Origin of the sequence: Thalassobaculum sp. OXR-137, from assembly GCF_034377285.1 — a bacterium.
Classification (GTDB): domain Bacteria; phylum Pseudomonadota; class Alphaproteobacteria; order Thalassobaculales; family Thalassobaculaceae; genus Thalassobaculum.
In genome coordinates this window covers 170,415-281,865 of record NZ_CP139715.1, presented here as the reverse complement: position 1 = coordinate 281,865, position 111,451 = coordinate 170,415, and the positions used below count along the sequence as shown (strand labels likewise).

110 protein-coding genes and 1 tRNA gene (2 of these 111 only partly in view) are annotated in these 111,451 nt (G+C 67.6%); 68 read left to right on the top strand and 43 right to left on the bottom strand.

Annotated features, from left to right (window positions below; all coding sequences use genetic code 11):
• On the top strand, positions 1–54 hold the 3' portion of the coding sequence (locus T8K17_RS01340; RefSeq protein ID WP_322332738.1) for a hypothetical protein. The gene continues 474 nt to the left of window position 1, outside the view; only the last 54 of its 528 coding nucleotides appear in the window; its start codon lies off the left edge, out of view; the stop codon is at positions 52–54.
• 168 nt (positions 55–222) lie between these two features.
• Here the strand turns inward: T8K17_RS01340 and T8K17_RS01335 are convergent, their stop codons facing one another.
• Positions 223–2,268, bottom strand: a complete 2,046-nt coding sequence (locus T8K17_RS01335) for a molybdopterin-dependent oxidoreductase (protein ID WP_322332737.1) — start codon at positions 2,266–2,268, stop codon at positions 223–225.
• A gap of 236 nt (positions 2,269–2,504) precedes the next feature.
• Here T8K17_RS01335 and T8K17_RS01330 point away from each other — a divergent pair, with 236 nt between their 5' ends.
• The 4 genes from T8K17_RS01330 to T8K17_RS01315 all read left to right on the top strand — a co-directional run bounded on the left by T8K17_RS01330 (position 2,505) and on the right by T8K17_RS01315 (position 7,468).
• Positions 2,505–3,260 (top strand): TVP38/TMEM64 family protein, encoded by a 756-nt coding sequence (locus T8K17_RS01330; RefSeq protein WP_322332736.1) that lies wholly within the window; start codon positions 2,505–2,507, stop codon positions 3,258–3,260.
• A gap of 175 nt (positions 3,261–3,435) precedes the next feature.
• The gene (locus tag T8K17_RS01325) at positions 3,436–4,860 is read left to right on the top strand and encodes a dihydrolipoyl dehydrogenase family protein (RefSeq protein ID WP_322332735.1); all 1,425 of its coding nucleotides are present in this window, start codon (positions 3,436–3,438) and stop codon (positions 4,858–4,860) included.
• Between the two features lie 19 nt (positions 4,861–4,879).
• Positions 4,880–6,244 (top strand): HAMP domain-containing sensor histidine kinase, encoded by a 1,365-nt coding sequence (locus T8K17_RS01320; protein ID WP_322332734.1) that lies wholly within the window; start codon positions 4,880–4,882, stop codon positions 6,242–6,244.
• Positions 6,245–6,559: 315 nt separating this feature from the next.
• Positions 6,560–7,468 carry a pantoate--beta-alanine ligase gene (locus tag T8K17_RS01315; RefSeq protein ID WP_322332733.1) on the top strand — a complete coding sequence of 303 codons (909 nt, stop codon included), beginning with the start codon at positions 6,560–6,562 and terminating at the stop codon, positions 7,466–7,468.
• Here the strand turns inward: T8K17_RS01315 and gpt are convergent.
• The 3 genes from gpt to T8K17_RS01300 form a co-directional block, all read right to left on the bottom strand.
• On the bottom strand, positions 7,443–7,949 hold the full coding sequence (gene gpt, locus T8K17_RS01310; RefSeq protein ID WP_322332732.1) for a xanthine phosphoribosyltransferase: 507 nt from the start codon (positions 7,947–7,949) through the stop codon (positions 7,443–7,445). The two genes, T8K17_RS01315 and gpt, sit on opposite strands and share 26 nt — an antisense overlap.
• A gap of 88 nt (positions 7,950–8,037) precedes the next feature.
• Positions 8,038–8,478, bottom strand: coding sequence for a DUF4864 domain-containing protein (locus tag T8K17_RS01305; protein ID WP_322332731.1), 441 nt, complete (start codon positions 8,476–8,478; stop codon positions 8,038–8,040).
• Positions 8,479–8,617: 139 nt separating this feature from the next.
• Positions 8,618–9,808, bottom strand: coding sequence for a hypothetical protein (locus T8K17_RS01300; RefSeq protein WP_322332730.1), 1,191 nt, complete (start codon positions 9,806–9,808; stop codon positions 8,618–8,620).
• Between the two features lie 295 nt (positions 9,809–10,103).
• Here T8K17_RS01300 and T8K17_RS01295 point away from each other — a divergent pair.
• From T8K17_RS01295 to T8K17_RS01270, 6 genes are all read left to right on the top strand, one after another.
• Positions 10,104–10,180, top strand: a tRNA-Arg gene (locus T8K17_RS01295).
• A gap of 206 nt (positions 10,181–10,386) precedes the next feature.
• Positions 10,387–11,637, top strand: a complete 1,251-nt coding sequence (locus tag T8K17_RS01290; protein WP_322332729.1) for a branched-chain amino acid ABC transporter substrate-binding protein — start codon at positions 10,387–10,389, stop codon at positions 11,635–11,637.
• Between the two features lie 86 nt (positions 11,638–11,723).
• A complete protein-coding gene (locus T8K17_RS01285) occupies positions 11,724–12,674 on the top strand; it encodes a branched-chain amino acid ABC transporter permease (protein ID WP_322332728.1) in 951 nt (316 codons plus the stop codon).
• The gene (locus T8K17_RS01280) at positions 12,671–14,020 is read left to right on the top strand and encodes a branched-chain amino acid ABC transporter permease (protein ID WP_322332727.1); all 1,350 of its coding nucleotides are present in this window, start codon (positions 12,671–12,673) and stop codon (positions 14,018–14,020) included. The genes T8K17_RS01285 and T8K17_RS01280 overlap by 4 nt, the downstream gene beginning before the upstream one ends.
• Positions 14,017–14,784 carry an ABC transporter ATP-binding protein gene (locus tag T8K17_RS01275; protein ID WP_322332726.1) on the top strand — a complete coding sequence of 256 codons (768 nt, stop codon included), beginning with the start codon at positions 14,017–14,019 and terminating at the stop codon, positions 14,782–14,784. The genes T8K17_RS01280 and T8K17_RS01275 overlap by 4 nt, the downstream gene beginning before the upstream one ends.
• Positions 14,784–15,485 carry an ABC transporter ATP-binding protein gene (locus T8K17_RS01270; protein WP_322332725.1) on the top strand — a complete coding sequence of 234 codons (702 nt, stop codon included), beginning with the start codon at positions 14,784–14,786 and terminating at the stop codon, positions 15,483–15,485. The genes T8K17_RS01275 and T8K17_RS01270 overlap by 1 nt, the downstream gene beginning before the upstream one ends.
• 7 nt (positions 15,486–15,492) lie before the next feature.
• On the opposite strand, the gene T8K17_RS01265 is transcribed toward T8K17_RS01270, so the two are convergent.
• Both T8K17_RS01265 and T8K17_RS01260 read right to left on the bottom strand, forming a co-directional pair.
• Complete coding sequence (locus tag T8K17_RS01265; RefSeq protein ID WP_322332724.1) at positions 15,493–15,804, bottom strand: hypothetical protein; 312 nt, start codon at positions 15,802–15,804, stop codon at positions 15,493–15,495.
• A 146-nt stretch (positions 15,805–15,950) separates the two neighbouring features.
• The gene (locus T8K17_RS01260) at positions 15,951–16,496 is read right to left on the bottom strand and encodes an HAD family hydrolase (protein WP_322332723.1); all 546 of its coding nucleotides are present in this window, start codon (positions 16,494–16,496) and stop codon (positions 15,951–15,953) included.
• Positions 16,497–16,658: 162 nt separating this feature from the next.
• Between T8K17_RS01260 and T8K17_RS01255 the strand changes: the two genes are divergently transcribed.
• Positions 16,659–17,468 (top strand): hypothetical protein, encoded by an 810-nt coding sequence (locus tag T8K17_RS01255; protein ID WP_322332722.1) that lies wholly within the window; start codon positions 16,659–16,661, stop codon positions 17,466–17,468.
• 49 nt (positions 17,469–17,517) lie between these two features.
• Here the strand turns inward: T8K17_RS01255 and T8K17_RS01250 are convergent, their stop codons facing one another.
• From T8K17_RS01250 to pcaC, 6 genes are all read right to left on the bottom strand, one after another.
• Positions 17,518–18,933, bottom strand: a complete 1,416-nt coding sequence (locus T8K17_RS01250; RefSeq protein ID WP_322332721.1) for a hypothetical protein — start codon at positions 18,931–18,933, stop codon at positions 17,518–17,520.
• A 296-nt stretch (positions 18,934–19,229) separates the two neighbouring features.
• Positions 19,230–19,838 carry a superoxide dismutase gene (locus T8K17_RS01245; RefSeq protein ID WP_322332720.1) on the bottom strand — a complete coding sequence of 203 codons (609 nt, stop codon included), beginning with the start codon at positions 19,836–19,838 and terminating at the stop codon, positions 19,230–19,232.
• A gap of 133 nt (positions 19,839–19,971) precedes the next feature.
• Positions 19,972–20,877, bottom strand: a complete 906-nt coding sequence (locus tag T8K17_RS01240) for an NAD(P)-dependent oxidoreductase (protein ID WP_322332719.1) — start codon at positions 20,875–20,877, stop codon at positions 19,972–19,974.
• Positions 20,874–22,097, bottom strand: a complete 1,224-nt coding sequence (locus T8K17_RS01235; RefSeq protein WP_322332718.1) for a CoA transferase — start codon at positions 22,095–22,097, stop codon at positions 20,874–20,876. Before T8K17_RS01235 ends, T8K17_RS01240 begins: the two co-directional genes overlap by 4 nt.
• A 71-nt stretch (positions 22,098–22,168) precedes the next feature.
• On the bottom strand, positions 22,169–23,095 hold the full coding sequence (locus T8K17_RS01230) for an NAD(P)-dependent oxidoreductase (protein ID WP_416153188.1): 927 nt from the start codon (positions 23,093–23,095) through the stop codon (positions 22,169–22,171).
• 37 nt (positions 23,096–23,132) lie between these two features.
• Complete coding sequence (pcaC, locus tag T8K17_RS01225) at positions 23,133–23,516, bottom strand: 4-carboxymuconolactone decarboxylase (RefSeq protein ID WP_322332716.1); 384 nt, start codon at positions 23,514–23,516, stop codon at positions 23,133–23,135.
• 194 nt (positions 23,517–23,710) lie between these two features.
• Between pcaC and T8K17_RS01220 the strand changes: the two genes are divergently transcribed.
• From T8K17_RS01220 to T8K17_RS01205, 4 genes are all read left to right on the top strand, one after another.
• A complete protein-coding gene (locus T8K17_RS01220; protein ID WP_322332715.1) occupies positions 23,711–24,166 on the top strand; it encodes a dihydroneopterin aldolase in 456 nt (151 codons plus the stop codon).
• A gap of 60 nt (positions 24,167–24,226) precedes the next feature.
• Positions 24,227–24,409 (top strand): hypothetical protein, encoded by a 183-nt coding sequence (locus tag T8K17_RS01215; RefSeq protein WP_322332714.1) that lies wholly within the window; start codon positions 24,227–24,229, stop codon positions 24,407–24,409.
• Between the two features lie 122 nt (positions 24,410–24,531).
• Positions 24,532–25,119, top strand: coding sequence for a hypothetical protein (locus T8K17_RS01210; RefSeq protein WP_322332713.1), 588 nt, complete (start codon positions 24,532–24,534; stop codon positions 25,117–25,119).
• Positions 25,120–25,143: 24 nt separating this feature from the next.
• Entirely contained in the window at positions 25,144–26,064 is a 921-nt protein-coding gene (locus T8K17_RS01205; protein WP_322332712.1) for a pirin family protein, read from the top strand.
• 186 nt (positions 26,065–26,250) lie between these two features.
• Here T8K17_RS01205 and T8K17_RS01200 read toward each other — a convergent pair whose 3' ends face one another.
• Positions 26,251–27,009, bottom strand: coding sequence for an SDR family NAD(P)-dependent oxidoreductase (locus T8K17_RS01200; RefSeq protein ID WP_322332711.1), 759 nt, complete (start codon positions 27,007–27,009; stop codon positions 26,251–26,253).
• 133 nt (positions 27,010–27,142) lie between these two features.
• On the opposite strand from T8K17_RS01200, the gene T8K17_RS01195 reads away from it, so the two are divergent.
• The 7 genes from T8K17_RS01195 to T8K17_RS01165 all read left to right on the top strand — a co-directional run bounded on the left by T8K17_RS01195 (position 27,143) and on the right by T8K17_RS01165 (position 33,503).
• Positions 27,143–28,129: an SMP-30/gluconolactonase/LRE family protein gene (locus tag T8K17_RS01195; protein WP_322332710.1), complete on the top strand. Its 987-nt coding sequence runs from the start codon at positions 27,143–27,145 to the stop codon at positions 28,127–28,129.
• A gap of 27 nt (positions 28,130–28,156) precedes the next feature.
• Positions 28,157–29,095 (top strand): hydroxymethylglutaryl-CoA lyase, encoded by a 939-nt coding sequence (locus T8K17_RS01190; RefSeq protein ID WP_322332709.1) that lies wholly within the window; start codon positions 28,157–28,159, stop codon positions 29,093–29,095.
• A 6-nt stretch (positions 29,096–29,101) separates the two neighbouring features.
• Positions 29,102–30,283: a CoA transferase gene (locus T8K17_RS01185; protein WP_322332708.1), complete on the top strand. Its 1,182-nt coding sequence runs from the start codon at positions 29,102–29,104 to the stop codon at positions 30,281–30,283.
• A gap of 54 nt (positions 30,284–30,337) precedes the next feature.
• On the top strand, positions 30,338–30,862 hold the full coding sequence (locus T8K17_RS01180) for a PAS domain-containing protein (protein ID WP_322332707.1): 525 nt from the start codon (positions 30,338–30,340) through the stop codon (positions 30,860–30,862).
• Between the two features lie 79 nt (positions 30,863–30,941).
• Positions 30,942–31,544 (top strand): helix-turn-helix transcriptional regulator, encoded by a 603-nt coding sequence (locus tag T8K17_RS01175; protein WP_322332706.1) that lies wholly within the window; start codon positions 30,942–30,944, stop codon positions 31,542–31,544.
• A gap of 98 nt (positions 31,545–31,642) precedes the next feature.
• Positions 31,643–32,260, top strand: coding sequence for an HD domain-containing protein (locus T8K17_RS01170; protein WP_322332705.1), 618 nt, complete (start codon positions 31,643–31,645; stop codon positions 32,258–32,260).
• Between the two features lie 277 nt (positions 32,261–32,537).
• Positions 32,538–33,503, top strand: a complete 966-nt coding sequence (locus T8K17_RS01165; RefSeq protein ID WP_322332704.1) for a dimethylarginine dimethylaminohydrolase family protein — start codon at positions 32,538–32,540, stop codon at positions 33,501–33,503.
• A gap of 111 nt (positions 33,504–33,614) precedes the next feature.
• On the opposite strand, the gene T8K17_RS01160 is transcribed toward T8K17_RS01165, so the two are convergent.
• Positions 33,615–34,796: a winged helix-turn-helix domain-containing protein gene (locus T8K17_RS01160; RefSeq protein WP_322332703.1), complete on the bottom strand. Its 1,182-nt coding sequence runs from the start codon at positions 34,794–34,796 to the stop codon at positions 33,615–33,617.
• 56 nt (positions 34,797–34,852) lie between these two features.
• Between T8K17_RS01160 and T8K17_RS01155 the strand changes: the two genes are divergently transcribed.
• From T8K17_RS01155 to T8K17_RS01125, 7 genes are all read left to right on the top strand, one after another.
• On the top strand, positions 34,853–35,263 hold the full coding sequence (locus T8K17_RS01155; RefSeq protein ID WP_322332702.1) for a VOC family protein: 411 nt from the start codon (positions 34,853–34,855) through the stop codon (positions 35,261–35,263).
• 12 nt (positions 35,264–35,275) lie between these two features.
• Positions 35,276–36,046 (top strand): class II aldolase/adducin family protein, encoded by a 771-nt coding sequence (locus T8K17_RS01150; RefSeq protein WP_322332701.1) that lies wholly within the window; start codon positions 35,276–35,278, stop codon positions 36,044–36,046.
• A 38-nt stretch (positions 36,047–36,084) separates the two neighbouring features.
• Entirely contained in the window at positions 36,085–36,972 is an 888-nt protein-coding gene (locus T8K17_RS01145) for an NAD(P)-dependent oxidoreductase (RefSeq protein WP_322332700.1), read from the top strand.
• A 140-nt stretch (positions 36,973–37,112) separates the two neighbouring features.
• Positions 37,113–38,558: an adenylate/guanylate cyclase domain-containing protein gene (locus T8K17_RS01140; protein ID WP_322332699.1), complete on the top strand. Its 1,446-nt coding sequence runs from the start codon at positions 37,113–37,115 to the stop codon at positions 38,556–38,558.
• A gap of 86 nt (positions 38,559–38,644) precedes the next feature.
• Positions 38,645–39,196, top strand: a complete 552-nt coding sequence (locus tag T8K17_RS01135) for a hypothetical protein (RefSeq protein ID WP_322332698.1) — start codon at positions 38,645–38,647, stop codon at positions 39,194–39,196.
• Positions 39,193–39,780 carry a hypothetical protein gene (locus T8K17_RS01130; RefSeq protein WP_322332697.1) on the top strand — a complete coding sequence of 196 codons (588 nt, stop codon included), beginning with the start codon at positions 39,193–39,195 and terminating at the stop codon, positions 39,778–39,780. Before T8K17_RS01135 ends, T8K17_RS01130 begins: the two co-directional genes overlap by 4 nt.
• A gap of 117 nt (positions 39,781–39,897) precedes the next feature.
• Positions 39,898–42,261, top strand: a complete 2,364-nt coding sequence (locus T8K17_RS01125) for a molybdopterin-containing oxidoreductase family protein (RefSeq protein WP_322332696.1) — start codon at positions 39,898–39,900, stop codon at positions 42,259–42,261.
• Positions 42,262–42,372: 111 nt separating this feature from the next.
• Here T8K17_RS01125 and T8K17_RS01120 read toward each other — a convergent pair whose 3' ends face one another.
• Both T8K17_RS01120 and T8K17_RS01115 read right to left on the bottom strand, forming a co-directional pair.
• Positions 42,373–43,200 (bottom strand): TauD/TfdA dioxygenase family protein, encoded by an 828-nt coding sequence (locus T8K17_RS01120; RefSeq protein WP_322332695.1) that lies wholly within the window; start codon positions 43,198–43,200, stop codon positions 42,373–42,375.
• Positions 43,197–43,946, bottom strand: coding sequence for an SDR family NAD(P)-dependent oxidoreductase (locus tag T8K17_RS01115; RefSeq protein ID WP_322332694.1), 750 nt, complete (start codon positions 43,944–43,946; stop codon positions 43,197–43,199). Before T8K17_RS01115 ends, T8K17_RS01120 begins: the two co-directional genes overlap by 4 nt.
• Before the next feature lie 163 nt (positions 43,947–44,109).
• Here T8K17_RS01115 and T8K17_RS01110 point away from each other — a divergent pair, with 163 nt between their 5' ends.
• The gene (locus T8K17_RS01110) at positions 44,110–44,808 is read left to right on the top strand and encodes a DUF599 domain-containing protein (RefSeq protein ID WP_322332693.1); all 699 of its coding nucleotides are present in this window, start codon (positions 44,110–44,112) and stop codon (positions 44,806–44,808) included.
• Between the two features lie 4 nt (positions 44,809–44,812).
• On the opposite strand, the gene T8K17_RS01105 is transcribed toward T8K17_RS01110, so the two are convergent.
• Positions 44,813–45,400, bottom strand: a complete 588-nt coding sequence (locus tag T8K17_RS01105; protein WP_322332692.1) for a GNAT family N-acetyltransferase — start codon at positions 45,398–45,400, stop codon at positions 44,813–44,815.
• Positions 45,401–45,410: 10 nt separating this feature from the next.
• Positions 45,411–46,367, bottom strand: a complete 957-nt coding sequence (locus T8K17_RS01100; protein WP_322332691.1) for a homocysteine S-methyltransferase family protein — start codon at positions 46,365–46,367, stop codon at positions 45,411–45,413.
• Between the two features lie 142 nt (positions 46,368–46,509).
• Between T8K17_RS01100 and T8K17_RS01095 the strand changes: the two genes are divergently transcribed.
• The gene (locus T8K17_RS01095; protein WP_322332690.1) at positions 46,510–47,124 is read left to right on the top strand and encodes a TetR/AcrR family transcriptional regulator; all 615 of its coding nucleotides are present in this window, start codon (positions 46,510–46,512) and stop codon (positions 47,122–47,124) included.
• Positions 47,125–47,216: 92 nt separating this feature from the next.
• Entirely contained in the window at positions 47,217–47,606 is a 390-nt protein-coding gene (locus T8K17_RS01090; RefSeq protein ID WP_322332689.1) for a group III truncated hemoglobin, read from the top strand.
• Positions 47,607–47,623: 17 nt separating this feature from the next.
• Here the strand turns inward: T8K17_RS01090 and goxB are convergent, their stop codons facing one another.
• The 4 genes from goxB to T8K17_RS01070 form a co-directional block, all read right to left on the bottom strand.
• The gene (gene goxB, locus T8K17_RS01085; RefSeq protein ID WP_322332688.1) at positions 47,624–48,721 is read right to left on the bottom strand and encodes a glycine oxidase maturase GoxB; all 1,098 of its coding nucleotides are present in this window, start codon (positions 48,719–48,721) and stop codon (positions 47,624–47,626) included.
• Between the two features lie 7 nt (positions 48,722–48,728).
• Positions 48,729–50,801 carry a CTQ-dependent glycine oxidase GoxA gene (goxA, locus tag T8K17_RS01080; RefSeq protein WP_322332687.1) on the bottom strand — a complete coding sequence of 691 codons (2,073 nt, stop codon included), beginning with the start codon at positions 50,799–50,801 and terminating at the stop codon, positions 48,729–48,731.
• Between the two features lie 117 nt (positions 50,802–50,918).
• Complete coding sequence (locus tag T8K17_RS01075; protein WP_322332686.1) at positions 50,919–52,070, bottom strand: epoxide hydrolase; 1,152 nt, start codon at positions 52,068–52,070, stop codon at positions 50,919–50,921.
• An 11-nt stretch (positions 52,071–52,081) separates the two neighbouring features.
• On the bottom strand, positions 52,082–52,981 hold the full coding sequence (locus T8K17_RS01070) for a DMT family transporter (RefSeq protein WP_322332685.1): 900 nt from the start codon (positions 52,979–52,981) through the stop codon (positions 52,082–52,084).
• Positions 52,982–53,081: 100 nt separating this feature from the next.
• Here T8K17_RS01070 and T8K17_RS01065 point away from each other — a divergent pair, with 100 nt between their 5' ends.
• Both T8K17_RS01065 and T8K17_RS01060 read left to right on the top strand, forming a co-directional pair.
• Positions 53,082–53,939, top strand: a complete 858-nt coding sequence (locus T8K17_RS01065) for a TauD/TfdA dioxygenase family protein (protein WP_322332684.1) — start codon at positions 53,082–53,084, stop codon at positions 53,937–53,939.
• A 25-nt stretch (positions 53,940–53,964) separates the two neighbouring features.
• Positions 53,965–55,017 (top strand): 2-dehydropantoate 2-reductase, encoded by a 1,053-nt coding sequence (locus T8K17_RS01060; RefSeq protein WP_322332683.1) that lies wholly within the window; start codon positions 53,965–53,967, stop codon positions 55,015–55,017.
• Between the two features lie 334 nt (positions 55,018–55,351).
• Here the strand turns inward: T8K17_RS01060 and T8K17_RS01055 are convergent, their stop codons facing one another.
• Genes T8K17_RS01055 through T8K17_RS01045 form a run of 3 tightly spaced genes read right to left on the bottom strand, consistent with a single transcriptional unit; the run spans position 55,352 to position 58,179 of the window.
• Positions 55,352–55,852: a PAS domain-containing protein gene (locus T8K17_RS01055; protein ID WP_322332682.1), complete on the bottom strand. Its 501-nt coding sequence runs from the start codon at positions 55,850–55,852 to the stop codon at positions 55,352–55,354.
• 39 nt (positions 55,853–55,891) lie between these two features.
• A complete protein-coding gene (locus T8K17_RS01050) occupies positions 55,892–57,481 on the bottom strand; it encodes an NAD(P)/FAD-dependent oxidoreductase (protein ID WP_322332681.1) in 1,590 nt (529 codons plus the stop codon).
• Between the two features lie 26 nt (positions 57,482–57,507).
• Positions 57,508–58,179 carry an HAD-IA family hydrolase gene (locus T8K17_RS01045; protein WP_322332680.1) on the bottom strand — a complete coding sequence of 224 codons (672 nt, stop codon included), beginning with the start codon at positions 58,177–58,179 and terminating at the stop codon, positions 57,508–57,510.
• A gap of 479 nt (positions 58,180–58,658) precedes the next feature.
• Between T8K17_RS01045 and T8K17_RS01040 the strand changes: the two genes are divergently transcribed.
• The 4 genes from T8K17_RS01040 to serA all read left to right on the top strand — a co-directional run bounded on the left by T8K17_RS01040 (position 58,659) and on the right by serA (position 63,541).
• The gene (locus T8K17_RS01040; protein WP_322332679.1) at positions 58,659–60,317 is read left to right on the top strand and encodes a GMC family oxidoreductase; all 1,659 of its coding nucleotides are present in this window, start codon (positions 58,659–58,661) and stop codon (positions 60,315–60,317) included.
• A complete protein-coding gene (locus T8K17_RS01035) occupies positions 60,314–60,934 on the top strand; it encodes a 2-hydroxychromene-2-carboxylate isomerase (protein ID WP_322332678.1) in 621 nt (206 codons plus the stop codon). The genes T8K17_RS01040 and T8K17_RS01035 overlap by 4 nt, the downstream gene beginning before the upstream one ends.
• Positions 60,931–62,226 carry an MFS transporter gene (locus T8K17_RS01030; RefSeq protein ID WP_322332677.1) on the top strand — a complete coding sequence of 432 codons (1,296 nt, stop codon included), beginning with the start codon at positions 60,931–60,933 and terminating at the stop codon, positions 62,224–62,226. The genes T8K17_RS01035 and T8K17_RS01030 overlap by 4 nt, the downstream gene beginning before the upstream one ends.
• Before the next feature lie 70 nt (positions 62,227–62,296).
• The gene (serA, locus tag T8K17_RS01025; protein WP_322332676.1) at positions 62,297–63,541 is read left to right on the top strand and encodes a phosphoglycerate dehydrogenase; all 1,245 of its coding nucleotides are present in this window, start codon (positions 62,297–62,299) and stop codon (positions 63,539–63,541) included.
• Between the two features lie 283 nt (positions 63,542–63,824).
• On the opposite strand, the gene T8K17_RS01020 is transcribed toward serA, so the two are convergent.
• Entirely contained in the window at positions 63,825–64,163 is a 339-nt protein-coding gene (locus T8K17_RS01020; RefSeq protein ID WP_322332675.1) for an antibiotic biosynthesis monooxygenase, read from the bottom strand.
• 7 nt (positions 64,164–64,170) lie between these two features.
• Complete coding sequence (locus tag T8K17_RS01015; protein ID WP_322332674.1) at positions 64,171–64,779, bottom strand: GntR family transcriptional regulator; 609 nt, start codon at positions 64,777–64,779, stop codon at positions 64,171–64,173.
• Between the two features lie 134 nt (positions 64,780–64,913).
• Here T8K17_RS01015 and T8K17_RS01010 point away from each other — a divergent pair, with 134 nt between their 5' ends.
• The 8 genes from T8K17_RS01010 to dut all read left to right on the top strand — a co-directional run bounded on the left by T8K17_RS01010 (position 64,914) and on the right by dut (position 72,607).
• Positions 64,914–66,200 (top strand): acyl-CoA dehydrogenase family protein, encoded by a 1,287-nt coding sequence (locus T8K17_RS01010; RefSeq protein WP_322332673.1) that lies wholly within the window; start codon positions 64,914–64,916, stop codon positions 66,198–66,200.
• Positions 66,185–67,840, top strand: coding sequence for a class I adenylate-forming enzyme family protein (locus tag T8K17_RS01005; RefSeq protein WP_322332672.1), 1,656 nt, complete (start codon positions 66,185–66,187; stop codon positions 67,838–67,840). The genes T8K17_RS01010 and T8K17_RS01005 overlap by 16 nt, the downstream gene beginning before the upstream one ends.
• Complete coding sequence (locus T8K17_RS01000; protein ID WP_322332671.1) at positions 67,837–68,703, top strand: isocitrate lyase/PEP mutase family protein; 867 nt, start codon at positions 67,837–67,839, stop codon at positions 68,701–68,703. The genes T8K17_RS01005 and T8K17_RS01000 overlap by 4 nt, the downstream gene beginning before the upstream one ends.
• Positions 68,704–68,801: 98 nt before the next feature.
• Positions 68,802–69,317 (top strand): phosphonopyruvate decarboxylase, encoded by a 516-nt coding sequence (locus T8K17_RS00995; RefSeq protein ID WP_322332670.1) that lies wholly within the window; start codon positions 68,802–68,804, stop codon positions 69,315–69,317.
• A gap of 14 nt (positions 69,318–69,331) precedes the next feature.
• Positions 69,332–69,943, top strand: coding sequence for a thiamine pyrophosphate-dependent enzyme (locus T8K17_RS00990; protein WP_322332669.1), 612 nt, complete (start codon positions 69,332–69,334; stop codon positions 69,941–69,943).
• Complete coding sequence (locus tag T8K17_RS00985) at positions 69,940–70,686, top strand: SDR family oxidoreductase (RefSeq protein ID WP_322332668.1); 747 nt, start codon at positions 69,940–69,942, stop codon at positions 70,684–70,686. Before T8K17_RS00990 ends, T8K17_RS00985 begins: the two co-directional genes overlap by 4 nt.
• Before the next feature lie 254 nt (positions 70,687–70,940).
• Complete coding sequence (gene coaBC, locus T8K17_RS00980) at positions 70,941–72,161, top strand: bifunctional phosphopantothenoylcysteine decarboxylase/phosphopantothenate--cysteine ligase CoaBC (protein ID WP_322332667.1); 1,221 nt, start codon at positions 70,941–70,943, stop codon at positions 72,159–72,161.
• Positions 72,158–72,607 carry a dUTP diphosphatase gene (gene dut, locus T8K17_RS00975; protein WP_322332666.1) on the top strand — a complete coding sequence of 150 codons (450 nt, stop codon included), beginning with the start codon at positions 72,158–72,160 and terminating at the stop codon, positions 72,605–72,607. Before coaBC ends, dut begins: the two co-directional genes overlap by 4 nt.
• Before the next feature lie 174 nt (positions 72,608–72,781).
• Here the strand turns inward: dut and T8K17_RS00970 are convergent, their stop codons facing one another.
• On the bottom strand, positions 72,782–73,579 hold the full coding sequence (locus T8K17_RS00970) for a hypothetical protein (protein ID WP_322332665.1): 798 nt from the start codon (positions 73,577–73,579) through the stop codon (positions 72,782–72,784).
• 154 nt (positions 73,580–73,733) lie between these two features.
• Here T8K17_RS00970 and T8K17_RS00965 point away from each other — a divergent pair, with 154 nt between their 5' ends.
• Positions 73,734–74,639, top strand: a complete 906-nt coding sequence (locus tag T8K17_RS00965) for an NAD(P)-dependent oxidoreductase (RefSeq protein WP_322332664.1) — start codon at positions 73,734–73,736, stop codon at positions 74,637–74,639.
• A complete protein-coding gene (locus T8K17_RS00960; RefSeq protein WP_322332663.1) occupies positions 74,636–75,745 on the top strand; it encodes an NAD(P)/FAD-dependent oxidoreductase in 1,110 nt (369 codons plus the stop codon). Before T8K17_RS00965 ends, T8K17_RS00960 begins: the two co-directional genes overlap by 4 nt.
• A gap of 443 nt (positions 75,746–76,188) precedes the next feature.
• Here T8K17_RS00960 and T8K17_RS00955 read toward each other — a convergent pair whose 3' ends face one another.
• The gene (locus T8K17_RS00955; protein ID WP_322332662.1) at positions 76,189–76,662 is read right to left on the bottom strand and encodes a MarR family winged helix-turn-helix transcriptional regulator; all 474 of its coding nucleotides are present in this window, start codon (positions 76,660–76,662) and stop codon (positions 76,189–76,191) included.
• 155 nt (positions 76,663–76,817) lie between these two features.
• Here T8K17_RS00955 and hppD point away from each other — a divergent pair, with 155 nt between their 5' ends.
• Positions 76,818–77,909 carry a 4-hydroxyphenylpyruvate dioxygenase gene (hppD, locus tag T8K17_RS00950; protein WP_322332661.1) on the top strand — a complete coding sequence of 364 codons (1,092 nt, stop codon included), beginning with the start codon at positions 76,818–76,820 and terminating at the stop codon, positions 77,907–77,909.
• A gap of 257 nt (positions 77,910–78,166) precedes the next feature.
• Here the strand turns inward: hppD and T8K17_RS00945 are convergent, their stop codons facing one another.
• Entirely contained in the window at positions 78,167–79,468 is a 1,302-nt protein-coding gene (locus tag T8K17_RS00945) for an N-acetylmuramoyl-L-alanine amidase (RefSeq protein WP_322332660.1), read from the bottom strand.
• 627 nt (positions 79,469–80,095) lie between these two features.
• On the opposite strand from T8K17_RS00945, the gene T8K17_RS00940 reads away from it, so the two are divergent.
• Positions 80,096–82,978, top strand: a complete 2,883-nt coding sequence (locus tag T8K17_RS00940) for a ribonuclease E/G (protein ID WP_322332659.1) — start codon at positions 80,096–80,098, stop codon at positions 82,976–82,978.
• Between the two features lie 303 nt (positions 82,979–83,281).
• Here T8K17_RS00940 and T8K17_RS00935 read toward each other — a convergent pair whose 3' ends face one another.
• Together T8K17_RS00935 and T8K17_RS00930 are read right to left on the bottom strand one after the other, a co-directional pair.
• Entirely contained in the window at positions 83,282–84,421 is a 1,140-nt protein-coding gene (locus T8K17_RS00935) for a pyridoxal phosphate-dependent aminotransferase (RefSeq protein ID WP_322332658.1), read from the bottom strand.
• A gap of 3 nt (positions 84,422–84,424) precedes the next feature.
• Positions 84,425–85,885 (bottom strand): gamma-glutamyltransferase, encoded by a 1,461-nt coding sequence (locus T8K17_RS00930; RefSeq protein WP_322332657.1) that lies wholly within the window; start codon positions 85,883–85,885, stop codon positions 84,425–84,427.
• 262 nt (positions 85,886–86,147) lie between these two features.
• Here T8K17_RS00930 and T8K17_RS00925 point away from each other — a divergent pair, with 262 nt between their 5' ends.
• On the top strand, positions 86,148–87,467 hold the full coding sequence (locus tag T8K17_RS00925) for a M48 family metalloprotease (RefSeq protein ID WP_322332656.1): 1,320 nt from the start codon (positions 86,148–86,150) through the stop codon (positions 87,465–87,467).
• 91 nt (positions 87,468–87,558) lie between these two features.
• Positions 87,559–88,302, top strand: coding sequence for a DsbA family protein (locus T8K17_RS00920; RefSeq protein ID WP_322332655.1), 744 nt, complete (start codon positions 87,559–87,561; stop codon positions 88,300–88,302).
• Positions 88,303–88,304: 2 nt separating this feature from the next.
• Here the strand turns inward: T8K17_RS00920 and T8K17_RS00915 are convergent, their stop codons facing one another.
• The 3 genes from T8K17_RS00915 to T8K17_RS00905 all read right to left on the bottom strand — a co-directional run bounded on the left by T8K17_RS00915 (position 88,305) and on the right by T8K17_RS00905 (position 91,254).
• The gene (locus T8K17_RS00915) at positions 88,305–89,549 is read right to left on the bottom strand and encodes an MFS transporter (RefSeq protein WP_322332654.1); all 1,245 of its coding nucleotides are present in this window, start codon (positions 89,547–89,549) and stop codon (positions 88,305–88,307) included.
• Between the two features lie 193 nt (positions 89,550–89,742).
• Positions 89,743–90,156, bottom strand: a complete 414-nt coding sequence (locus tag T8K17_RS00910) for a universal stress protein (RefSeq protein ID WP_322332653.1) — start codon at positions 90,154–90,156, stop codon at positions 89,743–89,745.
• A gap of 84 nt (positions 90,157–90,240) precedes the next feature.
• Positions 90,241–91,254, bottom strand: a complete 1,014-nt coding sequence (locus T8K17_RS00905) for a LacI family DNA-binding transcriptional regulator (RefSeq protein WP_322332652.1) — start codon at positions 91,252–91,254, stop codon at positions 90,241–90,243.
• A gap of 104 nt (positions 91,255–91,358) precedes the next feature.
• Between T8K17_RS00905 and T8K17_RS00900 the strand changes: the two genes are divergently transcribed.
• Entirely contained in the window at positions 91,359–92,255 is an 897-nt protein-coding gene (locus tag T8K17_RS00900) for a phytanoyl-CoA dioxygenase family protein (protein ID WP_322332651.1), read from the top strand.
• Here T8K17_RS00900 and T8K17_RS00895 read toward each other — a convergent pair.
• On the bottom strand, positions 92,252–93,424 hold the full coding sequence (locus T8K17_RS00895) for a YbfB/YjiJ family MFS transporter (protein WP_322332650.1): 1,173 nt from the start codon (positions 93,422–93,424) through the stop codon (positions 92,252–92,254). The genes T8K17_RS00900 and T8K17_RS00895 overlap by 4 nt on opposite strands.
• 118 nt (positions 93,425–93,542) lie before the next feature.
• On the opposite strand from T8K17_RS00895, the gene T8K17_RS00890 reads away from it, so the two are divergent.
• The 4 genes from T8K17_RS00890 to T8K17_RS00875 all read left to right on the top strand — a co-directional run bounded on the left by T8K17_RS00890 (position 93,543) and on the right by T8K17_RS00875 (position 96,874).
• Positions 93,543–94,427, top strand: coding sequence for a DMT family transporter (locus tag T8K17_RS00890; RefSeq protein ID WP_322332649.1), 885 nt, complete (start codon positions 93,543–93,545; stop codon positions 94,425–94,427).
• Positions 94,428–94,549: 122 nt separating this feature from the next.
• Positions 94,550–95,422 carry an MBL fold metallo-hydrolase gene (locus T8K17_RS00885; RefSeq protein WP_416153187.1) on the top strand — a complete coding sequence of 291 codons (873 nt, stop codon included), beginning with the start codon at positions 94,550–94,552 and terminating at the stop codon, positions 95,420–95,422.
• Positions 95,423–95,532: 110 nt separating this feature from the next.
• Positions 95,533–96,087 carry a GGDEF domain-containing protein gene (locus tag T8K17_RS00880; protein WP_322332647.1) on the top strand — a complete coding sequence of 185 codons (555 nt, stop codon included), beginning with the start codon at positions 95,533–95,535 and terminating at the stop codon, positions 96,085–96,087.
• An 85-nt stretch (positions 96,088–96,172) separates the two neighbouring features.
• The gene (locus T8K17_RS00875; protein WP_322332646.1) at positions 96,173–96,874 is read left to right on the top strand and encodes a calcium-binding protein; all 702 of its coding nucleotides are present in this window, start codon (positions 96,173–96,175) and stop codon (positions 96,872–96,874) included.
• Between the two features lie 106 nt (positions 96,875–96,980).
• Here T8K17_RS00875 and hemH read toward each other — a convergent pair whose 3' ends face one another.
• Both hemH and T8K17_RS00865 read right to left on the bottom strand, forming a co-directional pair.
• A complete protein-coding gene (hemH, locus tag T8K17_RS00870; RefSeq protein WP_322332645.1) occupies positions 96,981–98,039 on the bottom strand; it encodes a ferrochelatase in 1,059 nt (352 codons plus the stop codon).
• A gap of 87 nt (positions 98,040–98,126) precedes the next feature.
• Positions 98,127–99,158, bottom strand: a complete 1,032-nt coding sequence (locus T8K17_RS00865) for a 2OG-Fe(II) oxygenase (RefSeq protein ID WP_322332644.1) — start codon at positions 99,156–99,158, stop codon at positions 98,127–98,129.
• Positions 99,159–99,269: 111 nt separating this feature from the next.
• On the opposite strand from T8K17_RS00865, the gene T8K17_RS00860 reads away from it, so the two are divergent.
• Both T8K17_RS00860 and T8K17_RS00855 read left to right on the top strand, forming a co-directional pair.
• Positions 99,270–99,812, top strand: a complete 543-nt coding sequence (locus T8K17_RS00860) for a gamma-glutamylcyclotransferase family protein (protein ID WP_322332643.1) — start codon at positions 99,270–99,272, stop codon at positions 99,810–99,812.
• A 32-nt stretch (positions 99,813–99,844) separates the two neighbouring features.
• Positions 99,845–100,369: an ureidoglycolate lyase gene (locus T8K17_RS00855; RefSeq protein WP_322332642.1), complete on the top strand. Its 525-nt coding sequence runs from the start codon at positions 99,845–99,847 to the stop codon at positions 100,367–100,369.
• Here T8K17_RS00855 and T8K17_RS00850 read toward each other — a convergent pair.
• A complete protein-coding gene (locus tag T8K17_RS00850; RefSeq protein WP_322332641.1) occupies positions 100,366–100,530 on the bottom strand; it encodes a hypothetical protein in 165 nt (54 codons plus the stop codon). The genes T8K17_RS00855 and T8K17_RS00850 overlap by 4 nt on opposite strands.
• An 81-nt stretch (positions 100,531–100,611) precedes the next feature.
• Here T8K17_RS00850 and T8K17_RS00845 point away from each other — a divergent pair, with 81 nt between their 5' ends.
• The gene (locus T8K17_RS00845) at positions 100,612–101,157 is read left to right on the top strand and encodes a DUF2975 domain-containing protein (RefSeq protein ID WP_322332640.1); all 546 of its coding nucleotides are present in this window, start codon (positions 100,612–100,614) and stop codon (positions 101,155–101,157) included.
• An 18-nt stretch (positions 101,158–101,175) separates the two neighbouring features.
• Positions 101,176–101,391, top strand: coding sequence for a helix-turn-helix transcriptional regulator (locus T8K17_RS00840; protein WP_322332639.1), 216 nt, complete (start codon positions 101,176–101,178; stop codon positions 101,389–101,391).
• Between the two features lie 2 nt (positions 101,392–101,393).
• Here the strand turns inward: T8K17_RS00840 and T8K17_RS00835 are convergent, their stop codons facing one another.
• The 3 genes from T8K17_RS00835 to T8K17_RS00825 form a co-directional block, all read right to left on the bottom strand.
• Positions 101,394–101,837 carry a YaiI/YqxD family protein gene (locus T8K17_RS00835; protein ID WP_322332638.1) on the bottom strand — a complete coding sequence of 148 codons (444 nt, stop codon included), beginning with the start codon at positions 101,835–101,837 and terminating at the stop codon, positions 101,394–101,396.
• Entirely contained in the window at positions 101,834–102,118 is a 285-nt protein-coding gene (locus tag T8K17_RS00830; protein WP_322332637.1) for a hypothetical protein, read from the bottom strand. Before T8K17_RS00830 ends, T8K17_RS00835 begins: the two co-directional genes overlap by 4 nt.
• Before the next feature lie 138 nt (positions 102,119–102,256).
• On the bottom strand, positions 102,257–103,474 hold the full coding sequence (locus T8K17_RS00825; protein WP_322332636.1) for an ATP-binding protein: 1,218 nt from the start codon (positions 103,472–103,474) through the stop codon (positions 102,257–102,259).
• 292 nt (positions 103,475–103,766) lie between these two features.
• Between T8K17_RS00825 and T8K17_RS00820 the strand changes: the two genes are divergently transcribed.
• The 6 genes from T8K17_RS00820 (at position 103,767) to T8K17_RS00795 (ending at position 111,322) form a co-directional block, all read left to right on the top strand.
• Positions 103,767–105,941 (top strand): malate synthase G, encoded by a 2,175-nt coding sequence (locus T8K17_RS00820; RefSeq protein ID WP_322332635.1) that lies wholly within the window; start codon positions 103,767–103,769, stop codon positions 105,939–105,941.
• 159 nt (positions 105,942–106,100) lie between these two features.
• Positions 106,101–107,087, top strand: a complete 987-nt coding sequence (locus T8K17_RS00815) for an SPFH domain-containing protein (protein WP_322332634.1) — start codon at positions 106,101–106,103, stop codon at positions 107,085–107,087.
• Positions 107,088–107,097: 10 nt separating this feature from the next.
• A complete protein-coding gene (locus tag T8K17_RS00810) occupies positions 107,098–107,607 on the top strand; it encodes an NfeD family protein (protein ID WP_322332633.1) in 510 nt (169 codons plus the stop codon).
• Between the two features lie 184 nt (positions 107,608–107,791).
• Positions 107,792–108,733 (top strand): ABC transporter permease, encoded by a 942-nt coding sequence (locus tag T8K17_RS00805; RefSeq protein WP_322332632.1) that lies wholly within the window; start codon positions 107,792–107,794, stop codon positions 108,731–108,733.
• Positions 108,730–109,653 (top strand): ABC transporter permease, encoded by a 924-nt coding sequence (locus T8K17_RS00800; protein WP_322332631.1) that lies wholly within the window; start codon positions 108,730–108,732, stop codon positions 109,651–109,653. The genes T8K17_RS00805 and T8K17_RS00800 overlap by 4 nt, the downstream gene beginning before the upstream one ends.
• A 79-nt stretch (positions 109,654–109,732) precedes the next feature.
• Entirely contained in the window at positions 109,733–111,322 is a 1,590-nt protein-coding gene (locus tag T8K17_RS00795; RefSeq protein ID WP_322332630.1) for an ABC transporter substrate-binding protein, read from the top strand.
• Positions 111,323–111,386: 64 nt separating this feature from the next.
• Here T8K17_RS00795 and T8K17_RS00790 read toward each other — a convergent pair whose 3' ends face one another.
• Positions 111,387–111,451 carry the 3' end of a tetratricopeptide repeat protein gene (locus T8K17_RS00790; protein WP_322332629.1) on the bottom strand. It continues 1,801 nt past the right edge of the window, so 65 of the gene's 1,866 nt are visible here — the last part of the coding sequence; the start codon falls outside the window, past its right edge; its stop codon occupies positions 111,387–111,389.

Below are 111,451 nucleotides of genomic sequence, written 5' to 3'. Positions count from 1 at the left end.
ACGGTCCTGCCGTTTCCGGGGAAGCGGGGTGGGAAGGGGCGGGGGAAAGAATAAAGATGCCGCCTCCCTCACCCTGTCATCCCGGCGTTCTCCGGGCTCGACCCGGAGGACGGCCGGGACCCAGGGGCCTCGTGCGGGGTCCCGGGCCGCTCCCGGATCGGGTCCGGGACCGCTCGGGATGACGGGATGACGGGATGACAGGGTGAGGAAAAGTCGTGCGCCCTAAACCCGGGCCACCTCCACCCGTGCGTCGTTGAAGCAGGCGCCTTCGCAAAGGTCCGCCTTATGGGTCGGCAGCAGGGCGTTGACCGTGAGCCCGGTGTCGCTGGTGCGCATCCAGGTCCCCTTGTCCGAATACACGCTGCCCGGCCGGACCGCGTCGGTCAGCACCGCGCGCAGCACCGTCTCGCCCAGGTCGTTGTGGACCCGCACCAGGTCGCCCTCCTCGATGCCGCGGGACGCCGCGTCCACCGGGTTGATCTCCAGCGGCTGCACGCCGTCGCTTGCCGCATGGCCGCCGAAGGTGGCATTGGTGCGGTGGGCGGAGGACGGGGTGATAAGCGCCAGCGGATAGCCGCTCTCCACCGGCCGATAGGCGGGCACGCGGAAGCCGCGCGCCTCTTCCATCCAGTCCGAGGCCAGCTCCGCCTTGCCAGAGGCAGTCTTCGGGAATACGGTGGCGAAGGGCACGATCTCCTGCGCGCCATCCGCCGTCATGTTCAGCGCCCGGTCGAGCGGCAGCTCGCTCGGCCGCATCCCGCCCAGACGCGGATCGGCGCCGTCGATCGCCTCGTCCATCAGCTCCGCATCGGTGGCGGCGAAGCACGGATCGGTGTAGCCGAACCGTGCCGCCAGCCGGCGGAAGATCTCCGTGTTCGGCAGCGCCTCGCCCACCGGCGCGATCACCGGCTCGGCCCGCTGCAGATAGGTCTGGCCATAGGCCGGGAAGATGTCGGCGTGTTCGAAATGGGTGCAGGCCGGCAGGATCACGTCGCAGTAGCGCATGCTGTCGGTCATCTGCACCTCGCAGCCGACGACGAACACGTCCTCGCGGCTGAACGCCTCCATCACCAGCTTCTGGTCCGGAAACACGGCGATGGGGTTGTGGTTGTAGACGAAGACGGCGGCGACCTTCGGATCCAGGTCGTCGCGCAACATGTTGGCCGGCACGTCCATGATGTTCATGCGCCGGGTGCCCTGCGGGATCAGGTCGGTGCGCTGCAGCTTCGCCACGGTCTTCGGCACGGCGGCCCCGACCTTGGCGATGACGCCGCCGCCGCGCACGCCCCACTTGCCGCAGAGCACCGGCAGGGCGGCGACCGCGCGCACGGAATTGCCGCCGTTCTGGTTGCGCTCCATGCCGTTGCCCATGCCGATCAGGGCGGGGCTCGCCTCGGCGTACCAGGATGCCAGCGTGCGGATCTGCTCCTCGGGCACGCCGCAGACCTCGGCGGCGCGCTCGACCGTCCAATCGCGGGCGGCCGTCATGAACTCTTCCGCACCCGACGCCCAGCGGTCGATGAAGGCCTGGTCGAAGGCGCCGATCCGCTCCAGCTCGGCGGCAAGCGCGAAGGCCAGGACCACGTCGGTGCCGGGCCGGATCGCCACATGCATGTCGGCCTGCTCGGCCGCCTTGATCCGCTTGGGATCGACCACGACGATCTTCGCCCCCGCCGCCTTCGCCCGGTTGATGGTGCGGATGAAGTGCAGGTTGGAGACGGTGACGTTGTTCGACCACACGATGATCAGCTCGGCGCCGATCCCCTGCTCCGGAGGGGTGCCGGGCATGGCGCCGTAAATCGACACGAAGGCCTCGCCCTTGACGCCGCCGCACATCGGGCCGCGGTCGAGGAGGGTGGCGCCCATCTGGTGGAAGAAGCGGAAATCCATCGACCCGCCGGCCAGCATCCCATGCGGCCCGGCATAGGCCAGCGGCACCACCGACTGCGGCCCGTGCTCCGAGATCGCCTTGGTGAGCCCGGCATGGACCAGGTCCAGCGCCTCGTCCCAGGAGATGCGCTCGAAGGCATTTTCGCCGCGCCTGCCGACCCGCTTCATCGGATGGGTCAGCCGGCCCTCGCCGTGGACGAAATGTGGGTAGTAGCGTGAGACCTTGTTGCAGACCACGCCCTCGGTCAGCGGGTTGGCGGTGGAGCCGCGCACGCCGGTGACCTTGCCGGCCTCGACCGTGACGTCGAGGCTGCAGGTGTCCGGGCAGTCGAGCGGGCACACACTCGGTTTCGTGATCGAAGCTTGGCCGTCGGGCATGGATGCCTCCAGTGTCTTGTTACGGGCGATCTTGCGCCCGGTTTGGCTCTGCCGGTAGCGCCATTGCCCGGGGTCTCATGGCGCCAAGCCAACGGGCGACGGCCGTGTACACGGGCTCCTCACGGCCTGTTGACTGGCGCCGGCGGCGCCAGGGGGCATCTTGGCCGGGCGGGTGTGCGGCCCCATCATCGCATCCCGGCCGAGAACCCAACCGGATTGAGGGAAGCGGGGACCACGTGAGCGAACGGCAGGCGACAGAGAGCTCCGGAGACTTGGAGGGCAGCGGCGTCACGCTGCGCCGCCTCCTGCCCATCGGCCTGCTGCTGGGCGGTCTGGTGGCGTTCTTCGCCGCCGATCTGGACCGGTTCGTCTCGTTCCAGGCGGTGTCCGAGAACCATGAGGTCCTGCAGGACTGGGTGGCGGCGAACCCGGTGGTCAGCCGGCTCGGCTACGCGGCGGCCTATGCGCTCTCCATCGCCTTCTCCCTGCCTGTCGGGCTGGTGCTGACGGTCACCGGCGGGCTGGTCTTCGGCCTGGTGGAGGGCACTGTGCTGACGGTGCTGGCGGCGACCGTCGGGGCGCTGGCGGTGTTCCTGGCCGCCCGCACGGCGATCGGCGACAGTCTGCGCGCCAAGGCGGGACCGTTCGTCGCCCGGCTCGAGGACGGATTCCGGGAGAACGCGCTGAGCTATCTGCTGGTGCTGCGGCTGGTGCCGATCTTTCCGTTCTGGCTGGTGAATATCGTTCCGGCTCTGCTCGGGGTGTCGACGCGTGTCTTCCTGATCGCCACCGCCATCGGGATCGTGCCCGGGACCTTCGTCTTCGTGTCGGTGGGCAACGGCCTCGACACCGTGTTCGACCGGGGCGAGCTGCCGGGCCTGGGGATCTTCCTTGAGCCCACCGTGTTAGTCCCGATCGCGGGCCTGACCCTGCTGGCGCTGGTCCCGGTGCTGTATAAGCGCCTGCGCCGCGGGGCCGCGTCATCCGCGTGACGGCATGATACGCTCCCAACCCGGACACTCCCCGGATCTATTCCGGGGCGAGCCTTTAAGCTGAGACAGGCGTCGTGCGATTTCATGTCGACGGTATAAACCGCTGCCGGCCTTACCCCGGAATCAATCCGGGAAGTGACGAGTGGGCGTTTGATCTGACCGCAGGAGCCCCAGCATGACCGAGACGATCCAGGCCGATATCTGCGTCATCGGGGCCGGTGCCGGCGGGCTGTCGGTGGCCGCCGGTGCCTCGCAGATGGGCGCCAGCGTCGTCCTGTTCGAGAAGGGCGAGATGGGCGGCGACTGCCTCAATGTCGGCTGCGTGCCGTCCAAGGCGCTGCTCGCCGCCGGCCACGCCGCCCATGCCGCGGCCAGCGCCGGTCGGTTCGGCGTCGACGCGCCGGTCCGCTCGGTCGACTGGGCGCGGGTGCGCGACCACGTCCGCGGCGTGATCGCCGAGATCGCCCCGATGGACTCCGTCGCCCGCTACAGCGGTTTCGGCGTCCGCGTCGTCCAGGCCGAGGCCCGGTTCACCGGTCCCCGCGCCGTGGAAGGCGGCGGGGTGCGGGTGGAGGCCAAGTTCGTGGTCATCGGCACCGGCTCGACCCCGGCCGTGCCGCCGATCCCCGGGCTGGACAGCGTGCCCTTCCTGACCAACGAGACGGTGTTCGACCTGGAGACGCGGCCGCGCCGGCTGCTGGTGCTGGGCGGCGGCCCCATCGGCTGCGAACTGGCCCAGGCGCACGCGCGGCTCGGCTGCGAGGTGGTGCTGGTGGAGGCGAAGTCGCTGCTCGGCGTCGAGGACCAGGAGGCGGCCGAGGTGGTGCGCCTGGCCCTACGGCGCGACGGGGTCGAGATCCACGAGGGCACGGCGGCGATCCATGCCGGCCCGTCCGCCGACGGGATCGAGCTGACGGTGCGGTCCGACGCGGGCGAGGGCGTGCTGAGCGGCAGTCACCTGCTGGTGGCGGTCGGACGGCGCGTCGGGTTCGAAGGGCTGGATCTGAGCCGGGCCGGGATCGAGACCGACGAGCGCGGCCGCCTCAAGCTGGACCGCCGGCTGCGCACCACCAATCGCCGGGTCTTCGCCGTGGGCGATGCGGCGGGCGGAGCCCAGTTCACCCATCTCGCCGGCTTCCATGCGGGCATCGTCATCCGCAATGCCCTGTTCCGCCTGCCGGCCAAGGCCGAGATCGCGCTGCCCCGGGTGACCTATACCGCGCCGGAACTGGCCAGCGTCGGCGACGACGAGGCGGCGCTGCGCGGGCGCGGAGACGCCTTCGAGGTCCTGCGCTGGCCCTTCGCCGAAAACGACCGCGCGGTCGCCGAGCGGGAGGTGGAGGGCTTCACCAAACTTTACGTCTCGCCAAAGGGTCGTATTCTGGGAGCCGTCGTGGTCGGCACGGGGGCCGGAGAGATCGTCTCGCTATACACCCTGGCGATTGCCAAGAAGCTGAAGGTGTCCGACATCGCCGGCCTCGTGGTCCCGTACCCCACCCGCACCGAGGTGGTGAAGCGGGCGGCGGGAAGCTGGTATGTGCCCAAGCTGTTCTCCGCGCGCACCCGGCGCATCGTGCGGTTCCTGATGCGCTTCGCCTGAGCACCCGACGGATCGGACGATGCGGTCGCTCTCCTTTCGGCTTCTCTGCCTGACCATCTTCTTCGTGATGGTCTCCGAAGTGCTGATCTACACCCCGTCGATCGCCCGCTTCCGGCTGACCTATCTGACCGAGAAGCTGGACAAGGCGCATCTGGCCGCGCTCACCATCGACGGCTCGCCCGACCGGGTGATCAGCCAGGAACTGACCTTCGAACTGCTCGACCATGTCGGCGCCTACGAGATCGTGGTCACCGGCGCGGAAGGCTCCCGCAAATCCCTGAGCCGGCCGATGTTCCCGACGGGCGAAGTCGAGGTCTCGCTCTACGATCCCATGCCGGTCGAGCTGGTGGTTGACGCCTTCGACGCCCTGTTCCAGACCGGCAACCGGATCCTGCGGGTGACCGGTCCGGCGCCGATGGACCCGGCGAGCACGGTCAGCATCACCATCGACGAGTTTCCGCTGCGCGAGGTGATGTACGACTTCTCCTGGCGCATCCTGACCCTGTCGGTGCTGATCTCGGTCTTCACCGCCGCCCTGGTCTTCGTCAGCCTGCGCTGGCTGCTGGTGCGGCCGCTGCAGCGCATTACCGAGAGCCTCGTCGCCTTCCGCAAGCGGCCCGAGGACCGCAGCACCGATCTCGACGACCGCGGCCGGCGCGACGAGATCGGCGTGGCCCTGCGCGAACTCGGGCTGATGAAGGAGGAGATGCGCGCCGCCCTGCGCCAGCGCACCCGGCTCGCGGCCCTGGGCACGGCGGTCAGCAAGATCAGCCACGACCTGCGCAACATGCTGTCGACCGCGACCCTGATCTCCGACCGGCTGGCCATGAGCCAGGACCCGGACGTGCAGAAGGTGACGCCGACCCTGGTCAAGGCGATCGACCGGGCGGTGGCTCTGTGCTCGACCACGCTCAACTTCACGCGGGAGACGCCACCGCTGAAGCTGGCGCCGCTGCGGCTCGCCGACCTGATCGCCGACCTGCGGGCCGATCTGGCCCCGGTGCAGGGCAGGGAGATCCAGGTGCACCTGGACCAGACCGGCGACGTCGTCATCCAGGCGGATCGCGACCAGATGTACCGGGCGCTGTCCAACATCGCCTCCAACGCCGTCAATGCGGGGGCAGATACCCTGCGCGTGACCGTGCGGGAGGAGGGCGGCCGCCTGCTGGTGGACCTCGCCGACAACGGCCCCGGCATCCCCGAGGAGGGACGCGGCAGGCTGTTCCAGCCGTTCCAGTTCTCCACCCGGCGCGACGGGACCGGCCTCGGTCTGACCATCGCCCGCGATCTGGTGCAGGCCCATGGCGGCAGCCTGACCCTGGAGCGCACCGGCTCCGACGGCTCGACCTTCCGGATGAACCTGCCGGTGCAGAGCGCCGGGTGACGGGATCGCCGCGCCGGCCGGCCCGCGCTGCCGGCGCAGTAGATTTTGCTTTGCCGGAAAATGCGTGTGCGGTGTAGCCTTTGGCCGAATCGGGCGGGTTTGGCGTGGCTTCGGACCGGCAATGGCGGACGGGGTCGAGCGGCTTAGGGCTGCGAGAATGCGTCGGACATAATTCTCCTGCCGCAGGGTGACCGTCGTCGTGACCGTCGTCTCCGGACCGGAACGGGAGGTCTGCGCTCTGCGGTTTCCGGGCGCTGTACCGGGGCGCGGGACCGGGGCGTCGGACCGGAATGACAGGACCATTGGTGATTGCCTATGTCGAAACGGGTTGGAAAATTGGGCAACGACCGGGTCGGCCCGTACGACCCGGCGCTGTCCTTCAACCTGGACGGCGGCGAGGACGCCGATATTGAGGTCGTCTCCGAGATCGATACGCTGACCGGCTATCTCACCGAATGGCGTGAGGATTCCTGTTCGATCGGCCTCGTTCCGGTCCTGGGCGAGGCCCATGTGGGCCACCTGGTGCTGCTGGCGCTGGCGGCGCGGGAATGCGACCGGGTGCTGGTGGCGGCGGGGCCGAAGGCCGATGTGCTGACCGATCCGGTCGGCCGGACGCTGCTGTCGCGCAACGGGGCCGACGTCCTGTACGCGGCATCGATGGAGATCGAGCCGGTGCCGGTGGACGACCTGCCCGAGTTCGCCGCCTCCATGGAGGGCCTGTTCGCCCGGGACGCGCTGACCGAGGCGGTGGGCAAGATCGAGCGGCTGGTGGAACTGGTGGCACCGGACCGGCTGTATCAGAGCGGTGCGGTTTTTCAGCGGGCCTGCGTCCTGGCCGCGCGGCTGTCCGGGCGCGACGGCGCGCCGCTGATCCGCGTCGTCGATGCGGCCCGCGGCCCCGGCGGCATCACCCCGGTGGCCGAGATCGACCGGCTGGACGAGGCCGGGCGCGAGCGGGTGGCCAGCCTCAGCCGGATCCTGGGGCGCATGACGGGCCGTCTCGCCGACGGGGTCAGCACCCCGGCCGGCGAGGTCGCCTGGGGCCTGGACGCCCTGACCGACGCCGCCTTCGACGGGGTCGACTATCTGGAGATCCGCCACCCTCGGACATTGGAGCCCGTGGAGCGGGCCGGCGCGCCGGCCCGGGTCTTCGTCGCCGTGCGGATCGGCGACATCCGGTTCGTCGACAGCGTGCCGGTCAGGTCGCCGGACGCAGACCGATGATCGGGTCGACCGGCCGCGGCTCGAGATCCCAGGGGAAATAGATCCAGGTATCCTGGCTGACCTCGGTGACGAAGGTGTCGACCAGGGGACGGCCGGCGGGTTTGGCGTAGATCGTGGCGAAATGCGCCTTGGGCAGCATGGCGCGCACCACCTTGGCGGTCTCGCCGGTATCGACCAGATCGTCGACGATCAGCCAGCCTTCGCCGTCGGTGGTCATGGACGGCGGCTTGACCATCTTCAGCTCGCCGCGCGGACCGTTATAGCCGGCATAGCTGGACACGCCGATGGTGTCGATCATCCGCAGTTCCAGCTCGCGGGCGACGATGGCCGCCGGTACCAGCCCGCCGCGGGTGATGCCGATGATCCCTTCGAACGGACCGATATCCAGCAGCCGCCAGGCGAGCGCCCGGCCGGTGCGGTGCAGCTCCTCCCAGGAAACCGGAAAGGTGCGACGCAGTTCGTCGTTCTTGCTCGCATTCATGGGTGACCGCCTCCACGCGCCGCTTTGATGGTCCGGCTATAGCCGCCCCGCAAGGCGGTGGCAATGCACAGGCGCAGGTCGTGCGGCCTCAGGTGGTGCGGTCGGGCAGGGTTTCGAGCACGACCCCGTCGATCTTCCAGCTCCCGTCCGGCTGCTGCTCCATGAAGTACAGCGCCCGGCGCGCGATGCCGTCGGGGCCGATGACGAAGACCGGCTGGGTCGGCCGGCCGTCGAGGAGGGTTGCGTCCTCGAACTCGAAGACCTGCGGGCGGGCGACCGCCTCGTAGCCGCCGGTGACCATGTCGCGGAACCGCTCGGCAGTGCCGAACATCGTGCGGATATTGGGCGATGCGTAGGAAAAGGCCCGGTCCCAGGCGTCGGCGCGGAAGGCATCGACCTGGGCCGAGATGACGCCGCGGAAGGCGGCGGCCTCCTCGGCGGTCTGGGCGGCGGCCGGCGCGCCGAGCAGGCCGAGGGCGAGCAGCATCGCGGCGATCGTTCGGGGCAGGCGGAGAACGGTCCGGATCATGGGGCACCTCCACCGCTCTCTACGCGCGCGACCGACGGGCCGGATCACGGGGGTGAAAAAGAGCAGGCGCCGAAAAGAGCAGGGGCGGCTCGGATCGATCTCCGGCCGCCCCTGGCGTCGTCTCTTGGATGGCTGTCGCTCAGCGCACGTAGATGCGGACCTCGTTGGAACGCGCATCCGGCGCCGACTGGGCCGACAGGGCGACCCGGCCCGGCGGCAGACCCATCTCCTGCAGGCTGCGGAACACGGTCTGGGCATTGCGCTTGGCCTGGTTGGCGTCGAGCGCGTTGCGGCCCTGGTTGGCGGATTGCGGGCTGACCGCGATCACGTCGAAGATCGCTTCCGGCCGGGTCTCCAGCGCGCGGCGGACGGCGCTGTAGAGCGGCTGTTCGTATTCGACGCCCGGCCGGTCGAAGCGGATCACCACGAGCGGACGCCGGCCGGCCGTGCCCATGCTGGCCGGGGCGGGGAAGCTGGCGCCGCCGGCCATCGAGGCCTGGGGCGAGGTGCCGCCGAAGGACCGGTTGGCCAGGCTGGTCCCGAACAGCTCGCCGTTCTTGATCGCCACGGCCATGGTGTTCAGGTCGTTGCGCTCGTTCGCGGCATAGGAGCTCTGGCGGCGGATGTCGTCGCTCAGCTCGGTCAGCAGGCGGTCGATCAGCACGACGGTCTGGTTGGTGTCGTCCTCCAGCACCGCGAGCTGCTCGTGGTCGGCCTCCACGGCGCCGGACAGGCCATAGGCGGCGCGCACGGATTCCAGCAGATAGGTCGACAGGGCCGCGTCGGAGGAAACCCGGTTGGCCAGGGCGTTCATGTTGGAGATGTCGGTGTTGACCTGCTCCAACTGGCGCTGGGCGCTGTTCCACTGGTCGACGAGCTGCGGGTTGCCCGGCGTGGTGCCGACCTGCAGGCGGGATTCGATGCCCGCCACCGTCTGGTGGTAGTTCAGCGCGTTCTGGGCGGTGGTGGCGCGCAGGGACTGCAGGCTGCCGTTATGGCCCCGGATGCTGTCCTGCAACCGGACCAGGTCGCCTCGCAGTTGAATAACCTTCTCGCCGACAAACGTGCCCGTGGGCTGCATCGTGGCGGGGGGTCGAACCTCGAAATTGGTGTTGCCCAGCGGCGGCGGGCCGCCGACCAGCGGTGAGCCCGCGCGTTCGCCCGCAGACGGCTGAATGGCGACGCTTGCTGCTGGCGGCGCATCGGCGCTGGGCGCCTCGCCGGTCAGAGACGGCCACAGCGAATCACTGCTGAACGAACACCCCGCAAGGGCGAGTACGCCGACGCCGATAACGGCCAGGCGGCGCATGGAGTCGAATGATTCGATCACCGCGTCATCCCTTTTAAATCCCAACCCGGACCCCCGAAGAACGCGTGCCGCCCCCCAAGCGACCGGGCGCGTCCATGATGCGATACGCGGCGTTAGGAGCCAAGAGCCGTCTCTTCCGAGATTTCCATCGGCTTTTATCCAACGACCCCGCTCACAAATCACTGCGGAGATACTACTTAAACCACGGAATCCGAACAAGTTCTTTTGCCTCGTGGATTTTCGCATCAGGGCTCTTGCCAAGCGTCGGGTGTTTGAGTAGGTTGCGCCTCCTTCGCGGGGGGCACCCCACGAAATGGCGCCCGTAGCTCAACTGGATAGAGCACCTGACTACGGATCAGGAGGTTGGGAGTTCGAATCTTCCCGGGCGCGCCACTCCCCCTTGAAAACCGCATATTTTTTCGCCTTCGACCCTGCGTCGAACCGATCCCCGTTGCGGATCGCGCATAGCGCGAATCGCAATCGCATACTCCCGGGTCCGCTGCGCTTGACCGCGACCCTCGCCACCCGCCATGCTTTCTTCGACGGCGGATCGCTGCAGCCAATAAGCGGTGACCGACCGGTTCCAAAGGGAGGAATACATGACGGTTACCCGTAGGGCGGCCTTTGCCGCCGCGATGGGTCTCGCGCTGGCGGTGTCCGCCGGAGCGCAGGCCGCAGACCCCATCAAGATCGCCTTCATCGACCCGCTGTCCGGCCCGTTCGCCACCACCGGCGAGTCCGGCCTTCGGTCCTTCGAGTTCGCCGCCGAGGCGCTGGTGAACGAGAAGGGCGGCGTGCTCGACGGCCGGAAGTTCGAGATCGTGCCGCTCGACAACCAGATCAGCCCGAAGGAAAGCCTGATCCAGCTCAAGCGGGCGATCAGCGACGGCATCCATTTCGTGGTGCAGGGGAACTCGTCGGGCGTGGCGAACGCGCTGACCGACGCGATCGAGAAGCACAACAAGCGCAATCCCGAGGAGCGCGTTCTGTTCCTGAACTACTCAGCGGTCGACCCGGCGCTGACCAACGAGAAGTGTAACTTCTGGCACTTCCGCTTCGACGCCAATGCCGACATCAAGATGGACGCGCTGACCGACGCCATCGTCGAGAACCAGGACATCAAGAAGGTCTACATCATCGGTCAGGACTACAGCTTCGGTAAGGCCGTCGCCGACGCGGCGGTGAAGATGCTCGGTGAGAAGCGGTCGGACATCGAGATCGTCGGCAACGAGCTGCACCCGATCGGCAAGGTGAAGGACTTCACCCCCTACGCCACCAAGATCAAGGCGTCCGGCGCCCAGGCGGTGATCACCGGCAACTGGGGTGCGGACATGGTCGGCCTCGGCAAGGCGATCATCGAGGCCGGCGTCGATGCGCCGATCTACACCTACTACGGCGCCCATGACGGCATCACCGCGACCTTCGGCGAACTCGGCGAGGGCATCATCCGGTCGGTGCGCGAAGGTACGCTCAACCCGCCGACGCCGGAATTCAAGAAGCTGAACGACGGCTTCAAGGCGAAGTACCCGGACAACGACATCAACCAGCCGCGCATCTTCAACACCATCGACATGCTGGCCAAGGCGATCGAGAAGGCCGGCTCGGCCGACCCGGTGAAGGTGGCCTATGCGCTGGAGGGCATGGAGTACGACACCATCATGGGCGGCAAGGCCTGGATGCGCCCCTCCGACCACCAGATCATCCAGGACGTCCACATCTCGGTGCACACCAACAAGAACATCGAGGTCGACGCCGACAATTCCGGCTACGGCCTGGTGAACGAGAAGACCGTCACCATGGCGGGCAAGGACAGCCCGACCAGTTGCCAGATGGAACGGCCGGACGCCTGATCCGGACGATCCCACCGGTACCGGATCCGCCCGACAGGGCGGGTCCGGCGCCGGGTATCGCATCTGCCAGATGACGGGATGTCCGTATGTTCGAACTGGTGATCTTTTCCCTGCTGAACGGGCTGGTCACGGGCCTGCTGCTGTTCATGCTGTCGAGCGGGCTCACGCTGATCTTCAGCATGATGGGCGTGCTGAACTTCGCCCATGCCAGCTTCTATATGCTCGGCGCCTATTTCGCCTACACGATCTCCACCTATGTGGGCTTCTGGCCCGGGCTGATCGTCGCCCCGCTGCTGGTCGGTGTCGCCGGCGCGCTGGTCGAGCGCTACGGCCTGCGCCACGTGCACAGGCACGGGCATGTGGCCGAGCTGATCTTCACCTTCGGTCTCGCCTTCCTCATCGAGGAGATCGTCCAGTTCTTCTGGGGCAAGGCGACCAAGGATTATTCCGCGCCCGAGCTGCTTCAGTTCCCGCTGTTCACGCTCTACGGCCAGAATTTCCCGGCCTACAAGGCCTTCATGATCCTGATCTCGGTCGGCATCTTCATCGGCCTGTTCACCGTGCTCAGCAAGTCGCGGGTCGGGCTGATCATCCAGGCGGCGATCACCCATCCGCACACCGTCTCCAATCTCGGCCATAACGTGCCGCTGGTGTTCATGGGCGTGTTCGGCGTCGGCTCGGCCCTGGCCGGGCTCGCCGGGGTGATCGCCGGTCCGGCCCTGGGCACCTTCCCGGGGATGGCCTTCGTGCTCGGCTCGATCGTCTTCGTGGTGATCGTCGTGGGCGGGCTCGGCTCGCTGCCCGGCGCCTTCGTCGCCTCGCTGCTGATCGGCTGGCTGCAGACCTTCGCCATCGCGCTCGACTGGTCGGTCAGCGACCTGCTCGACCTCATGGGCGTCAGCTTCGACTCCGACCACGCCCTGCGGGACCTGTGGAGCCTGTCGCTGCCGCAGGTGGCGCCGATCCTGCCCTACATCCTGCTGATCCTGATCCTGATCTTCCGCCCGCGAGGGCTCATGGGGAAACGCGAGACATGAGCGCGACCGACACGAGATCCGCCGCGGCCGCGCGCTCTGCCGCGGCGGCGGGGGCGGAGCCGGCCTGGAAGCGGGTCGCCGAGGAGCAGATGCGCCGCGGCGCCTTCACCCGGACCCTGCCGGTCTGGGGCGGCGCCTTCGTCATCCTGATGATCATGCCGCTGCTGTTCTCCTCAGCGGTCGGCGTGACGATCATGAACCAGATGGGCATCTCCATCGTCTTCGCCCTCAGCTACAACATGCTGCTGGGCCAGGGCGGGATGCTGTCCTTCGGCCACGCGGTCTATTTCGGCCTGGGCGGCTTCCTGTCGGTCCATGTGATGAACTACGTGGAGTACGACGGCTGGTGGCTGCCGCTGCCGCTGCTGCCCTTCGTGGGCGGGCTGTTCGGCCTCGCCTTCGCCATTCCGATCGGCAGCTTCTCCACCCGCCGGGCCGGCACGGTCTTCGCCATGATCTCGCTCGGCGTGGGCGAGCTGGTGGCCGCCTGCTCGATCATCTTCGTCGCCTTTTTCGGCGGCGAGGAGGGGGTGAGCGGCGACCGCACCATGGGCCCGCCGGTGTTCGGCACCGAATTCCTGAGCGAGGTGGAGGTCTATTACCTCATTGCCGGCATCGTGATGATCGCGGCGCTGTTCATGTACCTGTTCTCCCGCACCCCGGCGGGCCGCATGGCCAATGCGGTACGCGACAACGAGGAGCGGGCCGAATTCGTCGGCTACAGCCAGCGCTATGTCCGCTTCGTCTCGTTCTGCGCCTCGGGCTTCTTCGCCGGCATGGCGGGCGGGCTGTTCGCCATCAACTACGAAATCCTGACCGAGGAGAACCTCAACCTGGTGACCTCCGGCTGGGTGCTGCTGATGGCCTTCATCGGCGGGGTCGGCTTCTTCGTCGGGCCGATCGTCGGCGCCATCGTGCTGACCCTGCTGCAGACCGTACTGTCCAACCACACCGAGCTCTGGCAGCTCTATGTCGGCATCCTGTTCGTGCTGACCGTGATGTACGCGCCGCGCGGCCTCACCGGGCTGGTGGCGATGCACGGCCCGGCGCTCCGCATGGGTAGGCTCGGCATGCTGGCGCGCGCCTATGCCGTCGCCCTGGGCCCGCTGCTCGCCTTCCTGGCCGGCGTGGTGCTGCTGCTGGAGATGGGCAACGTCGCCAACCAGAGCGTCGTCGGCGAGAGCGAGGCCCATGTCTTCGGGCTGACCCTGGACGTCTCCACGATCCTGCCCTGGGTTGTAGCCCTGGCGCTGGCCTGCGGCGGCGGATACGCCCTGATCCGCCTCGCCCCGCGCCTGCGCGAAGCCTTCGCCCGGGCCACCGGCCACACGGGAGGCGTGTCATGACGGCCGCGCTTCAGATGCAGGGGGTGCGCAAGAGCTTCGGTCCCACCGAGATCATCCGCGGCATCGACCTGGAGATCCGGGCCGGAGAGCGCCACGCGATCATCGGGCCGAACGGGGCCGGCAAGTCGACCCTGTTCCACCTGATCAGCGGCAAATACTCCAAGACCGCCGGCCGCATCCTGCTGAACGGCACCGAGGTGACGGAGCTTCAGCCCTATCAGATCAACCGCATGGGGCTCAGCCGGTCGTTCCAGATCACCAACATCTTCCCGCGGCTCAGCGTGTTCGAGAACGTGCGCTGCGGCCTGCTCTGGTCCATGGACTACCGCAACAGCTTCTGGCGGCTGGTCGATACCGAGCGGGAGCTGAACGAGCGGGCGGCCCAGATCCTGGACGAGATCGGCCTGCTGGAGCGCTGCGACCTGCCGGCGGGCGTGCTCGCCTATGCCGAACAGCGGGCGCTGGAGATCGGCATCACCATCGCCGGCGGGGCCGAGGTCATCATGCTGGACGAGCCGACCGCCGGCATGAGCCACAGCGAGACCGAGGGCGTGGTCGAGCTGATCCGCCGGGTCACCGAAGGGCGCACCCTGGTCATGGTCGAGCATGACATGGGCGTGGTCTTCAACCTGGCCGACCGGATCTCGGTGCTGGTCTATGGCGAGATCATCGCCACCGGTACGCCGGAGGAGGTGCGGGCCAGCAAGGCGGTGCAGGAGGCCTATCTCGGCACGGTCGACGCCGCGGGCGGGGAGGTTCACTGATGCTCCAGGTCACCGACCTCCATGCCTATTACGGCAAGAGCCACATCCTGCAGGGCGTCAGCTTCCAGGTGGGCGAGGGCGAGATCGTCAGCCTGCTCGGCCGCAACGGCGTCGGGCGCAGCACCACCTGCAAGGCGATCATGGGCGAGGTCCCGCCGGTCGGCTCGATCCGCCTGCGCGGCCAGGAGATCGCCGGAAAGAAGCCGCACGAGGTGGCCCATCTCGGCATCGGCTATGTGCCGGAGAACCGGGACATCTTCCCAACGCTCACGGTGCGGCAGAACCTGATCCTCGGCATGAAGTCGAGCAAGCCGCGGCCGGACGACCGCTGGTCGATGGACGACATGTTCGACCTGTTCTCCAACCTGAAGGAGCGGGCGGATGTGGCGGCCGGCGCCCTGTCGGGCGGCGAGCAGCAGATGCTGACCATGTGCCGCACCCTGATGGGCGACCCGGACCTGGTCATGGTGGACGAGCCGACCGAGGGGCTGAGTCCGCAGATGGTGGAGAAGGTGGCGGTGCTGCTCGAGGAGATCGCCCGGCGCGGCATCTCCATTCTGCTGGTCGAGCAGAAGCTGACCATCGCCCTGAAGATCTCCCACCGTCTGCTGGTGATGGGCCACGGGCATCTGGTCTTCGAGGGAACGCCGGCCGAATTCGCCGCCGACGATCAGGTGCGCCGGGAATGGCTGGAGGTCTGAGTCGCGGTCACTCGCTCTTGGTCTCCCGAATCTCGGTCACGTAGCCCTTGGCGATCGCCTGGTAGTAGGTGGCGGCGCACAGGGCGGTGACCGCTCTCTCGCCGCGTTTGAGGGCGTCGCGGAGATCCGCCAGGGCGGCCTTCTGGTTGGTGGCGCCGACCATCGACCGACTCGACGGATCGCGGCCGATCCGATCGGCGAGACCGCCCCCATAGCAGTAGTGGATGACCGCCTCGTAATAGCCCGGCCCGCGATCCGCAGCCGCCGCCGCGTGGCTAAGCAGGACCAGGACGACGGCGAAGAGCGCAGAGCGATTCATGACAAGATACGCTGGATGGAGTGGGCCCGAGGAACGCGCGCCCAAAATGCAGATAGGGAATTAATTTTTTAATAAAATTTTTGACTTCTTTGAAGCGATTTTGAGGGGCGGGGCCGACCCATCGGGCGGGCTCGCCGGTCCAGGGCCTACCGGCCGGCCCGACGTCTCAGAATGTCGGCTACGAACGTGTCCAGATTGCCCGCCTCGAACAGGTAGCCGTCGATGCCGGCGGCAGCGGCGGCCTCCATGTCGGTCTGCCGGTCGCCGATCATGAACGAGGCGGTCCGGTCCACCGGCCAGGCCGCCATCAGGTCCAGCAGCATGCCCGGCGCCGGCTTGCGCCAGTCGGCCTTGTCGGCGAAGCGCTCCGGCTGGTGCAGCGGGTGGTGCGGGCTGTAGCGCCAGTCGTCGATCCGCGCGCCCCTTTCCCGCAATTCCTGCGCCATCCAGCGGTGCAGGTCCTCCACGTCGTCGCAGCCGTACAGCCCGCGGGCGATTCCCGCCTGGTTGGTGACGACGAAGACCCGGAAACCGGCCGCGTTCATCCGGGCGACCGCCTCGGGCGCGCCGGGCACCCAGGCGATCTGGTCGGCGCGGTGGGCGTAGCCGGTGTCGACGTTCAGCACCCCGTCCCGGTCGAGAAAGACGGCGGGCCGGGGGGCGGCATCGGGCTGGGTCGGCGGGCGCTGCATGCGGGGCATCCGATTCGGTTCGTCGCTGCTTCTATAGGCCGACGCGCTCCCCGGCGCGACTCGCGAAAGTTCACCGAGTCGCTGGATAATCCGCAAAGACATACACGTTATTCGCGTGTTCATCTTTACTTAACTCGGGCTATCAGGGATGGAGATCGACCCATGATGACAATAGCGTACAGGAACAGGCTGCTGACAAACGTCGGCTCTCTCGCCCTGCCGGAGAAGGATCTGTTCGCGGAGTATTTCCTGCGGTTGAACGCGCAGCTCAACCGCTACGGGCTGCAGGTCGCGGTCGAGGACGACATGAGCGGCTTCGACGCGGTCTGCCGGGAGACCGGCAAGTTTATGCCGAACGCCTTCAATCCCGCCGCCGTGCCGTTCCCGCGCGGCCACGCCGTCTGGATGAGCGTCCACGACGCGTCGTCGGAGCGGATCGCCACCTTCGCCATCCGGCTCTTCGACCTCGGGCAGCGGACCCTCGGCGACTGGCTGTCGACCCTGTCCTTCTTCTACCGCACGCCGGCACAAGACATGGCGAGCGGCGAGCGTTTCGTCCTCAGCGAGGAGGCGGACGCCTATGCCAATGCGGTGCGCCGGCGCTGCACCTATATCGGCGGGCTGTGGCTCGCCCCGGCCTGGCGCGGCCGGACCGTGCTGGCCGAGGTGCTGACCACGGCCGGATGCGCCCTGGCGCTGGCGCGGTGGGATGCGGCCCCGATGGTGTCGATCGCCGAGGACGAGGTCTATGCCAAGAATGCCGCCAAGTACCGGTTCGACGAGGCCCATTCCGGGGTGCGCTGGCTGCGGCCGCACAAGCCGGAGCGCTCCCGAATGTGGCTGCTGGGGCGAACCCGGGAGGCGGTGGTGGCCGATGTGACCCGGTTCGTCGAGGCGCCGGATGCGCAGCCGCTGGTCGCCGCGGCGGCCGAGCCGGCCGTCGTGCCGGTCCGGCTTGTCCAGGGTGGCTGAGGGCGGTGGTTAAGGACGGTGGCTGAGCGGGCCGTCGGCCCGGACGCCCTCAGATCGGGGAGGCGTGCTCCAACTCGCAGGTCGACAGGAGCGCGCTGACCCGTTCCTCGCCGTTGCTGGCCATGAACAGAGGCACGGTGAGCCGAGACCATTGGACGACCTGCAGGCCGTCGCTGGCCGCGACCACGCCGTTGCAGCGGTGCAGGACGGGCTCGCGCCGGCGCTGCACGGCGCGCAGGTCGCGCTGGACGCACAGGCCGAGGCCGCGGTCCGGCACGTCGATCAGGCGCGAGCCTTCCATGGCCCGGTTCGCGCGGTCGTCCCAGACCGTCACCCGGCCCGGCGCGTAGCGGGCGATCCTCAGGTCTTCGTTGGCATCGACGATCAGAAGCTTGGTGCGGGTCTGGAACAGCCCCAGCCGCTCCAGGTCGCGCAGCATGGTCTCGCCGGCGCCGGCCCCGGCCTGCTCCTCCTGCCAGCGGGTCAGGGTGACGGCGAACGGATGCCCCTCGGCCCAGGCCTGGCCGGAGGCGAGAATCTGTTGGATCGGCACCTCGACGCTGTCGACGCGGGTCAGAGCCTCGTCATTGGCGGCGATGCGGCAGATCGTGCGCAATCGGTCGGCGAGTTGCAGTGGGCGGCCTTTCTCGCGCACCCAGGCCATGCCGTTCCACCAGGCGAAGGTGACCTCGCCCGGCATCGGCGCCCAGACCTCGCACAGGGCGACGAGCTGGTTCAGCGCCTCGCGCCGGATCGCCATCGGGTCGAGGGCGACCACTTCCGGCACTGAGCTGCGGAACGACTGCCCGTGCAGGCTCCACTTGCGCTTGATGCCGACCCAGCCGAGCGAGCGCAGGGCGAAACTGACCATCTCGGGGGTGCGGTCGACCAGCCGCCGGTCCTTCAGGGAATCCGCCGTGTTAACCGGCGCCAGCCACTCGGCCATGGTGAGGCTGCGGGCGAACCGTTCCTCGTCCACGTGACGCTGTTCGTCCGGATCCTGCACCATCGGTGCGGTCAGCGGGTAGCGCAGGGTTTCCGACAGCTCGTAGGGGAGGGGCATCGGGAAGGCTTCCGAGCCCCAGACCGACTGGTCCTCGCCGAGCTCGGCGCCACGGGCGCTGGTCACCGCGTCGAGGTAGCGGCAGGCGCTCTCCGGTTCCAGGAAGGCGATGTCGACGGGCTCGGCGTCCTGGTCGATCAGCACCAGCTCGACCATCGTGTGCGGTGCCTCGTGCGCCAGCTGCAGCGGCAGCTCGTGCAGGGCCTCCGCGCAGGCGGTGCTCGGGTTCAGTCGGACGACCGCACGGTCCGCCTGGATGCCGACGTCCACCCAGCCGAAATGATGCAGCATGGTGAAGAGCATCGCCGCTTCGCCCCCCGCACCGTCGGAATGCCGGTCCTCGCGACCCGCCTGGGTCAGCCAGAACCCTTTGCCGACGCCGTTTCCGTCGTCTTCCCCCATGTCCACAAGCCCCTGGACAGATTTCAGCACAAAAACTGTCGCACGCTCACATCAACGCTAACAAGCCCGATTCGCGTCGAGGCTTTGCGATTTGTCAATGGTTGAATAGAGGAGGGGCATACTAGACGTGCCGTTGTAATAGTGGACCGGCACCAGTTCCCAGAAATGCAAAGTCGGCGCCAAACCTTTACTTTCGGCGCCGACTTCCTGTCAATTGTTGACAGTTCGCTGACCTCTCGCTCTCCCCTTTCGAGCCTGCCGAAACGGGATGAGCGAGAAAGGAGTGTTCTAGTCTATCAGGAAGCCTGACCGAAGATCTCGGCGACGCGCTCCCAGTTGACCAGATCGTTCACGAAGGCCTTCACGTAGTCCGGACGGGCGTTGCGGTAGTCGATGTAGTAGGAGTGCTCCCACACGTCGCAGCCGAGCAGGGCGGTGCCTTCGCCGGTGGCGAGCGGGTTCACGCCGTTCGGGGTCTTGGTGATGGCGAGCTTGCCGTCGTTGCCGAGGATCAGCCAGCACCAGCCGGAGCCGAACTGACCGACGCCGGCCGCGATGAAGTCCTCCTTCATCTTGTCGACGCTGCCAAAGTCGGAGACGATCTTCTTCTCCAGCTCGCCCGGAATGGCGCCGCCGCCATTCGGCTTCATCCATTTCCAGAACTCGACGTGGTTCCAGTGCTGGGCCGCGTTGTTGAACAGGCCGCCGCCCTTGCCGCCGTCGTAGGAGGCCTTGACGATCTCCTCGAGCGACTTGCCCTCCAGGCCGCTGCCCTCGAGCAGCTTGTTGCCGTTGGTGACGTAGGCGTTGTGGTGCTTGTCGTGGTGGTATTCCAAGGTTTCCTTGGACATGACCGGCGCCAGAGCGTCGTGCGGATACGGCAGATCGGGAAGTTCAAAGGCCATGGGTGGCTCTCCTCTCGTGAAATTCTGTACCGCGGGGATATCCCCGTGGGGGCCGGTGCGCGGGTAGAGGTGGCGTGCGGAGCCGCGTCGTTCTCGGCCGCACGTCACCATGTAATGCCAAGAGATTTCTTGTCTAGAGGGAAGCCGTCTTCGACGACGCGTCGGACACCGCTTCCAGGAATTCCTCCAGGGTCTCTGGGTCGCCGCCGGCGAAGCGTTCCCGCAGGCCGAGATCGGCCACCCACATCTGGCGGTCGCGGGTGCCGAGCGCGGTGGACGGCTCCAGGCCCAGGTCGCGCAGGGTGTCGGCTACGCTCTCCATCTCGATCGCCCGGCGCTTTCCGTGCAGCGCCATGCGGCCCATGTGGAAGGTCGCCACCTGGCGCCAGTCGAGACCCGGGAAGGTCGACTGGATCGACGCCAGCACTCGGTCGGCCACGCCGGCCCGGTCGGCGGCCACCAGGCTCTCGCACAGGATCGCCTCGATGCCCTTCATGAAGACCGAGCGGGCCATCTTGATCGTGGACGCCTGGCCGATCTCCGTGCCGACCACTTCCACCTTCATGCCGAGGCCGGTCATGGTCTCGGCGACGGCTTCCGCCGCCTCGCCCGCCAGCAGCATCGGCACCACATGGCCGCGGCCGAGGACGGTGTCCATCACCGCCACGTCGACGTAGCGGCAGGCGGAATTGCTCTCCACCGCCTTGGCCGCCTTCACCTTCTTGCCGGGCGAGCAGGAGTTCAGGTCGAGATAGAGCTGGCCCTGGCGCAGGTGCGGGGCGGCGCCCTCCGCCGCCTCCAGGGCGCGCTCGGAGGTCACCGTCGACAGGATCAGGTCGGCCTCGGCCACGGCTTCCGCCGGGGTGTCGCAGGCGGTGGCGCCGAAGCCTTCGGCCTTGGCCCGCCACGCGTCGCGGGTCGCCGGGTCGGCCGCCAGGATGTCGTAGGTGGTGACGGATTTGGCACCGGCGCCGAGCAGGCCGCGGGCGAGTTCCGGGCCGGCCTCGCCGAAGCCGATGAAGGCGAGCTTCACACTCATCCGACCGCTCCCGCCTTGCGCAGGGCCGCGATCTGATCCGCCCCGTATCCCAGTTCGGCCAGCAGCCCGTCGGTGTCGCCGCCGAGCTCCGGGCCCGGGCGTTTCGGCGGTGCCGAGCCGGAATTGCGGATCGGATGGGCGACCATGCGGAAAGCCTCCTCAAGCCCGAGTGCCGCCCCGTTGGGTGGCGGGGCGAAGTCGTGGATGCCGTCGCGCTCGGCGACGAAAGGGTTGTCCATGGCGTCGGCGATGTCGAGGATCGGCGAGGCGGGCACGGTGCCGCCGAACTCCGCCATCCATTCGGCCGTGGTCTTGGCGCTCAGCGCGTCGTCCAGGATCTCCTGGATCGCCGGTCGTTCGGCCAGCCGCGCCTTGAAGGTGGCGAAGCGCGGATCTGTCGCCAGCTCCGGGCGGCCGATCTTCTGGCACAGCGCCGGCCAGAACTTCTCCTTGTTGCACATCAGGTAGATCCAGCCGTCCCTGGTCTTGTAGGTCTGGCAGGGGGTGAGGGACGGATGGGCCGAACGCGGCAGCCGGTCCTGCACATGGCCGGCGTTCAGGTACCAGGTGGAGAGATAGGTCACCGTGTGCAGCGCCAGGTCGAACAGGCTGACATCGACGTCGCGGCCTTCGCCGGTCTGGCGCGCCTGCAGGATCGCCGAGGTGACGCCGAAGGCCATGGTGACGCCGGTCATCAGGTCGACCACCGAGAGGCCGAACCGGCTCGGCGGGGTGCCGGGCTCGCCGGTGACCGAGAACCAGCCGGCTTCCGCCTGCATCAGGTAGTCGTAGCCGGGCCAGGTCTTGCGCGAGCCGTCGCGGCCATAGGCGGAGAGATGGGCGCAGACGATCTTCGGGTTCACGTCCTTCAGGCTGGCATAGTCGATGCCGAGCTTCTCGGGGACGTCGCCGCGCAGGTTGTTGGTGACCGCATCGGCGGTGGCCGCCAGTTCGCGGAAGATGCGCCGCCCGTCCTCGCTGCGGAGGTCGAGGGCGACGCTGCGTTTGTTGAGGTTGAACGAGTGGAAGAACTGGCTCTGCCGGCCCTCGTCGTCGAAGAAATACGGCCCGACGGCGCGCGCCATGTCGCCGCCGTCGGCCGGGTTCTCGACCTTGATGACCTCGGCCCCTTGGTTGGCGAGATACATGGTGCCGAAGGGTCCGGCACCATACTGCTCGACCGCCAGGATGCGGACACCCTCCAGCGGTTGGCCTGCCATGGCCTCCTCCTCTCGTTCGTTTCCTCTCCGGGCCGTCCCTTATGGGGTGGGACGGTCCCGGCCGGTTCGGCTCAGGCCTTGGGGCCGTTGAGCTTGATCTTGTTGGCCTTCTCGAGCACCTCGATCGTCGCCTCGTGGGCGGCGGTCGGCATGATCTCGTTGTACTTCGACCAGATATCGTTCAGCGAGTTCAGCAGCGGCGCGGTCATGTCCTGATCGCCGGCCAGGCCGTTGGCGATGCCCACGTCCTTGGCCATCAGCGCGGTGGAGAAGCCGGAGACATAGGTCCGCGGCAGCACCGACTGGTGGTACTTGCGCTCGGTCGACGAATTGCGGCCGGTGGAGACGTTCAGGATGTCGACCATGGCGGACGGGTCGAGACCGAACTTCTGACCGATCAGCAGCGCCTCGTTGGCGGCGGTGAGGCCGACGGCGGAGAGGTAGTTGTTCAGGCACTTCATCGCATGGCCGGCGCCGAGCGGACCGCAGCGGAAGATGTTCTTACCAGTGGCTTCGAAGAACGGCATGACCTTGGCCAGCGCGTCCTCGTCGGAGCAGCCGACCATGATGGACAGGGTCGCGTTTTCCGCCCCGGTCACGCCGCCGGAGACCGGCGCGTCGATCAGGGTGATGCCCTTGGCCTTCAGCTCTTCGCCCAGCTCGCGGGTGCCCACCGGGGCTGACGAGCTCATGTCCACGAGGATCTTGCCCTCGGCGAAACCGGCGGCGAGGTTGTCGCCGTCGCCGAAGCAGATGCGGCGGACAACCTTGCCGTCGGGAACGATGGTGACGATGACGTCGGACATCTCCGACAGGGCGGCGAGGCTGGACGCCCGCTTCGCGTCGAACTCCTCGGCGAAGCGGCCGAGCTTGTCCTGGTCCAGATCGAAGACGGCGATATCGACGCCGGCCTTCTTGGCGTTGCGGGCCATCGGCCAACCCATGTTGCCGATGCCGATCCACCCGACGGTGATGTCGGACATGTCTTTCTCCGTGATTGAACGCGTTCCTGGGATGGTGCGGGGGCGGTGGGGATCAGTCGACCCCCATCTCCTTGAAGACTTCGCGGGCGTTGCGGAAGGCGTCGATCGCCGCCGGCACGCCGCAATAGATGGCGGTCTGCAGGAAGACTTCCTTGATGTCGTCCTTGGTCAGCCCGTTGTTGATGGCGCCGCGGATGTGCAGACGCAGCTCGTGGCTGCGGCCGAGGGCCACCAGCATGCCGAGGTTGAGCATCGAGCGCTGCTGGCGGCTCAGGCCCGGACGGCCCCAGACCTCGCCCCAGCAGTATTCGGTGACCAGCTCCTGCATCGGCATGTTGAAGTCGTCGGCGGACGCGATCGACTTGTCGACATACTCCGCACCCAGGACTTCACGCCGGTTCTTCAGGCCGGCCTCGAACATGGCCTTGTCGCTCATGGATTTTCCTCCGATTTGTATACAAGATTGGCGCAGACCCTAGACCCGACGGGACGTCGCGCCAAGATAGGAAGGTGATGGGGCGGGTTTCGCCCCTTCGATGGCGGGTTTGGGACGACAAAGCCCCATATGGGAGTCTAGGGTGCGCACCGCTCGACCACGCAACCCCGTATTTTGAGGGTGCGGCACCTTGCATGGAACTGGCTGAGAAGACGACGATGGCGCCCGAGGGACCGATGACCTTCACACTCGACGAACCGCGCGCGGCGGATGCCACCGAGGTGGTCGATGCTCTCTACACGGTGCGGATCAACGCCCTGGTGGTGGATTTCCAGATCGGCATCCATGCCCATGAGCAGGGCGTGCGCCAGCGCGTGCGGGTCGATATCGCCGTCGACGTCACCCGGCCCGAGGGCGGCTTCCGCGAGGACTACGCCCGGGTCTACTGCTACGAGCGCATCGTCAAGGCGGTCCGCGCCCTGGCCGGCGGCGGCCATGTGAAGCTGGTGGAAACCCTGGCCGACCGGGTGGCGGAAATCTGCCTCGCCGACGAGCGCGCGCAGCGGGCCGAAGTGACGATCTCCAAGCTCGACGTGTTCCACGACGCCGAGAGCGTCGGCGTGACCGTGGTGCGCCGCCGGGTGGGTTAGGCTGCTTGCCGCCGGTGTTTCCGGCGTTATATCTTCGCCTGGGTCGTTGGAGATCGTCTGATGGCGAAGAACACCGGAAGCGAGGCCCGCAAGGGCGCGGTCAAGGAGCGGGTTCAGATCAAGAACCCTCTGACCGAACGATGGGTGAAGATCGATACCCGCACGGGCCGCATCGTGTCGCATAAGACGACGCCGGGACCCTACAAAGGCATAGCCAAAAAAACTGTCGGAAATCAGGGCTAGTTTTGCCGCTCCTCTTCAACCCTTTGTCTGAAGAGGTCCTTGAAAGCGGCCCGAAGATCCTTCTCCCCAGGCACGCGTTCATCATGTGTCAGTTGGGCGACCCGCCGGAATTGGATCGGCGGATGCTGGACGAATTGTGCACGCAACTGCCCCTTCACGGGTTCACCCCGGTCACGGCTGACAGCAACGTTGGCGGCAAGGATTATCTCGGTCGGATCGTCGATCTCATTCGAGGGACCGGCCTGACGGTCGCGGTGTTCAGCCACGAGACACGCGTCACGGCATTCGCCAATATCTGTTTGGAACTCGGTATGGCGGTGACATTCGGCAAGCCGATCGTTGTGGTCAAATCCGAAGCCGCCCCGCCGCCTTCGGATCTCAAACGCACCGACTGGATCGTGCTGGACCCGGAGCGTCCCGACCCGTTCCGGGCCAAGGTCCGGCAAGCGGTCGAACAACTCGACGGGTGGGTCGGCTTTGTCGAGGCCCAGCTCGAGACCCTGGCCATGGCGTCGAAGCCGGATTGCGGCATCGCCTTCGAGCTGGCGGTAAAATCCTTCCTGATCAGCGGTGAAGAGCGGTTCATCGGGAGCGCGGAACTCCTGCTTGAGCGACTGGGTCCGGCGGATCGGGACGGCGCCTATTCAGATCTGGAGCGACTGCGGCAGGACATCGGGGTATTTGTCCATCAGGCGCGTCGCACTTTGTGAAATCCGTGTGAGAGGAGCAACGGCATGAGCACCCTTCAGGAACTCGATCCCGACTGCTATCCCGAGGGTCGGCTCGACGCCGTCGATCTCACCATCGTGCCCCGCGCCCGGGATATCGGCGGGTTCGAGGTACGCCGCGCCCTGCCTTCGGCCAAGCGGCAGATGATCGGGCCGTTCATCTTCTGGGACCAGATGGGGCCGGCCGCCTTCCCGATCGGCGAGGGCATCAACGTCCGCCCGCACCCGCATATCGGCCTCGCCACCCTGACCTATCTGTTCGACGGCGAGATGTATCACCGCGACAGTCTCGGCACGGCCCAACCGATCCGGCCGGGCGAGGTTAACCTGATGACCGCCGGCAAGGGCATCGTCCATTCCGAGCGGATGGACGACGCGGTCAAGGCGCTGGGGCCAAACCTGTTCGGCATCCAGTCCTGGATCGCCCTCCCCAAGGGGCGCGAGGAGATCGACCCGGGGTTCGAGCATCGCGACCAGCAGGCCCTGCCGACCCTGGAGGCGGAAGGCAAGGCGGTCCGGGTGATCGCCGGCTCGATGTGGGGCGTGAACTCGCCGGTCACGACCTTCTCGGAGATGATCTATGCCGACGTGGCGCTGGAGACCGGCGCCCGGCTGCCGATCCCGGCGGAGCACGAGGAGCGCGGCATCTACGTCTCCGAAGGCACGATTTCCATCAACGGCGACCGATTCGAGTGCGGCCAGCTCCTGGTTTTGCATCCGGGCGACCCGGTCACCGTCGAGGCGGCGAGCCGGGCGCGCATCCAGGTGCTGGGCGGCGAGCCGATGGACGGCCCACGCTTCATCTGGTGGAACTTCGTGCACTCGTCCAAGGACCGGATCGAGGCGGCCAAGGCCGACTGGAAGGCCGGCAAGTTCGACGTCGTCCCCGGCGACGAGGAAGAGTTCATCCCGTTGCCGGATAAGTGAGGGCGGCGGTTTCGCGCTTTCCCGTGTCTCACCAAAATTATTCCGACTTCCTGGACAAGCTCCGGACCAGATCCGGAGCGCGATCCAGGATCTTGCCGCGGACGGGTCGGTGTCACGGTCCTGGATCGTCCCCCGGAGCAAGTCCGGGGATACGTCCAGGAAGTCGAATAGAGTTGATGAAGTGAGCTACCCGATCCGCTGCATCGCCCCGTCGACCGGGATCGCCGCACCGCTGATGTAGCGGGCGAGCGGGGAGGCCAGGAACACCATCAGGACCGCCAGATCCTCCGGCTCGCCGAAATAGCCCGCCGGGATGTAGCGGTCGATGAAGGCCTGCCGGCTCTCGTCGGTGGGATGCAGGTTGTTGCGGATCTGGTCGGTGTTGATCCGGCCGGGGGCGATGGTGTTCACCGTGATCCCGAACGGCGCCAGCTCGACCGACAGGGTGCGCGACCAGGACTGGAGGGCGGACTTGGCCGGGGCGGCGGCGTTCATCGACAGGCCGACCATCGCGCCGGTCACGTTGATGATCCGGCCCCAGTTCCGCTCCTTCATGCCGGGCACGATCGCCGCGGAAACCTGGCGGGACGCGGCGAAGTTGAGCTGGTGCGCCCGCTCCCACGCCTCCTCGTCCCAGGCATCCTTCATCGGCGCCGAGGCGCCGGCATTGTTGATCAGGATGTCGATCCGGCCCTCCGCCGCCTCCAGGGCCTGCGCGGCGATCCCGGCGCACTGCTCCGCGGTGCCGAAGTCTCCGGCGATGGTGACGGGCGCCGGCGCGCCGGTCGCGGCGACCTCGTCGGCCAGCGCCTGAAGTGCCTCGGCCCGCCGTCCGGTGAGGATCAGCTTGGTGCCTTCCGCCGCCAGCAGCAGGGCCGCGGACCGGCCGATGCCGGCCGAGGCGCCCGTGATGAAGGCGGTCTTGTCGGATAGAAGCAGGTCCATTCTCTCGTCCTCCGGTGGATGCGGGGCCGCATCATGCCAGGGGATCGACGCGCCGCAAGATGCCGCCCCGGCATCACAGCATGCACATGGCCGTCTTTTCGGCCCCTCGTGACGGCGCTACAGTCCGGGCGTCATGGATTTTGTCATTGCCCCCGATGCCGTCTCGTTCTTCGGTCGCGACCTGCGCCGGCCGGAATGTGTCGCCTGCACCCAGGCCGGCGCGATCTGGGTCAGCCATGCCCTGCCCGAGGGCGGGGGCGGCGTGGCCCGGCTGGACGAGGACGGCACACCCCATTTCGTCGTCGCCACCGAGGGTGCGCCGGCGGATTTCATGCCGAACGGCTGGTCGATGGCGCCGGACGGCTCGTTCCTGATCGCCAATCTGGGCGACAGCGGCGGCGCCTGGCGGCTGTTTCCGGACGGGACCTGCACGCCGCTGCTGCTGCAGGCCGGCGGCTATCCGGTGCCGCCGGTGAACTTCGTCCATCTGGACGAGGAGGGCCGGGTCTGGATCTCGATCAGCACCTGCCGGATCCCGCGCGACCGGGCGTTCCACAGGGACGTGGCCGATGGGTTCGTGATCCTGATGGACGCGATCGACCGGCCGGAGACCGCCCGCATCGTCGCCGACGGGCTCGGCTACACCAACGAGGTCAAGGTCGATCCCTCCGGCCGCTGGCTCTACGCCAACGAGACCATGGCCCGGCGGCTGTCCCGCTACGAGTTGAAGGGCAGGGGGCTGGGTAACAGAGAGAGTGTGGTCGACTATATCGACGGGGTGATCCCCGACGGGTTCGAGTTCGACGCCGAGGGCGGCGTGTGGTGCGCCAGCGTCATGAGCAACCGGCTGGTGCGGGTCGCCCCGGACGGTAGCCAGCACGTGATCCTGGAGGATTGCGACCCGGCGGAACTGGCGCCCGCCATGGCCCGCTGGCGCGACGGCAGCTTCACCCGCGACGACATGATGATCGGCGCGCGCCGGTCGCTGCGGAACATCGCCAGCATCACCTTCGGCGGCCCGGACCTGAAGACGGTGTATTGCGGCTCGCTGGCGGGCGAGGGCCTTGTGACCTTCCGCTCCCCGGTCGCGGGTGCCGTGCCGCCCCATTGGACATTCTGAATAATCTGAATAATCGGAGGAAACGAGATGACCCAGGTGCGCAAGGTTGAGGTGACGGATGTCGGCCCGCGCGACGGCCTGCAGGCCGAGAAGCGCCTGATCCCCGCGGCCGAGAAGATCGCCCTGATCAACCGGCTGATCGATGCCGGCGTGCCGCGCATCGAGGCGACCTCCTTCGTGTCGCCCAAGGCGGTGCCGCAGCTCGCCGACGCCGCCGAGGTGATGGCCGGGATCGACCGGAGCAAGGGCGCGATCATCGCCACCCTGGTGCCGAACGCCCGCGGGGCGATCCGCGCCGCCGAGTGTCAGGTGGACGAGATGGTGGTCTTCGTCTCCGCCTCCGAGAGCCACAACAAGAAGAACGTGAACCGCTCGGTCGAGGACTCCCTGAAGGGCTTCGAGGAGGTCGCCAAGATCGCCGGCGACGCCAAGATCCCGGTGCACGGCGCCATCGCCACCGCCTTCGGCTGCCCGTTCGAGGGCAACGTGGCGCCGGAGCGTCTGGCGATGATCGCCAAGCGGTTCCAGGACATGGGCTTCGTCGGCATGACCTTCGGCGACACCACCGGTATGGCGACCCCGCCGACCGTGCGCGCCGGCATCGCCGCCGTCCGCGAGGCGGCACCCAAGCTGACCATGGGCCTGCACTTCCACAACACCCGCGGCATCGGCCTTGCCAATGTCATGGTCGGGCTGGACGAGGGCATCGACAAGTACGAGAGCTCCTTCGGCGGCACCGGCGGGTGCCCCTTCGCGCCGGGGGCCACGGGCAACATCTGCACCGAGGACCTGGTCTATCTGCTGCACGAGATGGGCATCGAGACCGGCATCGACCTGCGCAAGCTGATGGCGATCGGCTGCGACGTGGAGACGGTGGTGGGCCATCCGCTGCCGGGTCAGGTGATGAAGGCGGGCCAGCGGCTCGACCTGCATGACATGGACGCCGTGCGTACCGCGGAAGGGTGATCATTCGTGTCCGAGACTGACATTACGGGCGCCCCGGCCGGGGCGCTCGACGGGATCCGCGTTGTCGACCTGACCCGCATCCTGGCGGGACCATTCTGCACCCTGATGCTCGCCGATTTGGGCGCCGACGTGATCAAGGTGGAGCCGCCCGCCGGCGACCCGGTCCGCGGCCAGGGGGCGATGGTCGACGGCTATAGCTGGTACTTCGCCCAGTTCAATCGCAACAAGAAGTCGGTCGTGCTCGACCTCTATACCGAGGAGGGCAAGGCCGACCTGACCGCGCTCCTGGCGACGGCGGACGTGGTGGTGGAGAACTACCGGCCGGGCGTCTTCGCCAAGATGGGCTTCTCCGCCGCGCGGCTGGCCGAGATCAATCCCCGGCTGATCTGCGCCAGCGTGAACGGCTACGGCTCGACCGGCCCCTATGTGGACCGCCCGGCCTTCGACTTCATCGCCCAGGCGATGAGCGGCTTCATGGCGGTGAACGGCGATCCCGACGGCCCGCCCCGGCGCGCCGCGCCGCCGATCTCCGACCTGATCGCCGGCCTGTACTGCGCCTTCGGCGTCGTCTCGGCCCTGGAAGCCCGGCACCGCACCGGCCGCGGCCAGCAGGTGGAGAGCAGCCTCACCGGCGGGCTGATGTCGATGATGGCCTATCTCTCGGCCGAGTATTTCGCCACCGGCCAGAACCCGACCCGCACCGGCAACAACCACCCGATCGTCGCCCCCTACGGCCTGTTCGAGGCGGCGGACGGCGAGATCGCCGTGGCCCCGTCGAACGACACCTTCGTGGAGCGCTTCCTGCGCGTCCTCGGCCTGGAAGGCCTGCTGCAGGAGCCGGATTTCTCCAGCAACGCGCTGCGCATGGCGAACCGGGAGGCCCTGAACGCCCGGATCAACGCGGTGACCCGGGAGAAACCGGTGGAGCACTGGATCGACGCCATCAACAGGGCGGGCTGCCCGGCGGGCCGGGTCATGGGGCTGGACGAGGTCTTCACCGATCCGCAGGTGCTGGCCCAGGAGATGGTGATCCAGTCGGAGCGCCCGGGCCGCGCGCCAATCAAGATGACCGGCTTTCCAGTGAAACTCTCCCAGACACCCGCGGCCCTGCGGCAGCCGCCTCCCGAATTGGGAGAACACACCGAGCAGATTTTAACCTTTGTGAGAAATGCCACAAAGTCGCATTGACGCTGGGGAATTCTGTCCTCACGATTTCGTCAGCTCTTCTTACCGGGACCCCCGATGGCCCTACCCGACTCCGAACTCGTTTATCCGGACCTCGACACAAGCTCGGTCGAATACGCGCCGGACTTCAGCACGGCCGGGGTTCGCTCGTGGTTGCAGACCACGAAGATGCGCGACGTTCTCGACTTCTGGAACGACATCCGCCAGTTCCGCCGGTGTCCGGAACTGGCCGATGTCGATCTCGATACGGTGCCGGAACTGGCCAACTGGATGATTCTGCTGGAGCGGCCGGTTCCGGGCGGCGACTGTCTGTTCCGCACGGTGGGCAAGAAGATCGTCGAGCTGTCGCATCTGGACGTCACCGGCCAGCCGCTGATGGCCCTGCCGGATCCGGAATACCGCCGGATGTTCCAGGCGAACTGCGACGCGGTCACCCGCGCGGCCATGCCGCTCGCCTCGCGCTACCGCCGGGTTCTGAAGGGGCGCATCTTCGATTTCGAACGGCTCGACCTGCCGCTGATGCTTGAAAGCGGCCGGATCGGCGGCGTTCTCGTCGGCATGCACGCGGCCGGCGCCGACTGACGGGCGGTTCCGCCCGGTTGCGGTTTCCGCGCCGATCCCCGACGATGGCGGTCCGGCTTCCGCATCCGTGGAGGGTTCCATGAATTTCGGTCCCGTCCTGCGCCGCATCCGCGCGGTGCGCCGGCTCAAGCAGCAGGCGTTGGCCGAGCTGGTCGGCGTGACCCAGGCGACCGTCTCGCGCTGGGAGAACGGCGATCTGGTACCCGGCGAGGAACAGCGCCGCCGGCTGATGCGTCTGCTGCACAGCTCCGCCAGGCTCGGCGCCGATCACGGTCTGCGCCGTCTGGTGGAGACTTCGCCGCTGCAGGTCCATCTGGTCTGCGACATCACCCACCGCCTGCTCGCCGCCTCGCCCGCCCGCGAGGCCGAATGGCTGTCCGATGCCCGCTCTTGGGAGGGCCGCTCGCTCTACCGCTTCGCCACCGAGGAGATCAGGGAGGCCGAAGCCAGGCTCGACGCCTGCGGCTGGTTCGACGGCAAGGTGCCGGGCGCCTATTTCTGGACCGGGGCGGGCGATCCGGAGCGGCCGATCCGCATCCAGCCCGGCTACTGCCTGTGGGAGCGCCTGACCCTGAACGACGGCAGCCCCGTGCGGATGGCGACCACGCTGGGTCCCGACTCGGTGCCGGCCAGCGTGCTGAAGAGCTTCGTCGACCTGGGCGGGGCCGCGCCCGCCGCCTGACGGGGCCGCCGGGCATGGGGGCCGCATAACTTATACGTGGAGGGCCTGCCGGCCCGCCCGTAGCCTCCCCTGGACCCCAGACACCGGCGGAGGTCCCCATGCAGTCCCATGCCCGCACCCTCATCGACTTCCTCGCCTTCAGCGAGCGGCTGAAGCGGGAGCTGCGCCATTCCTGGCTGTCCGACGGACGGCGGGAGAGCGTGGCCGAGCATTCCTGGCAGATGGCGCTGATGGCGATCCTGGTGGTCCCGCATCTGCGCAATCCGGTCGACCTGCTGCGGGTGCTGGAGATGATCGTCGTGCACGACCTCACCGAGGCGGCGATCGGCGACATCCCGGCCTTCGAGGCCGGCGCACGGCAGGAGACGAAGCGGGCGCGCGAGGCCGAGGCGGCGACGCGGATCCGCGACAGTCTCGACCCGGATACCGGACGGCATGTCTTTGCCCTGTTCCTGGAACTGGAGACCGGCGGCACGTCGGAGGCGAAGCTGGTCCACGCGCTCGATCGGTTGGAGGTGCAGATCCAGCACAATCTGGCCCCGGACGAGACCTGGGAGCCGGTGGAGTACCCGATGGTCTTCTCCCGGCTGCGGACGCCTTGCGCCCATGACCCGTTCCTCGCCGCGCTGGCGGAGCTGGTGGAGGCGGATGGGGCGGCGAAACTGGCGGCGGCCGGGGTGGACGTGGCCGCGGTCCGGCGCGCGGCGGCGGCGTGAGCGGGGGGAAGAGGGCTCCGGCCTCGACCCTTGATCTATCCCTAACCATCCTCTCCCCTTCCCGTCATCCCGGGGCCGCCCGGACTTGATCCGGGGGGCGCCCGGGACCCTGGCTCTTACGTTCTCACGGGGTCCCGGCCGATCCCCGGAACAGGTCCGGGGTTCGCCGGGATGACGACTGAAGGGGGACAGCGGATAGCGCTCCCAAATTTCCCCCCTTTGACTTTCGCCCGCCTCCCGACAATTCTCGCGCTCCAACGCGATCGGAGAGAGACCCGTGGACAAGACCGGCAACACGTTCAATTCGGCGGCCTATGGCGGACCCGGCTGGCAGGGGCGCACGCGGACCCACCGCGAGGAAATCGGCGATCTCTGGACTGCCAGCGGCATCGACAGCGAATACGCCACCCTGCGCTCGGTGCTGCTGCACCGTCCCGGCGGCGAGCTGGCGGCCGCCCTTGAGGATCCGAACTCGGTGCAGATGCTGGAGGCCCTCGACCTCGGTCGCGCCGGCGAGCAGCACGACGCCATGGCCGAGGCCTACCGGACCAACGGCGTCGACGTTCAGTATGTCGACCCGGCCGGCCAGCCGACCCCGAACCAGATGTTCTGCGCCGACCTGTTCGTGATGTCGCCGGAGGGCGCGATCCTGGCCCGTCCGGCCTCCACGGTGCGGGCCGGCGAGGAGCGCTGGATCGCCCGCCGCCTGGCCGATGCCGGGGTGCCGATCCTGCGGACCCTGACCGGCACCGCCGTGTTCGAGGGCGCGGACCTGATGTGGCTCGACCCGGAGACGGTGATGGTCGGCCTCGGCCTGCGCACCAACGAGGACGCCGCCGCCCAGATCGCGTCGTCCATGGAGGAGATCGGGGTCGAGACCCTGGCCGTCGACATGCCGTTCGGCACCATGCATTTCATGGGCATGCTGCGGATCGTCGACAAGGATCTCGCCATCTGCTGGCCGCGCCGCACGCCGTTCTCGGCGGTGCGCGCGCTGGAGGAGCGGGGCTACGAGATCCTCTGGCTGCCCGACGGCGAAAGCGACGGCACCCTGAACCGCGCCCTGAACATCGTGACCCTGGGCCCGCGCAAGGTGCTGATGCTGGCCGGCTACGACGCCGTGCAGAAGGTCTACGAGAAGGCCGGGATCGAATGCGTGACGGTGGACGGCTCGGAGCTGGTCAAGGCGGCCGGCGCCATCGGCTGCCTCACCGGCGTGGTCCGGCGGGATCTGGTGGGGTAGGGGCCCTGACGCGCATTCCCCGTCATCCCGAACTTGTTTCGGGACCTCACTTTGCCCTATCGCGGGCGGGGTCCCGAAACAAGTTCGGGATGACGGGAAGAGGTGGCGGCGCTAACGCACCACCCGCTCCATCCCCGTGAACACCCGCCAGCGCTCGATCTCGGCGTCGATCTTGGCGTCGCGGGCCTTCGAGGCGCGTACCCCTGGCTCCATCCACATCCCCCGCACTTCCAGCTCGCCGCGGGCCCGGTGGGTCTTCAGCTCGATCCGGCCGATCAGGCGGTCGCGCTCCAGCATCGGCAGCACGTAGTAGCCGTAGACCCGCTTGGCCGCCGGCACGAAGGCCTCGAAGCGGTAGTCGAAGCCGAAGATCCGCTGGGTGCGCTCGCGCTCGCGGATCATCGGGTCGAAGGGCGACAGGAAGCGTACCCGGGCCAGCGGCTCGGGCGCCTGCGCCGCCAGCTCCAGCACGTCCGGCCGCGCCCAGACCAGCCGGGTGCTGCCGTCGGCCTGCTCGATCTCGATCCGGCGCAGGGTATGGTCGCCGGCACTCTCGCACCAGGCCTGGGCCTCGGCCGGGGAGATCGAGTCGAAGAACCGGGCGACCTCGCCATGGGTGGCGACGGCGAGCCGCGAGATCGCCTCGCGCCCGGCCCAGTCGACGAAGGACGCATGGTCCGGCTCCGGGTCGTGATGCTCGGCGGGGATCACCCGATGCGATAGGTCGTAGACCTTGGCGAAGCCTTTGCGGCCGGCCACCGCGAACTCGCCGGAGCGCCAGAGGTATTCCAGCGCGGTCTTCGACGGTGTCCAGCCCCACCAGGCGCCGCGCTCCTCGGTGTCGTCTGGCGTGACGTCGCGCGAGGTCACCTGGCCCTCGGCCGCCACCCGCCGCCGCATCTCGTCCAACACCTCGTCGCGCCGTCCGGCGAAGCGCTGGTCCCAGTGCGGGGCCTTGTCCATCCGCGCCTTGTAGCGGGCGAAGCGCGGCTTCCAGTACGGGTAGAACCGGGTCGGGATGATGGAGGCGTCGTGGGTCCAGTGCTCGAACAGCGAGCGGCGCTTCTCCAGCAGGTGCTTGAGGTGGGACTTCCTGTAGCCGTTGGCCCGGGTGAACAGGATGTGGTGGTGCGCCTGTTCCAGGGTGGAGATGGTGTCGACCTGCACGAAGCCGAGCCGGTCGATCAGCGCGTCCAGCCCGTCGCGGGTCAGCACCCCGCCAGGCGACTCGGACAGCGCGTGCTGGTGCAGGAACAGCCGGCGAAGCTCGGCATTGGACAGACGGTCGGTCATGGCGTCTCGCTGGGCCCTGGGTCTATGCTGGCGAAAAAGCCGAAAGGGAGGTCCCCATGCCAATCGGAAGACTCGATCATGTCAATCTCCGCACCACCGACGTCCCGCGCCTGGTGGACTTTTACGAGCGCGTGCTCGGCCTGAAGCAGGGAAAGCGGCCCGATTTCGGCTTCGGCGGCGCCTGGATGTATTCCGGCGAGGACGCCGTGGTGCACATCGTGGAGACCGGCGGCACCGCCGACTACCGCGGCGACCAGCAGCTCGAGCATTTCGCGATGCGGGCCACCGGGCTGGAGGAGTTCCTCGCCCATCTGCGCTCCCTCAACATTGCATACAAGTGTGGGGTTCTGCCCGGCGACGGCTTCGGCCACACTCAGGTGAACATCTTCGATGCCGACGGGAATCACATCCATATCGACTTCCCGCCGCAGGAGAATGCCGACATCACCGAGTTCAAAGGGACCTGAAGGAGGCGACCCGTGACCATCACCTCGATGCCCCGCACCACCCGCTGGTCGGACGAAGAGCGCCAGACCCGCGAGGACCTTGCCGCCGTCTACCGGATCTTCGCCGCCAAGCAGATGGACGACCTGATCTACACCCACATCTCCGCGCGGGTGCCGGGCGACGAGGAGCACTTCCTGATCAACCCGTTCGGGCTGATGTACGAGGAGGTGACCGCCTCGAACCTGGTGAAGATCGACCTGCACGGCAACATCGTCGAGGACAGCCCGTACCCGATCAACTACGCCGGCTTCATCATCCATGGTGCCGTGCACGAGGCGGTGCCGGGCGCCCATTGCGTCATCCATCTGCATACCGACAGCGGCGTGGCGGTCTCCTGCCAGCGCGAGGGGCTGATCGACGCCTCCCAGTTCGGCATGTTCCTGCCCGGCGGCATCGCCTATCACGACTATGAGGGCCTGGCGTTCGACGACGCCGAGAAGCCGCGGCTGGTCGATGACCTGGGTGCCTGCAAGGCGATGATCCTGCGCAACCACGGGACCCTGACCATCGGCGAGACCGTCGCCGAGGCGTTCTTCCACATGTACAACCTGGAGCGCGCCTGCCGGGTGCAGGTGCTGGCCCAGGCCGGCGGCCAGGCCGAAGTCCTGCCCATCCCGCCCGAGATCGTCGCCCATACCCGCGCCCAGAAGCCGGAAGGCGCCCGCCTCGCCGGGATCGGCAAGCTCGAGCTGGCCGCCTGGAAGCGCAAGCTGGACCGCATGGGCAGCGACTACCGCAACTGAATTCCTCCATCCCACGACACTCTGAAGGGAACTAGAGAATGACCAATCCGATCGGCTTCATCGGTCTCGGCAATGCCGGGGCGTCGGTCTGCAAGGCGCTCCTGGACAAGGGCCAGACCGTGATCGGTTTCGACCTCAGCCCGGAGCGCCGCAAGGCCGCCGCCGAGATCGGCGTGACCCTGGCCGAGAGCGCCGCCGACGTGGCGTCCAAGGCCGACCGGATCATCCTCTCCCTGCCCAAGCCCGAAGCGTCCATCGCCGTCGTGGACGAGATCCTCGGCGCCGGCCATCGGCCGTCCATCATAATCGAGACCAGCACGGTGACCCCGGCCACCGCCATCGCCTGCCACAAGCGCTGCCAGCCCGAGGGCGTGGGCTTCGTCGACGCCGCCATCGCCGGCGGCGTGGCCAGCATGGCCTCGGCCAAGATCACCTTCTTCTTGGGCGGCTCGCCGGAGGAGATCGCGCTGGCCCGTCCGGTGCTCGATCTGCTGGCCGAGCGGATCTTCGAGCTCGGCCCGATCGGCGCCGGCATGGGCACCAAGGTGGTGAACAACGGCGTCATGCACGCGGTCATGGTCGTGCTGATCGAGGCCTTCGCCATGTCGACCAAGCTCGGCGTGCCGGTGCAGACCATGGTCGACATCCTGAACCGGGAGGAGGGGCTGCTGCGGCCGCTGGTCCACCGGGTGCAGGAGCGCATGGCCGACGGCAACTACAAAGGCGGCATGTCGGTCTCCAACGCGCGCAAGGATTCGGTGCTCGCCCTGGAGACGGCGCAGAATCTGGGCGTGCCGCTGTTCGCCACGCTGGCGTCCCACACGCCGTACGAGATCGCCGAGGCCAAGGGCATGGGCGACCTCGACTACGCCGCCCTGGCCACCCTGTGGGAGGACTGGGCGACGGTCTCCTTCCAGAAGAAGTGAGGCCGCTGGCACTCCATCCGGAATCGCTATACTGAAACAATTGAAATGGTGTTGGGTATGCGCGTGAAACGCTGACCGCATATCTGTCCCGCCGTTCCGAGAGGTTCGGCGGGATTCGGTCCGGATGGGAGAGAGCCGGCATGGCTCAGGTCGTCGCATACGAGATCGAGATCCAGACGGACGGCACGTGGCGCACGCTGCAGTCCTACGATCCGAGCGAACTCGGCGAGGCCAAGTCCGAGGTCCAGCGTCTTCAGCGCAACCCTCCGGGCAGCGGCCTCAAGCTGGTTGAGGAAACGCTCGGGGAAGACGGCATGTTCAAGCGCCGGACGCTGATGTTCAAACGATTCGACGAGGGCACGCCGCCGCCCGCCGCGTTGCGTGCGCCCGCCAGCTCCCGCGACCCCAAGGGTGGAGCCAGCGTCCGGGCACGGGCCGCGCCGGTGCGTCCGGCCAAGGCCGGCAAGACGGCCGGGCGGCCTCAGCGCATGGGATTCGGCGGCTCGCTTGCCGATCTCCTATCCTTTCTCTTCGTGCCGCTGCGCAGCCGCCGGTCGGCCGGCGACGGTGACATCGCCAAGGAGGATATCGCCAGGATCGCCCCGCCGGAGATCACCGGCCCGACCCGCAAGCGCGGACAGGTGCCGATCTTCGAGGACGAGCAGGAGCTGTCGCTGGACGAGGTGATCGTCGCCGACGCCACCTACCGCCAGTTCCGCGCCTTCTTCGAGGCGCTGCGCGAGGGCGGCGCGCTGGAGGCGGCCAAGCGCGATCTGGAATTCGCCCGCAAGATCAGCCTGTTCGCCATCGGCGTCCTGTTCTCCATCGAGCAGGACATAAACATCTTCTCCGACCGCGGCCGCTCCATCGTCGCCCAGGTGCTGAAGTTCTTCATCGAGAGCACCGACGCCATCGGCCATTTCGTGGAGACCATGGAGCGCTACCTGACCGACAAGGAGGCACCGGCCTCCATCCGCGTCGGCTCGCGCTGCTTCCGGCTGTACCAGAGCGCCGATATCGACGGCATGAAGCAGGCCTTCGCCGAGGCGTTCGGCCTCGCCGAGACCCTGGAGGCCGGGCTCGGCGGCAAGGTGAAGGTCGGCATCCTGTTCACCGACATCGTCGACAGCACCCGGCTCACCAGCGAGATCGGCGACGCCGCCGCCCAGTCGGTCATCGACCACCACGAGAAGCTGGTGCTGGACATGTGCCGGCGCTTCGGCGGCCGCAAGGTCAAGCATCTGGGCGACGGGCTGATGCTCAGCTTCGCCAACAAGGAGCGCATGGTCGCCTGCGCCGCCGCCCTGATCGACAGCATGAAGGGCCTGGCGAACCGCCCCGACGCGCCGGAATACAAGATCCGCTGCGGCGGCCATTTCGGCGAGGCGATCCAGAAGGAGGAGGACTTCTTCGGAACCACCGTCCAGCTCGCCGCCCGGATCTCGGCCCGAGCGGGCGCGAACGAGGCCTGCTTCTCCACCCAGCTGTTCGACCGCGACCTGCCGACCTACGCCCAGTTCGAGGACCGCGGCGCGGTGGAGCTGAAGGGCTTCAGCCAGAAGGTGATGCTGGCAGTTTATGGATGATGGGTCGAACTGTTCGAGAGGTTCACGGGCTGCTTGCATTATGCCACGCATAGAACGTTAAATTTATAAAATTGAGCTCGGTAAGGATGCCGCAGGACGAATTGGAAACTTGGGCCGCTGTTTGTGCCGTCGGGGTCGCCGTACTGGCGTTATTGGTTTCATTTCTTAGTTTTCGAAATTCGAGTGCCGCTTTGCGTTTATCGAAGGCTCAAGATGAACGGAGACGTCCCACGTTAAAAATCTCATATAGGCACGGATATCAGCATGTGGACAATGTTAGAAAAATTCGTGACTACGGTTTTCTTGTTTCTATAGGAAACCCTTCAGATATTGATAATTCCGCAGCACAGATTGAGCTGCATGTTTCTTATTCTCTTCGGTCTGGGGAAGCATTAGTAGCTAAATTCCCCTGCTTATCTGAAAGGGGGGACGTATTTCCATCCTTAGATGAATTCAAACAGCTATCGAGTTCGGAACAAATCGGCGCACATTTGACGGTATCGGGATGGTGTTTATTTCGTGTTGCTCAAGACGCAATCGCAGATTTTCCTATAAACGGATACAAATTAGTGGTGATAGATACCCATGGAAATGAAACTTTCCTAGAGGCTGGATTTGTTAAGGAGTTGGAGGGATGAAAAATTTTTTTTGGCGCCCCTCAATTAAACGCAAATGTGACAAGGAAGTTGAACCGCTTACAATTGTGTCTGATGCCGGTGTTGTTTCTTCGGGAATAGCTGAGGGGCGCCTAATTTCACACCTAATAGTAGACACTACTAATCGAGCAGATATTGAAGAGTTAATTCGCCTGCATGAGCATGTTCCGCCTGGTGATGTGGATGTGCAGTGGGGTCAAGTGAGTGAATATCCGGACAGCGTTGTACTAATACTTTGGTTTAAGCGACCAATTCAAGTGGCGGCACTGTTAAAATTCGATATCTTAGAGCAGGGAATAATTGTTGAGCAGATTCTAATTTCTAACTTGTTCTGCCTTCAAGCTGGGCGCCCCGGAGATCGAATAAAATCCACCTTAGGTGCCCCTAGTATTTATATTGAAGTGCATGATACTGGATTTCGTCCGGTCTGGGATAAAAAATTTTTTAAATACATTTCCAAAGAAATGAAGAGAAGAGGATTCAATAGGCAACAGGCTAAGCGTGCTGCGAAAGATGTAATTGAGGAAATCAGATCATTTGGTCGATTGCGTGCTCCTGGTCGCTAACAAATTTCATACCTCCGAGGCCGACCCACGGTTCAGAACGGTTCGACTTGGACCAATTGTGCTCTAGGCTGAAGACCCTAGCCGCGAGGCGGCTTTTCTATTCTATTGCGAGGCTGCGTGTCCGTCACCACTCCGTCCCCCGCCACCCGCACCCCCGCCTTCTGCACCCAGTGCCGCTCCCGCTGCGGCTGCGTCGCCGTGGTGGAGGATGGAAAACTCACCGGCATCGACCCGCTGCCGGGCCATCCCAGCGGCGAGAAGCTCTGCCCCAAGGGGCGGGCGGCCCCGGAGCTGGTCTATCATCCCGACCGGCTGACCCGGCCGCTGCGCCGCACGGCGCCGAAGGGGGCCGCCGATCCGGGCTGGGAGCCGATCTCCTGGGACGAGGCCCTGGACGAGATCGCCGGGCGCATGGCGACGATCGCGCGCGAGGCCGGGCCGGAGCAGACCGTCTTCTCCGTCACCACGCCGAGCGGCACCCATATCTCCGACTCGATCTCCTGGATCGAGCGGCTGATCCGCGCCTATGGCAGCCCGAACACCATCTACGGCACCGAGATCTGCAACTGGCACAAGGACTTCGCCAGCCGCTTCACCTACGGCAGCGATATCGGCACGCCGGACTTCGCCAACACCGACTGCGTGGTCCTGTGGGGCACCAATCCGGCCGCCACCTGGCTGGCGCGCTCGGTGGAGATCCAGAAGGCGGTGAAGCGCGGCGCCAAGGTCATCGTGGTCGATCCCCGGCCCATCGGCTTCGCCCGCCGGGCCGACCGGTGGCTCGCCGTGCGTCCCGGCACCGACCAGGCCCTGGCCCTCGGCCTCGCCAACATGCTGATCGCCGGAGAGCGGTTCGACCGTGACTTCGTGACCCGCTGGACCAACGGGCCGATGCTGGTGCGGCAGGATACCGGCCGGCTCCTGCGGGAGAACGAGGTGGTCGCCGGCGGCCGGCCCGACGTGGTCTATGTCGTGGCGGAGAAGGGCGGGCTGCTGCGCTACGACACGGCGCAGGGAAGCTGGCTCGACGACGGCGCGCCGGCGCTGCGTGCGGTGTGGGACGTGGACACCCTGCTCGGCCCGGTGGCCTGCGCCAGCGCCTTCGACATCTACGCGGGGGTGGCGGCGCAGTGGCCGGCGACCCGGGTGGCCGAGGTGACCGGGGTGCCGGTCGAGGCCCAGCGCGAGGCCGCCAACCTGCTGGCCGAGGCCTCCTCGGTCGCCTATTACGCCTGGAACGGGGTCGGCCAGAGTCCGACCGCGACCCAGACCGACCGGGCGATCTCGCTGCTCTACACGCTGACCGGCAGTTACGGGAAGGCCGGGGGCAACGTGCCCGGCGGCGCCGCGTCCTTCGCCGACATTTCCGGCGGCGACCTGATGGCGTCGGCGCAGAAGGCCAAGGCGCTCGGCCTGCGGGAACGGCCGATCGGGCCGGGGCTGAACGGCTGGGTGACGGCCCGCGACGTCTGGCGGGCGGTGCTGGCCGGCGATCCCTACCCGGTGCGGATGCTGGTCTCCTTCGGCACCAACCTGCTGGTCTCCCAGCCCGACGCGGACGTGGCGGCGCACGCGCTGGCCGCGCTCGACTTCCACGTCCATGTGGATTTCTTCGAGAACGCCACGGCCCGGCATGCCGACATCCTGCTGCCCGCCGCCACGTCGTGGGAGCGTGAGGGCCTGCGCACCGGCTTCGATGCCAGCCTGGCCGGGATGCGCCAGGTGCAGCTCCGCCCGGCGGTGATCGCGCCGGTGGGCGAAGCGCGCTCGGATACCGATATCGTGCTCGCCCTGGCCGAGCGGCTGGGGTTGTCGGGCGCGTTCTTCGACGGCGATGCGGATGCCGGCCACGACCATGTGCTGGCGGGGGCCGGCCTGTCGGTGGAGCGGCTTCGGGCATCGCCGGAAGGGGTGACGGTGGCGGGCGAGGTGCCGCTGGAGGCCCATGCGCGGGCCGGCGCCGACGGCGTGCCGCGCGGCTTCCCGACGCCGACCCGGCGGATCGAGATCTACAGGGAGCGGCTGCACGACCACGGCCAGCCCGGCGTGCCGGCCTTCGATCCGGCGGTGCTGCCGGTGGAGGCTGCGGCCTATCCGCTGCGGCTCGGCTCGGCCAAGACGGTGGCCTACTGCCACAGCCAGCACCGCAACATCCCCTCCCTGCGCCGGCTGATGCCGGACCCGATCGTGGAGATGGCGGCCGAAGATGCCGAGGCCCGCGGTCTCGGCCAGGGCGACTGGGCGGTGGTGAAGACCGCGCGGGGCCGGGCGGTGGCGCGGGTGTCCATCATCCGCGACCTGGAGCCGGGCGGCGTGTTCGGCCAGCACGGTTGGTGGGTCGACGGCCCGGACGGCAGCCCCTACGACCGCGACCATCGGCTGGCGGCGAACATCAACGCGACGATCGACACGGCGGTGTCCGACCCGGTCAGCGGCTCGATCCCCCTGCGCTGCTCCCGCTGCGAGGTGGAGCGGTTGTAACCATCCAATTCCGTCATCCCGAACTCGTTTCGGGACCTCGCTGGCCCGGCCTTGAGGTCCCGAAACAAGTTCGGGATGACATGTTTTTGTAACGCCGACACCCGATCCGCGTTACGCCACCTTGTCGCCCTTGAGCGTGATCCGGTGCATTTCCCGGCGGTGGCCGTGGTAGTCGTTCACCGGCAGATGCATGGCCGCCCGGTTGTCCCACATCACCAGGGTGCCCTCGCGCCAGCGCACCCGGCACTGGAACTCCTCGCGCACCTGGTGCTGGTGCAGCCAGCCGAGCAGCGGCGCGCTCTCCTCCTCGGTGAAGCCGTCGAACCGCACCGTATGGCCGACATTGAGGTACAGCGCCTTCTTGCCGGTCTCCGGATGGGTGCGCACCACCGGATGGCAGGAGGTGAACTCCTTCTTAGCGTCGTCGCCCTTCACCCGGTCCTCGCGGGTCTTGGTCGCGTTCGCCTTGGCCGAGCTGTTGATCGTGCGCAGCGGCGCCAGCATCGCCTTCATGCCGTCCGACAGCGCCTCGTAGGCGGCGACCTGGGAGGCGAAGAGGGTGTCGCCGCCGACCGGCGGGATCTCGCGCGCCAGCAGCATGGTCGCCATCGGTGGCGTCTCCATGTAGGTCGTGTCGCTATGCCAGAGCCCGCCGAAATTGTTGCGCTCCTCCGGTTCCTTGATGATCGGGGTGATCATCGGGAAGCCCTCGATCCCGTTCAGCAGCGGGTAGATGGCCGGCTCGCCGATCCGCTCGGCGAAGCGCACCTGCTGCTCCGGCGTCAGCTTCTGGTCGCGGATCACCAGCACGTGGCGGTCGTTGAACGCCTGGCGCAGGGCGGCGGTGGTGTCGTCGTCCAGCGCGTTGAGGTCGAGCCCGGTGATCTCCAGCCCGATATGCGGCGAGATCGGCTCGTTCTCGAAAGGCAGGTTGCTCATGTCAGGAACGCTCCTCCGTTCACATGGATGGTCTGGCCGGTGATGAACCGGCCGTGGGGTCCGACCAGATGGCGGACCATGGCGGCGATCTCTTCCACGCGGCCCTTGCGGCCCGCCGGCACGCCGGCGGCGCGCATGCTGCTGGGCATCTGCCCGGCAGCGGCCCCGCGCACGGTGTCGATGGCACCGGGGGCGATGGAATTGGCGGTGATGCCGTGCGGTCCGAGTTCGACCGCCAGCGCCCGCATCAGCCCTTCCAGCCCGGCCTTGGAGGCGGAGACGTGGCAGCGCTCCGGCGTGCCCACATGGGTCGACACGCCGGACAGGCCGACGATGGCACCGCCCTGCCGGCCGATCATATGCGGCACACAGGCGCGGGCGAGGATGAAGGCGCCGTCCAGAGCGACCGACAGGATCTCGCGCCACTCGACCAGGCCCATCTCCAGGAACGGGGTCTGGCGGCGCAGGCCAGCATTGCTGACGACGATGTCGATGCCGCCGAACGCACCGACCGTCCGCTCGACCATGGCGGTGACGGCGGTCTCGTCGGACACGTCGGCGAGATGGCCAAAGGCGCGGCCGCCCAGGGCCCGGATCTCCTGCGCCACCGCGTCGACGGCGGCCTGATCGCCGCGTCCGTTGACCACGACCGCCGCCCCGTCGCGGGCGAGCGTCAGCGCGATCTCGCGGCCGATATTCTTGCCCGCGCCGGTGATGACGGCGATCTTCCCGTCCAGCGATCCCATGCCTTCCTCCCGGCCGATCCTGTGGTCCCCTCGGGGGAGCCGTTTGTCGGCAAACCGTAAGCGTCTCGCGCGCCGAGGCACAGGGTGAAAGCGACAGGGGTCGGCGGGTGCGGCTGCATTCGCAAGCGGCGGCGCGGCGGAAAATCTGCTATCGCAAGCGGTGATGAACACGCTGATGCAGATCCTCTCCCCGTTCGACGTCCTGGCCCTGGTCGTCTTCGTCTCCGCATGGCTCGGCTACGAGATGTTCGGCGAGCGCGCGGCCGAGCGCGGCGCGAACCTGTCCGGATTGATGCAGGGCTGGCGTGGGGACTGGACGGAGGCGGCGGTGCACCGGGACAACCGGATCATCGATATCCAGATCCTGCGCTCGCTGGCCGGCAATTCCGCCTTCCTCGCCTCGACCTCGATCTTCGTGATCGGCGGCCTGGCGGCGATGATCGGCGGCAGCGAGCATGCGGTCGCCGTGCTGAACGGCTTCGACTATCTGCTGGAAACCACGCGGGACCGGTTCGGCCTGATGGTCGGCGCGCTGATCGTGGTCTTCATCAACGCCTTCTTCCGGCTCGCCTGGTCGCTGCGGCTGCACAACAACGCCGCGGTCGTGCTCGGCTCGATCCCGCAGCCGGGGGCGGCGGACGATCCCGAGGTCGCCCGGGCCCGAGCCCGGGTGGTGGCCCGGATCGCGACCCTGGCGGCCCGGCACTACAATGGCGGGATGCACGCCTATTATTTCGGGCTCGCCGCCTGCGCCTGGTTTCTGCACCCGGTCGCATTGATCGCCGCCTCCCTGTGGGTGGTGGCGATCCTGTACCGCCGGGAGTTCCGCTCGCGGGCGCACCGGGCGCTGTCGCGCACTTAACCTCTCAGGCGAGCGGCTTCACCAGAAGCTGCCAGTGGGTGCCGGGGTTCTTCCACGCGCTCTCGCCCATCCGGCGCTCCGCGTCGAACACGAAGCCGAAGCGCTCGTAGACCCGGCGCGCCCCGGCATTGGCGCTGGAGACGATGATCGACATCCGGGTGCAGCCGCAGTCGCGGGCCTGGCGTTCTGCCTCGACCAGCAGCCGGCTGCCGATCCCCTGGCCGCGCCGGTCGGGCATCACCGCCAGCACGTTCACGTACCAGCTTCCCGGCACCCGGTTCTCCAGTTCCTGCAGGGGCACGAACAGGGGCGGCATGTCCGAGCCGATCGGCTGGGCGGCGCCGATCGGGTAGCCGATCAGCCCGCCCTGGACGGTCCCGGCCAAGGTCGCGAGCGTGGCGTTGACATGGGAGAAGGCGCCGTCGCCCCGGCGCGCCCGGCGCAGGCCGACGTCGCGCGGGCTCTCGCCCGGCTCGGCCATCCCGCGCCAGATATGGGTGACCAGACCCTCGCTCGCCATCTCGACGATCTCGACCAGGGCCCGGGCGTCGTCGGAGGTGGCCGGCCGGAGCGTCAGGTCGAGATAGCTCATCCCGTCCATCTCAGGCCGCCCGGACATGGGAGGTGCACTGGCCGCAGATCTGCTCCACGTGCCGATGGTCGGTGCCGCAGCAGCCGCCGAACACGTTGGCGGCGGGCAGCAGCTTCCGCAGCCGGGCATAGTCGCGGCCGAGCTGTTCCGGATCGCCGGCGTCCAGGTCGGTGCAGTTGTCCAGCTCCGCATGGCTGCGGGTCGAGGCATTGGCCCGGACGCCGCGGATGCGGTTCACCCAGTCGCCGCCCTTCACCAGTTCCGCCTCGAAATGGGTCGGGTGGGCGCAGTTGATCATGTAGTAGGCGGCGGTCCCGCCGGTCGCCGCGTCGGTTTCCTCGATGGCTTCGCGCAGGGGCTGGCCGGTGGGAAGACGCCCGTCGGTCTCCAGGGTGAAGGAGATGACGCTGGGCATCGCCCGCTTGGCGGCCGCCCGCGCGATGCCGATCGCCTCCGGCGTGTTGGTGATCGTCATGGCGGTGACCAGGTCCGCCTCGGTGTCGCCGAACAGGGCGATCTGGGAGGCGTGATAGGCCTCGGCCTCCTGCGCCGTCATCACCTCGCCCGGATCGTAGCCGTCGCCGCGCGGGCCCATATTGCCGGACACCACGACCGGCGTGGCGGGCGTCTCCCATCGGTCGCGCAGGGCGGCCAGGTCGGCGATGGCGATCTGGTTCAGGCGCAGGTGCTCGGCCTCGGAATAGCCGAGCTTGCGGGTCCAGTCGCGGCTGGCGCGCCAGGTGACGCTCTCCAGAATGAAACCGCAGCCGTTGGCCCGGGCGATCTCGAGATACTGTTCGGAATAGCGCTTCAGCCGCTCGCGGCCGCCCTCGCGGCGCAGAAGGTCGATGGCGGCGAAATGCGGCAGGTCGATGCCGTCGATGAAGACGAGGGTGGTTTCGAGACCGCCGTCGGTCAGGAAGGGCCCGCCGTCGAGCTGCGGCAGGCGTGTGCGATAGCGTGCCATGGTTGGCCTCCTCCGGTTGTGGGAGGCGCGAAAATCCCCGGAAGGATTGGTTAACGCTAGTAAACCTGCGGTACGGAAATCGAACTGAAACAATTGCCCTCTACCTCGGAGGCGGAACCGTACGTGCAGGAGGAAATCGAAAATGCGCAGAGGAGAGCAGACACGGGAGAAGATTCTGGACATCGCCGAGGACGCGGTGCTGGCCAAGGGCTTCGGCGCGACCTCGATCGAGGAGGTGATCGCTGCCGTTGGCATCACCAAGAGCGGCTTCTTCTATCACTTCCGGGACAAGAACGAGCTGGCGCGCGCCATGCTGATCCGCTTCCTGAAGCGGGACGACGCGGTGCTGGACGACCTGTTCGCGGCGGAGGAGGGCGAGGACCCGCTGGCCGCCTTTCTGGACGGGCTCGACCGCTTCGCCGCCATCATGGGCGAGATGGAGCAGGGGCATCCGGGTTGTCTGGTCGCCACCTACTGCTACAACGAGGTCCTGTTCGACCGCGAAGTGCGCGAGCTGAACCGGATGGGCGTGCTGGCCTGGCGCGACCGGTTCCGGCGGATCTTCGATGCGATCCATGCCCGCTATCCGGCGAACGACGTGGTGGATATCGACGCGCTCGCCGACATGGTGTCGTCGGTGACCGAGGGCGGCATCGTGATGGCCAAGGCGTTGAAACAGCCGGGCGTACTGGCCGAGCAGATCCGGCTGCTGCGCTCCTATGTGAAGCTGCTCTACACGCCCCGTCTCGCCGCGTGACGCGGGGGCGTGCCCTCTAACCTGTTCAAGATAGAGCAAATTCACACGATCAGATGTTTCCATCTGATCGTGATTTGCTCTAGCGTGCCGGCATGAACACTGAAGCAAATCCGCCCCTGGAACCGCCCTTCGCCCGGGTCAGCGAGGACGACATCTCGCTCGTCGTGGAGACCTTCTACAGCCGTGCCCGGGAGGACGAAGTGCTCGGCCCGGTCTTCATGCGCAACGTGGAGGACTGGCCGGCGCATTTCGAGCGGCTGAAGGCGTTCTGGTCGTCGGTGCTGAACCTGACCGGCCGCTATGACGGCATGCCGATGCGAGTGCATGCGGGGATCGGCGAGCTGACGGCGGCGCATTTCGACCGCTGGCTCGCCCTGTTCGCCGAGACCCTGGCCGACACGGTCGACCCTCGGGCCGCCCAGGAGTTCCTGATCCGCGCCCGCAACATGGCCGACGCCCACAAGCGGTTCCTGTTCCGGTAGCGGGGCGCCGCCCCCGTTTACCCCGCGCCGTGACGGCGTTGCCAGAACGGCGCATCGGCGAACCGGCGCTCCAGGGCATACATGCTGCGCCGCTGGGCGAGGAAGCCAGCCACCCCGTCCAGGACCGACCGGGCATAGGCCTCCAGCGCGGTGTCGTCGCCCTGCAGGGCCGCCGACAGCACGCCGCCGCTCCGCGCTCCCGCCCAGAGCGCGGTCGTCAGCCCATGGGAGGAGAGTGGATCGAAGGCCGCGGCGCAGTCGCCCACGCCCATCCACGGTGCGTCCCCGACTCGGCCGGCGGGCGGGACGAGCCATGTGGTGCCGGCGCTCGACAGCTGCGGCGCGGCCTCGACGGCGAAGCCCGCATCCTCGATCCACCGGCCGATATGCCGGGTCTCGCCGATCAGCCGGGTCCAGGCATCCAGGCCGCGGGTCGGACTTTCGCCCAGCAGGTCCGGGTCGGTGAAATAGGCGACCGACAGGCTTCCGTCCGGACGCAGCGCCGCGTACCACCAGCCGGTCTCCACCGCCTCGATCAGCACCGCCCGGGTCGGCTCGACGGTGTCGTCGCGATGCGGCAGGAAGGCATGGGCGGCCATGAGCTGGTCGGCCCGGTGGCGCTCGGCGTGGTGGCGGGCGATCGCGGCGCTCCGGCCCGAGGCGTCCACCACCGCCTCGGCGGTCACCGTCTGTCCGCCCTCCAGGGTCAGGTGCCAGACGCCCTGCGCTGCCTGGGCCTCGCTCAGCCTGGCGGCGATCATCCGGCCGGCGGCCGTCTCCGCGTGGTGCCGCAGGTCCGCCTCGAACCGGGCGCGGTCGAGAACCAGGCCTGGCCCCTCCAGATGCAGGATCGCGTTGCGGTCGACGAGCTGGTCGCTGCCCCAGGCGGACAGGGTGGTGTGGGACGGGCGGTGGCCGGCCGATGCCATCGCCTCGGCGAGGCCGAGACGCTCGATGATCGGATTGGCCGCCGGGGCGAGGGTTTCGCCGACCGGATCGTGTCCGGCTTCGGGCGGGGGGGCGATCCAGACCACGTCCAGCCCGGCCTGGGCGAGCGAGAGCACCGCGGCCGGTCCGGCGATGCCCGCCCCTATGACGGCAACGGTCCTTGCCATGGCCGCCTCAGTTCGGGAGCTGCCCGTCCGTCGGACGCCACTTGAAGCGGAACTCCATGGTGTCGCCGCGCTGCACCTCGGCATAGACCTCGCGCGGGATGCCCAGCTCGCGGGCGACCTCCTCCGGGACCTCGCGCTTGACCACGAAGCCCATACGCTCCCAGAGCTGGATCATGTCGGTGATGCCGTCCCAGTAGCTGGCATTGGCGTGGTAGCCGATACCGGCCACCCCGCGTTTCCAGTCCGCGCGCCGGTTGAAGTATTTGACCCGCTGCTCGCGGCCGAGCTTCCGACCGTCCCGGGTCTCGCCCTTGATCACCTGGTCTTCCAGGAAGGCCACGGGGAGAACGTCGATCGGCAGCAGGGCGGGCCACCACACGGCCGTGGGGAAGTCGCTCTGCATCAGCACCTGCTGGCAACTGAACGCGTCGCACTGCCAGGGCAGCCCCATCCAGCGGGTCAGGTCGCCCGGCATGCAGGGGCCGACGGCCGGGGCGATCCCCTTGTCCGGGTCGCCGACCAGGGTGAGTTCCGGGGTCAGCAGTGCGCCCACATCCTGCAGCAGGGTCGGCCGGTCGCCCAGGGCCACCCGGAACGGTTCCGACAGCGGCTTGTCCGCCTGAGGATGGGCGCGGGCGTACAGGTTCTTGTGCCGCAGGTAGTAGGTCAGTTCCACCCCCGGGTGGAAGGCGCCGCCGCTGAGCGGCATCAGGGCCGCCTGGGTCAGAGCCAGGGGCTGCTGGTCCAGCGGGATCTCGTCGAAATCGGTGATGCCCTTCTCGTCCGGCTTCCAGTCGTCGATGTAGTTGCCGTCCTTCCAGTCGACCAGGAACTGGTACTGGAGGTGAACCATCTGGAACCACTGATAGGGGCTGCCGTCGTAATTGATGCCGTCGCCCAGCATGTACGGCACCTTGAGCTGCTGCTCGGTGAAATACTCGGCGGCCGTGTTGCCGGAGAATTCGAAGGGCGGGCGGATCTGGGCGAAGGCCTGGGCGCGGAGCTCCGTGTTGACGGGTTTCGACAGCCGGTCGATCAAGGCCGGATCGGCGAAGTCGACATACTCGCCCATCCAGGCTTCGCGCAGATTGGCGGCGTCGGTCAGCCACTGCATCTGGCCCAGGCGCTGGAGCGTCGGATAGATGTCCTTGGTGAAGGACGGCTTGGCCGGCCGGGACTGCCAGCCGATGCGCACGTTCATGTCGTAGATCACGTCGTACATCGTCGAGACCGGCGCGATCTCCGGCGCGAAGTTCGGACCGACGCAGGCGACCCAGGCGGCGTCGGCGTTGGTGTCCAGGTCCGCCTCGGTCGGCAGGGCGTCGGACAGGGTGACCGTCGCCGTGACCGGGCCGTCGCACCAGTCGTCATGCCAGCCGTTATTGTCGGCAAAGCTGGTGATGCCGGCGCCGGTCGGACTCTTGGAGACGCCGTCCGGCGGCACCACCAGCAGATGTCCGGCGCTGTCGGTCTGCAGATGGCCCAGGCCCACCGGCTCGGTGCCCCAGAAGGTGCCGCCCATGGCGAAGGCTTCGTCGGACCCGCCGAGATTGGTGTCGGTCCCCGAGATCGTCGTCGGTTTGCCGTCGATCACCAGATTCTCGAGGCGCTGCTCCGTGCGGGTGAAATACTGGTTGCGCCGCTGCCCGGGCAGGCCGGGGGCGAGGTCGCCATTGTCCATCGGGTTGTTGAAGCCGTACCAGGCCGCCTTTGTATTGGCGACGTGGACGGTCCACTGGATGGCGCCGTCGGCGGCGGTGATCTCCTTGATCACGCGGCCGTCCTTGTCGAAGGCGTAGATGCGGAAGCGCTGGGCCTGCTTCTTGATCTTCTCCGTGCCGTCCTTGAACTGGCCGTCCGCCGGTTTCGGCGGCAGGCCTGGGACCTCCGGCGCGTGGAACCACATTTTGCTCCCACCGACCCGGCAGATGCCGATGGCCGGATAGATGCCGAGCCGCGCGATCTTCGCGCCGGCCGGGGCGATCCCGGGACCGGTGCCCTGGGCCACCGCCGCGCGTGCCATCAGCGGGCTGGACAGCGCCATCGCACCGGCACCCGCCAGGAAATCGCGCCGTTTCATGCCTGTTTTTGGTGCTTTTCCGTTGCCCATGACCGCTCCTCCCGAACTGGAGCGCTCAGCGTATCAGGTTAGGCATTCACACTCAAAAATTGATTTTCCTATTTCGCCTCGAGGGCTCTATCCGGCGTCTGCCATGGCACGGATCTCGGTCGCCAGCGCAGTCGGATTCTCCAAGGCGGCGAAATGCCCTCCTTTTTGTAAGGATTCCCAGCGCCGGATGTCCGTGTAGACCCGTGCCGCCGCCGACCGGGGCGGGCGCAGAATCTCCCGCGGTGATTGCAGATAGCCCATCGGCACGGTGATCTGGCCACCGAGCGGGATCGGCCACGGACTGTGGGCGCGGGCGTAGTACGGCCAGAAGGACGACCCGACCGCGCCGGTGAACCAGTAGAGCGAGATGTCGGCCAGCATCCGGTCGCGGCTGACGGCGTTCTCGATCCGCCCGTCGTTATCGGTCCAGACATGGAACTTCTCGGCGATCCAGGCGGCGAGCCCGGCGGGGCTGTCGACCAGGGCCGACGCCAGGGTCTGCGGCCGGGTGCCCTGTATCACCTGATAGCCGGTCTCCTCGCGCAGGAAGACGGCCAGCTCCTCCAGGTATGTTGCTTCTTCCGGGCTCGGGTTCTCGGCCACGGCGGCATCCCGGCGCAAAGGCAGGAAGTTGAGGTGCAGGGCACGCACCCGGTCGGGATGGTCGAAGGCGATGCGCGAGCCGACGAAGGCGCCCCAGTCGCCGCCCTGGACCATGTAGCGGTCGATGCTCAACACCTCTCCCATCAGCTTGGCCAGGGTCGCGGCCATCTCCTCGCAGGAGAACCGCTTCTGATCCGGCCGGAAGGACAGGGTGAATCCGGGCAGGGACGGAGCGATGACGGTGAAGGAGGGCGCGTCGGGGGCGCCGTGAGCGGCCGGGTCGGTCAGCAGCGGGATCAGCTCCAGGAACTCAAAGACCGAGCCCGGCCAGCCGTGCAGCAGCAGCAGCGGGATCGGGTCCGGCCCCGAACCCTCGACCTTCAGGTAATGCAGCGGAATGCCGTCCAACTCGACCTGGAACTGGGGAAAAGCGTTGAGCGCGGACTCCTCCTGGCGCCAGTCGAAGCTGTCGCGCCAATAGGCCACCAGCTCGCGCAGGTAGTCCGGGTCGGTGCCGTAGGCCCAGGCCTCGCCCGGCGTGCGGTCGGGGAAGCGGGTGCGGCCGAGCCGCTCCCGCAGGTCGTCGAGATCGGCCTGAGGGATGGCGAGAGTGAAGGGGGCGGGGGTGGCGGTCATCTCACTCTCCGTCAGCGCTTGAACCGTTCGGCGATGGCGATGCCGCCGAGCACGAGGACAAGGGCCAGCGCGTGGTACAGGTGGAACGCTTCGTTCAGGATCGCGACGCTCAGCACGGCGGCGAAGATCGGCACCAGATTGACGAACACGCCGGCCCGGCCGGGCCCGACCTGGTCGACGGCGAGCAGGAACGAGATCTGCGCCAGGAACGAGGGGAAGATCACCACGAAGGCGACGATCCCCCAGCCCTTGGCCGTCGGCGCCTGGAGATCGCCGACCAGATACTCGTAGCCGGCGCCGGGGATGGATGTCAGAAAGGCGGCCGTCGCCAGCCCTGCGAACATGGTCATCCCCGACAGCGGCGGACGCTTGCGCAGGGAGACGGTGTAGCCGGCATAGAGCACGCAGGCGACGACGATCAGCACGTCGCCGAAGTTGAGCTCCAGTGCCGCCAGCCGCCCGAAATCCCCCTTCGACGCCACCAGAGCCACGCCGATCATAGTGATCGCCACCCCGAGGATCTGCACCCCACGCACCGGCGTCCGGTAGGCCGCGAAGGCGCCGAGCAGCACAAAGATCGGGATCGCGCCCTGCAGAATCCCGATATTGACCGCCTGGGTGTGCTTGGCCGCGACGTACATCAGGGTGTTGAACACGCAGAAGCCGAGCGCGCCCATCAGGAAGATCTTCAGCCAGTGCCGGCGCAACACCGGCCATTCGGCGGCCACCCTCCCGCGGGCGAAGATTGCCAGAAGGATGACCACGCCGAGCCAGCGCAGCAGGGTGAGCAGCATGGGCGACAGTTCGCCCACCGACATCTTGGCGGCGACCGCGTTCGCTCCCCAGGACAGGGTCGTCAGGACCAGCAGCAGATAGGCGTTGGCGGCCTTTTTGGGGAGGGCTTCGGACACAGGGGCTCCGCGAATTTGGTGGGGTGACGCCGGGCGTCGGCCCGTGGTGAGATTGTGTACAAGGCCGCGAAAACAGACGGTCCTCACGGGAGGAAACGGCATGCAACCGTACGAGACGATAACCGTAAAACCCATCGGCGGCACCATGGGCGCTGAGGTCTCCGGTGTCGACCTGTCCAAGGAACTCGGCAACGAGATCTTCTCCGAGATCCATCGCGCCTTCCTGGAAAACCAGCTTCTCGTCTTCCACGATCAGGACCTGACGATCGAGCAGAACAAGGCCTTCGCCCAGCGCTTCGGGCCGCTGGTGCCCTATCCCTTCGTGAAGGGGCTGGAGGAGCATCCCGAGGTGTTCGAGATCCGCAAGGAGCCGGACGAGGAGAAGAATTTCGGCGGCGCCTGGCACACCGACATGTCCTTCGACGAGCGGCCGCCGATCGCCACCATGCTCTACGCCCACGAGGTCCCCTCGCGCGGCGGCGACACGGTGCTGGCCAACCTGTACCGCGCCTACGAGACCCTGAGCCCGACCATGCGCGCCTTCGTCGACGGGCTGACGGGCGTCTATAGCGGCGATCTGAAGGGCCGGCGCGGCGGCCGAGCGGCGCTGATGAACAGCACCCGTTTCGATGCCACCAATGTGGAGAACGCGCCGAAGATGGAGAGCGAGCACCCGCTGGTCCGCACCCACGCGGAAACAGGCCGCAAGGCGCTCTACATCTCGGGCAGCCACCTCTACCGGATCAAGGAACTGAGCGACAAGGAGAGCGACGCCCTGGTCGCCTTCCTGAAGGCCCATGCCGGGACCCTGGATTTCACCGCCCGCGCCTCCTACCGCAAGGGGACCCTGGTGATCTGGGACAACCGCTGCACCCAGCACATGGCGCTGAACGACTATCCGGGCGAACGCCGGGTGATGCACCGCCTCACCATCGGCGGCGGCGACCGGCCGCACTGACAACCGAGACAAGGAAGACCAAGAGATGAGCGAGCGTATCGCGATCGTCGGGGCCGGCGCCGTGGGCGCCTATGTCGGCGGCTATTTCTCCCGCGCCGGCGAGGACGTCACCCTGATCGACCCCTGGCCGGAGAACGTCAACGCCATCAACGAGGGCGGCCTGAATCTCTACGGCCTGACCGAGGCCGAATGCTTCAACGCCCCGGCCAAGGCGATCCACCTGACCGACGTGCAGGCGCTGAAGAAGACCGGGCCGATCGACATCGCGTTCGTGTGCACCAAGTCGTTCGACACCGCCTGGGCCACGATGATGATCCAGGACTACCTGTCGCCGAACGGCTACGTGGTCTCGCTGCAGAACTGCATCAACGAGGAGACCATCGCCAAGGTGGTCGGCTGGGGCCGGGTGATCGGCACCATTGCCGCCAAGATCGCGGTCGAGATGACCGGACCGGGCGAGGTCAAGCGCGGCGTGCCCCTGGGCGGCAACAGCCACACCGTGTTTCGGGTCGGCGAGATCCATGGCCGCATCACCCCGCGGGTCGAGCGGGTCTGCGGCATGCTGGCCGGCATCGACAGCGCCAAGACCACCACCAACCTGTGGGGCGAGCGCTGGTCGAAGCTCTGCGCCAACGCCCACCAGAACGGGGTGAGTGCGGCCAGCGGCCTCGGCAACAACGGCTGCGCGCGGGACGCCGATGTGCGCTGGCTGCAGATCCGCATCTGCGGCGAGGCGGCGGCCATCGGCAAGGCGCTGGGCTACGACCTGGAGAAGATCGGCAAGTTCACCGGCGACGAGTGGATCGCCGCCTGGAAGGGCGACGCGAAGCAGCGCCAGGCGATCGAGGACGAGATGCTCGCCGCCTGCGAGGGCCGCAGCGAGGAGAGCCGCCCCTCCATGGCCCAGGACATCGCCAAGGGCCGCCGCACGGAGATCGACTACATCAACGGCTTCATCGCCGAGAAGGGCGCCGAGATCGGCATCGACGCCCCGGCGAACCGGGGCCTGGTGACAGCGGTGCACGCAGTCGAACGCGGCGAGCTTCCGCCGGCGCCGGAGCGGGTGACGGCGATCTGAGGGCAGGGGCGGCGGGACGCCTGCCGCCCCTCGCCATTCCAACCCGTCATCCCGGGAGACCCCGTCCCGGATTTAATCCGGGATTGATCCGGGGGCTGCCCGGGACCGTGCCAATGCGGCTGGGTCCCTGCTGACCCCCGGGTCAGGCCCGGTGCCCGCCGGGATGACGAGGATATTTTGAATTTTTAACCAGTGGACTTCCCGGCCTTGTGCCGGGGCAGCGCATCCGCTGACGCGAAGTGTTCGGTGTCCTGGCCGGTCGACGGGATCGCCCCGGAATAAATCCGGGGAGTGAGGCGGGGCGGGGTAAAAAGCGGGAGGGAGGCTTCCCGCTTTACACCCGAACGAACACGTACCGTGTCAGCGACAGGATGATGTCGACCTTCCGGCCGTCGGCCGCCAGGGGAAGGTGGACGCGCTGCGACTGCCGGGGCCCGTCGGAGGCGAGCTGCTTGGCTGTCCGGAAGACCGGAACGCCCTGCTCGGCGCAGCGCGCCATGTCGCGGTATCCTGCGCTTTCCTCGAAGTTCGGAAACTGCTCCGTGCACCATTTTCCGGTCGAGTCCCGGCCGGAATAGTTGACGACCGCCGTGCCCACCAGCCGGATCCAGAAGCGCCACGGATCGCGGTAGACATCGGCCATCCACAGATGCGGCAACAGCTCGGGAATATCCGCCGGGTCGAAATGCTGGCGCCCGGGCAGGCCGTCTGGCGGCGTGATACGGGTCCAGTAGCGGACGAGCGCTGCGATTTCCGGAGCGTAGCCGTCGGGGATCACGAATTCGGTTCCCGCGCTGGGGCCTGGTGAGGGCGTCTGCCCGTCGTCTTCCGTCATCGTCTCCGCCGGATGAGAAACTGGTGTCGATGCTCCATCCTAGCCGACCCGGAACCCCGCATATCCCGCCGCTGCGATCTCCTCGCATTTCTTCACATAGGCCGGAAAGCCGGGATAGGGCATGAACACCCGTGGTTTGCCCGGCACGTTGGCGCCGAGATACCAGGAATTGCAGCTCGGATAGAGCGTGCCGCCGGCGATCTGGTTCACGTGGTCGACCCAGGCGTCCTCGGCATCCTGCTCCGGCTCGATGGTCGACTGCCCGTGGGCGCGCAGGTGGTCGATGATGTCGCTGACATAGTCCACATGCTGCTCGATGGTCGGCAGCATGTTGGTCAGCACCGAGGGGCTCCCCGGGCCGGTGATGAGGAACAGGTTGGGGAAGCCGACCGTCGTCAGCCCGAGATAGGTGCGCGGCCCCGCTTCCCACTTCTCCGTCAGGGCCAGACCGTCGCGGCCGCGGATGTCGATCCGGTTCAGCGAGCCGGTCATGGCGTCGAAGCCGGTGGCGAAGACGATGGCGTCGAAGGCGTACTCCCGCCCGCCGGTGATCAGGCCGGTCTCGGTCAGCCGCTCGATCGGGGCCTTCGAGATATCGATCAGCGAAACGTTGTCCCGGTTGTAGGTCTCGAAATAGCCGATATCGACGCAGAGCCGCTTGCAGCCGATCACGCTGGTCGGGCAGAGCAGCTCCGCCGTCTTCGGGTCGTTGACCGTCTCGCGGATCTTGTCGCGCACGAACTCGGCGGCGACGTCGTTGCCCTCCTTGTTCACCAGCAGGTCGATATAGGCGCCCAGATAGGAGAAGCCGCCGAGGTCCCAGCGCCGGGCGAACTCCGCCTTGGCGGTCTCCAGCGGCTCGCTGCCCCATTTCAGGTCGCGCACCGAATAGAGCTGGCCCGACCGGCCCTGCTTGGCCTTTTCGCGCAGCTCACTGTAATTCGCCTTGAACCAAGCCTCGCGCTCCGGGTCGACCGGATGGTTGTGGGCCGGCACCGCGTAGTTCGGCGTGCGCTGGAACACGGTGAGGTGTTCGGCCTGGCGGGCGATCACCGGGATCGACTGGATGGCCGAGGAGCCGGTGCCGATCACCGCCACCCGCTTGCCGGTGAAGTCCACGCCGTCCTTCGGCCAGCGCCCGGTGTGGTACCAGTCGCCTTTGAAGTCCTCCAGCCCCTCGAAATGCGGCACGTTGGCCGAGGAGAGACAGCCCGTCGCCATCACCAGATGGGCGGCGGCGACCGTGTCGCCCTTGTCGGTGCTGACCTGCCACCGGCCGGTCGCGTCGTCGAAATGGGCGGCGGTGACCTTGGTCTCGAAGCGGATGTCGCGCTTCAGGTCGAAGCGGTCGGCCACGTGGTTGGCGTAGCGCAGGATCTCGGGCTGGGCGGCGAACCGCTCCGACCAGGACCACTCCTGCTGCAGGTCCTCGTCGAACTGGTAGGAGTACTCCATGCTCTCGACGTCGCAGCGGGCCCCCGGATAGCGGTTCCAGTACCAGGTGCCGCCGACCCCGTCGCCGGTCTCGAACACCACCGCGCTCAGTCCCATGCCGCGCGCCCTGTGGAGCATGTACATGCCGGCGAAGCCCGCTCCGACGATCGCGATGTCGACCTTTTCCGCGGCCATGCACTCCTCCCCGAGATTATCGTTGTTCATTCCCGCAAGCGGAGCGCAATCGCGGCGTGGCTGTCAAACACGGACTCCGCCCCGGCGGCGGTGAGGCGTTGGGCGAGCTCCGGGTCGGCGTGTCCGGCCCCGGTGAAGCCCCAGGCGGTCATGCCCGCATCGACGGCGGCGCAGATGCCGTTGACACTGTCCTCCAGCACGACGCAGTCCTTGGCGGGGACCCCCAGCTTCTCGGCGGCGTAGAGGAAGATGTCCGGCGCCGGCTTGCCGTTGGGCACCAGCTTGGTCGAGTAGATATGCGGCGCGAAGCGGTCGTACAGGCCGGTCTTGCGCAGCTTCATGACCAGCGAGTCCGGGAAGGAGGAGGAGGCGACGGCGGTCGGGACCGTGACGATCTCCACCAGCTCGGCGATGCCGGGGACGGCCTCCAGCTCGCGCTCCATGGCGGCGACGCTGTCGTCCTTGATCCGCTCGTACAGGCTTCGGTCGAGCGGCCGGCCGAAACGGGTGCGGTGCTCGGCGTCCAGGGTGGCGAAGAAATCGTCGTAGGACAGGCCGGTGAACTTGGTGGCGTAGTCCTGCGGCGCATAGCTCAGGCCGGCTTCGGCGATCGCGGCCTGCTCGATGCGCATGACGATGGCCTCGGAATCGACGAGCACCCCGTCGCAGTCGAAGATCAGGGCGGTGGGCTGGGGCATGGGCGTGTCTCTGGCGGGCGGGCGGGGCGCCACTGTGGCACCGCACCGGGGTTGAGGCGAGGGGGCTTGAGTGGGGGTCGGGTCGGCTCTGGCGTTCGTGGCTTGGTCCTGATTTGCATCAGGACGACGGCCTATTCTTAACGTTTCCCCGTCATCCTGATGCAAATCAGGATCAAGCCTCCGGCCACCCACCACCCCTCCCACCCCCCGGCCTTGTGCCGGGGCGAGGCTTGCCGCTCGCCCGGACTCCAAACGCTTCGCGCCGGCTGTTGGCCTCGCCCCGGAACAGGTCCGGGGAGTGGAAATGGTGAAATTTCTCTTCGCACTCGCAAAAATCTCTTCGCACATGCACAAACATTCGTGCCGATCCGGCAAAGAGAAAATCGTCCGCTTCTCTCTCCCGCCGCCCCCATCGTCTGTGTTAGGACTGAGGTTAACCCGCGCTCGTGGGACCGCTTCAAGACTCGGATCGTGATCCAATGGACAGCTTCGACTACGTCATCGTCGGTGCCGGCTCTGCCGGTTCGGTGCTCGCCAACCGTCTGAGCGAGGATCCCAATACCTCGGTCTGCGTGCTGGAGGCCGGGCCGAGTGACTGGCACCCGTTCATCCACATTCCCGCCGGGTTCATGAAAACGATCCTCGATCCGTCGGTGAACTGGCTTTACGAGCAGGAGCCGAGCCACTGGACGGCCGGGCGCCGGATCAAGGCGCCGCGCGGCAAGACCCTGGGCGGGTCGAGCTCGATCAATGGCCATATCTACAACCGGGGCCAGCGGCTCGACTTCAACACCTGGTCGCAGATGGGCAACCGGGGCTGGGGCTATGCCGACGTGCTGCCCTATTTCAAGCGCTGCGAAAGCCGCCAGGGCCAGGCGGACGAGACCTTCCGCGGCCGCGACGGCAAGATGACCGTCACCGATATCGACTGGTCGCACCCGCTCACGGAGGCCTTCATCCAGAGCTGCGTGGAGACCGGCATTCCGCGCAACCCGGACTATAACGGCGAGAAGCAGGAGGGCGTGAACTACGCCCAACGCACAATCCGTGGCGGCCGCCGCCTCAGCGCAGCGCGCGGCTACCTGCACCCCGCCATGAAGCGGCCCAACCTGACGGTCATCACCCATGCCCACGCCACCGAACTGGCGCTGGAGGGGAAGCGGGTCACCGGCGTGCGCTACAACAAGGGCGGGCGCCACGGTATCCCGAGCGAGGTCAAGGCGAACCGGGAGGTGATCCTGTCGGGCGGCACCTACAACTCGCCGCAGCTCTTGCAGCTCTCCGGGATCGGCGCGCCGGACCAGCTCAGCCAGCACGGCATCGCGGTCAAGCATGCGCTGCCGGGTGTCGGCGAGAACCTGCGCGACCACTATGCGCCGCGCTTCGCCTACCGGGTAAAGAACACCGACAGCATCAACGAGCGCGCCCGCGGTCTGAAGCTGGCCGGCGAGGTGATGAAGTACCTGACCACCCGCAAGGGCATCCTGGCGATCAGCCCGACCCTGGTCTACGGCTTCTGGCGCTCCGATCCGGCGCTGCAGTTCGGCGACATCCAGTTCACCTTCACCCCGGCCTCCTATGCCGAGGGTGTGCAGTCGGCGCTGGAGCGGGAGCCCGGCATGACCATCGCGTCGTGGCAGCAGCGCCCGGAGAGCCAGGGCTATGTCCGCCTGCGCAACGCCGATCCGTTCGAGGCGCCGGTGATCCAGCCGAACTACCTCGCCCATGAGGAGGACCGCCGCGTCCTTCTGGCGGCGATGAAGCTAGCCCGCCAGATCATGACGGCCCAGGCCATGGCGCCCTACAACGCCGGCGAGACCTACCCGGGCCCGTCCGTGGCGAGCGACGACGAGCTGATGGAATCTGCCCGGCATCGCGGCACGACCACCTTCCACCCGATGGGCACCTGCCGCATGGGGCCGAGCAGCGACAAGCTGACGGTGGTGGACGACAGCCTGCGGGTGCACGGGCTGGAGGGGCTTCGCGTGGTCGATGCCTCGATCATGCCGACCATGCCCTCGGCCAACCTGAACGCCTCCACGATGATGATCGCGGAGAAGGCGTCCGACATCATTCGCGGCCGTCCGGCGCTTGAGTCGGTCAGCCTGCCCGACGAGGCCGGGAGCAACGCGGCATGAAGACCATCGACTACTATTATTCGACCCGCTCGAACTTCACCTATATCGGCGCCGCCCGGCTGAACGCCCTGGCGGAGACGTACGGGCGCACCATCGTGCACCGGCCGATCCTGCTGTCGAAGACCATGCCGCCGATCGGCGGGATGCAGTTCGGCGAGCGGCCCACCATGCTGCGCCACTACGCCATGGTGGATGCGCTGCGTTGCGCCGCCTTCCATGGGGTGGAGATCCAGCGCGAGCCGATCCATCACATGGGCCCGGTTGAGCTGCCCAGCGGCATCGTGATCGCCGGTCAGCGCGCCGTGCGCCGAGGCGAGGCGGGCGACGTCGACCGGCTCAGCCTGCTGGTGCTGGAGGCGCTGTGGCGCTTCGACCGCGACATCGCCGACGAGGACGTGGTCGCCGACCTGGTCGCCCAGGCGGGCTACGGCGATCCGCGGGCGCTGATCGAGGAGGCGATGACCGCCTCGGTCCAGGCGGAACTGGAGCGCAATTGCGGCGAGGCGGTCATCCGCGGCGTCATCGGCGCGCCGACCTATTTCGTCGACGACGAGAACTTCTACGGTCAGGACCGGCTGGACTACGTCGAACGGGCGCTGGCCAAGGCGGCAGGATGACCGACGCACCATCGCGGGGATACGATTCCGACGCCCCCGGGGATATCGACGGCCCCTACGCCTGGGCCCGTCTCGCCATGTGTTTGCTGATCAGCATGGTCGGCGGCGCCGGGCTGTGGTCGGTCGTGGTGGTGCTGCCGGCGGTGGAAGCCGATTTCGGCATCGGCCGGGCCGAAGCCTCGCTGCCCTACACCTTCACCCTGATCGGCGTCGCCATCGGCACGGTGCTGATGGGCAAGCTGGCCGACAAGGTCGGTATCGTGCCGGCGTTGATCCTCGGCGGCATCGCGCTCGGGGCGGGGTATGGCGCCACGAGTTTCGCGCCGACCATCTGGGTCTTCTCCGCCGAGCACGCGCTGCTGATCGGCATGCTGGGCGGGGCGGTGACCTTCGGGCCGCTGCTCGCCGACATCTCCCACTGGTTCGTGCGCCGGCGCGGCATCGCCGTCGCCATCGCCGCCAGCGGCAACTATCTCGCCGGCACCGTCTGGCCGCCGATCATCGATCATCTGGTCGGTGAGGTGGGCTGGCGCGAGACCCACCAGATCATCGCCATCTTCTGCGTCGTCACCGTGGTGCCGATGGCGCTCGCCCTGCGTCGCCGCTCGCCGATCGGCCACGCGCCCGCCCCGGTCGTTGCCACGGGCCGCAACGGCAAGCCGCCGTTGCCGAGCCCGGTGTTGCAAGGCCTGCTGATCGTCGCCGGGCTCGCCTGCTGCATCGCCATGGCCATGCCCCAGGTCCATATCGTCGCCTACTGCCTGGAGCTCGGCTATGACAGCCAGCGCGGGGCGGAGATGCTGTCGCTGATGCTGGGGACCGGCATCGTCAGCCGGCTGGTCTGCGGCGCGCTGGCCGACCGGATCGGCGCCCTGTGGACCTTGCTGCTGAGCTCGATGATGCAGACCCTGGCGCTGCTGCTGTTCCTGCCGTTCGACGGGCTGGTCCCGCTATACGTGGTCTCCGCCCTGTTCGGCCTGTCCCAGGGCGGCATCGTGCCGACCTACGCGCTGATCGTGCGGCAGTTCTTCCCGGCGGCACAGGCGGGTGTCCGGGTCGGCGTGGTGCTGTCGGCCACCCTGGTCGGCATGGGGCTCGGCGGCTGGATGTCGGGGGCGATCTACGACCTGACGCTCAGCTACACGGCCGCGTTCGTCAACGGCATCGGCTGGAACGTCCTGCACATCGCCATCGCCGCCTTCCTCCTGTTCTCCCTGGGGCGACAGGGCGGCGGGCGGTCCAATGAACGGACGGACCAGCGCGGACCAGCCATGCAATTCCGTACGGCGTGACGGGTTGGTGCAGCGCAGCATTTGCGTTATGACGCGGGCTCGCATCTGAAACCACACCGGACCCAGCCAGATGGCAAAGGGACTGTCCCGCCCGAAGAACCAGATCCGCATCCTCCTGCTGGAGGGGATCTCGCCGACCGCGCGCGATGTGCTGCTGAACGCCGGCTACACCAACCTGCAAGAGGTCTCCGGCGCGCTGGATCAGGCCGCGCTGATCGAGGCCCTGCAGGGCGTGCACATGCTCGGCATCCGATCGCGCACCCAGCTCAACGAGGAGGTCCTGAAGGCCGCCGGGACGCTGGTTGCGGTGGGCTGCTTCTCGGTCGGGACCAACCAGGTGGACCTGCCCGCCGCCTCGGCCCTGGGCATTCCGGTGTTCAACGCACCGTTCTCCAACACCCGATCCGTCGCCGAGCTGACCATCGCCGAGATCGTCATGCTGATGCGCGGCGCCTTCCAGAAGTCCATGGCCGCCCATGACGGGCGCTGGGCCAAGACGGCCGCCGGCTCGCGCGAGGTGCGCGGCAAGACCCTGGGCATCGTCGGCTACGGCAATATCGGGACCCAGCTCGCCGCGCTAGGCGAATCCATGGGCATGCGGGTAATCTATTTCGACCGCACCGACAAGCTCAGCCACGGCAATGTGGAGCCGACCCAGACCCTCGACGATCTGCTGGCCCAGTCCGACGTGGTGTCCCTGCACCTGCCGGAGACGCCGGAGACCAAGGGCATGTTCGCCGCGGAGCAGATCCGCGCCATGAAGAAGGGCGCGTTCCTGATCAACAACGCCCGCGGCACCCTGCTGGACATCGACGCGCTGGCCGCCGCCCTGAAGGACGGCCATCTGGCCGGCGCCGCGGTGGACGTGTTCCCGACCGAGCCGAAGTCGAACAAGGACAGCTTCGAGAGCCCGCTGCGCGGCCTCGACAACGTGATCCTCACCCCGCATGTGGGCGGCTCGACCGAGGAGGCGCAGGAGCGCATCGGCGACGAAGTAGCCCGCAAGTTCGTGGAGTATTCCGACGTCGGTTCCACCATGGGGGCGGTGAACTTCCCCGAGGTGCAGCTGCCGAAGGGCACGCTGGTCACCCGCTTCATCCAGGTTCAGCGCAACGAACCGGGCGAGCTCGGCCGCCTGAACGACCTGTTCGCGCGCCACGGCCTGAACATCGTCGCCCAGCATTACCAGACCGACGGGCAGATCGGGTACGTCGTGCTCGACGTGCAGGGCGAGGTGGAGAACGCGGTGCAGATCCTGGAGCAGATCCGCGAACTCCCCGGCACGATCCGAGCGCGGCTGCTGAACCGGGTTTAAGGCATTCCCCCTCCCTCCGGCACGCCCCGGATTTATTCCGGGGCAGCGCTGGGGCGAGGCGTCACGTCCTTGAACGGGTTCTGACGTTGAAGCGTGCCTTGGCCTCACCCCGGAATAAATCCGGGGAGTGATTTGGAGGCTAACAAAACGCCTCTCCCCGGCCTTGCGCCGGGGCCCAGAGGGACGATTGCTGGAGCGGCCCAGGTAGATCTTGAAATGCTCCAGCCGCTCCTTCTCAGGGTCCCGGCGCAAGGCCGGGAAGACTGGCGGCGGTGGGAGCGCCCTACCGCCCCTCCGGCCCGGAATAGGCCCGCTCCACCTTCGCCACCCGCAGCTCGTAATGGGCGTACCAGCGCTCTTTCCCCATTTTCTGCGCGGTCAGGTGGCGGGCGTGCTGCTTCCAGGCGTGCACCGCCTCCTCATCGCGGAAATACGACACGGTGATGCCGAGCCCGTCCGCGCCGCGCGCGCTCTCCGCCCCGAGGCAGCCCGGCTGCCGATGGGCTAGGTCCATCATCGCCTCGGCCATGGCCTCGTAGCCGCGCCGGTCCTCGGTCTGGGTGGAGGTGAAGATCACCGCGTAGTAGGGCGGCTCGGGCGTTTCGGCGAAGCCTGCGGGCATGGTCCGGTCATCTTTCGATCAGGTGGGCGAGGTGGGTATCCAGGGCGGCCGCCGCGCGGACCGCGTCCCCCGCACGGAAGGCGTCGAGCAGGGTGCGATGCTGCCGGGTCCAGACCGCGCGGATCGCGGTGTCCGGCTGCTGCTCGCGATAGGGCCGGCGGTCCTCGCGCCGCAACTCGTCCACCAGCGCCAGCAGCCGCGGATTGCCCCCGGCCCGGTACAGCACCGTGTGGAAGGCGGCGTCCAGTTCCTCCAGCGCCTGGGGATCGGTTTCCGCCTCGATCCGTTCCTGCAGGTGGCCGGCCTCCAGCACGTCGCGGTCGTCGCGGCGCGGCATCGCCAGGGCCAGCGCCTCGCCCTCCACCAGCCGGCGCACGGCGACCAGATCGCGCAGCGCCTCCGCCGTCATCTCGACCACCTTCAGGCTGCGGCCCTTCCCCGGCTCCAGCCAACCCGCCGCGCGCAGGCTCTCCATGGCGAGCCGCACCGGCTGGCGGCTGACCCCGAACCGGGCGGCGAGCTCTTCCTGCTGAAGGACGGCGCCGGCGGCGATCGCGCCGCGGCGGATATCCGCGCACAGGCGCTCGGCGATGCTGGAGGGAGAATTTGGATCCATGGATCCAAACTAGACGTTCAGAGGTCCGACGGCAAGACGATTTCGCCACCTTCACCGCTCCGCCCCGCCATGGCAGGCTCCCCTCAAAGGACGGGTCGCATAAGGCCCGCCGAAAAGGCCCGAGGGGGAGGAGTATGGAATTTCAGCACGCACCCGCCGTGCACGATCTGCGCGCGCGGATCGAGGCCTTCATGGCCGAGCACATCTACCCGAACGAGCCCCGCTACTACGCCGAGACCGCCGAACTCGGGCCCTGGAAGGTCCAGCCGGTCGTGGAAGAGCTGAAACCCAAGGCCAAGGCCGCCGGCTTGTGGAACCTGTTCCTGCCGGAAAGCGATTACGGTGCCGGCCTGTCCAATCTGGACTACGCGCCGCTCTGCGAGGTGATGGGCCGCTCGCCCCTGGCACCCGAGGTGTTCAACTGCGCGGCCCCCGATACCGGCAACATGGAGGTGCTGGTCCGCTACGGCACCGAGGAGCAGAAGAAGCGCTGGCTGGCGCCGCTGCTGGCGGGCGAGATCCGCTCTTCCTTCGCCATGACCGAACCGGCGGTGGCCTCTTCCGATGCGACGAATATCGAAAGCTCGATCCGGCGCGACGGGGACGAGTACGTGATCGACGGCCGCAAGTGGTACACCACCGGCGCCACCGATCCGCGCTGCAAGATCATCATCTTCATGGGCAAGTCGGACCCGGACAATCCGGACCGGCACAAACAGCAGTCGATGATCCTGGTGCCCAAGGACACGCCGGGCGTCACCGTGATCCGGCCGATCCCGGTCTTCGGCTTCTACGCCGTGCCCGACCGGGCGTCGGAGGTGGAGTTCAAGGACGTGCGGGTGCCCGCATCCAACATGCTGCTGGGGGAGGGGCGCGGCTTCGAGATCGCCCAGGGGCGGCTCGGCCCCGGCCGCATCCACCACTGCATGCGGCTGATCGGACTGGCGGAGCGGACCCTGGAGAAGATGTGCCGCCGGGCCGAACAGCGGGTGACCTTCGGCACCCCGGTCGCCCACCAGACGGTCACTCTCGAGCGGATCGCCGAGGCCCGCATCCTGATCGAGCAGTCGCGGCTGCTGACCCTGAAGGCCGCCTGGATGATGGACACGGTCGGCAACAAGGAGGCGCGGGCCGAGATCGCCATGATCAAGGTCGCGGTGCCCAACATGGCCTGTCAGGTGATCGACTGGGCGATCCAGGCCTTCGGCGGGGCCGGGACCAGCAACGATTACGGTCTCGCATCGGCCTATGCGACGGCGCGGCTGCTGCGCTTGGCGGACGGTCCGGACGAGGTGCACCGTAACCAGATCGGCCGGCTGGAACTGCGCAAGTACCGGGAGCCGGGCAACCTCGACACGGGCGCGCAGGATGTCGGCCCGCGTCTCGCCCAACCGGGAGAGGGGCCATGGCCGGCACCCTGACGTCGGACCGGAACGGCGCTCCGCAGGACCGGTTCTGGAAGGGGCTGACCGGCGAGACGGCTCTTGAGACCCATTACGACGGCCGGGTGGTGCGCTGCTATGCCGAGCGGCCGGCGGATCTGGCGGTCATGTTCCGGGATCTGGCCGACCGCCAGCCGGATCGCGCGGCCGTGGTTGCCGGCGATACCCGACTGACCTTCGCCGAGTTGGACGACCGGGTGGCGCGCATCGCCGGCGGCCTCGCGGCCCAGGGCGTCGGGGCGGGCGACCGGGTCGCGCTGCTGCTCGACAACGACTGGCCGTTCGTCGCGGCGCTGCTGGCCTGCAACCGGATCGGCGCGATCTGCGTGCCCATCGGCATCCGCCAGCGCCGGGCGGAGCTGGAGTTCCTGCTGACCGATTGCGGGGCGTCCGTTCTTGTTCACGAGGCCGCGCTAGCCGAGAACGTTCCCGCCGCCGACACGGTGCCGGACCTGACGCACCGGTTCTCGGTGGGCGGGGAGAGCGACGGGGCGCGGCCGTTCGAGGCCCTGCTCGCGGCCGAGCCGCTGGCCGCCCTGGCCCAGATCGATCCCGAGGCGGTGGCCGTCATCCTCTACACCTCCGGCACCACCGGCCGGCCGAAGGGCGCGATGCTGACCCATTTCGGCATCATCCAGTCGTCGCTCGCCTTCTCGCGCTGCCTGTCCTTCACCGCCGACGAGAGGGCGCTGGCGGCGATCCCGCTCAGCCATGTCAGCGGGCTGGTCGGGATCTTCTATTCGACCCTGATCGCGGGCGGGGCGCTGGTCGCCCTGCGCGCCGGCTACAAGGTGCCCGACCTGCTGGCCCTCGCCGCACAGGAGCGGGTGACCTACACGATCCTGGTACCGGCCCTGTACACCCTGGCGGTCATGCAGCCGGATCTTTCGGGCTATGACCTGTCGGCTTGGCGGATCGGCTGCTTCGGCGGCGCGCCGATGCCCGAGGCCACCATCGCCAAGCTGTCCCGAATGCTGCCCAGGATGGTGCTGGTCAACGCCTATGGCGCGACCGAGACCACCTCGCCGACGACCATCATGCCGCCCGGCTACAATACCGACTTTCCGGACAGCGTCGGTCAGGTGGTGCCCTGCGGCCGGGTCGAGATCCGCGGCGAGGACGGCTCCGTCCTGCCGCCCGGCTCGACGGGGGAGCTCTGGATCTCCGGACCGATGGTGGTGCCCGGCTACTGGAACCGGCCGGATGCCAACCGCGAGGCCTTCGTCGGCGGGGCCTGGCGGTCCGGCGATATCGGCACGGTCGACGCCGACGGCTTCGTGAAGGTGTTCGACCGGGTCAAGGACATGATCAACCGGGCCGGCTACAAGGTCTTCAGCGCCGAGGTCGAGAACGTGCTGAACCACCACCCCGAGATCGTCGAGGCTGCGGTGGTCGGCCGGCCGGATCCGGTGCTGGGCGAGCGGGTGCATGCCTTCATCCGTCCCGTCGAGGGATCGGCCCTGGACGAGGCGGCGGTGCGGGCGTTCTGCGCCGAGCGGCTGTCCGACTACAAGGTGCCGGAGACCGTGACCGTCACCGGCGACCCGCTGCCGCGCAATGCCAACGGCAAGCTGCAGAAACCCACCCTGCGCCAACAGCTCATGGAGCCCGTCCGATGACCGTTTCTCCCGCCGCCCGCCTGCGCGGCCTGCTCGCCTCCGGTGAGATCGTGATGGCGCCGGGTGCGCCGGACAGCCTGTCGGCGCGGGTGATCGAGCAGGCCGGGTTTCCGGCGATCTACATGACCGGTCTCGGCGCCACCGCCAGCCGGCTGGGCACCCCGGATATCGGCCTGCTGACCCAGACCGAGATGACCGAGCATGCCCGCAACATGGCCCGTGCCGTGTCGATCCCGATCATCGCCGATGCCGATACCGGCTATGGCGGTCCGTCGAACATCCACCGCACGGTGCGCGAGCATGTGCAGGCCGGCGTGGCGGCGATCCATCTCGAGGATCAGATGGCGCCCAAGCGCTGCGGCCAGCTCGCCGGGATCCGGCTGATCGATGCCGAGGAGAATGTCCGCCGGCTCGCCTGTGCGGTGGAGGCCCGGGGGGACGACGACCTGCTGATCATCGGCCGTACCGACGCCATCGGCACGCTCGGTCCCGACGAAGCCATCCGGCGCGCCCGGCTGTATCAGGGGGCGGGCGTCGACCTGGTCTTCGTCGACGGCATCAAGACCGTCGCCGAGGTGGAGGCGGTGGCCCGGGGCGTGGAAGGGCCGAAGGTCGTCTCCATCGTCGACGGCAACGAGACGGTAAAGCTGACCGCGGCCGACCTGCAGGCCATGGGCTTCTCGGTGGTGCTCTACGCGGTGACGGCCCTGTTCTCCGCCACGCGGGCGGTGGCCGACGCCATGGCGGCGCTGAAGCGCGACGGCACGCCGGCGCAGGCGGGGGTGGGCTATACCTATGCGGAGTATTGCGGGCTGGTGGACCTGCCGTTCCACCAGGGACTGGACGACCGGTTCGGCGCCTAGCCGGGGCGGCGGGCGCGGCGAAATATTGCATACAATGCTGAAATTCAGCGTGTTAGCTTGCCCCCTCAAAAGAACGATCACACGGGAAACGCACGGAAATGTCGGACCAATCGGTTTGGGGCGCTGAGCTCTACGACACGCTGGTGGACGGCGGCGTGTCGATTTTCGCCTATGTCCCGGACGGCGGGCACAAGGTGATGATCCAGAAGTCGCTGGAGGACGATCGCGTCCAGTCCATCCCGCTTACCACCGAGGAAGAGGGCGTGGCGTTGACCGCCGGCGCCGATCTCGGCGGCAAGAAGGCGGTGCTGCTGATGCAGTCGAGCGGTACCGGCAACTGCATCAACATGCTGTCGCTGCAGGCCAACGGCCGTTTCCCGTTCCTCGCCATCATCACCATGCGCGGTACCTTCGGCGAGCAGAACCCCTGGCAGGTCCCGATGGGCAAGGCCGTGCGCCCGTGCCTGGAGGCGATCGGCGTCCATGTGCTGGAGGTCGAGCGGCCGGAGGAACTGAAGGAGACGACCCACGCGGCGATGAACCTCGCCTTCCGGTCCAACTGCGCGGTGGCGCTTCTGCTGACCCAGAAGTTCATCGGCGCCAAGGCGTTCTGAGGGAGGGACCGGAGATGAGCGAAGAGATCAAGATCACCGGCTCCAATCAGCGCATGGACCGCGCCCAGGCGGTGCCGGCCATCGTCGGCAACCACCGCGATTTCCTGGTCGTCACCGGCCTCGCCGGCACGGCCCAGGACATGTACGCGATCGAGCCCGATGCCGATAACTGCTTCCTGCTCGGCGGGGCGATGGGGGCGTCGGTCTCCATGGGCCTGGGCCTGGCGCTGGCGCAGCCGGACAAGCACGTGCTGGTCATGTGCGGCGACGGCGAACTGCTGATGAATGTCGGCGCGCTGGCCACCGTCATGGGGTCCGGCGTGACCAACCTGTCGATCCTCTGCGTCGACAACGAGCGCTATGGCGAGACCGGCAACCAGATCACCCATACCTCCATGGGCACCGACCTGGCGCTGACCGCCAAGGGGCTCGGCATCAAGAACGTGATGACCGTCACCGCCCCCGACGAGATCGAGGCCGGCCACCAGGAACTGCGGCGCGCCGACGGGCCGACCTTCGTCTACCTGAAGATCAGCGACGCCAAGCCGCCGAAGCTGAAGTCGCGGAACTTCGACGCCGCCGACCGCCGAATCGCCTTCCGCCGTGCACTGCTGGGACACCTATGACCGAGACCAGAACCGTAGCCGTCACCGGAGCCTCGCGCGGCCTGGGAGCGGAGATCGCCTTGGAACTGGCCCGCCGGGGCCTGACCGTCGGCTGCCTGTCGCGCAAGGGTATCGGCCCCGAGGAGGAGCCGGTCCCGGCCGCGCTCGCCGGGCGGATGATCAACCTGGCCTGCGACGTGAACGACCCGGAGTCCGGGGCCGCCGCCCTGACGGCCCTGGCGGAGAAGACCGGCGGGCTGCACGCCCTGGTCAACAATGCGGGCATCCATAAGGAAGGCCGCAGCGAGAGCTTCTCGCCCGCCGAGTTCGCCGAAGTGCTGAACACCAACGCGGTCGGCCTGTTCGCCATGTGCCAGTCGGCCTATCCGCACATGATCGCCAGCGGCGGCGGGGTGATCGTCAATATCGGCTCGCACTACGACAAGATCGGGGTGAAGTACACGGCCGCCTATTGCGCGTCGAAGGCGGCGGTCGGCGCGATCACCCGGTGCCTGGGCGTGGAATGGGCGCGCAAGGGCATCCGCGTGGTCGACGTGGCACCGGGCTTCACCCTGACCAACCTGAACCGCTCCCATATGGACAACGAGCGGTTCCGGTCCTTCATCGAGAAGGCGATCCCGCGCGGTGCGCCGGGCGAGGCCTGGGAGGTGGCGCGTTTCGTCGGTTCCATCGTCGCCGACGACATCCCGTTCCTGAACGGCGAGACCTTCTACATCGACGGCGGCCAGGCGGTGGCGAATTGACGGTTGCGTAGCGACCGTCATCCCGATGCAAATCGGGATCATGCGGCTATCGTTACCGCTTCTGCCGTCATCCCGGCGAGGCCCGGGCTCGACCCGGGGGTTGGCCGGGACCCAGGTCCGGCGCCGGGGGCGCGGTCCCGGCCCGTCCCCGGATCGGGTCCGGGGACGTCCGGGATGACGGCGTGGGGCTGGATCGTGGCGTATCCCGAACCCTCTCGCCCGCCACGGCACTTCGCGCTACCTTCCGGCCCATGATGACGCTGAGCAACAGACGCATTCTCCTGATCGTCGGTGGCGGGATCGCCGCCTACAAGGCGCTCGACCTGACCCGCCGCCTGCGCGAGCGCGGGGCGGCGGTGCGCGCGGTGCTGACCAAGGCGGGCGAGCACTTCGTCACCCCCCTGGCGCTCTCGGCCCTGACCGAGGACAAGGTCTATACCGAGCTGTTCGATCTCACCGACGAGGCGGAGATGGGGCATATCCAGCTCTCCCGTTCGGCCGACCTGATCATCGTCGCCCCGGCCACCGCCGACCTGATGGCGAAGATGGCGCACGGGCTGTGCGGCGACCTGGCCTCCACCCTGCTGCTGGCGACCGATACCGACGTGCTGATCGCCCCGGCGATGAACGTGCGCATGTGGGAGCACCCGGCCACCCGGGCGAACCTGGCGACCCTGACGTCGCGCGGCGTGCGGGTGGCCGGGCCGAACGAAGGGTCGATGGCCTGCGGCGAATACGGCTACGGCCGGATGGCCGAGCCGCTGGAGATCATTGCGGCCGCGGAAGCCTATTTCGCCGAACGCACTGGCCCACTCGCCGGAAAGAAGGCGATCGTCACCAGCGGCCCGACCCATGAGCCGATCGACCCGGTGCGCTACATCGCCAACCGCTCGTCCGGCAAGCAGGGGCACGCCATCGCCCGCGCCCTGGCCGCGCTGGGAGCGGAGGTCACCCTGGTCAGCGGCCCGACCCGCGAGCCCGATCCCGCCGGGGTGAAGACCGTGCCGATCGAGAGCGCGCGCGACATGCTGGCCGCCTGCGAGGCCGCCCTCCCGGCCGATATCGTGGTCTGCGCCGCCGCCGTCGCCGACTGGCGGGTCGCCACCGCCGCCGACCAGAAGATGAAGAAGGAGGAGGGGCGCGGCCTCCCGACCCTTAAGCTTGCCGAGAACCCGGACATCCTGAAGACCCTGTCGCAGAAGACGCAAGGCCGCCCGGCCCTGGTGGTCGGCTTCGCGGCGGAGACCGAGAAGGTTGTCGAGTTCGCCACCGCCAAGCGGGCGCGCAAGGGCTGCGACTGGATCCTGGCCAACGACGTTTCCCCCGCGACCGGCACCTTCGGCGGCGACAGCAACACCATCCACCTGGTCACCGCCGACGGGTCCGAGGACTGGCCGGCGATGACCAAGGCCGAGGTCGGCAAACGCCTTGCCGCCCGCATCGCAGAGCATTTCCAGACTGGACCTTCCGCATGAGCATTCCCGTCCGCATCACCCGGCTGGCCCATGGGGCCGACCTGCCGCTGCCGGCCTATGAGACCGAGGGTTCGGCGGGCATGGACCTGCGGGCGGCCGTCGACGCGCCGGTGACCCTGGCGCCGATGGAGCGCACCGCCGTTCCCACGGGTCTCTCCATCGCCCTGCCCAAGGGCTACGAGGCGCAGGTGCGCGCCCGGTCGGGTCTGGCGTTCCGGTCGGGCATCGCCTGTGTGAACGCGCCGGGGACCGTGGACAGCGACTATCGCGGCGAGATCAAGGTGATCCTGGTCAACCTGGGCCAGGAGCCGGTGACCTTCGAGCGCGGCGACCGCATCGCCCAGCTCGTGGTGGCACCGGTGAGCCGGGTCGCGTGGGAAGAGGCGGAGAGCCTGGACGAGACCGCCCGCGGCGACGGCGGGTTCGGGTCGACCGGGCGGGGGTAACAAGCCTTTAATTTTCTTCCGTTTCAACGTCGTCATCCCGGTGGCGCCCGGACTTGATCCGGGGGCCGACGGGGACCTAGCGCTCTATTGCTATGGGTCCCGGCGAACTCCGGGCCGAGCCCGGAGTTCGCCGGGATGACGGATGTTTTCGGCGTTTGATATGTGCCGGCCCTCTCACCCCACCCAGCGCGAGAACGCGAAGCAGATGAGGACCATCCGGGCGATGACGTGGCGGGTGAACTCCTCCACCGCGGCCACGGCCTCCTCCGGGGCCGGTCCCGCCTCGGCGCGCAGATGGGCGAGCCTCGCACTCTCCGCCATCGCCATGCTGCGGGTCGTCGCGGTCGCCGCCCGCAGCCGCCCATCGGCCTCGAGCGGCGCGAAGCCCGCATGCATCAGCGCCAGCAGCCCCGGCCAGTAAGCCAGATGCCGGTACATGGTCGCCAGGATCGGCTCCTCCGGCCTCGACCCGAACCGGTTCAGCGCCAGCACCAGCTCCCAGACATGCGGCTCTACGTCGCCCTGGGACAGCACCCGCGGGATCGGCGCCGATGCCGCTTCCGCCGGCGCGCCTGCAGCGCTCGGCACCGGCCCGGCCGGCGCGACGACCAGCGCGCCCAGGGCCAGCAGGTTCAGCCCGTTGCCCCGGTTGTAGCCGGCGGCGACCGCCCGCACGGTCGCCAGATCCTCCGCCGTCACCCCGACCGCCTGCAGCGCGCCGGGGGCCAGCGGCTCCGGCATCGCCACCGGCAGCCGGTCGAACAGTGCCTTCGCCGACCGAGCCGCCTGACCGCTGGTATAGATCGGCTTGGCGGCGCCCCAGGCCCAGTCCAGCCCGCCGTCGATGGTCGCCAGGTGCCGCCAGATCAGGTTCACCACCGGGACGCCCAGGGTCGCCTTGATGTCGTCGAAGGTCTGCGCCAGCGCGCCCGTCGCCTCGTGCTCGGCGATCGCCGGAATCGGGTCACCCATCGCATCCTCCCAAACTCGTTGCTTGTCGCTTTTGCCGTGATTGCAGCGTGGCGGGGACGGCCCGGTCAATCCGCGTTCTGCGCATTGGGGGGCTTGGAGGGGGAGGCGACAATCGGCTATGCCGGAAGCAAGAACCATAAAGGGAGGAACCGCGATGACCGATCCTGTGAAGGTCGGCTTTGCCGGTGTGGGCCTGATGGGGCGCGGCATGGCCGGCAACATCCTGGCCAAGGGCTTTCCGCTGACCGTGCTCGGCCACCGCAACCGCACGCCGGTCGACGAGCTGACGGCGCTGGGTGCGGCCGAGGCGGCCACGCCGAAGGAACTCGCCGCCGCGTCGGACATCGTCATCCTCTGCATGCCGAACAGCCGGGTGGTGGAGCAGGTCTGTCTCGACACCGCCGGGATCGTCGAAGGTGCGAAGCCCGGCACCCTGGTGCTCGACGCCTCCACCGCCGAGCCGGCCTCGACCAAGCGGGTGGCGGCGGCCCTGGCGGAGAAGGGCATCGACTTCATCGACGCGCCGATGACCATGACGCCGAAGGAGGCGATGGAAGGCACCCTCAACGTGCTGGTCGGCGGCCCGGACGCCCTGGTGGAGAAGGCGCGGCCGGTGCTGGAGTGCTACGCCCGCAACATCTTCCATATCGGCCCGCTCGGGGCGGCGCATTCGCTGAAGCTGATCAACAATTTCATGAGCATGTCCATGTCCGCCCTGGTGGCCGAGGCGGCGACCACGGCGCGGGCGGCGGGGGTCGATCTCGGCAAGCTGCGCGAGGTGGTCTCGGCCGGGGCGGTCAATTCCGGCATGTTCCAGAAGATCATGGCCTATGCGGTCGACGGCGATGCGTCGGGCCTGCAATTCGCCATGGCCAATGCCCGCAAGGATGTGGGCTACTACAACGACATCGCCGCCGAGGCGGGGCTGCCGGCCCCGTTCGGATCGGCGGCGCTGCAACTCTACACGCTGGCCTGTGCGACCGGACACGGCGAGGAGCACGTGCCCCTGCTGGTCGATGTGATGGCGGAACTCGGTGGACTGAACGGAGCGGGTACATGAGTGCGGAACAGGTCGATGCGATCGTCATCGGCGCAGGCGTGGTCGGACTGGCCGTGGCGCGGGCCCTGGCCCTGGCCGGGCGCGAGGTGCTGGTGCTGGAGGCGGCCGAGGCCATCGGCACGGAGACCAGCTCGCGGCATTCCGAGGTGATCCATGCCGGCATCTACTACCCGCCGGGCTCGCTGAAGGCGAAGTTCTGCGTGGAGGGCAAGAACAAGCTCTACCGCTATCTCGACGACCACGGCGTTCCGTACACGCCGATGGGCAAGCTGATCGTGGCGACGTCCGAAGACCAGATCCCGGCCCTGCAGCAGATCCAGGACCGGGCGGTCCAGGCGGGCGTGACCGATCTGGTGTTCAAGTCGCATAACGAAGTGGTGGCGATGGAGCCGGAGCTGCGCTGCGTGACGGCCCTGTGGTCGCCGTCCACCGGCGTGCTCGACAGCCATTCCTACATGCTGGCCCTGCAGGGCGATGCCGAGGAGCGCGGCGGCATGATCGCCTTCCACGCCCCGGTCGCCGGCGGCAAGGTCGGCGAGGACGGGATCGAGATCGCCGTCGGCGGGGCCGAGCCGATGCTGCTGAAGGCGAAGACGGTGGTGAACTCCGCCGGCCTGCATGCCCAGCCGTTGGCCGCCAGCCTGATGGGCTTTCCGGCCGACAAGGTACCGCCGCATTTCTACTGCAAGGGCAACTACTATTCGCTGTCCGGGGTGCGGGCTCCGTTCACGCACCTGATCTATCCGGCTCCCGAGCAGGCGGGGCTCGGCATCCACCTGACCCTGGATCTCGGCGGCCAGGCCCGGTTCGGCCCGGACGTGGAGTGGATCGACGCGATCAACTACGACGTGGACCCGCGCCGCTCGGACAGTTTCTACGAAGCGATCCGCAAGTACTGGCCGGGCCTGCCGGACGGGGCGTTGCAGCCGGGCTATGCCGGCATCCGCCCGAAGATCCAGGCGCCCGGCACGCCGGCGGTCGACTTCATGGTCCAGGGCCCGGCCGAGCACGGGGTGCCGGGGCTGGTGAACCTGTTCGGCATCGAAAGCCCGGGCGTGACGTCGAGCCTGGCGATCGCCGACCACGTGGCGGCGATGGTCGCGTAGTTATTTTCAGGTACAATAGGATTTTCGCGCGCATAAACGCTGTGCATGGACAGGTTATAGTAAATGTACGATTTGCTAGCGATTCTATTTTTAACGGCGTGGTTGATCGTTACTATGACGATTCCTGGAAAGGCCGCTTTTTATGTATCCTTTTTGTTGACGAGTGTCGTTTTGTCGTGGGCATTTTATTTCAGTTTTTTTGTTTATACGTCTCATCAAATAGAATTATTTTCTATGGTAATTGGAGTGGCTCTCTTTCTTTATGTGGTGAGAGTTTTAATGCTGAAATTGCTGCGGTGGTCCCGTGAGTTCTGCGAATATCATATGAAAATTCTGTACGTCAGAAAGGTGGCAGAGAAGTATAGAAATCGAGAAAAGTAGATAATATTCGAGCACGACAGCGGACCCGATTGCCCCGGAATAAATCCGGGGAGTGAAAAGGGTTAGAGCTTCTCTCCCGCCGCCGCCCGTTTCTGCAGCCGGTCCAGCAGCCGGTCCAGCATCAGTCGCTCCTCGTCCGTCAGCCCCTCCAGCAGAGCCGCTTCCCGGGCGCGGGCGAGCGGGACGATCTCGCGGTAGACCCGGTCCCCCTCCGTCGTCATGGCGATGGTCTGACGTCTCCGGTCCGCCGCATCCACCGTGCGCCGGATCATCCCCGCCTCGGTCAGCCGCGCGATCGCCCGGCTCACCTGCACCTTGTCCATGGCCGAGCGGCCCTGGATCTCCGAGGCCGTCGCCGCCCCGAACGCGCCGAGGATCGCCAGGATGCGCCATTCCGCGATGGTGATGCCGAACCGGTCCGCATAGAGCCGGGCGATCCCCTTCGACACCGTGTTCGCCAGTACCGCCAGCCTGTACGGCAGAAACCGGTCGAGCATCAGCGCGTCGGAAGCGGGGGTGTGCGGGGCGTCTGGCATGGCGGTGGTCCGGGCTCGGCGGGGTGACACTTGTAATGGTTTCATTTGAAACCAAATGGTGATTCTGTTACAAATGAAACTAACACGATTTCCCGTGGCGCGGCGAGGCATCCTCCGGATCGACTCCGCCCGCGCCGCCGACAAGGAGGTTCCCCATGGCTACCACCACGCTTCCCCCGGTCCCCCAGGGCACGCCCGAGAACCCGATGGCGACCGACGGCTTCGAGTTCGTCGAATACACCGCCCCGGATACCGCCGATCTTGAGAAGCTGTTCACCGCCATGGGCTTCCGCGCGGTCGCCAAGCACCGCTCCAAGAACGTCACCCTGTACCGCCAGGGCGGGGTGAACTTCATCGTCAACGGCGAGCCCGACAGCTTCGCCCAGGCCTTCGCCAAGGTGCACGGCCCGTCCTGCTGCGCCATCGCCTTCCGGGTGAAGAACGCCGCCGCCGCCTTCGAGCGGGCGGTGAAGCTCGGCGCCAAGCCCTTCGAGGGCAAGGTCGGCCCGATGGAGCTGAACATCCCGGCGATCCACGGTATCGGCGACAGCCTGATTTATCTGGTTGATCGGTACGGCGAGCGCTCGATCTACGACGTGGACTTCGTGCCGATCGAAGGCGAGGAGCAGGACCCGGCCGGCGTCGGCCTCACCTATATCGACCACCTGACCCACAACGTGCACCAGGGTCGCATGGATGTCTGGGGCAGCTTCTACGAGACGCTCTTCAATTTCCGCGAGATCCGCTACTTCGACATTGAGGGCAAGCTGACGGGCCTGAAGTCCCGGGCGATGACCAGCCCCTGCGGCAAGATCCGCATCCCCATCAACGAGAGCTCGGACGACAAGAGCCAGATCGCGGAATATCTCGACCAGTACAAGGGCGAGGGCATCCAGCACATCGCCATGGGCACCGACGACATCCACGCGGCCGTGGACGGGCTGCGGGGTCTCGGCATGAAGTTCATGGCCCCGCCGCCGGAGACCTACTACGAGATGCTGGCCGAGCGCCTGCCGAACCACGGCGAGAACGTGGAGGAGCTGAAGGCGCGCGGCATCCTGATCGACGGGGCGCCGACCGAGGATGGCGGTTTGCTGCTCCAGATCTTCACCAACACGGTGATCGGGCCGATCTTCTTCGAGCTGATCCAGCGCAAGGGCGACGAGGGCTTCGGCGAAGGCAACTTCAAGGCGCTGTTCGAGAGCATCGAGCAGGACCAGATCAACCGCGGTGTTCTGAAGGGCTGACGGTGCAAGGGGAGGGGCGGCGTTTGTTCTCCTTCCCCTCCCCAAAAACCATCGCCCCTCCCCGGATTTATTCCGGGGCAATCCCATCCGTTCGGGCGGGCCTCAGGCGAGGATGCGAGGACCCGTCACGCTGACCGGATTACCCCGGAATAAATCCGGGGAGTGTTTGTGGTTGGGGGGGCGCCTGAACCCGGTGGGTGCAAGGCGGCCGAGAGTGCCCCGCGTCCGCGCGGCCCCACGCCCAGCCCAGCCCCGTCTTACCGGAACGCCGACTGCACGCCCTGGAAGTAGCGATCGATCGCCCGGGTGAGCCCGGCGGCGACCTTGCGGCGGAAGGCCGGGTCGTTGAGCCGGCGGTTGTCCTCCCGGTTCGACAGGAAGCCCAGCTCGACCAGCACCGAGGGCACGTCCGGTGCCTTCAGCACCGCGAAGCCGGCGAACCGGTGGGGGCTGCTCAGCAGCTTGGTCTCGCGGTCCATCTCCTTGACCACATAGCCCGCCAGCCTGGCCGAGTAGTTCATGGTCCGGCGCTGGGCGAGGTCGATCAGGATGTTGGTGACCTCCGGTTCCTGCTGGGAGAGGTCGATGCCGGCGACGATGTCCGCCTTGTTCTCGCTGGTGGCCAGCGCCTCCGCCTCCTTGTCCGAGGCGTTCTCCGACAGGGTGTAGACCGACAGGCCGCGCAGGGAGCTGTCCTTGATGGAATCCGCGTGCAGCGACACGAACAGATCGGCATCGACCCGCCGCGCGATGGCGATGCGCTCGCGCAGGCGGATGAAGCTGTCGTCCTCGCGGGTCAGGACCGCCTTGTAGCGGCCCGTCGCCTCCAGCGCTTCCTTCAGCGCCTTGGCGGCGGCCAGCACGATGGCCTTCTCATAGACCCCGTCATGACCGATGGCGCCGGGGTCGACGCCGCCATGGCCCGCGTCGATGACGATGGTCATGCGGTCGTCGGACTTGGGCAGCGGCGCCGGGGCGGCCGGCGGCGCCGACAGGCGCGGGGCGCTCAACGCCACATGCTTCTGGATGGAGGCGTCGGAATCCTTCAGAAACGCTTCCCGCGTCGCCGCCACCAGGTCGATCACCAGCCGATACTGCTGCGATCCGGAGGGCGGCAGGACGAAGGCGGATTTCACCTCGACCGGGCTGCCGGCGTCGATCACCACACGGGAGGTGCCCGGCCGGAACTGACCGTAGCGCCAGCCGGCGATCGGGCCGACCGCCCGCGATCCCGCGGCTTCCGGCAGGCGGAACGAGACTTCCGGCACGTCGACCACGACCCGATACGGATCCGGCAGCAGGAAGATCGAGAAATCGATCCGCTGATCCAGGTCCATCACGATGCGGACCTTGTCCGGGTGATTGCCGATCCGCAGGTTGGAGACGACCGGCGTGCCGGCCGCCAGGGCGCTCTGCGCCATGACGAGGGTGCAGAGCACGAGCAGAACGCAGCGCCACAGCCCGAGCCAAAGCCCGGCTGCCGTCCGCCGGCCCGTGGCCGCGTCCGCCGACTCCCGGGAGTCGAGCGCCATGGCTGAGCTGACCGCGCGTCGCGTCATTCCCTGTCCCCAGGCCCGTTGTCAGATGGCGCACTGTACCGCGACACGAATGCAAAGGCAATATTTACGATAGATATCATGAGGCTATGAGGTGGAATTGCAGTTCGGCCTCAATTGGCACCGTTCGGGCGCCCCGATGCGGCCCGGTCACGGCCCCACCAGGAATTCGCCTGAAGTTTTGGATTGTTAGTAGGCGCATGTGACAGTATGGTGCATCCGTCCTCGAAGACCGTGTGCGGGTACGTGCGCGCCGTTATGGGCCAAGGGGTTACGGGGATACGCGAGACTTTTTTCGATTTCGAGCCGGGGCGAATCGTAGTTCCCGGCTCCGCGCAGGACCGACCGACGTGAGACCTGCAAACTGGAACAGTCCGACGACGGCGACCCAACAGTCGCCCGCGGCAAACCGAGTCTTTCCTGCCCCCGGGGCACGAAGGACGCTCGGTGCCGTGACCGATTCCGTCGAGACTTGTTCCAGCGACTGCATCCGGCGTGCCGTGGGTACGCCGACGCCACAATCCGCGCCACGACCTTCCGCGCCTGGGCCGACGCTGTTCCGCGTCGCCGACCGCGCGGGACCGCAGCCACTCTTGCGGTCGTCGCGGCGCGACACGGAGTTACCAACACATGACCAAGCGTATGCTCATCGATGCCACCCACCCGGAAGAGACCCGGGTCGTGGTGGTCGACGGGAACAAGCTCGACGACTTCGACTTCGAGACCGCAGCCAAAAAGCAGCTTAAGGGGAACATCTACCTCGCCCGGGTCACCCGGGTAGAGCCCTCCCTGCAGGCCGCGTTCGTCGAATACGGCGGCAACCGCCACGGTTTCCTGGCCTTCTCGGAAGTTCATCCCGACTACTACCGGATCCCGATCGAGGACCGCGAGGCGCTGCTCCGCGAGGAGCAGGCCGAGGCGATGGCCGACGAGGACGAGGACGAGTCCGAGGAAGACGCCTCCGGCGAAGAGGAGGCCTCCGCCGAGGACGCTTCCGAGTCCGAATCCGAGGAAGACACCTCGGGCGACGATGGCGACGACGAGGCCCCGGCCCGCGCCGCGGAAGTCAGCGTCCAGACCAAGAAGAGTGCGAAGCCCGAGACGGTCGGCGGCGACGCGATGGAAGAGGTGCGCCGCCGGCGCAAGCCCTCCAACCGCCGCTACAAGATCCAGGAGGTCGTCGCCCGGCGCCAGATCATGCTGGTGCAGGTCGTCAAGGAAGAGCGCGGCAACAAGGGTGCGGCGCTGACCACCTACCTGTCCCTGGCCGGCCGCTATTGCGTGCTCATGCCGAACACCGCGCGCGGCGGCGGCGTCAGCCGCAAGATCACCCATGTGGGCGACCGCAAGCGGCTGAAGCAGATCGTCGAGGGCCTGGACGTGCCGGAAGGCATGGCGGTCATCGTCCGCACCGCCGGCTCGCAGCGCACCAAGGCCGAGATCAAGCGCGACTACGAATACCTGCTGCGCCTGTGGGACGAGATCCGTCAGACCACGCTCGACAGCACCGCGCCGTGCCTGATCTACGAGGAAGCCAACCTCATCAAGCGCTCGATCCGCGACCTGTACACGCGCGATCTGGACGAGGTGCTGGTCGACGGCGATGACGGCTACCGGATCGCCAAGGACTTCATGAAGACGCTGATCCCGAGCCATGCGAAGCGGGTCAAGCGCTACAAGGACACCCACGTGCCGCTGCTCCACCGCTTCCAGGTGGAAAGCCAGCTCGACGCCATCCACAGCCCGGTGGTGGAGCTGAAGTCCGGCGGCTACATCGTTATGAACCAGACCGAGGCGCTGGTCGCGATCGACGTGAACTCCGGCCGCTCCACCTCGGAGCGGAACATCGAGGAGACCGCGCTCAAGACCAACCTTGAGGCCGCCGACGAGGTGGCCCGGCAGTTGCGCCTGCGCGATCTCGCCGGCCTGGTGGTGATCGACTTCATCGACATGGAGGAGTCGCGCAACCAGCATGCGGTCGAGCGCCGCATGAAGGAGGCGATGAAATCCGACCGGGCGCGCATACAGATCGGACGGATCAGCCATTTCGGCCTGATGGAACTGTCTCGCCAGCGGCTGCGGCCGTCCCTGGTGGAAGCCAGCACCCAGGTCTGCCCGCACTGCAAGGGCTCCGGCTATATCCGCTCGATCGACAGCACCGCGCTGCACATCCTGCGGGTCATCGAGGAAGAGGGGCTGCGCAACCGGGCTGCCGAGATCGCCGTGCATGTGCCGGCCCAGGTCGCCCTCTACATCCTCAACCACAAGCGCGACCGTCTGGCGGAGATCGAATTCCGCTACGGTACCCGGGTGATTCTGGAGCAGGACGACAGTCTGGTGCCGCCGGATCACCGGCTGGAGCGCCTGCGGCCGAAGACCGCCGAGGAGCGGGCCGCCTTCCAGACCGCGATCGCGGCGAGCTCCGCCGGGGCCGCCGAGCCGGACGAGGACGACAGCGACCTCATTGAGGACGACGAGGACGAGGTCGAGAACGAGAACGAGACCAGCGAGGAGCAGGAGGAGCGCCGGAACCGTGGTCGCTCCCGCCGCCGTCGCCGGGGCGGTCGCCGCCGGCCGGAGGATCGGGCCGAGGACGATCAGGACGCCAAAGACGAGGCTCCCCGCCACAAGGGTGACGAGGAGGCCGAGACCGACACTGACGCCGACGCCGATGGGGAAGACACTGCCGCCGACGGCGATGATCGCGGCGACGGGGACGACGACGACGATGCCGACGGCCGCAAGCGGCGTCGCCGGGGCCGCCGTGGCGGTCGCCGCCGGTCCCGCCGCCGTCGCGATGGCGAGGAGGGCTCGGAGACCGAGGGCTCCGAGTCCGGTGACGACCAGTCGGGCGACGACGATTCTGGTGACGACTCCCAGTCCGACGACGAGGCGCAGAGCGGATCCGACCGGAGCGATGACGGCCAGGATGACGACAGCCGGGACGACGGTGCCGAGCCGCTCGCAGCGGTTGCCGCCGATGCTCCAGAGGTCGCGGTGAAGGCCGAAGCGCCGATCTCCGCCGCCAACGATCAGACGGCACCGGAAGCGGTTGACGCCCCGGTGGCGGACGCTGCTCCGGAAGAAGCCGCTCCGGCGGAGGCGGCTGCCGAGGCCGCGCCGGCCGAAGAGGCCGCAGCCGACGAAAAGCCGGCGAAGAAGCCTGCCGCCAAGCGTCCGCGTCGCCGTCGCAAGAAGGACGACGAGGCCGATGCCGCTGCCGAGGCACCGGTGGCCGAAATGGCCGAGGTCGCGGCGACGGCCGAGCCGGTCGCCGAGCCGGTGGCTGCCGAAGCCGCCCCTGCCGAAGCGGTCGTTGCCGAGGCGGACGCTGCCGAGGCGCCTGCGGTCGACGGCGCGATCAGCGGCGAGTTGGGCGAGGATCAGCCCGCCTCCGCCGATCCGGTGGAAGAGGCGGAGCCCGTCCCGCAGAACCTGAGTTCGACGCCGATCGAGGTTCGGACCCTGGACAAGCCGGTGGAGAAGCCGCGCAAGGGCTGGTGGCGCCGCTGAGGCACCCCGTCAGCAGATAGACAACAGGCGGCGCCCCCAGCGCCGCCTGTTTTGTTTCCGGCCTTTGCCATCGTTCCGAGCGACCCTGGATTTGATGCGGGGTCCGCCGGGGACTGGGTGGACAAGCCGGTTGCTGGATCCTGATTTGCATCAGGATGACGGGGAGGGGATTCGGGGAAGGCGCTTGGGGTGATTGAAGAAAATCATCCGTCGTCCTGACGAAAGTCAGGACCAAGCCGCTCCCCTATCCGCCCGACGGGAAATGTTTTCGGAACAACGAGAGGGGCGAAGGGCCAGCGCCCTCTACAGCCACGCCTTCAGCCGTCTGCACGCCTCCGCCATGTCCTCGCTCGATCCGGCGAAGGAGAGCCGGATGCTGGCATGGCCGCGCGACGGGTCGAAGTCGGTTCCCGGCGTGCAGGCGATCCCGGTCTCGGCCAGGATGCGGCGGCAGAAATCCACGCTGTCGTTCGTGTACTTGGCGACATTGGCGTAGATGTAGAACGCCCCGTCGGCCGGTGCCAGATCGTCCAGGCCCGCCGCCGGCAGGTCGTTCAGGAGGATCTCACGGTTGCGGGCATAGCGGGCCACGTTCTTCTGGGCCTCCTCCATGCAGTCGAAGGCGGCGATCGCGCCGAACTGCGACAGGGTGGGGGCGGAGATGAAGAAGTTGGCGGCCAGCCGTTCCACCGATCCGATGAGGTCGGGGGGCACGATCATCCAGCCGATCCGCCAGCCGGTCATCGAGAAGTATTTCGAGAAGCTGTTGATCACCAGGGCGTCGGGGTCGCTCTCCAGGGCGGAGACCGAGCGCTGGCCGAAATCGATGCCGTGATAGATCTCGTCGGAGATCAACCGCACGCCGTTGGTCCGGCACCAGGCGGTGATCGCCTTCATGCTCTCCTCGCCCAGCATGGTGCCGGTCGGATTGGACGGGCTGGCGACGATCACGCCGTCCAGCGGTCCGGCCTTCTCCAGGCGAGCGACGGTCGGCTGGAACCGGTCGGCCGCTTCGGTCAGCAGGTCGACAACCTCCACCCCGAGCGCCTTCAGGATATTGCGGTAGGCCGGATAGCCGGGCGAGGCCAGCGCCACCCGGGCGCCGTGCTCGAAGGCGGACAGGAACGCCAATGTGAAGCCGCTGGACGATCCGGTGGTCACCGCGATCCGCTCGATGGGCACGTCCACGCCGTACCAGGCCCGGTAATGGGCGGAAATCCGCTCGCGCAGTTCCGGCATGCCCAGCGCCAGGGTGTAGCCGATCTTGTCGGTGTCGAGCGCGGCGCGGGCGGCCTCCAGCACGCCTTTCGGCGCCGGCGTGGAGGGTTGTCCGACCTCCAGGTGCAGCACGTCGCCGCCGGCGGCCTCCCGCTCGGCGGCGGCGGCCATCACCTGCATCACGATGAACGGGTCGACATTACCGCGGGAAGCGGGACCAGACACGGTTTACCCTCCGAATTCAAAGAACATCAGGCCGTTGCTGCGCGGATCCTTCGCCGCGCCGCAGCGGGTCTCGCGCCGGGGCAGACCCTCAACACAGCGGAAGGCGCTGCCGGTCGCGATGGTCTGAGCCGGGGCCACCTGATAGCCGCGCTGGCGCAGGTCGCCGACGACCGGTGCCGCCATGGACGGCTCGACGAAGACTGTGTTGATGCCGCCGGCATAGTGGGTACGCGGCAGGGCGGGGACGTCCTCAATCGTGATCCGGCGGACCCAGTGGTCGAGAACGGTCTCCAGCATCGAGGAAATGGCCCGCCGTCCGCCGGCCCCGGAGGCTGCCATGTGGAACTGGCCGGTATTCTCGTTGCCGACGATCAGCGCATAGGCGCCCGGACCGTTCACGGCTTCAGCCTGGACCGGTGCCAGGAAGACGCCCAGGGTCGGGATCATCTTGCCGGTGCCGAACGGCGCACCTAGACCGACCGCGCAGCCGACCCCCTGGCCCCGGCTGTCGACGGCGAAGAACGAGGTCGCACCGGCACGATGGCCGGAACTGGTCCCGAGCGTCGCCGCGAGTTGCGGCTGCTGCGCGGTGTCGGCCAGGCGGCCGGCGGTAAGACGGGATACTGCCAGGTCCAGCGACTCCGGCCCGACCGGGGCGTTGCTTGCCGCCAGAAGGGTGGCCTCACTGAGGGCGATCGCCATCAGATCGGCGCGGTCGCCGTCGTCGCCGGTGTCCCACTCGCCGCTCTTCAGAAGCATGCCGAGGGCGGCCTGCACCAGACGCAGGTCGTTCTGGGTCGGGGCGGCGAGGCCCCAGACATGGTTGTCGTGTTCGATCTCGGTGACGCGGACCCACGCGGGCAGTGCGTCGTTCAGGCGGTTCGGATCGACGGCGTAGCCGGCCGCGGCGGCGCCGTCGATAAACTCCCGGCTGAGCCCGCCAGAATAGAGTGTGCCGACCCCTTCGGAGCGCAGACGGGCGAGGGTCGCCGCCAGCACGACCTGGGACAATTCCGTTCCCTGGGCGGCGGGACGGCGGCCCGGAAGGTACACCGCGGACGCGGTTGCATCGCTTGCCAGGACGGCGCCATCGGCAGCGAGTTCCTCGGCGAAGGCCCGGCTGACCGGGGCGCCAAAGCGAGCGATGCGCTCGGCCTGGATGATCAGCTCGCCGAGCGGCTTGGTGCCGTGGCGGGCATGCAGCGCGAACATGGCGCGCGGCGCCAGGGGCAGGGCGATCGCGTTGGGCGCATCGCTGGACGGGCGCGGCAGGAAGTCCAGGAGTTGAACGGTCTTGCTCTCCGGGTCGTGAACCACGCACGACCCGCTCGCCGTCACGCCGACCGAGCTGGGCAGGGTGGCCGACAGGGCGAAGAACATGGTCACCGCGGCGTCGGCGGCCGATCCGCCGTCCACCAGCACGTCGCGGGCGAGCAGGGCGGCGCGCGGCTCCTCGGCGACCACGGTTCCGTAGAACCCTTCCGTCAGGTCGATGGTGTCGGACTCGCAGGCTGACAGAAACCCGGCCGCCAGAAGCAGGCCGAGGGCCGCCCGTCGGGCGCCGGATCCCCTGATGGAACGAGGGGGACTTTGCGTCTGCCTTTCCCGATCCCCATCTGACCGGTAGTGTGTGTGCGGGCGGAAATGATCGGGATTGGGCGCTGGCGTGAAGCGAATCATTTTTGGACCGGGGCGGTGGTTAATCGCGGCAGCGACCGCCGCACTCATGGTTCTGTCTGTGGTCTCGGGCGCGCATGCGCAGAAACGCAGCCTCATCCGGGACGCGGAAATCGAAGCTAGCATCCGTGATCTGGCCACGCCACTTTTCCAAGCCGCCGGCGTGAATCCTGAAGCGGTGTCGATCTATCTGATCAACGACGATCAGCTGAACGCCTTCGTTGCCGGCGGCCAGAACCTGTTCCTCAATACCGGCCTGATCATGGCCATGCGCTCGCCGCTGGAGCTGATCGGGGTGATCGCCCACGAAACCGGCCATATCGCCGGCGGCCATCTGGCGCGCACCTCCGATGCCATCGCGTCGGCCTCCAACGCGGCGTTGGTCTCCGCCATCGTCGGCATCGCGACGGCGGTGGCGACGGGACGGGGCGATGCCGGTGCCGCCATCGCCATCGGCGGTCAATCGGCCGCGGTCCGCAGCTTCCTGCAGTACAGCCGCGCCCAGGAATCCGCGGCCGACCAGGCGGCGCTGAGCTATCTCGACGCGACGCAGCAGTCGGCGCGGGGGCTGGCCCGGTTCTTCGAGGAACTGGCCAGCCAGGAGCTGCTGTCGGCCTCCCGGCAGTCGCCCTACATGTCCACCCATCCGTTCACCCGGGATCGCCTCAACACGGTCGAGGCCCATGTGGCCTCCTCGAAATACTCGGACCAGACGGCGTCGCCGGAGCAGGTGGCCGAATTCAACCGCATCGTCGCCAAGCTGCACGGCTTCATCCGGTCGCCGTCTCAGACGTTCCGCAAATATCCGGAGACCGATACCAGCCTGCCGGCGCGGCTGGCCCGTGCGATCGCGTATCGCGAGGTGCCGGACTATCCCAAGGCCATCGCGCTCACCCGCGAGATGGTCGCCGAGAACCCGAGCGACCCGTACATGCACGAGCTCGAAGGCCAGCTCCTGTTCGAGAGTGGCCAGATCGACGCGGCGGTAGCACCGATGAAGAAGGCGCAGCAGCTCGCACCGCAGGCCGGGCTGATCGAGATCTCCCTGGCGCAGGTGCTGCTCGCCCGCAACGACCCGGCCTCCGACCGCGAAGCCCTCGACCATCTTCAGACCGCTCGGCGGACCGAGGGCGACTCGCCCTTCCTGTGGCGCCAGCTCGCGACCGCCCAGGGACGGCTGGGCGATATCGGCAATGCCGCCCTGTCGCTGGCCGAGGAAGCGGTGCGCCAGAGCAGGTGGGAAGATGCTGAGATCCAGTCGAAGCGGGCCCAGACCATGCTGAAGCCCGGCACGCCCTCCATGCTACGGGCCCTGGACATCGAGGAACTCGCCAAGCGGGAGCGGGCGGCGGACAAGCGCAAGAAATGACGTCACCGTGATGGCCCGAGAGGGTCGGCGCGGTGGACGGGTTCGGCGTCCTGCGACAGGATGCGCGCGAAATCGTCTTCTGGAGATCCCGATGAGTCGGACCGCCTTCGCCGCCGCCCTCCTTTCAGCCGCGCTTTTCGCCGGGCCAGCACTCGCCCATGACGGTCCCCTCTCGCCGGAACGCAAGGCGGAGATCGAGGCGCTGGTGCGCGACTACATCCTGCAGCATCCCGAGATCATCCTGGAGAGCGTGGCCATCATGCAGGCCCGCGAGGAGGCCGAGAAGAATGCCGCCGCCAAGCAGGCTCTGGTCGACCGGCGCGAGGCTCTCGAGCGCGATCCCGGCGATCCGGTGCTCGGCAATCCGAACGGCGACGTCACCATCGTCGAGTTCTTCGACTACCAGTGCGGCTACTGCAAATCGATGATGACGCCGCTGATGGAACTGGTGAAGGAGGACGGGAACGTCCGGCTGGTCCTGAAGGAATTCCCGATCCTCGGCCCCGCTTCGGAGACCGCGGCGCTGGCCTCGCTCGCCGCCGACCGGCAGGGCAAGTATGAGGCGTTCCACACCGGGCTGCTCGAGCTGCGCGGCCGGCTGACGGCGGAGGCGGTTTTCCAGGTGGCGCTGGAGGTCGGCCTCGACGTCGACGCCCTGAAGGCGGACATGCAGGATCCGGCCCTTCAGGATCAGGTGCGCAAGTCCTACGACCTCGCCAAGGCCCTGTCGATCCAGGGAACGCCGGCCTTCACCATCGGCGAGCATGTGGTGCCCGGCGCGATCTCCAAGGAGCAACTCGCCGAGCTGGTCGCCGAGGTCCGCAAAGGGGGCTGATCTCAGCCCTTCCGCGGCTGTTCCGGCTGGCCCGCATAGATCAGGGCCGACAGGGTCAGGGCGGCGATCACCAGGGTGAAGACGATCCGGTGACCGGTCTCGGCCGCGCCCCCGGTCGCCTGCACCCAGTCGATGGCGGCTCCCGTCGCCGTCTGCAGGACGAAGACGCCGGTCAGACCCGCGAGGTTGATCGTGGTGATCGCCCGGCCGGCCCGGTGCGGCGGCACGAAGCCGCGGGCATGGCTCGCCAGCACCACGAAGAAGGGTGCCACGCAGCCGAAGACGAACAGGATCGGCCCGGCCACATAGATCGGCGCCGAGGGCCAGACCGCCAGCACGCCCAGGCAGGCGACCTCCAGGGCCACGGCGCTCAGGATCAGGCGCTTGCGCGACGACGCGAGCCGCTCCAGCGGGCCGTAGAGGAAGGTGCCCACATGCAGGGCCACCACCATGATCAGCAGGGCGAGCGAGGCCTGCTCGTGGCTGAGACCCTGGACGTCGGTGAAATAGGGTCCGGCCCACAACCCGCCGATGGTCATGAACGGCGCGGTGAAGCAGAAGCCCATGACGTAGATCCGGCGCAGCTCCGGCATGCGGATCACCTCCCACAGCCCGGCGAGCGACTGGGCGAAGGTTTCCGGATCGCGGCGCACCCCGCCTGAGGCCGGGCCGTCCTGCACGGTGAACTGGATGACGGCGGTCAGCGCCAGGGTGAGGGCGGCGACCACCAGGAAAGTCGTGGTCAGCCCCGCCTCGGAAAGCAGCATCTCCAGCGGTGCGGTGGCCATCACCCCGCCGATGCCGCCGGCGATGCCGACAAGGCTGGCCGTGGCCTGCGCCACCCGGTCAGGTGGCGCCCATCCCATGGCGATCAGGTAGACGGCGGTGATCACCCCGCCATGGCCGAGGCCGATCATGAAGCGGCCGGCGACCAGCGCCCAGGTCTCCTCCGCCACCGCGAACACCACGATGCCGCAGACCGCGACCAGCCCCATCATCACCAGGGTGCGCTTGGCGCCGATGCGGTCGAACAGCAGGCCGGTGGGAAGCTGCACCACGGCGGAGGCGAAGAACATCGCCCCCATCACGGTGCCGATGTCTGTCGGCGACAAGCCTCGGTTGCTGCCCAGGTAGTTCGCCAGCACGCCGCCGGCCGACCGGTTGATCTGGACGATGACGAAGAACGATCCGAGCAGGATCAGGATGTTCCGCAGGGCACGGCGATTGTCGGGATGCCACTCGCTCATGGCCGGGCGCACCGGATCGGCAGGTCGCAGCGCGCCGTCTCAGCGCCGATGCGCCGAAGCAGGGAGAGGGGGGAAGGCATTCGGGGGCGTTTCCAGGGCTGTTTTTCGCAACCCTACCCCGACCGGCCTGCCATGTCCCACCCTCAGCGGCGCATGACACTGTGTCCGGGGCGTCGGGAGTCGCGCGGCCTCCTCAGCGCACCACGTAAACCGAGATCGGCGCGTGGTTGGCAATGTAGCCGGCGTTGGTGGCGAACACGTGCTCCTGCAGACCCGGCAGATGCGATGCCATGACGATCAGGTCGGCGCCTGCTTCCTCCGCGCCTCCCAAAATGGCCTTCGCCAGTTCGGCCGGCGTGTCGTGGACGATCACGGCGTTCGACTTGGCCGAAATACCCCGCTGCCTCGCCTGGTCCTCGGCAAAGGCCGTAAGCTTCGTCGCATAGGCCTCGGGCGTGGCGGCGACGGCGCTCGGCTCAGAGTCCGTGACGCCGAGAAAACAGACTTCCGCCTGTTCCGTCTTGGCGATCGCGGCTGCGACATCCAAAGCCTTCGTGAGCTTTTCGGTATGCTCCAGATCGACGGGAACAAGAATCGTGTCAGTCATGGTCATTCCTCCTCACGGTTTCTACATGAGGACGTATATCGTGAGTTGAAGATCCATGCGTTGACTTGCGTCAACCCTCACGGGTCACGTTGTCGACCGGTCGATCACCTCGAAGCCGAGATCGACCGTGCGGGAGGCGGGCTCTATGCCGGCGTTGACGTCGAGGATCAACTGGGCGGCGGTCTCGCCGATCCGCAGGCCGGGGATCCGCACGGTGGTCAGACCCAGGCCGAACTCTCCGGCGAACTCGAAATCCCCGAATCCGGCAATCGCCAGGTCGTCCGGCACGCGCAGGCCGCGCCGTCCGGCCTCGCTCAGCGCCCCCAGGGCCAGCGCGTCGCTTGAGCAGAATACCGCATCCGTATCCGGCCAGCGCTCCAGCACGGCGGCGAGGCCGCGGGCGCCGCGGGCGGTCTGGGTGCCGGAGGAGGCGGCGGTCGCCCGCGCCTCCGCCAGGCCGCTGTCGGCCAGGATCTCGGCGAACCCCTCGTAGCGCAGGCGCCCCCGGCGATCGCCCTCGCCGGACGTGCCGATGAAGGCCATGCGCCGCCGTCCGGTCGCCAGCAGGTGCCGCGCCATGGCGGCCCCGGCGTCGCGGTTGGAAAAGCCGACCGCGTATCCGATCGGGTCGACCGGCAGTTCCCAGAGCTCGACCACCGGGATCCGGCTCGCCGCCAGGGTCTGGCGCGCGTTCGCCGTGTGGGCCGTGCTGGTCAGGACAAGGCCGTCCGGCCTGCGGCCGAGCATGGCGCCGACCGCCTCGGCCTCCTTGGCGGAGGAGTAGTCGGTACCGGCCAGCAGGAGCTGGTGATCGTTCTGCCGCAGCCGGGCGCCCAGTCCGTCGACGGTCGAGGCGAAGGTGGAGCCGGCGAGGGTGGAGATCACCGCGCCGACGATCCGGCTGCGGCGCGAGGACAGGCCGCCTGCCGCCTCGTCGGGCACGTAGCCGAGTTCGGCGATGGCGGCGCGCACCCGCTCACGGGTCTCCTCCCGCACCTTGTCCGGCGTCCGCAGGACCCGCGACACCGTGATCTTGGACACCCCGGCCTTCTCGGCCACCTCGCCCATCGTCACCCAGCCGCCGCTCTCGATCGTCATCTCTGCTCCTCGGACACCCGGGCCGACCATAGATGATATCGGTACCATTGACGAGTTTTCCGACGCTATGTTACCGATAACATAACCAGCCAGGGAGGAATGCCATGCTGTCGCGCGAGCAGATCGATTTCTACAACGAGAACGGCTACCTGATGGTCGAGAACGCCGTCACGCCGGAGCAGCTCGCCGCCCTGCGCGACACCACCTACCGGCTGATCGACGGCTCGCGCACGGTCACCGAGACTGACGATGTCTACGATCTGGACGAGGGGCACGGTCCGGACAATCCGCGCCTGACCCGCATCAAGCTGCCACATCTGGTCGACCCGCTGTACTGGGACGTGCTGAAGAACTCCGCGATGACCGAGGTGCTGACCGACCTGCTCGGCCCGAACACGGTGCTGCAGACGAGCAAGCTCAACACCAAGGCCCCCGGGGGCGGCCAGGCAGTGGAGTGGCACCAGGACTGGGCCTTCTACCCGCATACCAACGACGATCTTCTGGCCTTCGGCCTGATGCTCGAGGATGTGGACGAGAGCAACGGTCCGCTGAAGGTCATCCCCGGCTCGCACAAGGGCCCGGTCCTGGCCCATACCAATGCCGACGGCCTGTTCTGCGGGGCGATCGACCCGTCCGATCCGGACTTCCATTACGATCAGGCGGTGACCCTGACCGGCAAGGCGGGGACGATGACCGTGCACCATGTCCGCGCCCTGCACGGCTCCGCACCCAACAACAGCGACCGCAACCGGCTGATCCTGTTCTACGAATGCCAGGCGGCCGATGCCTGGCCGATCCTGGGCGCCGGCTCCCACCTGCACAGCATGGGTCAGCGGAAGTTCTACGCGGATCTGCAGACCCGGGTGATCACCGGCGAGCTGACCATGACCCCGCGCATGGAGGCCCTGCCGATCCGCATGCCGCTGCCGCCCGCACCGGTCTCCGGCTCGATCTTCAAGACCCAGAAGAGCGGCGGCGCCCGCAGCGCCTTCGCGGCTTAAGCGCGGCCGGCCTTCAGCCCCGCGACCAGTACGGCACCGGCGGCGAAGGCGAGCCCGCCGACCCCGAACACCGCGAGGTACGACCCGGTGGCGTTGAACAGCGCCACTAGGGCATAGCCGCCGACGAGCTGGGCCGCGCCGACCGACAGCACCATCCAGCGCCACAGGCCGAGCATCGACCCCGGCCCCATGATCTTCTGGGCCTGTCCGGCGATGATGGCGGTCAGGCCCGGCTGGGCACCGACCAGGAGGGTCGAGGCAAGGATGGCCGGCGCCGCCGTCACCAGCACCGGCAGCACCGCGCCCAGCGCCAGGCTCAGATAGACCGCGACCAGGGCGGGACGGAAGCCGATCCGGTCGCCGATCCGCCCCCAGACCAGCGTGCCGGCGATGGCGGCGGCGCCGAACAGCACCCACTGCGCGCCGGCCGCCCCGGCGCTCCAGCCCAGCGACCGGATCAGGTAATCCACCCAGTAGATCGAATGCGGCACCAGCCCGACGGCGAACAGTCCCTGGGCCACGACCAGCCGCAGCCCGTCCCCCCTGGCGGCGCCGAGGCCGGCGGGTGGGGCCGGGATCCTCCGTGCCGCCTCGGCCGCCGGTCCGGACCACGCCCAGAGGGCGATGGCGAGCGCGGCGAGGCCGATGAAAGCGGCGGTGCTCCAGGCCCAGACCTCCCCGATCGCCAGCAGCCAGGGGAGTCCGGCCGCCGACAGCAGGATGCCGAGACCGACCCCGGTATAGGCCACGGCATTGGCGAGGCCGGTGCGGCCCGCCGGGGCCGTCGCCGTGACGCTGGAGATGCCAAGGATCATGATCACCGCCACGGCGATGCCGATCAGCCCGCGCCAGAAGGCGAGCCACAGGAACCCGCCCGGCACGATGCTGGCGAGTAGGCAGAGCACCGACACGCAGATCGCCGCCCGCAGCCACGCCACCCGGTCGGCCCGGCGCAACAGCCACGGTACCGACAGGCCGCCGAGCAGATAGCCGCCGAGATTGATCGCCCCGACATAGCCTGCCTCGGCCTCGCTCAGGTTGCCCGAGGCGATCAGGGCCGGGACCATCGGCGTATAGGAGAACCGGCCCAGCCCCATGCCGATCAGCAGCCCGCACTGGGCGCCGATGGCGACGCGCAGCCAGGGCGGGATTGTCGGCAGGATCCTCATGGCGCGACGGTAGACGGGGCCGTCCGGCGAGAAAAGCCGTATGGTTCGGCCGGCGCCGAACCTTGTCGGCCCGGACCCCGCCTAGCGTGGGTCACCTTCACCGGTCGAGACACCCGCCATGCCGCCCCGCGCTGCGCCGCCGCTCTTCGAATTCGCCCTGCTCGGGTGCCTCGCCCTGCTGTGGGGCGGGTCGTACCCGCTGCTCAAGGTCGCCGTGGCCGAGATCCCGCCGATCACCCTGATCGCCGTCCGGGTGTCGGTGGCGGCAGTGCTGCTGCTGGGCATCGCCCTGATACAGGGCGAGCGCCTGCCCACGGGCCGGACGATCTGGGCGCGGCTGTTCCTGCAGGCCTTTCTCAACAGCTATGGCGCCTGGACATTGCTGGCCTGGGGGCAGCGGCAGATCGAGAGCGCGCTGGGGGCGGTGCTGAACTCGACCTCGCCGCTGTTCGTGTTTCTGTTCACCGTTCTGGTGACCCGCCATGAGTCCATGGGCGGGGTGCGGCTGCTCGGGGCCTGCCTGGGACTGGGCGGGGTGGTGCTGATCGTCGGAACGGACGCCCTGAATGGGCTGGGCGGTCAGGTGGCGGCGCAGATCGCCGTGCTGGTGAGTGCCGCCCTGTATGCCGGTGCGGCCCTGCACGGGCGGCGCTTCTCCCATCTCCCGCCGGTGGTGACGGCGGCCGGGACCATGCTCTGTGCGACCGCCGTGCTGCTCCCCGCAAGCCTGATGGCCGACCGGCCCTGGGAACTGACGCCCTCCCCCAAGGCGGTGGCGGCGGCCCTTGTCCTCGGGGTCGCCTGCACCGGCATCGCCTTGTTGCTCTACTTCCGGCTGGTGCGGACCCTCGGGTCCCTCGGCGTGGCCAGCCAGAGCTATCTGCGGGCCGGCGTGGGTGTCCTGCTCGGCGTGCTGGTGCTTGGAGAGACGCTGACCCCGACGGTCGTCGCCGGCGTGGTCGCGGCGATTGCCGGCGTGCTGGCGATCAACTGGCGACGCTAGGTCGCAGTGCCGCACCAAAACTCGATTCCCGGGTCGAATGGTCCCATATTGGAGGTAAGCGCGGGTCAACGCGCGAGGCGACGGTTTCCGGGAGGAGTGTCATGCCCACCTATCCGGTCGATATGTCGGTTCACCCCGACGTCACCAGCTTCTTCGATCCAGACACCAACACCATCAGCCATGTGGCGGTCGATCCTTCGACCCGGCGCTGCGCGGTCTACGACTCGGTCCTCGACATCGACTACGCGGCCGGCCGGCTGTCCCATGCCCATGCCGACACCCTGATCGCCTTCATCCGGGAGCAGCGGCTCAGCGTGGAATGGCTGATCGAGACCCATGTCCATGCGGACCACCTGTCGGCGGCCCCCTACATCCAGGAGAAGCTCGGCGGCCTGATCGGGATCGGGGCGAAGATCGTCGAGGTCCAGGAAACCTTCGGCAAGGTGTTCAACGAGGGCACGGCCTTCCAGCGCGACGGCAGCCAGTTCGACCGGCTGTTCGAGGACGGAGACACTTACACGGTCGGCTCGATGACCGGCTTCGCCATGCACACGCCGGGGCACACGCCGGCCTGCATGACCCATGTGCTGGGCGACGCGGCCTTCGTCGGCGACACGTTGTTCATGCCGGACGGCGGCACAGCGCGGGCGGATTTCCCGGGCGGGGATGCTGGCGTGCTCTACGACTCGATCCAGAAGGTACTGGCCCTGCCCGAAAAGATGCGGCTTTTCATGTGTCACGACTACGGACCGAACGGCCGCAACATCCGGTGGGAGACCACGGTCGGCGAGGAGAAGGCCCGCAACATCCATGTCGGCGCCGAGGCCGAGGGTCACGACAAGGCGGGCTTCGTGAAGCTGCGGACCGAACGGGACCGCACCCTGTCGATGCCCCGCCTGATCATTCCGTCGATCCAGGTCAACATGCGCGGCGGCCATATGCCGACCGGCGAGGACGGCCGGCCGGTCCTCAAGGTTCCCATCAATACGTTGTGAATCTCTGGGAGAAATGCGTTTCCCAGGTTGTAAACGAAATGTTTACGGTTTAGGCGGACAGTGTAAGGACGCCCAGAACCGATTTTGTTTGCCGAACGATGGTTGCCGAGATGAACAGTCAGGTGATGCCGACCTACGCGGAGGACACCTATGCCGACGAGGTCGACTATGCCGAGGATCCGGTATCCGGACTGATCGGCCGCGACGGGTTCGAGAGCCGGGCGCGGACCCGTCTGGGCATGCATCTTCACGCGGCCTCCGCGCTCACCCTGGTGGAAATCGATCATATGGACGCCATCGGTGACCGCTACGGCAGCGCCTGCGCCGACATGATCGTGCGGGGAGTGGCCCAGCTCCTGTTGAACGAGGTTCGGGGCCACGACGTGGTCGGCCGGATCGACGCCACGTCCTTCGCCATCCTGCATACCGAGATCGATCTGTCGGCGGTCCGCGCGGTGGGACAGCGGCTGCGCCTTGCGGTTCAGTCGATGCGCTTCTTCGCCGAGGACGGAACGGCGATCCCGGTGACCGTGAGCGTCGGTATCGACGGCATCATGCGCAGCGCCTCCCGCATGGTGCCGGATCTGCAGAACGTGCTCGCCCGAGCCGCCGACCGGGTGGCCAAGGCCCGCGCCGCCGGCTGCAACCGCGTGGTGGCGTTCTAGGCCCGTCGCCCGGCGGGGTGCATCCCGCGACGGAACGACCGGCGTCCCGCGTTAGTGCCAGGAACACGATCCTGCGGGAGGTCCCATGCCCCAGCCGACAATCACCGTTACCGTCACCACCGACGAGCTGACCGGCTCGCTGGGCGCCGACGTGCTGTACGGCACATCGGATGACGAAATCATGTTCGGTTTCGACGGACGCGACGTCCTGAACGCGCTGGCCGGCGAGGACGTGCTCTACGGCAATGCCGGACGGGACAGCCTGAGCGGCGGCGCCGGCGAGGACACGCTGTATGGCGGCCAGGACGACGACGCGATCTGGGGCGGGGACGACGACGACGTGATCGCCGGCGGCCGCAACGGCGAGGCGGGCGCGGTTATCGTGGACGGCGACCTGGTCTACCTGACCGGCCGCGACACGCTCGACGGCGGGGGCGGCGACGATATCGTCTACGGAAACCAGGGTGACGACATCCTGATCGGCGGGAGCGGCGACGACACCCTCTATGGCGGGCAGGCGCAGGACAGCCTGTCGGGAGGAGCGGGCGACGACAGCCTTGTCGGCGGGGCCGGCGCAGACGTCTTCGTGTACGGCGCTGCGGACGAGGACCGGGACACCATCGCCGATTTCGACGTGGGCGAGGACCAGCTTCTCGTCCAAAGCGGGGTTGAGATCGCCACGCGACTGGATTTCGGCGACTATTCGGTCGTCCGGCTGTCCAGCGGTACCCGGATCGAGCTGATCGGCGTCGAGGATCCCGACGCGGTCGCCGTCGCCTATTTCTGACGTGTAGAGCACGATCTGAACCGATCGTGCTCTAACCTATGAAAGATAGAGCAAGTTCACGCGAGCGGATGCTTCCGTCTGAGCGCGATTTGCTCTAGGCCTGAAGTCAGGGCTTGGCCCACCAGCCGCCCAGTTCCCGGGTCACCAGTGCTTCAAGCATGTCGATCGCCGCATCGCTGTCGTTGAGGCAGGGGATGGCGGAGAAGTGGGTTCCGCCGGCTTCCTCGAAAGTCTCGCGGCCCTGCATGGCGATCTCTTCCAGCGTCTCCACGCAATCGGCGACGAAGCCGGGCATGACCACGGCGAGGCGCTTCACCCCTTCCTTCTCGCCTAGGGCGGCGATGGTCTCGTCGGTATAGGGCTGCAGCCATTCCTCGCGCCCGAAGCGCGACTGGAAGGTCAGGCGGAACGCCGTCTCGCTGAGGCCCAGCCGCTCGCGCACCAGCCGCGCGGTCTTGGCGCAATGGCAGTGGTAGGGGTCGCCCGCCATCAGGTAGCGCTTGGGCAGGCCGTGGAAGGACGCGAGGATCACCTCCGGCTCCCAGTCCAGGGTCGCCAGGTGCTGCTCAATGCCGGTGGCCACCGCTTCGATATAAGCCGGGTCGTCATGGAAGGCCGGCTGGGTGCGGATCGCCGGCTGCCAGCGCAGCTTCAGCAGTTCCCGCGCGACCTCGTCGATCACCGTGCCGGTGGTGGAGGCGGAATATTGCGGATAGAGCGGCACGATCAGGATGCGGTCACAGCCCTGCTCCTGCAGCGCTTCCATGCGCGCGCTCACCGACGGGGTGCCGTAGCGCATGGCCCAGTCGACCACCAGCGTCTCGCCGGCAGGATCGAGCCGCCGGGCCAGCTTCGCGGCTTCCTCGCGGGTGTAGTAGCGCAGCGGCGACTCGTTGCCTTCTTCCCGCCAGATCGCCCGGTAGGCCTCCGCCGTTTTCGGCGGACGGGTGCGCAGGATGATGCCGTGCAGGATCGCCTTCCACAGGATCGGATTGAGCTCGATCACCCGCCGGTCCGACAGAAACTGGGCGAGGTACCGCCGGATATCCGGAATCTCGGTTGAATCCGGCGTCCCGAGATTGACCAGCAGGACCCCGGTGCGGCCCAGCTTGACCGCGGGATGGTCGGGGACCCCGGCGATGGGGGAGGAAATGCGCGGGCTCATTCTTCTTGTTCCCGAGGACGAGGTCGGTTGCGGCCCGGCATGCGAGCATCCTTGCGAAATGGCGTGGATCGGGGAGCCGGCAAGGCCTTACTGCCCCGGTGCCGCCAGGAAGACCAGCAGGACGTACCGCGTTCCGCTCTCGACCGCCATCGCCTCGTGCATCAGCGAACAGGAGAAGGCGAGGCCGCCGCCCATGGGGGCCCGCCAGCGGTCGTCGCTGTATTCCGGGAATACCAAGCCCCCGCCGGTGTAGTCGTCGTTCAGCTCGATGCTGACGGCGATGCGGCGGCTGGCGGTATGGGGCAGGGTGTTGTCCCGGTGGGCGACGAAGAAATCGCCGCGCTCGGCGGTGTAGCTGGCGACATAGAACGCCTCGGTGCGCAGGTGGGTGACCCACCAGGCCTTGTAGACCTCCGGCATCAGCCGCTTGCCGATGGCCTGGGTCACCGCGGCATAGAGCGGGTCCTTGCGGTCGAGCGTCAGGTCTCGGCGCCGCTTGATGTGGGGCGCCACCCGGCCGACATTCTCGCCGTCGATGGTCACGCTGACCTTGCCTTCCTCGTTGTGCCGGTGGAAAGCGTCGAGCAGGTCGTCGCGCAGGGCGGTGTCGATGAGGTTCGGCAGGATCAGCACCGGCGCGGTCGACCGCCGCATCTGCGGCGCCTCGCGGCGCAGCGGGGCAAGGGCGACATCCAGGCGGATGGCCAGATAATCGTCGATCTCGAAGGCGGCGATGCCTCGCTGGTCCGGATCGGCGACCAGCACCGCCTTGACGTCGTCCCGGCCCGTGAACAGCGCCCGCCGCAGCCTCCCGTCCGGGTCGGGCAGGAGCGCCTTGGGCGCCGGACCGTCCGCCGGCGTCTCGACCTCGCCGATAACGATGACGTTCACCTCCGGCGAGGCCGCGGTGGCGCTGTCGAGGATCGTCTTCAGCTCGTCGCGGGATGGATTGGCGACAAGCACCGCCGGTCCGCGGGTGACGTCGCGGTGGTATTCGAAACGCCCGCCGTCGCGCGTGCGCTCGGTGAAGTTCGGCAGACGCTGGCCCCAGAACAGTGGGGGATCCAGCCTGGATCTCTTCTGGTCGGACACGGTGCTCGCCTGTTCGTTCTCGATCATCGCCCAAACCTGCCGTCTCTTGTCATTGCCGTCTACAGCACGATCGTCTATCGGTGCGCCGCAAGCCTGGGCATCGTGCCCGGATGAGGTGCCGGCGGGACGGAACGGGCGATGTCGACACGGTATTTCTTTTTCGGAACCCTGATGGATCGCGACGTGCTGGAACTGGTTCTGGCGCGCCCGGTGTCCGACGACCGGTTTGAGCCGGCGACGCTGGACGGCTACCGCCGCGTGCGGGTCTGGAAGGACACTTTCCCGATGCTGGTCGCCGATCCGGACGGCGCGGTGGAGGGGATCGTCTACGAGACCCGAAATGCCGAGGAAGACGCCCGCATCCTGTTCTTCGAGGATTTCGACTACGGCCTGCTGCCGTGCCGGCCGCGCACCGCCGAGGGTGCGGTCGACGCCCTGTTCTGCGGGATCGACACCAGCGTCGAGCCGTCGAATGAGGTCTGGACCCTCGATGCCTGGGCGCAGCGCCACAAGCCGGGCTTCCTGAAACTGTCCGAGCTCTACATGAACTGCTTCGGCCGCATGACGACCGAGGAGGCGGAGCCGGTCTGGGAGAAGGGGCGCCGCGAGCTGGTGGCACAGGGGCTGATTCAGCTCCCCTCGGAACGAATCCCGGATGACCGCAAGAGGGACGCCGGATAGGCTCGCGCGGTTCGCATCCGCCGAGGTTTCCGATGACCGTTCTCACGCCGATCCCGCTGACCGCAGACGCCTTCGCTCCCTACGGCCATGTCCTGACCCGGCCGACCGGACCGGGCCGCGTGGACTATTCCGCCTTCAGCCAGAACCTGCGCGGATCGGCGGCCGAGGTCTGCTTCCGCACCAGCATGACCATGCCGAGCCCGCTGCCGCTGGTGACCCGGACGATGGAGCGCCATGAATTCTCCAGCCAGTCCTTCCTGCCGGTGGATGTGGCGCGCTATCTGGTGCTGGTGGCGCCCCACGGGGCGGACGGACGGCCGGATCCCGAGCAGCTCACCCTGTTTCTGGCCAAGGGCGACCAGGGCATCAGCTACAACGCCAATGTCTGGCACCACCCGATGACGGTGCTCGACCGGCCGGCGATCTTCGCCACGGTGATGTTCCTGGACGGCGGCGACAAGGACGAGGAATTCGTCGACCTGCCCCACGATGTGACCATGACGCTGGGCCGCGGCCGCATGCCCCGGGTCTCGCTCAAGCCCGAGCCGCTGTATTAGCGCCACCGCCTGTTTTCATCGACCGTCCCGCAGTTCCGGGCCGCCTCGCAGCCGCTCCGGGCGATCTCGCTCGCCCAGCGCACGGGATCGATGCCGGCGTCTCTCAAGGTGCATCCGCCGAGACCGGTCATGACGACCACAAGCGCGATCGCGAGCCGCATGGCTGACTCCAAAAATCATCGTTAGACATTAATTTTTTATCCTAATAGGATGATTGAGTCGAGGATATTCGGAGGCGATCCATGAGTGAGGTCCAGTCTATCGAGCGCCGCCGGGCGCGGTTGCGGCGGCTGGCGGGCGCCATGCGCTGGGTCAGCCTGGGGCTGGCCGCGCTGGGGCCGGTGGCGCTGATCGGGGTGTGGAGCCGGTTCGAGGTGTTCGCCCCCTCGGTGATGCCCGGCCTGCCGGTGGAGGCGTTCTCGACCCTCGATCGGGTCGGCGGCTTCGCGATCTCGATGCTGCCGGCGGCGATTGGGATCTGGGGCTTTCTCAATCTGGCGCGGCTGTTCGGCCGGTTCGCGGCCGGCGACCTGTTCGACGCGGAGAATGCCGTGCGTCTACGACGCTTCGCGACCTCGCTGCTCGCGGTCGTGCCGGCGAAGGTCGTGGCCCATGCGCTGCTGTCGGTCTGGCTGACCCGGGCGATGCCGCCGGGCAGCCGCCAGCTTCAGATCTCGGTCTCCAGCGACGACATCGTGCTGCTCGCCATCGGCCTGCTGATGGTGGCGCTGGCCACGGTGCTGCGCGAGGCGGCCGAGATCGCCGACGAGAACCGCCAGTTCGTCTAGCAGAGAGCGCGCCGCCCCGTGCCCATCACCGTCACCCTGGATGTCATGCTCGCCCGCCGGAAGATGCGCGGCAAGGAGCTGGCCGAGCGCATCGGCATGACCGAGCAGAACCTGTCGCTGCTGCGCTCCGGCAAGGTGAAGGGGGTGCGGTTCGAGACGCTCGCCCGGATCTGCGCCGAGCTCGACTGCCAGCCGGCCGATCTGCTGAGCTACGCGCCGGACGACGAAGTCTGATCTCAGTCCCGCAGGGCGCGGTCCAGGGCTTCCAGGAACCGCGAGCGGTCCTGTTTGGTGAAGGCCGGGCCGCCGCCCTTGGACTCGCCCATCGCCCGCAGGTCGCTCATCAGCTCGCGCATGCTCAGCGCCATGCCGATATTGGCGGCGGTGAAGGGTTTGCCCTTGTGGTCGATCACCCGGCACCCGGCTTCCAGGCAGCGGGCGGCCAGCGGGATGTCGCCGGTGACCACCACGTCCTGGGCCGCGACCTTTTCCACGATCCAGTCGTCGGCGGCGTCCAGGTCCTGGCTGACCACGATGTTGTGCACCTTCGGACGGTCGGTGACCCGGAAGCCCCGGTTGCTGACCAGATAGACCTCGCAGCCGAGCCGGTCGGATACCGCCAGCACCTCGTCGCGCACGGGGCAGGCATCGGCATCCACGAAGATTCGGGCAGCGGTCACGGCTTCTTCACCTCGGCTTGCTTGGCGGCATAGTGGGCCTGCAGCGCCTGGCGCTTGTAGCGCTCCGGTGCTGCGAACCGGGCGGCGATGCCGGGGTTGCAGACCCGCTTGATCGTTACCTTGAGTTCCAGGTCCAGGGTGCCGATACGGTCGTGATAGTCGCGCACGACGATGCGCACGGTGGCCTTCTGTCCGGCGATCAGGCTGCCGGCGTAGGGGCCGGCCAGAAACCCCTCTTCGGACCAGTTGATCAGCGGCACGTCCCGGCCGTCGATGCGCACGAAACTGTCGCCGCGCGGCCGCAGGCGCGGCTGTCGGCGGCGTTCGACTTCTGGTGTTTTCGGTCGTGAGATAAACGGAAATCGCATCGGGTTTGGGTATCACATCGAACGGGCGGCGTGTACATGCCCCGCGCTCGGCTAATAGACCAGCCGGGATGTCTCGGGGACCATTTCCGGCAGGGTCAGATGCACGGTGGTGCCTTCTCCCGGCGTGCTGCGCAGGACGATGCTGCCGCCCAGCGCGTCCACCAGTTTCTTGACCAGGGTCAGCCCCAGCCCGGTACCGCCAATGCTGGGCAGGTCGCGCTCGTGGCCGCGGAAGAACGGCTCGAAGACGTTGTCGATCTTGTCCTTGGGAATGCCGACGCCGTGGTCGCTTACGGCGATCTGAACGCCGCGGTCGTCGAGCTGGGCGCTGATCTCCACGGTGCCGCCGCGCCTGGAATACTTGATGGCGTTGCTGAGGAGGTTGGTGAGCACCGTGCGCACCGCCCGCTCGTCGGTGCAGACCCGATTGACGGAGCCGACCTCCGTGCGCAGCCGCACACCCATCGATTTGGCCATGGAGGACAGCATCTGGCAGACCTCGACGATGGTGGAGTCCAGGGCGACCGGCTCCGGGGTGAAGGACGGGCCGTGCCGCACCAGGCGTTCCAGGTCGAGAATGTCGTTGATCTGCTCCAGAAGCTGAGTGGACGCCAGGTGGACGTTTTTCAGATAGCCCTGCTGGACCTCGTTGATCGGCCCGGCGATCTGCATGGACAACAGGTCGGTGAAGCCGATGACGGCGTTCAGCGGGGTGCGAAGCTCGTGGCTCATGCGCGCCAGGAACTCGGTCTTCACCCGTTCGGCCTCTTGCGCGTTCGCCGCGGCGAGCTCCAGGCGTTCATTGGCGGTGCGCAACTCCCTCGTCCGCGCGTCCACCCGCAGCTCCAATTCGGCATTCGCCCGGGCGAGCTTCTCGTTGGCCTCGCGCAGGGCGGCATGGGTCGGGGCCGCCAGGATCACGTTGAGCAGCCGCCAGACCAGGATGCTGGTCGCGACCGACACCACGGCCGTCATGACCTTGGCGACGGCTTCAACGCTGTAGAGCGGGTACCACAGCGTCACCAGCCCGAAGATGTGGGTGATGGCGCACAGGATGATGAAGCTGGCGAAGAAGTAGAAGATGCCGCCGGGGTTCAGATCCGGACGGCGCCGGGCGATGATCGCCAGGGCGGCCGGGATCGACAGATAGGCGCCGGCGATCGCGATGTCGGCCAGCAGGTGGCTCCAGATCAGGACCGGATCCCAGAGCAGGCAATAGCCATGCGGCGTCATGTCGTCGAAGAGGCTGAGCGGCTGCAAAAATGTCATGCCTGGCGTCACCTATCGCTGAAAGGGCCAGCCCCTTCCCACCGTGAAAGACGGTATCCGTATAGGTTTAACCGCGGGTTAAGATACAATTTTTTAGTTACGGAGGAACGACATCCGCCTCGGGTCGCCGGAGCGGGATTTCGGTTCCAGGGCAATCGGACTGCGCCCGGTCGTCGGACACCGGCTCAGCGTCTGCGCTCCGGCGAAAATACGTTTGCCTTGATCCCCGCGAACCCGTCTTGTTTATAGCGTCGGGTAATTAGACAAATTCAAAAACTCAGGGAGTAGGCGAATGACGGAGCGGGTTGAGGTCGGCGGATTGCAGGTGGCGAAGGAGCTGTACGACTTCGCCGTCAACGAGGCCCTGCCGGGGACCGGAGTGGACGCCGCCGCATTCTGGGACGGGCTTGGCGCCATCGTTCACGATCTCGCTCCGCGCAACGCCGCCCTGCTGGCCAAGCGCGAGAAGATCCAGGAGGAGATCGACGCCTGGCACAAGGCGCATCCCGGTCCGATCGGCGATCTGGAGGGCTATAAGGCGTTCCTCAAGGAGATCGGCTACCTGGTCGAGGAAGGGCCGGACTTCAAGGTCGACACCGCCAACGTCGACCCGGAGATTTCCTCCATCGCCGGTCCGCAGCTCGTCGTACCGGTGATGAACGCGCGCTACGCCCTGAACGCCGCCAATGCGCGCTGGGGCAGCCTGTACGACGCGCTGTACGGCACCGACGCGATCTCCGAGGAGGGCGGTGCCGAGAAGGCGGGCGGCTACAACCCGGCGCGCGGCGAGAAGGTCATCGCCTGGGCCCGGAAGTTCCTCGACGGGTCCGCCCCGCTCGCCTCCGGCAGCCACGCTGACGCTACCGGCTACGCGGTCGAGGGCGGCAAGCTCGTGGTCTCCACCGCTTCCGGTTCCACCGGCCTGAAGGACGCCGCCCAGTTCGTCGGCTACAAGGGCGAGGCTTCCGCCCCCACCGGCATCCTGCTGGTGCGCAACGGCATGCATGCCGAGATCGTCATCGACGCCTCGCATCCGATCGGCAAGACCGACGCTGCCCATGTGGCCGATGTTGTCCTGGAATCCGCCGTCAGCACCATCATGGACTGCGAGGATTCCGTCGCCGCCGTGGATGCGCCGGACAAGGTGCTCGCCTACCGCAACTGGCTCGGCCTGATGAAGGGCGACCTGGTCGAGAGCTTCGAGAAGGGCGGCAAGACGGTCGAACGCAAGCTGAACCCGGACCGGATCTACACCGCGCCGGACGGCTCGACCCTGTCCCTGCACGGCCGCTCGCTGATGCTGGTGCGCAACGTCGGTCACCTGATGAGCAACCCGGCGGTGCTGGACCGCGACGGCAACGAGGTGCCTGAAGGCATCCTCGACGCGATGTTCACCAGCGCCATCGCCCTGCACGACATCAAGGGCGACCACAGCCTGCACAACACCCGGGCCGGCTCGGTCTATATCGTGAAGCCGAAGATGCACGGCCCCGAGGAGGTTGCCTTCTCCAACGAGCTGTTCGGCCGGGTCGAGCAGGTGCTGGGCATGACGCCGAACACCCTGAAGATGGGCATCATGGACGAGGAGCGGCGGACCACCGTCAACCTCAAGGAGTGCATCCGCGCGGCCAAGAGCCGGGTCGCCTTCATCAATACCGGCTTCCTCGACCGCACCGGCGACGAGATGCACACCTCCATGGAAGCGGGTCCGATGATCCGCAAGGGCGACATGAAGGCCGCTCCGTGGATCGCCGCCTACGAGAACTGGAACGTCGATATCGGGCTGGAATGCGGCCTGACCGGCAAGGCGCAGATCGGCAAGGGCATGTGGGCCATGCCGGACCTGATGGCGGCCATGCTGGAGCAGAAAATCGGCCACCCGAAGGCCGGCGCCAACACCGCCTGGGTGCCGTCGCCGACGGCGGCGACCCTGCACGCGACCCACTACCACACGGTCGACGTGAAGGCGCGCCAGGACGAGCTGCGGTCGCGGGGCCGGGCCAAGCTGGACGACATCCTGACGGTCCCGGTGGCGGCCCGTCCGAACTGGTCGCCCGAGGACATCCAGGCCGAGCTCGACAACAACGCCCAGGGCATCCTCGGCTACGTGGTCCGCTGGGTCGATCAGGGTGTGGGCTGCTCCAAGGTGCCGGACATCAACAATGTCGGCCTGATGGAGGACCGCGCCACCCTGCGGATCTCCAGCCAGCACATCGCCAACTGGCTGCACCACGGCGTGTGCGGCGAGGAGCAGGTGATGGAGACCATGAAGCGCATGGCCAAGGTGGTCGACGGCCAGAACGCCGGCGACCCGGCCTACCGCCCCATGGCCGCCGATTTCGACGGCAGCGTGGCGTTCCAGGCGGCCTGCGACCTGGTATTCAAGGGCCGCGAGCAGCCGAGCGGCTACACCGAGCCCGTCCTGCACCGGCGCCGGATCGAGGCGAAGGCCAAGTTCGGCGGGTGATCGCCTAACTGTCTGCGATCAGAGACCGATTTCGATTGTAGAACGCTCATGCGAGGCCCATCTGTAAACGGTGGGCCTCGTTTTTATTGGCGGCCATCACCGGCGCCGGGGGATACTGCTCCCGGCGGTCGCGCCAAGGCCTGAGCAAACGAGGTTTCCATGGATCCCGTACTGGATTTCATCTCCGGCGGACAGATCGCCCTGATCGTCCTGGCGATCGTGTTGATTTTCCTCGTCGTCAAAGGCGTGCGCATCGTGCCCCAGGGCGAGCAGTGGACCGTGGAGCGGTTCGGGCGTTACGTGACCACGCTGGAGCCCGGACTGGGGCTGATCAACCCGCTGTTCAGCCGGGTCGGCAAGAAGGTCAATATGATGGAGAACGTCCTCGATATTCCCGAGCAGGACGTCATCACCCAGGACAACGCCTCCTGCCGGGTCGATGCCATCGTCTTCTATCAGGTGATCGACGCCCGCCGCGCGGCCTACGAGGTGCGCGACCTCGAAGGGGCGGTGATCAACCTGGCGCTGACCAATATCCGCTCGGTGCTCGGCAGCACCGACCTGGATGCGGCGCTGTCGTCGCGCGACGAGATGAACAGCCGCATCCTGAAGGTCATGGACGAGGCGACCGATCCCTGGGGGACGAAGATCACCCGGGTGGAGATCAAGGACATCAGCCCGCCGACCGATCTGCTCGAAGCCATGGCCAGCCAGATGAAGGCGGAGCGCGAGAAGCGGGCGCAGATCCTGGAGGCCGAGGGCTACCGCGCGGCCGCGATCCAGCGGGCCGAAGGCGACAAGCAATCGGAGATCCTGAAGGCGGAAGGCGAGCTGGTGGCCGCCCAGCGCCAGGCCGAGGCGCGCGAGCGGCTGGCCCAGGCGGAAGCCGAGGCGACCCGTCTGGTAGCGGAGGCGATCGGCTCGACCGGCACCAACGCGGTGAATTATTTCGTCGCCCAGAAATACGTCGAGGCCCTGTCCGAGTTCGCCAGGTCGCCGAACCAGAAGACGATCTTCATGCCGATGGAGGTGTCGTCGGTGATCGGCTCGATCGGCGGCATCAAGGAACTGCTCAACAGCGTGTCGGGCGACGACCTGCCGCCATCCCCGCCGTCTATTCCGCGTCCGCCGCGCCCTTGGAGCTGAGGAGGGGCCGATGGACCATCTGCTCGTCATTCGACCGGAAGCCTGGCACTGGGTCACGCTGGGATTCGTTCTCATGGCGCTGGAGATCGTCCTGCCGGAAACCCTGTTCCTGTGGTTCGGGATCGCCGGCGTGGCGACCGGCGCCACCCTCTTCCTCGTCGACATGCCGACGGCCTACCAGATCGGGCTGTACGGCGCGTTCGCCTTGCTCTCCTACGTGCCGGTGCGGATCTATGTCCGCCGCTGGCAGCAGGGCGACATGGCGGCGGCCAGGGGGCTCAACCAGCGCGCCCAGTCTCTGGTCGGCCAGCGGGTCGGCGTGACCGAGCCGGTGGTGAACGGATTCGGCGCGGCGCGGGTCGGCGATTCGCGCTGGCGCATCGCCTGCGCGGAAGACTTGGAAGTCGGGGCCTCGGCGGAGGTCCTGTCGGTTGTGGGGACGACCTTGCAGGTCCGCCGGGTCACCGCGCCGGCGGCCGTTCCCGAGGGGTCGGAGCCAGCCGCCCCAATTTCTGGCTGAAAAAGCGGCAGGCTGCCGAAATTTGCCCGTTCTGTGAGCGTTCTCGCCACCGGAAATCCGCCAATACGGGAATGTGCCCAAATAGAAATCAAGGGCTAGCGCGGATCGGTTTCGCCATGCCACCTTTGGCACGGTCGTTGTAAGGCGACTGATCCCATTATCCTTCGTGAGGAGCGCCCTCACGGTGCTGCATCATATTGCCCACCGTCTGCTGATCTCGATTCCCGTCCTGATCGGCGTCCTGTTCATTGGATTCCTGCTCATGCAGGTGGTCCCAACCGACCCCGCGACCGTGCTCGCGGGACCGACCGCGAGTGCTGCGGATGTCGAGGCGATTCGCCAGGCCATGGGCCTGAACGAACCGGTTCTCGTGCAGTTCGCCATGTATCTCGGCCGCGTGCTGCAGGGCGATCTCGGTCGCTCCATGATCTCCAATTCGCAGGTCATCACCGAGCTCGGCAACACCGTCGGCCCGACCATCGAGCTGATGGTCGCCAGCCTGATCTGGGCGGTGCCGCTCGGCATCATGTTCGGCACCCTGGCCGCCGTGCGCCGGGGCAAGGTCTCCGACCGCATCATCATGGCCGCGTCGGTCGCCGGCGTGTCGATGCCGATCTTCTGGTTCGGCCTGATGCTGATCCAGTATGTCGGCTTCAAATGGCAGCTCCTGCCGTTCCAGGGCCGCGGCGGTCCGCTGTGGACGCTTGAGGGGCTCCGCCACATCGCCCTGCCGGCGATCACGTTGGGCGGCGTGTTCATCGGTCCGGTGGCCCGTATGACCCGCACGTCGCTGCTCGAGGTGCTGGGCAGCGACTTCGTGCGCACCGCCCGCGCCAAGGGTGTGAGCGAGTACACGGTCGTCATGACCCACGCGCTGCGGAACTCGTTGATCCCGGTCATCACCCTGATCGGCCTGCAGATCGGCTTCCTGCTCGGCGGTGCGGTGGTGACGGAGTCCATGTTCGCGTGGCCCGGCGTCGGCCGGCTCGCGGTCGGCGCCATTGTCTCGGCCGACTACGCCCTCAGCCAGGGCGCCATCCTGGTGCTCGCGCTGTCCTTCATTCTGGTGAATATGATCGTCGATGTGTTGTACGCGGTGCTGGATCCGCGCGTGAGGGCGGGATGACCGAGATGCAGCTCGAAACCGGCCCGGCGGCGAATCCGGCCGCCACGGAGCCGGATGCCGCCACGGCCATGGCCCGGTCGTCCGTCCTGCGCAAGCTGACCCGCGACAAGGGGGCGATGCTCTCGGCGATCGTCCTGGCGATCATCGTGTTCTGTGCGATCTTCGCGCCGGTTCTGTCGCCGCACGATCCCTACGACAACAACCTGCGCATCATGCTGAAGCCGCCGGCGTGGTCCGACGGCGCGCTGCCCGAGCATCTGCTCGGTACCGACGGTCAGGGCCGCGACATCCTCACCCGACTGCTGTACGGCACCCGCACCACCCTGATCATGGGCGTGCTGGCGGTGTTCTGCGGCGGCATGATCGGCGCCGCCCTCGGCCTGGTGGCCGCGTATTTCCGGCGCCTGGAAGGCCCGATCATGCGGCTGGTCGACATTCTGCTGTCGTTTCCGTCGATCCTGTTCGGTCTGGCCATCGCCGCGGTGCTCGGGGCCGGCATCTTCGCCATCACCGTTGCGCTAACCGTCGCCGCCATACCGACCATCGCCCGCATCACCCGCGGTGCGGCGCTGGTGCAGATGCAGATGGAGTACATCACCGCCTGCCGGGCCATCGGCATGAGCGACCTGCGCATCATCTGGCGCCACCTGCTGCCGAACTGCCTGTCGACGATCTTCGTCTATCTGACGTTGCAGCTCGGTCAGACCATCCTGCTCGGTGCCGCGCTCAGCTTCATCGGTCTCGGCGCGCAGCCGCCGACCGCCGAGCTCGGCACCATGGCGGCGGAGGGACGGAACTTCCTGTTCTTCGCGCCGCATGTCTCGACGATCCCCAGCTTCGTGATCTTTCTGATCGTGCTCGCCTTCAACGTTCTGGGCGATGCATTGCGGGACGTCCTCGATCCACGCCTGCGTCAGTAGTCCCAAAGGGGGTTGGGATGACGCCGGACATTGAGCGGGGCGCGGCAATGCGCCCCGGAACACCCCAGGAGGCTAACTAATGGGACACGCATCCAAGTGGCTCGCGGCCGGAGCCATCGCGCTCGCCGCCGCCGTGCCGCTGTCGACCAGCGCGTCGGCTCAGTCGTCCGTGACGGTCATGCGTCAGATCGACACCGACCGTTACGACCCGCATACCTCGACCGCCCGCTCGACGGCGGAGATCATGTTCATGGTCGGCGACACGCTCGTCGCTCTCGGCCCGGACATGAAGACCATCCACCCGCTGCTGGCGAAGTCGTGGGAGGTCTCTGCCGACGGTAAGCTCTACACCTTCCACCTGCGCGACGACGTGACCTTCTGCTCCGGCAAGAAGTTCACCGCCGCCGACGTGAAGGCGACCATCGATCGCTGGCTGAACCTCGACAAGGGCGTGGTCAAGAACCGCGCCGGCGACGTGAAGGAAGTCCGCGCGGTCGACGACTACACGGTCGAGTACGAGCTGGAGCAGCCGTATTCCGAGCTGCTGTACCAGATGACCCAGCACTTCCACACGATCATCAACGTCGATCAGGTCACTGAGCTCGGCGACGACTTCGGCGTGAAGGGCTTCGACGGCACCGGTCCGTACTGCTTCGGGAGCTGGGAGCCGCGCAACGAACTCGTGATGACCAAGCACGAGGCCTACAAGTGGGGCCCGGACTTCTATGCCAACCAGGGTCCGGCCAAGATCGACAAGGTCGTCTGGCGCATCGTGCCGGAAGAGAACAACGTGGTCGCCGGCATCCAGACCGGCCAGGGCGACGTGACGCAGTATCTGCCGTACTGGGCGATCGATCAGCTCCAGGCAAACCCGCAGATCTCGGTCACCCAGCCGCCGTTCTACTTCTGGACCTACTACATGGGTTTCAAGATCACCCGCGACAACGTCAGCGACGTGAAGGTGCGTGAGGCGATTAACCTGGCGGTCGACCAGAAGGCGCTGGCCGAGGGTCCGTTCTTCGGCAAGGCCGAGCCGGCCTATGCCTATGTCCATCCGGGCACCCTGGACTATTCCGCCGACGCGATCGATACGAGCCTGTTCGGCTACGACCCCGAGAAGGCGGCCAAGCTGCTGGACGAGGCGGGCTGGACGATGGGCGACGATGGCTTCCGCTACAAAGATGGCAAGAAGCTCGAGCTGGTTGCCTACAGCTTCACCAACATCTGGCGTCAGGTCACCGAGGCCGTGCAGGGCGACCTGCGCAAGGTCGGTGTGGACCTGAAGGTCGAGCTGTTCGACGCCACCGTCGTCTGGGGCAAGCTGAAGACCCAGGACTTCGACATGTTCACGATGAGCTATCCGTACGTTTCGGCTGGCGACGCGCTGAACCTGTACTTCCCGTCGGCCAACATGCCGAGCCCGAACCGCATGAACTGGGACGACAAGGAAACCGACCAGTGGCTGTTCGAGGCCCGCGGCGCGCTGAACGACGCGGACCGTGCCGCCGCCTACGCCAAGGTGGAGAAGAAGGTCCACGATGCGGTGGTCTGGGTTCCGATCGTGCACGAGCCGATGTTCGTCGCCGCCGGCCCGAAGGTGAAGCCGGTGGACGCCCATGGCATCTACGGCGCCGGCCTGTACAAGGGCCTGAGCCTCGAGCTGAAATAACCGTTTCGGTCATCATCTGACGGAAAGGGCCGGTCCAGCGATCGGCCCTTTTCTTTTGTTCCTATCAGAGCCCGAGGATAGCGTCGATCAGGGCGTCGGCGCCGTCCATTCGGTCGAAGGCCAGCGGGG

Excerpts from the sequence above, each read along its gene's own strand:
- T8K17_RS01335 (WP_322332737.1), bottom strand. The coding sequence starts at position 2,268 with ATGCCCGACGGCCAAGCTTCGATCACGAAACCGAGTGTGTGCCCGCTC.
- T8K17_RS01325 (WP_322332735.1), top strand. The coding sequence starts at position 3,436 with ATGACCGAGACGATCCAGGCCGATATCTGCGTCATCGGGGCCGGTGCC.
- T8K17_RS01320 (WP_322332734.1), top strand. The coding sequence starts at position 4,880 with ATGCGGTCGCTCTCCTTTCGGCTTCTCTGCCTGACCATCTTCTTCGTG.
- T8K17_RS01315 (WP_322332733.1), top strand. The coding sequence starts at position 6,560 with ATGTCGAAACGGGTTGGAAAATTGGGCAACGACCGGGTCGGCCCGTAC.
- gpt (WP_322332732.1), bottom strand. The coding sequence starts at position 7,949 with ATGAATGCGAGCAAGAACGACGAACTGCGTCGCACCTTTCCGGTTTCC.
- T8K17_RS01305 (WP_322332731.1), bottom strand. The coding sequence starts at position 8,478 with ATGATCCGGACCGTTCTCCGCCTGCCCCGAACGATCGCCGCGATGCTG.
- T8K17_RS01290 (WP_322332729.1), top strand. The coding sequence starts at position 10,387 with ATGACGGTTACCCGTAGGGCGGCCTTTGCCGCCGCGATGGGTCTCGCG.
- T8K17_RS01285 (WP_322332728.1), top strand. The coding sequence starts at position 11,724 with ATGTTCGAACTGGTGATCTTTTCCCTGCTGAACGGGCTGGTCACGGGC.
- T8K17_RS01280 (WP_322332727.1), top strand. The coding sequence starts at position 12,671 with ATGAGCGCGACCGACACGAGATCCGCCGCGGCCGCGCGCTCTGCCGCG.
- T8K17_RS01275 (WP_322332726.1), top strand. The coding sequence starts at position 14,017 with ATGACGGCCGCGCTTCAGATGCAGGGGGTGCGCAAGAGCTTCGGTCCC.
- T8K17_RS01270 (WP_322332725.1), top strand. The coding sequence starts at position 14,784 with ATGCTCCAGGTCACCGACCTCCATGCCTATTACGGCAAGAGCCACATC.
- T8K17_RS01265 (WP_322332724.1), bottom strand. The coding sequence starts at position 15,804 with ATGAATCGCTCTGCGCTCTTCGCCGTCGTCCTGGTCCTGCTTAGCCAC.
- T8K17_RS01260 (WP_322332723.1), bottom strand. The coding sequence starts at position 16,496 with ATGCAGCGCCCGCCGACCCAGCCCGATGCCGCCCCCCGGCCCGCCGTC.
- T8K17_RS01255 (WP_322332722.1), top strand. The coding sequence starts at position 16,659 with ATGATGACAATAGCGTACAGGAACAGGCTGCTGACAAACGTCGGCTCT.
- T8K17_RS01250 (WP_322332721.1), bottom strand. The coding sequence starts at position 18,933 with ATGGGGGAAGACGACGGAAACGGCGTCGGCAAAGGGTTCTGGCTGACC.
- T8K17_RS01245 (WP_322332720.1), bottom strand. The coding sequence starts at position 19,838 with ATGGCCTTTGAACTTCCCGATCTGCCGTATCCGCACGACGCTCTGGCG.
- T8K17_RS01240 (WP_322332719.1), bottom strand. The coding sequence starts at position 20,877 with ATGAGTGTGAAGCTCGCCTTCATCGGCTTCGGCGAGGCCGGCCCGGAA.
- T8K17_RS01235 (WP_322332718.1), bottom strand. The coding sequence starts at position 22,097 with ATGGCAGGCCAACCGCTGGAGGGTGTCCGCATCCTGGCGGTCGAGCAG.
- pcaC (WP_322332716.1), bottom strand. The coding sequence starts at position 23,516 with ATGAGCGACAAGGCCATGTTCGAGGCCGGCCTGAAGAACCGGCGTGAA.
- T8K17_RS01220 (WP_322332715.1), top strand. The coding sequence starts at position 23,711 with ATGGAACTGGCTGAGAAGACGACGATGGCGCCCGAGGGACCGATGACC.
- T8K17_RS01215 (WP_322332714.1), top strand. The coding sequence starts at position 24,227 with ATGGCGAAGAACACCGGAAGCGAGGCCCGCAAGGGCGCGGTCAAGGAG.
- T8K17_RS01210 (WP_322332713.1), top strand. The coding sequence starts at position 24,532 with ATGCTGGACGAATTGTGCACGCAACTGCCCCTTCACGGGTTCACCCCG.
- T8K17_RS01205 (WP_322332712.1), top strand. The coding sequence starts at position 25,144 with ATGAGCACCCTTCAGGAACTCGATCCCGACTGCTATCCCGAGGGTCGG.
- T8K17_RS01200 (WP_322332711.1), bottom strand. The coding sequence starts at position 27,009 with ATGGACCTGCTTCTATCCGACAAGACCGCCTTCATCACGGGCGCCTCG.
- T8K17_RS01195 (WP_322332710.1), top strand. The coding sequence starts at position 27,143 with ATGGATTTTGTCATTGCCCCCGATGCCGTCTCGTTCTTCGGTCGCGAC.
- T8K17_RS01190 (WP_322332709.1), top strand. The coding sequence starts at position 28,157 with ATGACCCAGGTGCGCAAGGTTGAGGTGACGGATGTCGGCCCGCGCGAC.
- T8K17_RS01180 (WP_322332707.1), top strand. The coding sequence starts at position 30,338 with ATGGCCCTACCCGACTCCGAACTCGTTTATCCGGACCTCGACACAAGC.
- T8K17_RS01175 (WP_322332706.1), top strand. The coding sequence starts at position 30,942 with ATGAATTTCGGTCCCGTCCTGCGCCGCATCCGCGCGGTGCGCCGGCTC.
- T8K17_RS01170 (WP_322332705.1), top strand. The coding sequence starts at position 31,643 with ATGCAGTCCCATGCCCGCACCCTCATCGACTTCCTCGCCTTCAGCGAG.
- T8K17_RS01160 (WP_322332703.1), bottom strand. The coding sequence starts at position 34,796 with ATGACCGACCGTCTGTCCAATGCCGAGCTTCGCCGGCTGTTCCTGCAC.
- T8K17_RS01155 (WP_322332702.1), top strand. The coding sequence starts at position 34,853 with ATGCCAATCGGAAGACTCGATCATGTCAATCTCCGCACCACCGACGTC.
- T8K17_RS01145 (WP_322332700.1), top strand. The coding sequence starts at position 36,085 with ATGACCAATCCGATCGGCTTCATCGGTCTCGGCAATGCCGGGGCGTCG.
- T8K17_RS01140 (WP_322332699.1), top strand. The coding sequence starts at position 37,113 with ATGGCTCAGGTCGTCGCATACGAGATCGAGATCCAGACGGACGGCACG.
- T8K17_RS01135 (WP_322332698.1), top strand. The coding sequence starts at position 38,645 with ATGCCGCAGGACGAATTGGAAACTTGGGCCGCTGTTTGTGCCGTCGGG.
- T8K17_RS01130 (WP_322332697.1), top strand. The coding sequence starts at position 39,193 with ATGAAAAATTTTTTTTGGCGCCCCTCAATTAAACGCAAATGTGACAAG.
- T8K17_RS01120 (WP_322332695.1), bottom strand. The coding sequence starts at position 43,200 with ATGAGCAACCTGCCTTTCGAGAACGAGCCGATCTCGCCGCATATCGGG.
- T8K17_RS01115 (WP_322332694.1), bottom strand. The coding sequence starts at position 43,946 with ATGGGATCGCTGGACGGGAAGATCGCCGTCATCACCGGCGCGGGCAAG.
- T8K17_RS01110 (WP_322332693.1), top strand. The coding sequence starts at position 44,110 with ATGAACACGCTGATGCAGATCCTCTCCCCGTTCGACGTCCTGGCCCTG.
- T8K17_RS01105 (WP_322332692.1), bottom strand. The coding sequence starts at position 45,400 with ATGAGCTATCTCGACCTGACGCTCCGGCCGGCCACCTCCGACGACGCC.
- T8K17_RS01100 (WP_322332691.1), bottom strand. The coding sequence starts at position 46,367 with ATGGCACGCTATCGCACACGCCTGCCGCAGCTCGACGGCGGGCCCTTC.
- T8K17_RS01095 (WP_322332690.1), top strand. The coding sequence starts at position 46,510 with ATGCGCAGAGGAGAGCAGACACGGGAGAAGATTCTGGACATCGCCGAG.
- T8K17_RS01090 (WP_322332689.1), top strand. The coding sequence starts at position 47,217 with ATGAACACTGAAGCAAATCCGCCCCTGGAACCGCCCTTCGCCCGGGTC.
- goxB (WP_322332688.1), bottom strand. The coding sequence starts at position 48,721 with ATGGCAAGGACCGTTGCCGTCATAGGGGCGGGCATCGCCGGACCGGCC.
- goxA (WP_322332687.1), bottom strand. The coding sequence starts at position 50,801 with ATGAAACGGCGCGATTTCCTGGCGGGTGCCGGTGCGATGGCGCTGTCC.
- T8K17_RS01075 (WP_322332686.1), bottom strand. The coding sequence starts at position 52,070 with ATGACCGCCACCCCCGCCCCCTTCACTCTCGCCATCCCTCAGGCCGAT.
- T8K17_RS01065 (WP_322332684.1), top strand. The coding sequence starts at position 53,082 with ATGCAACCGTACGAGACGATAACCGTAAAACCCATCGGCGGCACCATG.
- T8K17_RS01060 (WP_322332683.1), top strand. The coding sequence starts at position 53,965 with ATGAGCGAGCGTATCGCGATCGTCGGGGCCGGCGCCGTGGGCGCCTAT.
- T8K17_RS01055 (WP_322332682.1), bottom strand. The coding sequence starts at position 55,852 with ATGACGGAAGACGACGGGCAGACGCCCTCACCAGGCCCCAGCGCGGGA.
- T8K17_RS01050 (WP_322332681.1), bottom strand. The coding sequence starts at position 57,481 with ATGGCCGCGGAAAAGGTCGACATCGCGATCGTCGGAGCGGGCTTCGCC.
- T8K17_RS01045 (WP_322332680.1), bottom strand. The coding sequence starts at position 58,179 with ATGCCCCAGCCCACCGCCCTGATCTTCGACTGCGACGGGGTGCTCGTC.
- T8K17_RS01040 (WP_322332679.1), top strand. The coding sequence starts at position 58,659 with ATGGACAGCTTCGACTACGTCATCGTCGGTGCCGGCTCTGCCGGTTCG.
- T8K17_RS01035 (WP_322332678.1), top strand. The coding sequence starts at position 60,314 with ATGAAGACCATCGACTACTATTATTCGACCCGCTCGAACTTCACCTAT.
- T8K17_RS01030 (WP_322332677.1), top strand. The coding sequence starts at position 60,931 with ATGACCGACGCACCATCGCGGGGATACGATTCCGACGCCCCCGGGGAT.
- serA (WP_322332676.1), top strand. The coding sequence starts at position 62,297 with ATGGCAAAGGGACTGTCCCGCCCGAAGAACCAGATCCGCATCCTCCTG.
- T8K17_RS01020 (WP_322332675.1), bottom strand. The coding sequence starts at position 64,163 with ATGCCCGCAGGCTTCGCCGAAACGCCCGAGCCGCCCTACTACGCGGTG.
- T8K17_RS01015 (WP_322332674.1), bottom strand. The coding sequence starts at position 64,779 with ATGGATCCAAATTCTCCCTCCAGCATCGCCGAGCGCCTGTGCGCGGAT.
- T8K17_RS01010 (WP_322332673.1), top strand. The coding sequence starts at position 64,914 with ATGGAATTTCAGCACGCACCCGCCGTGCACGATCTGCGCGCGCGGATC.
- T8K17_RS01005 (WP_322332672.1), top strand. The coding sequence starts at position 66,185 with ATGGCCGGCACCCTGACGTCGGACCGGAACGGCGCTCCGCAGGACCGG.
- T8K17_RS01000 (WP_322332671.1), top strand. The coding sequence starts at position 67,837 with ATGACCGTTTCTCCCGCCGCCCGCCTGCGCGGCCTGCTCGCCTCCGGT.
- T8K17_RS00995 (WP_322332670.1), top strand. The coding sequence starts at position 68,802 with ATGTCGGACCAATCGGTTTGGGGCGCTGAGCTCTACGACACGCTGGTG.
- T8K17_RS00990 (WP_322332669.1), top strand. The coding sequence starts at position 69,332 with ATGAGCGAAGAGATCAAGATCACCGGCTCCAATCAGCGCATGGACCGC.
- T8K17_RS00985 (WP_322332668.1), top strand. The coding sequence starts at position 69,940 with ATGACCGAGACCAGAACCGTAGCCGTCACCGGAGCCTCGCGCGGCCTG.
- coaBC (WP_322332667.1), top strand. The coding sequence starts at position 70,941 with ATGACGCTGAGCAACAGACGCATTCTCCTGATCGTCGGTGGCGGGATC.
- dut (WP_322332666.1), top strand. The coding sequence starts at position 72,158 with ATGAGCATTCCCGTCCGCATCACCCGGCTGGCCCATGGGGCCGACCTG.
- T8K17_RS00970 (WP_322332665.1), bottom strand. The coding sequence starts at position 73,579 with ATGGGTGACCCGATTCCGGCGATCGCCGAGCACGAGGCGACGGGCGCG.
- T8K17_RS00965 (WP_322332664.1), top strand. The coding sequence starts at position 73,734 with ATGACCGATCCTGTGAAGGTCGGCTTTGCCGGTGTGGGCCTGATGGGG.
- T8K17_RS00960 (WP_322332663.1), top strand. The coding sequence starts at position 74,636 with ATGAGTGCGGAACAGGTCGATGCGATCGTCATCGGCGCAGGCGTGGTC.
- T8K17_RS00955 (WP_322332662.1), bottom strand. The coding sequence starts at position 76,662 with ATGCCAGACGCCCCGCACACCCCCGCTTCCGACGCGCTGATGCTCGAC.
- hppD (WP_322332661.1), top strand. The coding sequence starts at position 76,818 with ATGGCTACCACCACGCTTCCCCCGGTCCCCCAGGGCACGCCCGAGAAC.
- T8K17_RS00945 (WP_322332660.1), bottom strand. The coding sequence starts at position 79,468 with ATGACGCGACGCGCGGTCAGCTCAGCCATGGCGCTCGACTCCCGGGAG.
- T8K17_RS00940 (WP_322332659.1), top strand. The coding sequence starts at position 80,096 with ATGACCAAGCGTATGCTCATCGATGCCACCCACCCGGAAGAGACCCGG.
- T8K17_RS00925 (WP_322332656.1), top strand. The coding sequence starts at position 86,148 with ATGGTTCTGTCTGTGGTCTCGGGCGCGCATGCGCAGAAACGCAGCCTC.
- T8K17_RS00920 (WP_322332655.1), top strand. The coding sequence starts at position 87,559 with ATGAGTCGGACCGCCTTCGCCGCCGCCCTCCTTTCAGCCGCGCTTTTC.
- T8K17_RS00915 (WP_322332654.1), bottom strand. The coding sequence starts at position 89,549 with ATGAGCGAGTGGCATCCCGACAATCGCCGTGCCCTGCGGAACATCCTG.
- T8K17_RS00910 (WP_322332653.1), bottom strand. The coding sequence starts at position 90,156 with ATGACTGACACGATTCTTGTTCCCGTCGATCTGGAGCATACCGAAAAG.
- T8K17_RS00905 (WP_322332652.1), bottom strand. The coding sequence starts at position 91,254 with ATGACGATCGAGAGCGGCGGCTGGGTGACGATGGGCGAGGTGGCCGAG.
- T8K17_RS00900 (WP_322332651.1), top strand. The coding sequence starts at position 91,359 with ATGCTGTCGCGCGAGCAGATCGATTTCTACAACGAGAACGGCTACCTG.
- T8K17_RS00895 (WP_322332650.1), bottom strand. The coding sequence starts at position 93,424 with ATGAGGATCCTGCCGACAATCCCGCCCTGGCTGCGCGTCGCCATCGGC.
- T8K17_RS00890 (WP_322332649.1), top strand. The coding sequence starts at position 93,543 with ATGCCGCCCCGCGCTGCGCCGCCGCTCTTCGAATTCGCCCTGCTCGGG.
- T8K17_RS00885 (WP_416153187.1), top strand. The coding sequence starts at position 94,550 with ATGTCGGTTCACCCCGACGTCACCAGCTTCTTCGATCCAGACACCAAC.
- T8K17_RS00880 (WP_322332647.1), top strand. The coding sequence starts at position 95,533 with ATGAACAGTCAGGTGATGCCGACCTACGCGGAGGACACCTATGCCGAC.
- T8K17_RS00875 (WP_322332646.1), top strand. The coding sequence starts at position 96,173 with ATGCCCCAGCCGACAATCACCGTTACCGTCACCACCGACGAGCTGACC.
- hemH (WP_322332645.1), bottom strand. The coding sequence starts at position 98,039 with ATGAGCCCGCGCATTTCCTCCCCCATCGCCGGGGTCCCCGACCATCCC.
- T8K17_RS00865 (WP_322332644.1), bottom strand. The coding sequence starts at position 99,158 with ATGATCGAGAACGAACAGGCGAGCACCGTGTCCGACCAGAAGAGATCC.
- T8K17_RS00860 (WP_322332643.1), top strand. The coding sequence starts at position 99,270 with ATGTCGACACGGTATTTCTTTTTCGGAACCCTGATGGATCGCGACGTG.
- T8K17_RS00855 (WP_322332642.1), top strand. The coding sequence starts at position 99,845 with ATGACCGTTCTCACGCCGATCCCGCTGACCGCAGACGCCTTCGCTCCC.
- T8K17_RS00850 (WP_322332641.1), bottom strand. The coding sequence starts at position 100,530 with ATGCGGCTCGCGATCGCGCTTGTGGTCGTCATGACCGGTCTCGGCGGA.
- T8K17_RS00845 (WP_322332640.1), top strand. The coding sequence starts at position 100,612 with ATGAGTGAGGTCCAGTCTATCGAGCGCCGCCGGGCGCGGTTGCGGCGG.
- T8K17_RS00825 (WP_322332636.1), bottom strand. The coding sequence starts at position 103,474 with ATGACATTTTTGCAGCCGCTCAGCCTCTTCGACGACATGACGCCGCAT.
- T8K17_RS00820 (WP_322332635.1), top strand. The coding sequence starts at position 103,767 with ATGACGGAGCGGGTTGAGGTCGGCGGATTGCAGGTGGCGAAGGAGCTG.
- T8K17_RS00815 (WP_322332634.1), top strand. The coding sequence starts at position 106,101 with ATGGATCCCGTACTGGATTTCATCTCCGGCGGACAGATCGCCCTGATC.
- T8K17_RS00810 (WP_322332633.1), top strand. The coding sequence starts at position 107,098 with ATGGACCATCTGCTCGTCATTCGACCGGAAGCCTGGCACTGGGTCACG.
- T8K17_RS00800 (WP_322332631.1), top strand. The coding sequence starts at position 108,730 with ATGACCGAGATGCAGCTCGAAACCGGCCCGGCGGCGAATCCGGCCGCC.
- T8K17_RS00795 (WP_322332630.1), top strand. The coding sequence starts at position 109,733 with ATGGGACACGCATCCAAGTGGCTCGCGGCCGGAGCCATCGCGCTCGCC.